This is a genomic window from Hyphomicrobiales bacterium, assembly GCA_017642935.1.
Taxonomy (GTDB): Bacteria; Pseudomonadota; Alphaproteobacteria; order Rhizobiales; family MH13; genus MH13.
In genome coordinates this window covers 1,205,375-1,320,717 of the sequence record JAEPOK010000001.1, presented here as the reverse complement: position 1 = coordinate 1,320,717, position 115,343 = coordinate 1,205,375, and the positions used below count along the sequence as shown (strand labels likewise).

At 59.7% G+C, this 115,343-nt stretch carries 99 protein-coding genes, 2 tRNA genes and 2 pseudogenes (2 of these 103 running past the window's edge); 63 read left to right on the top strand and 40 right to left on the bottom strand.

The genetic code is table 11. The features are described from left to right. Positions 1–613, bottom strand: partial view of an exodeoxyribonuclease III gene (xth, locus tag JJ917_06230; GenBank protein ID MBO6698409.1) — the 5' portion only. It extends 179 nt beyond the left edge of the window; 613 of the gene's 792 nt are visible here — the first part of the coding sequence; its start codon is at positions 611–613; its stop codon lies off the left edge, out of view. Further along, positions 613–945, bottom strand: coding sequence for an iron-sulfur cluster assembly accessory protein (locus JJ917_06225; protein MBO6698408.1), 333 nt, complete (start codon positions 943–945; stop codon positions 613–615). Before JJ917_06225 ends, xth begins: the two co-directional genes overlap by 1 nt. Positions 946–1,171: 226 nt before the next feature. Between JJ917_06225 and JJ917_06220 the strand changes: the two genes are divergently transcribed. From JJ917_06220 to JJ917_06155, 14 genes are all read left to right on the top strand, one after another. Beyond that, the gene (locus JJ917_06220; protein MBO6698407.1) at positions 1,172–2,365 is read left to right on the top strand and encodes a deoxyguanosinetriphosphate triphosphohydrolase; all 1,194 of its coding nucleotides are present in this window, start codon (positions 1,172–1,174) and stop codon (positions 2,363–2,365) included. A 59-nt stretch (positions 2,366–2,424) separates the two neighbouring features. Next, positions 2,425–4,212 carry an arginine--tRNA ligase gene (locus JJ917_06215; protein MBO6698406.1) on the top strand — a complete coding sequence of 596 codons (1,788 nt, stop codon included), beginning with the start codon at positions 2,425–2,427 and terminating at the stop codon, positions 4,210–4,212. 96 nt (positions 4,213–4,308) lie between these two features. Continuing rightward, entirely contained in the window at positions 4,309–6,153 is a 1,845-nt protein-coding gene (locus JJ917_06210; protein MBO6698405.1) for an SPOR domain-containing protein, read from the top strand. Positions 6,154–6,214: 61 nt separating this feature from the next. Then, positions 6,215–7,291: a beta-N-acetylhexosaminidase gene (gene nagZ / locus JJ917_06205; GenBank protein ID MBO6698404.1), complete on the top strand. Its 1,077-nt coding sequence runs from the start codon at positions 6,215–6,217 to the stop codon at positions 7,289–7,291. A gap of 120 nt (positions 7,292–7,411) precedes the next feature. After that, on the top strand, positions 7,412–8,257 hold the full coding sequence (locus JJ917_06200) for a segregation/condensation protein A (GenBank protein MBO6698403.1): 846 nt from the start codon (positions 7,412–7,414) through the stop codon (positions 8,255–8,257). Further along, a complete protein-coding gene (scpB, locus tag JJ917_06195) occupies positions 8,254–9,045 on the top strand; it encodes an SMC-Scp complex subunit ScpB (protein MBO6698402.1) in 792 nt (263 codons plus the stop codon). The genes JJ917_06200 and scpB overlap by 4 nt, the downstream gene beginning before the upstream one ends. Beyond that, complete coding sequence (locus JJ917_06190) at positions 9,038–10,174, top strand: ABC transporter ATP-binding protein (protein ID MBO6698401.1); 1,137 nt, start codon at positions 9,038–9,040, stop codon at positions 10,172–10,174. Before scpB ends, JJ917_06190 begins: the two co-directional genes overlap by 8 nt. Before the next feature lie 200 nt (positions 10,175–10,374). Next, complete coding sequence (locus JJ917_06185) at positions 10,375–10,614, top strand: twin-arginine translocase TatA/TatE family subunit (protein MBO6698400.1); 240 nt, start codon at positions 10,375–10,377, stop codon at positions 10,612–10,614. Positions 10,615–10,696: 82 nt separating this feature from the next. Continuing rightward, positions 10,697–11,293, top strand: a complete 597-nt coding sequence (gene tatB, locus JJ917_06180; protein MBO6698399.1) for a twin-arginine translocase subunit TatB — start codon at positions 10,697–10,699, stop codon at positions 11,291–11,293. Continuing rightward, positions 11,283–12,413, top strand: coding sequence for a twin-arginine translocase subunit TatC (gene tatC, locus JJ917_06175; protein MBO6698398.1), 1,131 nt, complete (start codon positions 11,283–11,285; stop codon positions 12,411–12,413). Before tatB ends, tatC begins: the two co-directional genes overlap by 11 nt. Before the next feature lie 50 nt (positions 12,414–12,463). Beyond that, a complete protein-coding gene (serS, locus tag JJ917_06170; protein MBO6698397.1) occupies positions 12,464–13,783 on the top strand; it encodes a serine--tRNA ligase in 1,320 nt (439 codons plus the stop codon). After that, positions 13,783–14,577, top strand: coding sequence for a 5'/3'-nucleotidase SurE (surE, locus tag JJ917_06165; protein ID MBO6698396.1), 795 nt, complete (start codon positions 13,783–13,785; stop codon positions 14,575–14,577). Before serS ends, surE begins: the two co-directional genes overlap by 1 nt. A 15-nt stretch (positions 14,578–14,592) precedes the next feature. Beyond that, positions 14,593–15,243, top strand: a complete 651-nt coding sequence (locus JJ917_06160; GenBank protein MBO6698395.1) for a protein-L-isoaspartate(D-aspartate) O-methyltransferase — start codon at positions 14,593–14,595, stop codon at positions 15,241–15,243. A 128-nt stretch (positions 15,244–15,371) separates the two neighbouring features. After that, the gene (locus JJ917_06155; GenBank protein MBO6698394.1) at positions 15,372–17,204 is read left to right on the top strand and encodes a peptidoglycan DD-metalloendopeptidase family protein; all 1,833 of its coding nucleotides are present in this window, start codon (positions 15,372–15,374) and stop codon (positions 17,202–17,204) included. Here the strand turns inward: JJ917_06155 and JJ917_06150 are convergent. Further along, positions 17,197–18,063, bottom strand: coding sequence for an ATP-binding protein (locus JJ917_06150; GenBank protein ID MBO6698393.1), 867 nt, complete (start codon positions 18,061–18,063; stop codon positions 17,197–17,199). The two genes, JJ917_06155 and JJ917_06150, sit on opposite strands and share 8 nt — an antisense overlap. A 287-nt stretch (positions 18,064–18,350) precedes the next feature. Here JJ917_06150 and yajC point away from each other — a divergent pair, with 287 nt between their 5' ends. The 4 genes and pseudogenes from yajC (at position 18,351) to JJ917_06130 (ending at position 22,619) form a co-directional block, all read left to right on the top strand. After that, complete coding sequence (yajC, locus tag JJ917_06145; protein MBO6698392.1) at positions 18,351–18,692, top strand: preprotein translocase subunit YajC; 342 nt, start codon at positions 18,351–18,353, stop codon at positions 18,690–18,692. A gap of 82 nt (positions 18,693–18,774) precedes the next feature. After that, a pseudogene (secD, locus tag JJ917_06140) lies at positions 18,775–21,375 on the top strand (protein translocase subunit SecD). A gap of 6 nt (positions 21,376–21,381) precedes the next feature. Next, positions 21,382–21,762: an Mth938-like domain-containing protein gene (locus JJ917_06135; GenBank protein MBO6698391.1), complete on the top strand. Its 381-nt coding sequence runs from the start codon at positions 21,382–21,384 to the stop codon at positions 21,760–21,762. A gap of 5 nt (positions 21,763–21,767) precedes the next feature. After that, positions 21,768–22,619 carry a squalene/phytoene synthase family protein gene (locus JJ917_06130; GenBank protein ID MBO6698390.1) on the top strand — a complete coding sequence of 284 codons (852 nt, stop codon included), beginning with the start codon at positions 21,768–21,770 and terminating at the stop codon, positions 22,617–22,619. Here the strand turns inward: JJ917_06130 and trmFO are convergent, their stop codons facing one another. Next, on the bottom strand, positions 22,620–24,062 hold the full coding sequence (trmFO, locus tag JJ917_06125) for a methylenetetrahydrofolate--tRNA-(uracil(54)-C(5))-methyltransferase (FADH(2)-oxidizing) TrmFO (GenBank protein MBO6698389.1): 1,443 nt from the start codon (positions 24,060–24,062) through the stop codon (positions 22,620–22,622). A gap of 143 nt (positions 24,063–24,205) precedes the next feature. Here trmFO and JJ917_06120 point away from each other — a divergent pair, with 143 nt between their 5' ends. After that, positions 24,206–24,829, top strand: coding sequence for a hypothetical protein (locus tag JJ917_06120; GenBank protein MBO6698388.1), 624 nt, complete (start codon positions 24,206–24,208; stop codon positions 24,827–24,829). 1 nt (position 24,830) lies between these two features. Here JJ917_06120 and JJ917_06115 read toward each other — a convergent pair whose 3' ends face one another. Both JJ917_06115 and uvrA read right to left on the bottom strand, forming a co-directional pair. Then, positions 24,831–25,622 (bottom strand): 23S rRNA (adenine(2030)-N(6))-methyltransferase RlmJ, encoded by a 792-nt coding sequence (locus JJ917_06115; GenBank protein MBO6698387.1) that lies wholly within the window; start codon positions 25,620–25,622, stop codon positions 24,831–24,833. Positions 25,623–25,654: 32 nt separating this feature from the next. Continuing rightward, on the bottom strand, positions 25,655–28,564 hold the full coding sequence (gene uvrA, locus JJ917_06110) for an excinuclease ABC subunit UvrA (protein ID MBO6698386.1): 2,910 nt from the start codon (positions 28,562–28,564) through the stop codon (positions 25,655–25,657). Between the two features lie 223 nt (positions 28,565–28,787). Here uvrA and ssb point away from each other — a divergent pair, with 223 nt between their 5' ends. The 5 genes from ssb (at position 28,788) to JJ917_06085 (ending at position 31,825) form a co-directional block, all read left to right on the top strand. Next, positions 28,788–29,276, top strand: a complete 489-nt coding sequence (ssb, locus tag JJ917_06105; GenBank protein ID MBO6698385.1) for a single-stranded DNA-binding protein — start codon at positions 28,788–28,790, stop codon at positions 29,274–29,276. Positions 29,277–29,298: 22 nt separating this feature from the next. After that, positions 29,299–29,697 carry a DUF2306 domain-containing protein gene (locus JJ917_06100; protein ID MBO6698384.1) on the top strand — a complete coding sequence of 133 codons (399 nt, stop codon included), beginning with the start codon at positions 29,299–29,301 and terminating at the stop codon, positions 29,695–29,697. Positions 29,698–29,700: 3 nt separating this feature from the next. Next, positions 29,701–30,123, top strand: coding sequence for a VOC family protein (locus JJ917_06095; protein MBO6698383.1), 423 nt, complete (start codon positions 29,701–29,703; stop codon positions 30,121–30,123). Positions 30,124–30,128: 5 nt separating this feature from the next. Next, positions 30,129–30,758: a LysE family translocator gene (locus JJ917_06090; protein MBO6698382.1), complete on the top strand. Its 630-nt coding sequence runs from the start codon at positions 30,129–30,131 to the stop codon at positions 30,756–30,758. A 107-nt stretch (positions 30,759–30,865) separates the two neighbouring features. After that, entirely contained in the window at positions 30,866–31,825 is a 960-nt protein-coding gene (locus JJ917_06085; protein ID MBO6698381.1) for a glutathione S-transferase C-terminal domain-containing protein, read from the top strand. Here JJ917_06085 and JJ917_06080 read toward each other — a convergent pair. After that, positions 31,822–32,472 carry a MarC family protein gene (locus tag JJ917_06080; protein MBO6698380.1) on the bottom strand — a complete coding sequence of 217 codons (651 nt, stop codon included), beginning with the start codon at positions 32,470–32,472 and terminating at the stop codon, positions 31,822–31,824. The genes JJ917_06085 and JJ917_06080 overlap by 4 nt on opposite strands. 224 nt (positions 32,473–32,696) lie before the next feature. Between JJ917_06080 and gyrA the strand changes: the two genes are divergently transcribed. Beyond that, positions 32,697–35,453, top strand: coding sequence for a DNA gyrase subunit A (gene gyrA, locus JJ917_06075; protein MBO6698379.1), 2,757 nt, complete (start codon positions 32,697–32,699; stop codon positions 35,451–35,453). Between the two features lie 151 nt (positions 35,454–35,604). Here gyrA and JJ917_06070 read toward each other — a convergent pair whose 3' ends face one another. Further along, complete coding sequence (locus JJ917_06070; protein MBO6698378.1) at positions 35,605–35,937, bottom strand: hypothetical protein; 333 nt, start codon at positions 35,935–35,937, stop codon at positions 35,605–35,607. A 217-nt stretch (positions 35,938–36,154) separates the two neighbouring features. Between JJ917_06070 and coaD the strand changes: the two genes are divergently transcribed. From coaD to tgt, 5 genes are all read left to right on the top strand, one after another. Beyond that, positions 36,155–36,640, top strand: coding sequence for a pantetheine-phosphate adenylyltransferase (gene coaD / locus JJ917_06065; GenBank protein MBO6698377.1), 486 nt, complete (start codon positions 36,155–36,157; stop codon positions 36,638–36,640). A 112-nt stretch (positions 36,641–36,752) separates the two neighbouring features. After that, positions 36,753–37,301, top strand: a complete 549-nt coding sequence (locus JJ917_06060; GenBank protein ID MBO6698376.1) for a peptidylprolyl isomerase — start codon at positions 36,753–36,755, stop codon at positions 37,299–37,301. A 32-nt stretch (positions 37,302–37,333) separates the two neighbouring features. Next, on the top strand, positions 37,334–37,786 hold the full coding sequence (locus tag JJ917_06055) for a peptidylprolyl isomerase (protein MBO6698375.1): 453 nt from the start codon (positions 37,334–37,336) through the stop codon (positions 37,784–37,786). Between the two features lie 17 nt (positions 37,787–37,803). Further along, positions 37,804–38,892, top strand: coding sequence for a tRNA preQ1(34) S-adenosylmethionine ribosyltransferase-isomerase QueA (gene queA / locus JJ917_06050; GenBank protein MBO6698374.1), 1,089 nt, complete (start codon positions 37,804–37,806; stop codon positions 38,890–38,892). Continuing rightward, positions 38,889–40,031: a tRNA guanosine(34) transglycosylase Tgt gene (gene tgt / locus JJ917_06045; GenBank protein MBO6698373.1), complete on the top strand. Its 1,143-nt coding sequence runs from the start codon at positions 38,889–38,891 to the stop codon at positions 40,029–40,031. Before queA ends, tgt begins: the two co-directional genes overlap by 4 nt. Before the next feature lie 12 nt (positions 40,032–40,043). Here the strand turns inward: tgt and JJ917_06040 are convergent, their stop codons facing one another. The 4 genes from JJ917_06040 to JJ917_06025 form a co-directional block, all read right to left on the bottom strand. Further along, positions 40,044–40,583, bottom strand: a complete 540-nt coding sequence (locus JJ917_06040; GenBank protein MBO6698372.1) for a DUF4864 domain-containing protein — start codon at positions 40,581–40,583, stop codon at positions 40,044–40,046. A gap of 118 nt (positions 40,584–40,701) precedes the next feature. Further along, positions 40,702–41,571 carry a D-amino-acid transaminase gene (locus JJ917_06035; protein MBO6698371.1) on the bottom strand — a complete coding sequence of 290 codons (870 nt, stop codon included), beginning with the start codon at positions 41,569–41,571 and terminating at the stop codon, positions 40,702–40,704. Positions 41,572–41,586: 15 nt separating this feature from the next. Continuing rightward, positions 41,587–43,020 (bottom strand): hypothetical protein, encoded by a 1,434-nt coding sequence (locus tag JJ917_06030; protein MBO6698370.1) that lies wholly within the window; start codon positions 43,018–43,020, stop codon positions 41,587–41,589. Positions 43,021–43,111: 91 nt separating this feature from the next. Beyond that, entirely contained in the window at positions 43,112–44,605 is a 1,494-nt protein-coding gene (locus JJ917_06025) for a YdiU family protein (protein MBO6698369.1), read from the bottom strand. A gap of 184 nt (positions 44,606–44,789) precedes the next feature. Here JJ917_06025 and JJ917_06020 point away from each other — a divergent pair, with 184 nt between their 5' ends. Beyond that, positions 44,790–46,061, top strand: a complete 1,272-nt coding sequence (locus tag JJ917_06020; protein MBO6698368.1) for an MFS transporter — start codon at positions 44,790–44,792, stop codon at positions 46,059–46,061. Between the two features lie 50 nt (positions 46,062–46,111). Here JJ917_06020 and JJ917_06015 read toward each other — a convergent pair. Further along, positions 46,112–46,187 (bottom strand) — tRNA-Lys (locus tag JJ917_06015). 134 nt (positions 46,188–46,321) lie between these two features. Then, positions 46,322–47,221: an SPOR domain-containing protein gene (locus JJ917_06010; GenBank protein MBO6698367.1), complete on the bottom strand. Its 900-nt coding sequence runs from the start codon at positions 47,219–47,221 to the stop codon at positions 46,322–46,324. Positions 47,222–47,440: 219 nt separating this feature from the next. Between JJ917_06010 and glmU the strand changes: the two genes are divergently transcribed. Next, the gene (glmU, locus tag JJ917_06005) at positions 47,441–48,769 is read left to right on the top strand and encodes a bifunctional UDP-N-acetylglucosamine diphosphorylase/glucosamine-1-phosphate N-acetyltransferase GlmU (GenBank protein ID MBO6698366.1); all 1,329 of its coding nucleotides are present in this window, start codon (positions 47,441–47,443) and stop codon (positions 48,767–48,769) included. Between the two features lie 132 nt (positions 48,770–48,901). Then, positions 48,902–50,746 (top strand): glutamine--fructose-6-phosphate transaminase (isomerizing), encoded by a 1,845-nt coding sequence (gene glmS / locus JJ917_06000; protein ID MBO6698365.1) that lies wholly within the window; start codon positions 48,902–48,904, stop codon positions 50,744–50,746. 3 nt (positions 50,747–50,749) lie between these two features. Here the strand turns inward: glmS and JJ917_05995 are convergent, their stop codons facing one another. After that, positions 50,750–51,214: a YbaN family protein gene (locus tag JJ917_05995; GenBank protein ID MBO6698364.1), complete on the bottom strand. Its 465-nt coding sequence runs from the start codon at positions 51,212–51,214 to the stop codon at positions 50,750–50,752. A 328-nt stretch (positions 51,215–51,542) separates the two neighbouring features. Between JJ917_05995 and JJ917_05990 the strand changes: the two genes are divergently transcribed. Then, entirely contained in the window at positions 51,543–52,286 is a 744-nt protein-coding gene (locus tag JJ917_05990) for a DUF502 domain-containing protein (GenBank protein MBO6698363.1), read from the top strand. 11 nt (positions 52,287–52,297) lie between these two features. Here JJ917_05990 and recG read toward each other — a convergent pair whose 3' ends face one another. Continuing rightward, positions 52,298–54,412 carry an ATP-dependent DNA helicase RecG gene (recG, locus tag JJ917_05985; GenBank protein ID MBO6698362.1) on the bottom strand — a complete coding sequence of 705 codons (2,115 nt, stop codon included), beginning with the start codon at positions 54,410–54,412 and terminating at the stop codon, positions 52,298–52,300. A 108-nt stretch (positions 54,413–54,520) separates the two neighbouring features. Here recG and JJ917_05980 point away from each other — a divergent pair, with 108 nt between their 5' ends. Together JJ917_05980 and mfd are read left to right on the top strand one after the other, a co-directional pair. Next, a complete protein-coding gene (locus tag JJ917_05980) occupies positions 54,521–54,844 on the top strand; it encodes a succinate dehydrogenase assembly factor 2 (protein MBO6698361.1) in 324 nt (107 codons plus the stop codon). A gap of 8 nt (positions 54,845–54,852) precedes the next feature. Next, complete coding sequence (gene mfd / locus JJ917_05975; protein MBO6698360.1) at positions 54,853–58,365, top strand: transcription-repair coupling factor; 3,513 nt, start codon at positions 54,853–54,855, stop codon at positions 58,363–58,365. Positions 58,366–58,381: 16 nt separating this feature from the next. Here mfd and JJ917_05970 read toward each other — a convergent pair whose 3' ends face one another. Then, complete coding sequence (locus JJ917_05970) at positions 58,382–60,031, bottom strand: AMP-binding protein (GenBank protein MBO6698359.1); 1,650 nt, start codon at positions 60,029–60,031, stop codon at positions 58,382–58,384. Between the two features lie 3 nt (positions 60,032–60,034). Continuing rightward, entirely contained in the window at positions 60,035–61,828 is a 1,794-nt protein-coding gene (locus JJ917_05965) for an ABC transporter substrate-binding protein (protein ID MBO6698358.1), read from the bottom strand. Between the two features lie 61 nt (positions 61,829–61,889). Here JJ917_05965 and JJ917_05960 point away from each other — a divergent pair, with 61 nt between their 5' ends. Together JJ917_05960 and JJ917_05955 are read left to right on the top strand one after the other, a co-directional pair. Continuing rightward, on the top strand, positions 61,890–62,216 hold the full coding sequence (locus JJ917_05960; GenBank protein MBO6698357.1) for a hypothetical protein: 327 nt from the start codon (positions 61,890–61,892) through the stop codon (positions 62,214–62,216). A 43-nt stretch (positions 62,217–62,259) separates the two neighbouring features. Next, positions 62,260–62,997, top strand: coding sequence for an invasion associated locus B family protein (locus JJ917_05955; protein ID MBO6698356.1), 738 nt, complete (start codon positions 62,260–62,262; stop codon positions 62,995–62,997). A 74-nt stretch (positions 62,998–63,071) separates the two neighbouring features. Here JJ917_05955 and hspQ read toward each other — a convergent pair whose 3' ends face one another. The 3 genes from hspQ to JJ917_05940 all read right to left on the bottom strand — a co-directional run bounded on the left by hspQ (position 63,072) and on the right by JJ917_05940 (position 65,538). Next, the gene (hspQ, locus tag JJ917_05950; protein MBO6698355.1) at positions 63,072–63,392 is read right to left on the bottom strand and encodes a heat shock protein HspQ; all 321 of its coding nucleotides are present in this window, start codon (positions 63,390–63,392) and stop codon (positions 63,072–63,074) included. 79 nt (positions 63,393–63,471) lie between these two features. Next, positions 63,472–64,518, bottom strand: coding sequence for a CoA ester lyase (locus JJ917_05945; protein ID MBO6698354.1), 1,047 nt, complete (start codon positions 64,516–64,518; stop codon positions 63,472–63,474). A gap of 75 nt (positions 64,519–64,593) precedes the next feature. Further along, positions 64,594–65,538: a lipid A biosynthesis acyltransferase gene (locus JJ917_05940; protein MBO6698353.1), complete on the bottom strand. Its 945-nt coding sequence runs from the start codon at positions 65,536–65,538 to the stop codon at positions 64,594–64,596. Between the two features lie 163 nt (positions 65,539–65,701). Between JJ917_05940 and JJ917_05935 the strand changes: the two genes are divergently transcribed. Further along, complete coding sequence (locus JJ917_05935) at positions 65,702–66,664, top strand: AEC family transporter (GenBank protein MBO6698352.1); 963 nt, start codon at positions 65,702–65,704, stop codon at positions 66,662–66,664. A gap of 9 nt (positions 66,665–66,673) precedes the next feature. Here JJ917_05935 and JJ917_05930 read toward each other — a convergent pair whose 3' ends face one another. After that, positions 66,674–67,912: an FAD-dependent monooxygenase gene (locus tag JJ917_05930; protein MBO6698351.1), complete on the bottom strand. Its 1,239-nt coding sequence runs from the start codon at positions 67,910–67,912 to the stop codon at positions 66,674–66,676. A gap of 107 nt (positions 67,913–68,019) precedes the next feature. Between JJ917_05930 and JJ917_05925 the strand changes: the two genes are divergently transcribed. The 5 genes from JJ917_05925 (at position 68,020) to JJ917_05905 (ending at position 73,943) form a co-directional block, all read left to right on the top strand. Further along, the gene (locus JJ917_05925) at positions 68,020–69,012 is read left to right on the top strand and encodes a quinone oxidoreductase (protein ID MBO6698350.1); all 993 of its coding nucleotides are present in this window, start codon (positions 68,020–68,022) and stop codon (positions 69,010–69,012) included. A gap of 167 nt (positions 69,013–69,179) precedes the next feature. Then, positions 69,180–70,763, top strand: a complete 1,584-nt coding sequence (locus JJ917_05920) for an ABC transporter ATP-binding protein (protein ID MBO6698349.1) — start codon at positions 69,180–69,182, stop codon at positions 70,761–70,763. Continuing rightward, positions 70,753–71,862 carry an ABC transporter permease gene (locus JJ917_05915; protein ID MBO6698348.1) on the top strand — a complete coding sequence of 370 codons (1,110 nt, stop codon included), beginning with the start codon at positions 70,753–70,755 and terminating at the stop codon, positions 71,860–71,862. Before JJ917_05920 ends, JJ917_05915 begins: the two co-directional genes overlap by 11 nt. After that, entirely contained in the window at positions 71,852–72,769 is a 918-nt protein-coding gene (locus JJ917_05910; protein MBO6698347.1) for an ABC transporter permease, read from the top strand. Before JJ917_05915 ends, JJ917_05910 begins: the two co-directional genes overlap by 11 nt. Before the next feature lie 88 nt (positions 72,770–72,857). Then, entirely contained in the window at positions 72,858–73,943 is a 1,086-nt protein-coding gene (locus JJ917_05905) for a BMP family ABC transporter substrate-binding protein (GenBank protein MBO6698346.1), read from the top strand. A 74-nt stretch (positions 73,944–74,017) separates the two neighbouring features. Here JJ917_05905 and JJ917_05900 read toward each other — a convergent pair whose 3' ends face one another. After that, positions 74,018–74,821: a hypothetical protein gene (locus JJ917_05900; protein MBO6698345.1), complete on the bottom strand. Its 804-nt coding sequence runs from the start codon at positions 74,819–74,821 to the stop codon at positions 74,018–74,020. 154 nt (positions 74,822–74,975) lie between these two features. On the opposite strand from JJ917_05900, the gene JJ917_05895 reads away from it, so the two are divergent. Further along, positions 74,976–75,065, top strand: a tRNA-Ser gene (locus JJ917_05895). Between the two features lie 132 nt (positions 75,066–75,197). On the opposite strand, the gene JJ917_05890 is transcribed toward JJ917_05895, so the two are convergent. The 3 genes from JJ917_05890 to JJ917_05880 all read right to left on the bottom strand — a co-directional run bounded on the left by JJ917_05890 (position 75,198) and on the right by JJ917_05880 (position 78,586). Then, positions 75,198–76,058 (bottom strand): bile acid:sodium symporter family protein, encoded by an 861-nt coding sequence (locus JJ917_05890; protein ID MBO6698344.1) that lies wholly within the window; start codon positions 76,056–76,058, stop codon positions 75,198–75,200. Positions 76,059–76,169: 111 nt separating this feature from the next. Continuing rightward, positions 76,170–76,994, bottom strand: coding sequence for a patatin-like phospholipase family protein (locus JJ917_05885; GenBank protein MBO6698343.1), 825 nt, complete (start codon positions 76,992–76,994; stop codon positions 76,170–76,172). Between the two features lie 104 nt (positions 76,995–77,098). Next, on the bottom strand, positions 77,099–78,586 hold the full coding sequence (locus JJ917_05880) for a hypothetical protein (protein ID MBO6698342.1): 1,488 nt from the start codon (positions 78,584–78,586) through the stop codon (positions 77,099–77,101). Between the two features lie 89 nt (positions 78,587–78,675). Between JJ917_05880 and JJ917_05875 the strand changes: the two genes are divergently transcribed. The 3 genes from JJ917_05875 to JJ917_05865 are packed head-to-tail and all read left to right on the top strand — an operon-like array spanning position 78,676 to position 82,152. Next, a complete protein-coding gene (locus JJ917_05875) occupies positions 78,676–79,590 on the top strand; it encodes a substrate-binding domain-containing protein (protein ID MBO6698341.1) in 915 nt (304 codons plus the stop codon). Between the two features lie 46 nt (positions 79,591–79,636). Further along, positions 79,637–81,166: a sugar ABC transporter ATP-binding protein gene (locus JJ917_05870; GenBank protein MBO6698340.1), complete on the top strand. Its 1,530-nt coding sequence runs from the start codon at positions 79,637–79,639 to the stop codon at positions 81,164–81,166. Continuing rightward, positions 81,163–82,152: an ABC transporter permease gene (locus JJ917_05865; GenBank protein ID MBO6698339.1), complete on the top strand. Its 990-nt coding sequence runs from the start codon at positions 81,163–81,165 to the stop codon at positions 82,150–82,152. The genes JJ917_05870 and JJ917_05865 overlap by 4 nt, the downstream gene beginning before the upstream one ends. Before the next feature lie 13 nt (positions 82,153–82,165). Here JJ917_05865 and JJ917_05860 read toward each other — a convergent pair whose 3' ends face one another. After that, positions 82,166–84,184, bottom strand: a complete 2,019-nt coding sequence (locus JJ917_05860) for a glycoside hydrolase family 31 protein (GenBank protein MBO6698338.1) — start codon at positions 84,182–84,184, stop codon at positions 82,166–82,168. Between the two features lie 144 nt (positions 84,185–84,328). On the opposite strand from JJ917_05860, the gene xylA reads away from it, so the two are divergent. Further along, positions 84,329–85,630, top strand: a complete 1,302-nt coding sequence (gene xylA / locus JJ917_05855; GenBank protein MBO6698337.1) for a xylose isomerase — start codon at positions 84,329–84,331, stop codon at positions 85,628–85,630. On the opposite strand, the gene JJ917_05850 is transcribed toward xylA, so the two are convergent. Continuing rightward, positions 85,627–86,646 (bottom strand): LacI family DNA-binding transcriptional regulator, encoded by a 1,020-nt coding sequence (locus tag JJ917_05850; GenBank protein ID MBO6698336.1) that lies wholly within the window; start codon positions 86,644–86,646, stop codon positions 85,627–85,629. The genes xylA and JJ917_05850 overlap by 4 nt on opposite strands. Positions 86,647–86,806: 160 nt before the next feature. On the opposite strand from JJ917_05850, the gene JJ917_05845 reads away from it, so the two are divergent. The 9 genes and pseudogenes from JJ917_05845 (at position 86,807) to JJ917_05805 (ending at position 96,133) form a co-directional block, all read left to right on the top strand. Then, the gene (locus JJ917_05845; GenBank protein ID MBO6698335.1) at positions 86,807–87,136 is read left to right on the top strand and encodes an EthD family reductase; all 330 of its coding nucleotides are present in this window, start codon (positions 86,807–86,809) and stop codon (positions 87,134–87,136) included. Then, positions 87,136–87,906 (top strand): SDR family oxidoreductase, encoded by a 771-nt coding sequence (locus JJ917_05840; protein ID MBO6698334.1) that lies wholly within the window; start codon positions 87,136–87,138, stop codon positions 87,904–87,906. Before JJ917_05845 ends, JJ917_05840 begins: the two co-directional genes overlap by 1 nt. Positions 87,907–87,909: 3 nt before the next feature. Beyond that, entirely contained in the window at positions 87,910–89,988 is a 2,079-nt protein-coding gene (locus JJ917_05835; protein ID MBO6698333.1) for a hypothetical protein, read from the top strand. Between the two features lie 59 nt (positions 89,989–90,047). Further along, positions 90,048–91,259 carry a sugar ABC transporter substrate-binding protein gene (locus tag JJ917_05830; GenBank protein ID MBO6698332.1) on the top strand — a complete coding sequence of 404 codons (1,212 nt, stop codon included), beginning with the start codon at positions 90,048–90,050 and terminating at the stop codon, positions 91,257–91,259. Positions 91,260–91,325: 66 nt separating this feature from the next. Further along, positions 91,326–92,225, top strand: coding sequence for a sugar ABC transporter permease (locus tag JJ917_05825; protein ID MBO6698331.1), 900 nt, complete (start codon positions 91,326–91,328; stop codon positions 92,223–92,225). A 10-nt stretch (positions 92,226–92,235) separates the two neighbouring features. Next, positions 92,236–93,063, top strand: a complete 828-nt coding sequence (locus tag JJ917_05820) for a carbohydrate ABC transporter permease (GenBank protein ID MBO6698330.1) — start codon at positions 92,236–92,238, stop codon at positions 93,061–93,063. Further along, positions 93,060–94,133, top strand: coding sequence for a sn-glycerol-3-phosphate ABC transporter ATP-binding protein UgpC (gene ugpC, locus JJ917_05815; GenBank protein MBO6698329.1), 1,074 nt, complete (start codon positions 93,060–93,062; stop codon positions 94,131–94,133). The genes JJ917_05820 and ugpC overlap by 4 nt, the downstream gene beginning before the upstream one ends. A gap of 18 nt (positions 94,134–94,151) precedes the next feature. Then, positions 94,152–95,729 (top strand): annotated as a pseudogene (locus JJ917_05810) (GMC family oxidoreductase). After that, positions 95,726–96,133 (top strand): hypothetical protein, encoded by a 408-nt coding sequence (locus JJ917_05805; GenBank protein ID MBO6698328.1) that lies wholly within the window; start codon positions 95,726–95,728, stop codon positions 96,131–96,133. Before JJ917_05810 ends, JJ917_05805 begins: the two are co-directional and overlap by 4 nt. Here JJ917_05805 and JJ917_05800 read toward each other — a convergent pair. The 8 genes from JJ917_05800 to JJ917_05765 form a co-directional block, all read right to left on the bottom strand. After that, positions 96,118–97,008 (bottom strand): SMP-30/gluconolactonase/LRE family protein, encoded by an 891-nt coding sequence (locus tag JJ917_05800; protein ID MBO6698327.1) that lies wholly within the window; start codon positions 97,006–97,008, stop codon positions 96,118–96,120. The genes JJ917_05805 and JJ917_05800 overlap by 16 nt on opposite strands. Next, complete coding sequence (locus JJ917_05795; protein MBO6698326.1) at positions 97,005–97,958, bottom strand: ABC transporter permease; 954 nt, start codon at positions 97,956–97,958, stop codon at positions 97,005–97,007. Before JJ917_05795 ends, JJ917_05800 begins: the two co-directional genes overlap by 4 nt. Then, positions 97,955–98,899: an ABC transporter permease gene (locus tag JJ917_05790; GenBank protein ID MBO6698325.1), complete on the bottom strand. Its 945-nt coding sequence runs from the start codon at positions 98,897–98,899 to the stop codon at positions 97,955–97,957. The genes JJ917_05795 and JJ917_05790 overlap by 4 nt, the downstream gene beginning before the upstream one ends. Further along, positions 98,896–100,410, bottom strand: coding sequence for a sugar ABC transporter ATP-binding protein (locus JJ917_05785; GenBank protein ID MBO6698324.1), 1,515 nt, complete (start codon positions 100,408–100,410; stop codon positions 98,896–98,898). Before JJ917_05785 ends, JJ917_05790 begins: the two co-directional genes overlap by 4 nt. Before the next feature lie 66 nt (positions 100,411–100,476). Further along, on the bottom strand, positions 100,477–101,490 hold the full coding sequence (locus tag JJ917_05780; GenBank protein MBO6698323.1) for a sugar ABC transporter substrate-binding protein: 1,014 nt from the start codon (positions 101,488–101,490) through the stop codon (positions 100,477–100,479). A 126-nt stretch (positions 101,491–101,616) separates the two neighbouring features. Further along, entirely contained in the window at positions 101,617–103,038 is a 1,422-nt protein-coding gene (locus JJ917_05775; protein ID MBO6698322.1) for a mannose-1-phosphate guanylyltransferase/mannose-6-phosphate isomerase, read from the bottom strand. Between the two features lie 96 nt (positions 103,039–103,134). Beyond that, positions 103,135–103,758 (bottom strand): CoA transferase subunit B, encoded by a 624-nt coding sequence (locus tag JJ917_05770; protein ID MBO6698321.1) that lies wholly within the window; start codon positions 103,756–103,758, stop codon positions 103,135–103,137. An 11-nt stretch (positions 103,759–103,769) separates the two neighbouring features. Beyond that, positions 103,770–104,465, bottom strand: a complete 696-nt coding sequence (locus tag JJ917_05765) for a CoA transferase subunit A (GenBank protein ID MBO6698320.1) — start codon at positions 104,463–104,465, stop codon at positions 103,770–103,772. 675 nt (positions 104,466–105,140) lie between these two features. Between JJ917_05765 and JJ917_05760 the strand changes: the two genes are divergently transcribed. From JJ917_05760 to JJ917_05750, 3 genes are all read left to right on the top strand, one after another. Beyond that, positions 105,141–106,439, top strand: a complete 1,299-nt coding sequence (locus JJ917_05760; protein MBO6698319.1) for a porin — start codon at positions 105,141–105,143, stop codon at positions 106,437–106,439. A 314-nt stretch (positions 106,440–106,753) separates the two neighbouring features. Further along, positions 106,754–108,850, top strand: a complete 2,097-nt coding sequence (locus JJ917_05755; protein ID MBO6698318.1) for an OmpA family protein — start codon at positions 106,754–106,756, stop codon at positions 108,848–108,850. Positions 108,851–109,010: 160 nt separating this feature from the next. Then, complete coding sequence (locus JJ917_05750; protein ID MBO6698317.1) at positions 109,011–109,757, top strand: hypothetical protein; 747 nt, start codon at positions 109,011–109,013, stop codon at positions 109,755–109,757. A 13-nt stretch (positions 109,758–109,770) separates the two neighbouring features. Here JJ917_05750 and JJ917_05745 read toward each other — a convergent pair whose 3' ends face one another. Both JJ917_05745 and JJ917_05740 read right to left on the bottom strand, forming a co-directional pair. Then, positions 109,771–110,652, bottom strand: coding sequence for an alpha/beta hydrolase (locus JJ917_05745; GenBank protein MBO6698316.1), 882 nt, complete (start codon positions 110,650–110,652; stop codon positions 109,771–109,773). After that, on the bottom strand, positions 110,645–112,732 hold the full coding sequence (locus tag JJ917_05740) for a lytic transglycosylase domain-containing protein (protein MBO6698315.1): 2,088 nt from the start codon (positions 112,730–112,732) through the stop codon (positions 110,645–110,647). Before JJ917_05740 ends, JJ917_05745 begins: the two co-directional genes overlap by 8 nt. A gap of 331 nt (positions 112,733–113,063) precedes the next feature. Here JJ917_05740 and JJ917_05735 point away from each other — a divergent pair, with 331 nt between their 5' ends. Both JJ917_05735 and smpB read left to right on the top strand, forming a co-directional pair. Beyond that, the gene (locus JJ917_05735; GenBank protein MBO6698314.1) at positions 113,064–113,951 is read left to right on the top strand and encodes a 4-hydroxy-tetrahydrodipicolinate synthase; all 888 of its coding nucleotides are present in this window, start codon (positions 113,064–113,066) and stop codon (positions 113,949–113,951) included. Positions 113,952–113,975: 24 nt separating this feature from the next. Further along, on the top strand, positions 113,976–114,461 hold the full coding sequence (gene smpB, locus JJ917_05730; GenBank protein MBO6698313.1) for an SsrA-binding protein SmpB: 486 nt from the start codon (positions 113,976–113,978) through the stop codon (positions 114,459–114,461). Position 114,462: 1 nt separating this feature from the next. Here the strand turns inward: smpB and JJ917_05725 are convergent, their stop codons facing one another. Continuing rightward, positions 114,463–115,149, bottom strand: coding sequence for a uracil-DNA glycosylase (locus JJ917_05725; protein MBO6698312.1), 687 nt, complete (start codon positions 115,147–115,149; stop codon positions 114,463–114,465). Continuing rightward, positions 115,130–115,343, bottom strand: the end of a protein-coding gene (locus JJ917_05720; protein ID MBO6698311.1) for an NYN domain-containing protein. 416 nt of this gene lie beyond the right edge of the window; 214 of the gene's 630 nt are visible here — the last part of the coding sequence; the start codon falls outside the window, past its right edge — the gene reads right to left on this strand; its stop codon occupies positions 115,130–115,132. The genes JJ917_05725 and JJ917_05720 overlap by 20 nt, the downstream gene beginning before the upstream one ends.

Below are 115,343 nucleotides of genomic sequence, written 5' to 3'. Positions count from 1 at the left end.
AATGCTGCTCATCGCTGACGGCCCGCAAAGCGTCCGTATACCCGAGCGCTTCTAACCGGCGAAGAGCGCCTCGGCTTTCCGGCTGATAAAGTGCGTCATCGACCCAAGCCTTCTCGCTGTAGAGATCGCGCGCATCAGGTATTACGTTGTAATCGCCAGCAAACACCAAGGGGTCCTCGCGCTTTAAGCAATCCTCCGCAAACGCGATAAGCCTTTCCATCCAGGCGAGTTTGTAGGGAAATTTTTCCGTGCCGAGCGGATTGCCGTTGGGCAGGTAAAGACAGGCGACGCGCACGGTCGGCAAATCACTCTCGTCCGGTGGGGCAACACGCGCCGTGATGAATCGGGCATGTTCATCGCTATCATCACCCGGCAGGCCGCGCGTCACATCGCTGAGCGGTGTCTTGGAGAGAATCGCAACGCCGTTGAAACCCTTTTGCCCGTGCGTTTCGACGTGATAGCCCAGCGCCTCGAACTTCTCGCGTGGGAAGGGCGCGTCTTCGGATTTGATTTCCTGAAGACAGGCAACATCGGGTGAGGCTTCTTTCAGCCAGGAAAGCGCCGTCTCAAGGCGCGCTTTGACGCCATTGATGTTCCAAGTCGCGATATCCATCAAAGTGAAAAGCTGGTGCCACAGCCGCAGGACGCGGTGGCGTTGGGATTGGAAATCTCAAACGCCGCGCCCATCAATGACACTTTGTAGTCGATCACACTTTCGGCCAGATAGGGCAGGGACACCGCGTCCACCAGCACTTTGACCGTGTCGTCGCCAAGCACGACATCATCGTCGAGTTGCTCCTGCGTCAGCTCATATTTGTATTGAAAACCCGAACAGCCGCCACCTTCCACGCTGACACGCAGCATGGTGCCAGCCGGTTCATCCTTCATCAAAATGGCGACACGGTCGAGCGCCGCCTGGGTAACCGAAACACCTTCGGCCTCCATCGGGGGGGCAGCGCTTTCTGCCTGTTCGTTCACCTGAACGGTCATGATCACGTCCTGTGGTTTGGTTATGTCCATGCGAGACGGCTCAAAGCTCGTCATCGCATCTATGTTTGACTAGAGGTAAGCATGAACACGCCTTAGATCAAACCCAATCGGAAACAGTGACCCAAAGCCACCTGTGACAGACACGCCATCCCAAGACTTAGCCATCTACGCGGCGCGCCCCATGGCCTCGGGCAACCGTGTTTTGGAGGAACCGGAAAGCGTTGATCGCGGCCCGTTTCGCCGTGACCGTGATCGCATCGTGCATGCACAGGCCTTTCGCCGGTTGGCGCACAAAACACAGGTCTTTATGTCAGAAGAGGGCGATCACTATCGCACGCGCCTGACCCATACCATCGAAGTTGCCCAGATCGCCCGTTCGCTGGCTCGCAATCTTGGACTCGATACCGACCTCACCGAAGCGCTGGCCTTGGCGCACGATCTTGGCCACACGCCCTTCGGACACACCGGCGAGGATGCTCTCGCTGCCGTCATGCAGCCCTTTGGTGGGTTTGAACACAACGCGCAGACCCTGCGCATCGTGACGAAGTTGGAGCAGAGATACGCGTCCTTTGATGGTCTCAACCTGACTTTCGAGACACTGGCGGGCATCATCAAACATAATGGCCCGATGACCGACGCACCGGGGAAGGTTCTTGACCCCAAGCTCGGCGGTGTATTGCCGTTCGCGTTGATCGACTTCATGGATCGCCACGGACTGGATGCAGAGATTCTGGCGCTCAGCGACCATGGCAGCCTGGAGGCGCAGATTGCCACGATCTCCGATGATATCGCCTACAACACCCACGATATCGACGATGGCGTGCGTGCTGGCTTCTTTGCCCTCGATGACTTGCGCCACGTTGGTATGGTCGATGACATTCTGCGCGAGATTGAAACCGCCCATCCGCAGATCGCCGCCGAACGGCGGATGGGAGAGTTCACCCGCCGCTTGATCACCAAGCTTATCCAAGATGTCGATCGGACGACCCGCACGCGCCGAAAAGCAGCCGGTGTCGAAACGGCCGATGACGTCAAAAAGGCCGGTCAGACGCTCGCTCTCTTTTCCGATGCGGTGGCTGAAGATGTCTGGATGATCAAGGCGTTTCTGTTCAAGACGGTGTATCGCAATGCTGAAATGATGACCTTGCGTTCACAAGCCGACCAAGTCCTGCGCGCCATGTTCGCCCATCTTCTGGCTCATCCTGATCAATTGCCGGCGGACTGGCGCAGTACCCTAGGTGAGAACCCAACGGAGGCTGCGTTGGCGCGGACGGTGTGTGACTTCATCGCCGGCATGACGGATCGCTATGCATTGGGCATGCACGCGCGATTGTTTGACGACACGCCTGACCTGCGGTACGGCGCTGCCATCTAAGCGCCACAGGCAGGCGCCTTATGCGCCACCATCCCCCCAGATTTTTGAAGCGATCCTCCATGTCCGAGACCTATGACCTGTTTGCCGATTTCAGGGGCCGAGTCCTGGCGGCGCTCGAACAGACCGGTGTGCTGGCCGACGCGGATCGCGATGTGCTCCCGATGGCTGCCATCACAGTTGAGCCGCCGCGCGATGAAAGCCATGGTGATCTCTCAACCAACGCCGCAATGGTCTTGGCCAAACCGCTAAAATCCAATCCGCGTGCCATCGCTACAGCGCTTGCTGAAATCCTCCAAATGGACGCCGACGTTGATGGCGTAGATGTCGCCGGGCCGGGCTTCATCAATCTCCGGGTGGCTCCATCTTTTTGGCAGGACGTACTTACACGCGTTCTAAGCGAGGGCGATGGGTATGGGCGCAACGTGCTTGGCGCGCCAGAAAGCCTGCCAAAGACCAATGTCGAGTACGTCTCGGCTAACCCGACCGGTCCGATGCATGTCGGTCATTGCCGTGGCGCGGTGGTTGGCGATGCATTGGCCAACGTCATGGAAGCGGCTGGCTATCCGGTCACCAGGGAATACTACATCAACGATGCAGGTGGTCAGGTCGATACGCTCGCGCGCTCGGCGTTCTTGAGGTACCGCGAGGCACTTGGCCAGGACATCGGCGCTATCCCCGAGGGGCTCTATCCCGGTGCGTATCTGGTGCCCGTCGGCCAAGGACTTGCCGAAAGCCATGGTGACAAGCTTCTCGCAATGGAAGAGGCCGATTGGCTGCCGACGGTGCGCAAGGCCGCTATCGACGCCATGATGGATCTCATCCGCGAGGATCTGGCCAGTCTCAATGTCCACCATGATGTATTCTTTTCCGAAGCCAGCCTGCAAACCGGCGACAATGGCGATCGTGTAGAACAAGCCATCGACGCGCTGAAGTTCCGCGATTTGGTCTATGAAGGCCGCTTGGAAAAACCCAAGGGCGAGAGCGCCGAAGAGTGGGAAGACCGCGAGCAGACGCTGTTTCGGTCTTCGCAGTTTGGTGATGACACCGATCGCGCACTTCTGAAATCTGACGGCAGCTACACCTATTTCGCCTCTGATATCGCCTATCACTACGACAAATATCTGCGCGGCTTCACCCGCCAGATCGACGTGTTTGGCGCAGACCATGGCGGCTACGTCAAACGCATGAAGGCCGCGGTTACGGCGATGAGCGATGGCAAAGCCTCGCTCGACATCCGGCTTTGCCAACTGGTCAAACTGTTCCGGGCAGGCGAGCCAGTCACCATGTCGAAGCGGTCCGGTAACTTCGTCACCCTACGCGACGTCGTTGAGGAAGTGGGCGCCGATGCAACCCGTTTCATGATGCTCTACCGAAAAAACGACGCGCCGTTGGATTTCGATTTCCAGAAGGTCACTGAGCAGTCAAAAGACAATCCGGTCTTCTATGTTCAGTACGCCCATGCGCGCTGCGCTTCGGTCTTGCGCATGGCGAAAGCCGAACTGCCGAACGAGGATTTTGGGTCAGTTGGGCTGGTTTCAGCTGACCTTTCACCACTTACCGATAACGGCGAGTTGGCGCTGATCCGCTTGATTGCCGCGTGGCCGCGCACCTTGGCTGCCGCTGCAACCCACAGCGAGCCGCATCGCATCGCGTTTTACTTGCATGATCTTGCCAGCGCACTTCACAGCCATTGGAACCGAGGCAAGGGTGAGCCCAACTTACGCTTTGTTAACCATGATAACCCATTGTTAACGCGAGCAAGAATGGCGCTAGTCACCGGTCTTGCACAGACGCTGAAGCAAGGACTGACCTTACTTGGCGTTGGGGCACCGGACGAAATGCGCTAAAATCGCTTTGGCAGGCTCCAGGATCGAGTGCTGCCGAGGTCACGCGTGAGCCACACTTAGGCCACGCTCGCAGGTGAACGGGTGAGGGTGACGCACATGAAGAACCCAAGCACATCCCCGCAATCTGCCGAGGGTCAAGGATTGGACCCGCTGGAAGAGTTAGCGCGCATCATGAACGATACAAACACACCCAACCCAAACAAACGTCCCGACGACCAAGCATCGTCTTCCGATGACCCGCTTGATCTTGGTCTCGGCGATCAAGGCCTGGCTGAACTGTTTGGCGATCAACGCTTTGATGAGGATCCAGTGCTTTCAACCTCGTTCGAGGCTGAACTGGAAAGCGCCGCCAACGAGCCAACGGATGCACTGTTCAAGGATTTGGATTTCAGCGAAGTTGATTTGCCTGGTCTCGATGAGCCTGCGCCATCGACAACAGAACCAGCAGTTGCCGCGCCGACGCCTAGCGATGCTGAGCCGATTCCCTCCCTGACCGAGCATTTGACTCCGCGCGCACCAGAGCCTGCGACCATTGAGCCAGCCCAGCGCGGCGCGGTTCAAGAAGATGACCTGCTGGCCGCCATGGACGCACTGGCGCTTGATGAACCCGCGACAGCGAGCGCTGCTCCGCCACCTCCTCCCTTGCCGTTTGAACAGCCCGGCACACAGCCACCCGCCTTTGCCGCACCGGCGGCGGACCCGGTTCCCGATTTTCAGGCTGGCGAGGCACCGGAAGTAGCTTTCGACGAGGCTGGCGATCATCAGCCGGCGTTTGAAGATTTTGAACATGCAGAAGGCGAAGAAGGCCGATCTGGACCTGGGCGCATGGTGCTCTTTGCACTGTCCGCCGTCGCCGTTCTAGGAGTTGCAGGCGTCATCGCGTTCGGCCTGATCTCCAGCAATGATGCGCAGGATTCAACGCCGCAAGTGATTGCCGCCGCAGAGGGCGATGACAAGGTCGAGCCGGTTGCGACAGAAGAAACGCAATCCCAGCCGGGCGATGCTGTGTTCAGCCGTTTGGATCAGGGTGATGCGCCAGCAACGTCAGCGCCACGCGTGATCTTGCCTCAACCGGACAATGACGGCCTTCCATTGCAATCTGGCCAGAGACTGCCGAGCGCTGACATAGCCCCAGCAGCGCCTGGATCGACGGCAAGCCGCGCAGTGCGCACGGTGACGGTGCGTGCCGACGGCACGGTAGTGGAATCCACTGTTCCAGCGGTAACAACGCCAGCAGCAGAAACCTCGACGGACGTTCAAGTCGAAGCCGCCAATGCCCGACCCGTTGAGGTTGTTTCGGTCAGCCCAGCTGGCGTTTCGGTCAATACCCAGCCGATCGCCGATGCCGTATCCGCAGCGCAAACCGCAGCTCAATCCGCGACTGACGCGACGGCCGATACGGTGCAGAACGCGGCCCAAGCGGCCCTCGACCAAGCGACACAGGCCGTCACCACAACCGCGCCGCCGATTCCCGTCGCGCGGCCAGCCTCTGTGCAGACGCAGCCTGTTCAGGTCGCGCCCGCGCAACCGCAAGCAACCGCGCAATCGGCAACGCCAATCCAGTTGGCAACGCCTGCTACGGCTCCGACACAGCCGGTGACACCACAACCTGTGACGCCCCAGCCAGTTGTCCAGCAGCCAGTGGCCACACAGCCAGCACCAACGCAGGCGGCGCTGCCGTCCTCCGTCCCTGCTGGTGATTTCGTGGTGCAATTGGCAAGCCTGCGCTCCGATGAAGAAGCCCGGGCAACATTCGCGCGCCTGCAGAATCGCTTCGGCTCCATCCTTTCCGGGTTTGGACCGAACATTCAGCGTGCCGATCTGGGTGACCGCGGCATCTATCACCGTGTCCGGGTTGGGCCGATGGATCGTGCAGCCGCCGATAGCCTCTGCCAGCGCTACCAATCGGCCGGCGGCGATTGTTTCGTCCAGCGCCAATAGGTTTTCCACGCCAGCCCGACCGAGTGATCGCGTGACCATATCTCCTTTGCCCGGCGAACGTCTGCCCAATGCCGGATCGCCGAGTTCTGGCACGCGTGCCTTCATCTGTGGGCTGGAAGGCCTGGAGGTGACGGATTTCGAGCGGGCCTATCTGCGCGAGACGAAGCCCTGGGGCGTCATTCTTTTTGGCCGCAATATCGACAATCCCGACCAGGTACGGCGTCTGACCAGCGATGTTCGCGAGGCTCTGGATTGGCAGGCGCCGATCCTGATCGATCAAGAGGGAGGACGGGTCCAGCGGCTTAAACCGCCCCATTGGCGACGCTATCCTGCTGCGAACCGTTTTGGCGCCATAGAAATGGCCGAGACGGGCGCCGGTGTCGAAGCCGCTCAAATCGCCACTTGGATGATCGCCGACGATCTTTTGCAGGTCGGGATCAATGTAAACTGTACGCCAGTTCTTGATCTGAGCGTTTCAGGTGGCACCGACGCCATTGGCAATCGCGCCTTCCACTGTGATCCAAAGGCGATCAGCCTACTGGGACGCACCACGATGGATGCTTACCTACAGGCTGGCGTTGCCCCTGTGATCAAACACATGCCAGGTCACGGTCGTGCGGTGGTCGACAGCCATTTTAGCCTGCCACGCATCACAAACGACCGTGAAACGTTGGAAGCGACCGATTTCGCGCCTTTTAAAGCCTTGAAGGACGCACCGCTCGCCATGACGGGGCACTTGGTCTTTGAAGCTATTGATCCTGATCTTCCGGTCACTTTGTCGCCGACCATGGTCGCCTTGATCCGTGACTCGATCGGCTTTGATGGTGCTTTGATGACCGATGATTTGGCGATGGGCGCGTTATCGGGATCAATGGCGGAAAGGGCTTCGGGTGCCTTGGCCGCTGGCTGTGATCTCGCGTTGCATTGCAATGGCAACCGAGCCGAAATGGAGGTCATCCGTGAGGCGATCCCACCATTAGAAGGTCGCTCAGCGGAACGCTGCGCGGCGGCGCTGGCTCGGCTGGGGCGGCAGAGCGTTGATCGTGCAACGCTGACCGATCGTTTGGACGCGCTTCTTGCAATCATCGGGGCCGAAGAAGTTGGTCCTGATCCGACCGCTTTCGTTCGCAACGCCTGAAGAATTGCGGCGAACCTTTAACTTCGCAATCAAGCCATGCTAATCCACAAGCTGATCCGGCTTTGATGCAGTGCACTGCGCCTACGCCAGTCCGCTGCCTGTTGATCCGTTGCGAGCGCCATGCCCGACCTGTTTGACACCTCTGCTGCACCCGCCGAGACCGATGCCGATGAGGCCTTTGTCGTCGACGTCGATGGTTTTGAGGGACCAATCGATCTGCTGTTGGCCATGGCGCGCACGCAAAAAGTCGATCTTGAACATATCTCGATCGTGGCCTTGGTCGATCAATATGCGCAGTTCATCGAGGAGGCGCGTACGCAGCGCCTGGAACTGGCTGCGGACTATTTGGTGATGGCCGCTTGGCTTGCCTATCTGAAATCGAGGCTCTTGCTGCCCGCGCCACCTGCCGATGATGAGCCCGACCCACAAGACATGGCTGACGCGCTGGCGCTTCGTCTGCAAAAGCTTGCCGCCGTACGTACTGCCTCTAACGCGCTTTGGCGCCAGCCGATGAAGAATGTGCATCTGTTCCCGACCGCAAGGGTGAAACCGATTGGCGTACAAGCCGACGCACCTTGGACGGCGGAACTCTTTGATCTGATCGATGCCTATGCCTCGATCCAAACCCGCAAGCTTGATGGCACGATCACCATGGCCCGGCGCGAGGTCTGGTCGCTTGCCGATGCCCGTCTGCTCGTCGAGGAGGCTCTTGGCGAGTTGGCGCAATGGACCCCGTTTGATGTGGTTCTGGCTGCACAAAGCGCGTTGCGCGAAGCCGCCGGTGGTCAGGACAGCAAACGCGAGGGCATCAAAGCCTCGGCGTTCGCTGCCAGCCTGGAACTTGTCCGAGAGGGCCAGGCCGAACTGCGCCAAGATGGCGCCTTTGCGCCATTGATGGTGCGGTCCGCCAGTCATTCCAAGGAAGGTCCAGACTTGCGCGACACCCGCGAAGGGGAGGGCGCATGACCAAGGACTCGCGCCCTATCCTAGTGGCTGTGCCCGACACGGCCGAAACCGACGCCGGCCCGTCAGAAGAAGCCGAGGCGACGCTCCCGACCGTCGCGTTCGACGAAGCGGTGCGCATGGTCGAAGCCATGCTTTTTGTCAGCGATGGACCACTGGCGCCAAAACTTTTGGAGCAGCATGTCGGCGCCGTACTTGCGGATGTGGTCGATCATCTGAAAAAAAAATACGAATCGGGCGGCGTCAACTTGATCGAGTTGGCGGGGGGCTATGCCCTGCGCACAGCAAGCGACCTTTCCTATCTGTTTGAAGAACAGGCCGTTGAGCCAAAAAAGCTTTCTCGTGCCGCGCTGGAAACCTTGGCTATCATTGCCTACCACCAGCCGGTCACGCGCGCTGAGATTGAAGATATTCGAGGCGTTTCGGCCTCCAAAGGCACGCTTGATGTGCTGTTGGAAACCGGCTGGGCGCGCATGCGCGGTCGGCGACGCACGCCAGGGCGTCCGGTGACCTATGGAACCACACCTGCCTTCCTCGACCAGTTCACTCTCGCCAGTATCGGCGATCTGCCCGGACTTGACGAGCTAAAGGGCGCCGGTCTTCTGGAGGCGATCCCGCAAGGCGCCATGGCGGCGATGCCGACAGGCGATGCTGACCAGTTGTCGGCTGACGAAGACCCGCTGGACGACGAGGACGCGGAGGCCGAACGGTCCGCGATGGCGCTTTGGCCGCAAGAGGAGCTGACCGACGAGAACGCCGATACGACGGATGAGCGTGGCGCCGATGGATAAGGCCGTCTCCACGGAAACCCGCCTGGACTTCGATTGGGGCCAACCCGGCACGCAGCCGGCGAGCGTAGCGACTGCCGTCACCATTGAGGGGCTTCGGCACAGCTATGGCGGCGAGGACGCGGTGCGCGGTATCTCCCTGACGGTCGAGCCTGGGGAGATTGTCTGCCTGCTCGGCCACTCCGGTTGCGGTAAGACCACGCTATTGCGTCTTCTGGCGGGCATTGAGCGCCCCTATGCCGGCACCATCCGCATCGATCAGCGCGTTGTTGCCGGACCAAACACCTTCATCGTGCCGGAAAAGCGCGAAGTTGGCCTGATGTTTCAGGATTTTGCGCTCTTCCCGCATTTGACTGTCTTGGAAAACGTCACGTTTGGTCTCAACACGCTGAAAAAAGAGGATCAGCGCCGGGAGGCGATGCGTGCGCTTGGACGCGTCGGCCTTGCCCACACGGCGGACGATCATCCGCACATGCTCTCCGGCGGCATGCAACAGCGTGTTGCACTTGCCCGCGCCATTGTGCCGCGCCCGCGCGTGATGCTGATGGATGAGCCGTTCTCCGGCCTTGATCGGCGCACGCGCGATCGGGTCCGCGATGAGACCCTGGCCATTTTGCGCGAGATGCGCGCGACCACCATTGTCGTCACGCACGATCCTGATGAAGCGCTTCGTATAGCTGATCGCATTGTTTTGATGCGTTCTGGCAAGATCGTCCAAGACGGGCACGCTAGAACCTTTTACGAGAAACCAGCAGACCTCTTTGCGGCCCGTTTCTTCCACGAACTCAATGAGTTTGAGGGCGTGGTACAAAACGGGCAGGTGATGACACCGCTCGGCTTGATCGCGGCGCCCGGCCATCCCGATGGAACCTCCGTTTTGATCGGCTTGCGCCAGTCGGCAATCGCCATTGACCAAGATGATGCGCTCGACAGCGGGCTACCCGCGCGAGTCCGAGCCGTTCAGTTCCTGGGCGAAGCCGATCTTTTGCATCTGGCAGTTCCGGGCTATGAGCGGCCGATTTTCGCGCGCACAAGCGAAACTGACCGATTCAAGCAAGGTCAATCGGTCAGCATCGCCGTTCACCCCGATTCGGCTTTGATCTTTCAAAAACCTGACGCACAACCTACATAAGGTCATTGCCGCGTCGGGCGGCTGCATGATTGCCGCAACGTCTTTGGCATCGGGTGCCTTGACGGCGACTATCGATGCGGGCCAAGTCCGGTGAGACCGTTTTAGAGCTGGCTGCCTCGGCGGCCGATACGCAGCAGCCGCGTCACCGCGCTGATGCACAGCAAAAATAGCGCGCCAAGAGAGCGCCAAGGAGTTGCGTTATGGTTCCAGGTTGGATGCAAATTCTGCTGGTGGTTTTGTTGATCGTCCTCCTTTTCGGACGCGGCAAGATCTCAGAATTCATGGGTGATCTCGCTAAGGGCATCAACAGTTTCAAGACCGGCCTTGCCGGCGATGAAAAAGACGATGGCCGCACCATCGAGCACACCGCCGATGAAACCGTCAGCACCGCCAACACAACGGCCAACACTGCGCCAGCAGACGAAAGCAAGCAAAGCTAAGCGATCGCGTCGGATGCTGCGGCATCAGGTGGATATGCGATAAGGCGTTGCGCAAGCGGTTGTTTGCGCGTGTGGAGGCGACATGTTCGACATAGGAGGCGTTGAGCTTCTGGTGATCGCCGCCGTTGCGATCCTGGTGGTTGGCCCACGTGAACTGCCCGGCATGCTGCGCGGTATTGGCAAATTCGTGCGCCAAGCCCGTGAGATGACGAGCACCGTTCAGCGCCAGTTCAACGATGCGCTGAAGGAAGCTGAACTCGACGACGTCAAAAAGACAATTGACGACGTTCGCTCGCTTAATCCGGCCACGCAAATCAAGCGCACCATTGCCAAAGAGATGAAGCCCTTGACGGATGTTGGTGACAGTCTGAAGACGTCCGCGCCTGCCAACAGTATCGGCAAGCCGGAAGCCAAACCTACTGGTGTTGAGGCTGACAAGACCGAAGAGGTTGCAGCCAAGAAGGCTGGTGATGGATCGACGCTGACACCGTCCAAACCGCGCGTCAAAGCAGCTGCCGCCGAGGGCGTGGCCGTGCCGGTTGCCGAAACGACGACGAAACCATCGACGCCTAAGAAACCTGCGGCACCGAAGAAATCTGCCGCGTCTGTGACACCTGCCAATGACAGTCCGCCGGCCGAGCAGCCCGCGAAGAAAACCGGAAGCGACAATGGCGGATAAGCCCGATCCCGGTGAAGATGCGCCGCGCGCCAAACCGAAAGATCCAACCAGAGCCAAGGCGGCGAAAACCAGCGCCGCCAAAGCGAAAGCCGCCAAAGCAAGCGCTGACAAAGACAGTGTGGCGGACAAGAATCTGGCCAATGAGGCTGAGTTGCCAGGTGACGGCGAGCCAGTTGCGCTAACGCCTGGACCGAAAAGCGGCAGCGGTGATGCTGCATCAGCAAACGGAAAACCCGCAACAGAACCAGATGAGTCGAAAGCGCTGGCCAGCGAGCTGCCGCCCGAGGACGATCCGCTCGAAGACGATGTGGATCCTGAAGACGAAGTTGAACAGTCCCGCGCACCGCTCATCACCCATCTAATCGAACTGCGCCAACGCCTTTTCTTTTCGGTGATCGCGTTCGGAATTGCCTTCATCGCCTGCTATTTCGTTGCCGATCAGATTTTCAACATCCTGCTTGGCCCGTTTGAACGGGCCAAAGGTGAGACGTCCGAGCTGGAACTGATATTTACCGCACCGCAGGAGTTCTTCTTCACGCAGCTTCGCATTGCTCTGTTTGGCGCCCTGTTCATCGCCTTCCCGGTGATCGCGACGCAGATCTACATGTTCATGGCGCCTGGGCTGTATAAGAACGAGAAGGCGGCGTTTCGGCCCTATCTTGTTGCCACGCCGCTGCTTTTTGCGGCCGGTGCTGCGCTGGTCTATTTCGTTGTGATGCCGTTGGCGCTCAACTTCTTCCTGTCGTTCGAGCAGCAGGGCGGCGATGGTGAAGCGAGCATCCAATTGATGGCGCGCACCAGCGAATATCTCAGCCTCATCATGACACTAATCTTCGCCTTCGGCCTGGTCTTTCAGTTGCCGATCGTGCTCACGCTGCTTGGCCGCATGGGTGTGGTGTCCTCGGCGGGCCTGGCGGCGAAACGCAAATACGCCATCGTGGCCACGTTCCTGGCGGCTGCGTTTCTGACGCCGCCTGATCCGATCAGCCAGATCGGCCTTGCCGTGCCCACGCTGCTTCTTTACGAGGCTTCAATCTGGTGCGTTCGACTCGTGGAAAAACGGCAGGCTGCCGAGCGTGAAGACGACGACACCGACACCACCGCGGAAGCCTCGGCTTAGAACCGATCTGGTTTGGGCCAGCGTTTCGACCAACACCAAGTATCATCGCCATGCTCGACATCCGTCTCATTCGTGACAACCCTGCCACCTTGGATGAGGCGCTGAAAAGGCGTGGGGCTGAACCGGCATCCGCCGATGTTCTGAAACTGGATGATGCGCGCCGCGAGCATCTGTCTAAACTTCAGGAGGCGCAGAACGCCCGCAACACAGCGTCCAAGGCTATCGGTAAGGCAAAGGCAACAGGCGATGAAGCTGAAGCGGCGCGCCTAATTGAGGAAGTCGCCAAGCACAAAGCCTTCATCCAGAGCGGTGAAGTGGAAGAGCGCCGTCTGACCGAAGCGCTGGACGAAGCGCTCGCTGGCTTGCCCAACATTCCGCTTGATGACGTCCCGGTCGGCACCGATGAAGATGACAATGTTGAAATCCGTCAGGCGGGGTCGAAGGCCGTCTTGAATTTTGCGCCGAAAGAGCATTTCGAAATCGGCGAGGCCATGGGCCTCATGGACTTTGAAACGGCGGCCAAGTTGTCCGGTTCGCGGTTTTGCGTGATGAAAGGCGCGCTCGCCAAGTTGGAGCGTGCCCTTGGCCAGTTCATGTTGAACACACAGACCGGAAAGAACGGATACCAGGAAATCGCGCCACCCTTGTTGGTCCGCGACGAGGTGATGTTCGGCACCGGGCAATTGCCAAAGTTTGCTGATGATCTTTTTCGAACGGCCAAGGACGAAGAAGAGAGCGACCAGGCCAGTACGCTTTGGATGGTGCCGACGGCGGAGGTGCCGCTGACCAATCTGGTGCGCGAAAGCATCGTCGATGCAGAAAGCCTGCCGCATCGATATACTGCGTTGACGCCTTGTTTCCGCGCCGAAGCAGGCTCGGCGGGGCGTGATACGCGTGGCTACATTCGCCAGCACCAGTTCAACAAAGTGGAGATGGTCTCCATCACCGTCCCTGAAGAAAGCGACGGCGAACTAGAACGCATGACGGGTTGCGCCGAAGCTGTTTTGGCCGACTTGGGCCTCCACACACGCACTGTGGTGTTGTGCACCGGCGACATGGGGTTCGGTGCGCAGAAAACCTATGACATTGAGGTCTGGTTGCCCGGGCAGGGCAGATATCGTGAGATTTCCAGCTGTTCGACCTGTGGCGACTTTCAGGCCCGTCGCATGCAGGCGCGCTACCGCGATGAAAACGGCAAACCGCAGTTCGTTCACACGCTCAACGGTTCAGGCGTTGCGACCGGACGCGCGCTGATCGCCGTAATGGAGACTTATCAGACCGAAGAGGGTGGCGTTCGCATCCCCGAAGTTCTGGTGCCCTATATGGGTGGCACAACGCTGATCACTGCCGACGGAAAAGAGGTTTCTTGATGCGCATTCTCGTCACCAATGATGATGGTATCCATGCCAAGGGCCTGGGCCATCTGGTGCGCGTTGCCGAAAAGATTGGTGATGAGGTCTGGACCGTCGCCCCGGAGACGGATCAGTCTGGCGTCGCGCATTCCATGTCGCTCAACGACCCTTTGCGCTTGCGTCAAACCGGTGAGCGAGCCTATGCGGTGCGCGGCACGCCCACCGACTGCGTCCTTATGGCCGTCCGTCACGTGATGCCCGAACCGCCGGACCTCATCCTGTCCGGCTTCAACAAGGGCCAGAACCTTGCCGAAGACATCACCTATTCAGGTACTGTCGCGGCCGCCATTGAAGGCACGATCCTGGGCGTGCGCAGCATCGCCTTGTCCCAGGCCTACTCGTTCGCGCCGGACACCGACCCGCCTTATGAGACGGGCGAGGCCTTGGCGCCGGACATTGTTCGCAAACTGGTTGATCTTGATCTGCCGCGCGAAACGCTCCTCAACATCAACTTCCCCAACCGCGCACCAGGCGCTGTTGAAGGCGTGCGCGTGACGGGGCAGGGGCGGCGCAACATCGATTTCCTTGCCATCGACAAGCGCATGGATGGCCGCGGCAACGCCTATTACTGGCTCGCCTACAATGGCCAGCATCCCAAACCCGACTCCGGCACCGACCTGGAAAGCGTACGCGCAGGCTATGTGTCTGTGACCCCGCTTTCAGTCGATATGACCGATCATGCCAGCCGCGACGCTGTCGCCGAGGCGCTTGGCGTTCAATCGGATGGGCTAGATGGGCCCGTCCAACGCTAGCAGCAGGTCAGCACCATGAGCAGCGATGACGCGCTGCGTCGTGCAAGCCTCGTTTTGCGTCTGCGCTCAATGGGCATCACCGACCACCGTTTGGTCAGTGCGTTCGAATCCACCCGGCGTGAGGCCTTCGCGCCGGAGCATTACGCTTCTGACGCCTATGCTGACCGGCTCATTCCCATCGCCTGTGGGCAGACCATGGAAGCGCCTAGCGTCCTTGCCCGCCTTTTGCAGGCCGCGCCGATCGCCTCGCACATGTCGGTTTTAGAGATTGGAGCAGGCTCAGGATATTTTTCCGCGTTGCTGGCCAAGCTTTCCCGCCGCGTGGTCGCATTGGAACGGTATCGCGGCCTGGTCGAAGGTGCTCGTGTGTCTCTTTCAAGTCAGGGCGTCTCGAACGTCGATCTGGTCCTTGCCGACGGCCTTGCCGGTTGGCCAGCAGCAGGGCCTTATCAGGCCATATTCGTCACCGGGTCGATTGAAGCATTGCCAGCCGCATGGATCGATCAACTCGCACCAGGCGGCAAACTCATCGCGCCAATCGGACCACCCAACGGTCCTCAAACATGGATTTCTGTCTCAAAAGATGAGGATGACAGCCTCAATCAAGAGGTGATTGGGACGGCCTTCTCCATCGCGCTGGAACCAGGATTGGCGCGGGCTCTTTAGCGTCACTAACGGTACGCTGAGCCGTCTTTTGCTTCACAAAACCTTGCCGCAACGACGGTCTTAAGCCTTCAGCAACATTAATGGTGTTTTGATGGACGCTGTAAGTTTGAGTGTTGTGAGTAAGTGTAATGCGTACAGTGTCACGCGGTCCGATGCACCGCAGGGCCTATCGGCTCGGCTTGTTATCCGTGGCGGCAATCGTCCTATCCGCCTGTTCCTCTGACTCCGACCGTCTTAGCTTCTTCGGTGTCGATCAGGCACAGCCGACAACCGTTGCCGTAGCGCAGCCTGGCGTACAGGCAACCTACACGCAGCCGCAAGTGACCTACCAACAGCCGACATTCCAGGCCGCCCCAAACGTTTCCGCCCCGCAGGTCACAGCCTCGGGCGCGCAACCGCTCACGCAGCCTGCGCCTTACACCGCCCCGACTTTCACCGCTCCTGGCTATCCGCAAACAACGGCCAGCATCAGCCAGCCGCAGGTGACCTATCAGCAGCCAACCGTCCAAGCCCTTCCGCAGCCGGTCGTGCAGCAGCCGACCTATTCGGCTGTTCAGCGTGCGCCGGTGAGCGCACCGACGGCTCATCTTGCGCAGACGCCCGCTGGCTTGGTCGGCGCGCAGGTTCCGCGCACGACGCAGGTCGCAGCGGTTCAGGCGCCGCGCGTTGTCTATCAACAGCCGCAGGTGACCTACCAACAGCCGCAAGTGACGTATCAGCAGCCCGCACCGCAGCCGCTGACCACCGCGTCGATCGGCACACCACAAGTGATAACCCCGCAGCGCGTTTCCACCGATCCAATCACGACCGCCTCAATTCCACCGGTCCAGTCCGCACCGGTGAGCCTGCCCGCGCCGCAAATGACACCGGCGCAGTTGCCCGCGCAAACCAGTCGCGCAGCAGGATGGTCGGCAGTCGGCGGTACCCGCGTTCAGGTGCAGCAAGGCGAGACGATGTTCTCCATGTCTCGTCGCTACGGCATTCCGGTTGATGTGCTTCAGCGCGTGAACAACATCTCCGATCCGTCCTCTCTGCGGATGGGCCAGCAGATCATCATTCCGGTCTACTCGACCGCTTCAGCTGGCACGCCAGTTGCCAATGCTGGGGTCGACACGACGTTCACTGGCTCGACGCCCACAGTGCGCCGCGTTCCTGCCCCGACACCGCGTCCAGCAAACTTGCGCACCGTAGCCACAGCGCAGCCCCGCCTTCCGACCCAGGTCACGCAGCCGACACAAACGGCTCAGGTGATGCCAGCCGCCGGAACGCATGTTGTTGCCGCCGGCGAGACGCTCTACTCGATCGCGCGCCGCTACAACATGTCCGCGCAGCAGCTGATCGCCGCCAATGCTATCGACAATCCGAACTCGATCCGCATCGGCCAGCGCTTGGTGGTTTCGTCCTTTGGTCAGGCCTTGCCGCCCGTGGCGCAATTGCCTGCAACGACGCAGACGCCGTCGCAGGTTGTTGCCTCACGGAGCTATACGCCGCCGCGCCCGGCTCAGTCGCCTGCCGTGGTGGAACAAACGGCCGCGATTCAGCAAGTCGCCGCGCGCAACGATGACATCGCCGAGCAGACGCCGCTTCAGTTCCGCTGGCCGATTCGTGGCCGTGTGCTTTCCGGCTTTGGCGTCCAGGACAATGGCGTGCGCAATGATGGCGTGAACATCGCAGTGCCCGAGGGCGCGTCGATCCGCGCTGCCGAGGAGGGCGAAGTTGTCTATGCTGGCAATGAGTTGCGCGGTTTCGGCAACCTCGTGCTGATCCAGCATCGCGGGGGGTATGTGACGGCCTATGCGCACAACAGTCGCCTCGACGTCCAACGCGGTGACCGGGTGAACCGTGGCGACGTGATCGCTCGCGCCGGCTCCACCGGCGATGTGGACACGCCACAACTACACTTTGAGATCCGCCGCGGGACCACCCCCGTCGATCCAGGGCCTTATCTGCCGTCTAGCTAAGCGATCGGCCGGCCCTGCCGGCTGCGTCCTGAATGAATTGCCACGCCACGCGGCCCGATCGGGCACCGCGTGTCGTCGCCCATTCCAAGGCATCGCGATGCAGGTCATCGGCCTTTCCAGGCAGGTCAAAATGGGCGTGATAGGCGTCGACCATCGCCAGATACTCATCCTGCGAGCATTTGTGGAATCCTAGCCACAGGCCGAACCGGTCCGACAGCGACACTTTTTCTTCGATCGCGTCACCGGGATTGATCGCCGATCCGCTTTCATTGTCGATCATATCGCGCGGCAACAGGTGTCGGCGGTTCGACGTTGCGTAAAAGAGGACATTCTCCGGGCGCCCCTCCAGGCCGCCTTCCAGCGCTGCCTTCAGCGATTTGTAGGTGGTCTCACCGGCATCGAAGGACAGATCGTCGCAAAAGACGATCACGCGATAGGGCGCCGCGCGCAGTTTGGCCAACAAGGTTGGCAGAGATCCAATGTCTTCGCGGTGAACCTCAATCAGCTTGAGCCGCTTCTCGCCGCTGCGCCCCTGATTGATATGGGCGTGGACCGCTTTAACGAGCGACGATTTACCTTGACCGCGCGCGCCCCAGAGCAGGGCATTGTTGGCTGCAACGCCATCGGCAAAGCGCTGTGTGTTTTCAAGCAGCGTATCCCGCGAGCGGTTGATGCCCTTCAGGAGGTCAAGCGGCAGCGCCGACACGCTTGCAAGCGGCATCAGCCCTTTCGTATCGGCCTGCCAAACAAAGGCATCGGCGCGGTCAAGAGCCAGGTCCGCTGGAGCAGGTGGTGCAAGCCGCTCCAATGCATCGGCGACCCGGGCCAAAACGTCTCGGTTGTCGTCGGACGAATCCATGAAAGTTCCTCGCGCAAAGGCATTGGCGCTTCGTGAATCCGCAAAACCCATCACAAGCGTGTGCGATCTCTCTTGTGGTTGCGGCGCGAAACGCTTAATCGAAAAACGCGTTTAGACCGCACGCTGCTTGCCTGCCAAGGCAGGGGGCAAGGATTTCGGTACGCCGACCGGATCAGGTGCGCCACTTTGGCGCCTGCACTGGAAAGGCCGAAACCTGGTCACCATCATTTCATGGCGTAATGCCTGGTTGTCGCCGGAAGGCGGCCAGCCACCCAAGGAGAGTTTTCATGTTCGTAACCCCCGCCTACGCTCAGGCCGCAGGCGCTGCCGGTGGTGGCAGCCTGGTCATGTCGATCCTGCCCTTCATCCTCATTTTCGTCATCATGTGGTTCTTGATCATTCGTCCGCAGCGTCAGCAGATGAAGCGCCACAAGGAAATGATCGCGAATGTCCGTCGCAACGACACGATCGTTACGTCCGGCGGCATCATCGGCAAAGTGACCAAAGTGCTCGACGATGAAGCCAACGAGATCGAGGTTCAGGTTTCAGAAGGCGTAAAAATTCGGGTGGTCCGCTCCATGATCCAAGATGTGCGCGCCAAGGCCGAGCCTGTCGCCGCCAACGATTGATCCATCACTAACAGGCGCCCGGTACGGTCCGGGCGTCTTTGTCCATCAAGACCTCGCCGGTCCGCCACGTCGATAGGTTCCAATGCTTTATTTCGCTCCTTGGAAAACCGCACTGATCGTCGCTTTCGCGATCCTTTCAGTGGCCTTTGCGCTTCCCAACGCGTTCGATGAGGAGACCGTCGAAGAGTGGCCTGACTTTCTGCCAAAGAGCCAGATTGTACTGGGGCTCGATCTGCAGGGCGGTGCCCACATGCTGTTGCAGGTGGAGCGTGACAGCCTAGTTGCCGATCGACTTGAGGTTTTGCGCGACGATGTGCGCACATCACTGCGCGATGAGCGCATTGGTTACACGGGGCTCAGCGTCCAGGCTGATGCTGTTCAGCTTCGTATTCGCGACCTTGACCGCATCGGCGATGCTGAGACGGTCCTGGAAGGTCTGGCCGCGCCAGCTGACCCGCTATCCTTCGGCGCACAAACCCCGGACGTCGAGGTCGATATTGTCAACGACGGCCTGGCGCGCTTGACGCTGACCCAGGAAGGTATCGACGCGCGGCTGGCGCAGGCAGTTGAGCAGTCCATCGAGGTGATCCGTCGGCGTATCGACCAACTGGGCACGACAGAGCCGACCATTCAGCGCGAAGGCCAAGACCGGGTTCTTGTTCAGGTGCCGGGTCTCGATGATCCGCAGCGCCTGAAAGACCTCCTGCAACAGACCGCCGCGCTTTCCTTCCATTTGCTTTGCGAAGATATGAGCGTTGACGAGGCGCTGCGCACCCGCCCACCGGCAGGGTGTTATCTTGCCAACTCGGTTGATGAACCGGTGCAGCCTTACTTGCTGCAGACCCGTGCTCTGATCACCGGTGACCAGCTTGCCGATGCGCAGCCAGGCTTCGACCAGCAGACGCAGGAAGCCATTGTTTCGTTCCGCTTCAACACCTCCGGCGCTACGACATTCGGTCAGGCAACGACGGAAAATGTCGGCCAGCCCTTCGCCATTGTCCTTGATGATGAAGTGATCTCCGCGCCGGTGATCCGCGAACCCATTCTTGGCGGATCGGGGCAGATCTCCGGGAACTTCACCCCTGAACTGGCCAACGACCTGGCCATTCTCCTGCGCGCCGGTGCTCTGCCTGCCGATCTCACGATCGTTGAAGAACGCACGGTTGGTCCCGGCCTTGGCGCGGACTCCATCGCAGCCGGTGAGATCGCCGGCGTCATCGGTGCCATTGGCGTTCTCATTTTCATGGGACTTTCCTATGGCCTGTTCGGTGTCTTCGCCAACATTGCCCTGTTCGTGAACATCTCGCTGATCTTGGCCGCGCTGTCTGTTCTCGGAGCGACACTGACTTTGCCGGGCATTGCGGGCATCGTGCTAACGGTCGGCATGGCGGTCGATTCCAACGTGCTCATCTTTGAGCGCATCCGCGAAGAAGTGCGGCGAGGTCGCAAGACCATCGCCGCCGTCGATGTCGGTTTCCGCGAAGCGCTACGCACAATCCTGGATGCCAACATCACGACGCTCATCGCTGCTGTCATCCTGTTCCAGCTTGGCTCAGGGCCGGTGCGCGGCTTTGCTGTCACGCTCGCCATCGGCATCGTGACAACCGTGTTCACCGCCTACACGCTGACCCGGCTTCTCATCGCGCTCTGGGTGAAGACCCGCCGCCCAACCGCGCTTCCCATTTAAAGGCCGCCTCGCATGTCCTTTGCTCTGATCAAATTTCTGCCGCAGGAACCGAAGCTCCGCTTCATGGCCTACCGCAATTGGGCGTTTCCGTTTTCGGTCGTCATGATGGTGGTTTCGCTCGCCGTTTTCGGTGCGCTGGGCCTTAATCTCGGCATCGATTTTCGCGGCGGCACGGTGATTGAGATCCGCACGCTTGACGGCCCCGCTGATGTCGCGGGCATCCGTACACAGCTTAATCAGCTCCAGTTCGGCGATGTCGAAGTGCAGTCGTTTGGCAATGACACCGACGTTCTGATCCGCATCGAGCAGCAACCGGGCGGCGACCGCGCGCAGCAAGCCGTCGTAGAGCGAGTACGCGCGGAACTGGGCGATCAAGCCATCGAATACCGACGTTTTGAGGTGGTTGGCCCACGTGTATCGGGCGAATTGGCGGTCGCCGGTGTCATCGCTGTGATTGCCGCTTTGGGGGCGATCCTGGTCTACATCTGGGTGCGCTTTGAGTGGCAGTTCGCCATAGGCGCCATCATTGCGACGGTCCACGATGTCATTCTAACGCTTGGACTTTTTGCCATAACGGGGCTGGAATTCAACCTATCGTCCATTGCTGCGATCCTGACCATTGTCGGCTATTCGCTGAACGATACGGTGGTGGTTTACGATCGCGTGCGCGAGAATTTGCGACGCTACAAACGCATGCTGATCGACGACCTGCTCGATCTTTCAGTCAACTCGATGCTGTCGCGCACGATTATGACGTCGGTGACGACGCTTATCGCGCTAGGGTCTTTGTTCCTGTTTGGCGGCGAAATCATTCGCTCGTTCACGGCGGCGATGATCTGGGGCGTCCTCGTCGGTACCTACTCGTCGATCTTCGTCGCAGGTCCGGTTCTGGTGTTCCTGAAGCTGCGTCCTGCGAAATCGCCCAGTTCCGACAATGACGCCGCCTCGGGCGATGATGGCGCTGACGGTCCCGATGGCGAGACGGCGTCGGCGTAAGCGCCGATGGCCGTAGGCGACAAGTTCCTTCCGGCCCAAGCGCCCATCGATGCGGTCCTCGCCAATGGCTTTCGCTTTGGCGAGATGTCACATCAGGGCGGATTGATTGGGCTACCGGGACGCACCCAGGCTTGGTCGCCCTCGTCCTCTGCCTTCGATCTCAGCGAAGCCGATTTGCAGCCCATTTTGGATAGGGCCGATGACATCGACATCCTCGTGATCGGCACCGGTCCCGACATTGCGGTTATGCCGCAGATAACATTGGATGCGCTGCGCGGTGCCGGTCTGGCGTTAGAAGTCACCGCCACTCGAGCCGCAGTCCGCACTTATAATGTCCTGCTTTCCGAAGACCGGCGGGTTGCAGCCGCCCTGATGGCACTCACATAACGGGCATGACCACAGAGACAATTGCCTACGCCACCGACCATCTGCGGACCCATGATTTTGAGTGGTATGCGGCGTTGCAATTTGCGCCCGCCGACAAACGTCCTGCGCTGGTTGCAGTGTTTGCATACCTGGCGGAAATCGCGCGGGTGCGGTCGCTGGTTTCAGAACCCATGCCTGGCGAAATCCGCTTGCAATGGTGGCGCGACACGCTGTCGGGCACCGCGCACGGCACAATCGAGGCCAATCCGCTGGCGGCCGCCTTGCTGCAAGCGATCAACGACCATTCTCTGCCTGCTGCACCGCTGCTCGCTGTGCTCGATGCGCGCACCTTCGATCTCTATGATGATGCCATGCCGTCGACCGCTGACTTTGAAGGCTATGCCGGTGAAATCTGGTCTGGGCCGATGTCTCTGGCAGCCTCGGTACTATCCAGTGGTAGCCCGGCGCGTTTTGCGGATGTCGCCGGCCATGGTGGCGTGGCGCTTGCTGTAGCGAGGACCCTTGTTGGTTTCGCGCAATGGGCGGGCAGGGGGCAGTGTTTTCTACCAGCCGATCTCACGAAAGCCCATGACCTTGAACGGGCGATGTTTGCCCAGCGTCGTGTTACCCCGCCACTATCCAACACCTTGCGCGCCTTTGCCCTCTACGGACTGGACCATCTCGACAAAGCGCGTGCTGCAGCCACCGACCTCACGCCCAGCGCCAACCCCATTTGGCTGCCCTTGGCGCTGACGCGTCAAACACTGCAGGACGTGGAGTCTTGGTCGCTCAATCCCTTTGTGCGACCCCTTACGCGTCCGAGATGGCAGAAGCTTTACAGGCTATGGCGGGCTTCCAAGCGCAACCCCGTTTTTTAGCTACTCCGCAGCCTGCGGCAGAACCCCATCAATCGAGCGCACCCAGCCATCGCAATGCTCGAGCGCGCGCTTGGCCAACGCTTGCTTGCGCGCGAGACCCTTGGCTTTGCCTTTAATCCGCTTGCCTTCTTCATCGACCAGCGGACCATCATGGGGCGGAAACAGGCCAAAGTTGATGTTCATCGGCTGGAACGAACGTGGCTTGTTCTCCTCGGCATCGCCATCCTCAACCACGTGTCCACCAGTGATATGTTTCACCAAAGCCCCTAGTGCCGTCGTGCCTGGTAGCGACGGCAACGCAAGGCCTAGCCGTTCAGCCGCGGCAAGACGCCCGGTGTAGAGGCCAATGCTGGCCGACTCCACATAGCCCTCACAACCGGTGATTTGGCCGGCGAATCGCAGGCGCGGCTGCGCCGTTAGGCGCATCTGGTCATCGAGCAGAGCCGGGGAGTTGAGATAGGTGTTACGGTGCATACCGCCGAGGCGGGCGAATTTCGCCTCTTCAAGGCCTGGGATCATGCGCAAGATGTCCGACTGCGATCCATATTTGATCTTGGTCTGGAAGCCGACCAGATTGAACAGGGTGCCGAGCGCATTGTCTTGCCGAAGCTGGACTACCGCATAGGGCTTGACGTCTGGATTGTGCGGGTTGGTCAGCCCGACGGGCTTCATAGGACCGAACCGTAAAGTTTCGCGCCCGCGGGTTGCCATCACTTCAATGGGTAGGCAGCCATTGAAATAGGGCGTGTCCTTCTCCCAATCTTTGAAGTCGTGGGCATCCGCTTCGATTAAGGCGTCGATGAACCGGTTGTAGAGCGCCTCGTCCATGGCGCAGTTGATGTAGTCTTTGCCCGTCCCACCCGGTCCAACCTTGTCGTAGCGCGACTGGAACCAGGCCTTGTCCATATTGATCGACTCGGTGTGCACAATCGGCGCAATGGCGTCGAAGAAGGCCAGCGCATCCTCGCCGGTCAGTCTCAAGATTGCATCGGCCAAGGCGGGGGCCGTCAGCGGCCCCGTGGCAATGATCACGCTGTCCCAGTCTTCCGGTGGCAGACCAGAAATCTCGCTACGCTCAACGGTGATCAGCGGATGGTCAGCCAGAGCCTTGGAAACGCCGTCGGAAAACCCATCACGATCCACGGCCAGTGCGCCACCTGCAGGCACTTGGTTAGAATCGCCTTCGCGCATGATGAGCGAGCCGAGCTTGCGCATTTCGGCATGCAAAACACCAACCGCGTTGGACGTCGCATCGTCCGAACGGAAAGAATTCGAGCAGACCAGTTCGGCCAGACCATCGGTTTTGTGCGCATCGGTGCCGGGGTGGTTTGGGCTGCCGCGCATCTCGTGCAGGACGACCGGCACGCCCATTTGCGCTGCCTGCCAAGCCGCTTCTGATCCTGCCAGTCCGCCACCGATCACATGGATTGGTTTCAATGCCATTGCTGCCGCTTTCCTTGTTGAAGCGCTGGTTTTAGTGGCCGCGATGCAACGCGGCAAGCCAAACACGCAAGGTTGAATGCCGCCTATCTTGCCGTGCCACGCGGCTATTGTTAGCCAATCAACGCTCTGTCGTAGGAAAAACCGTGCCCGCTTGTCGTTCCGCCCTTATCGCTACCCTTGCCAGCTTGGCGCTTTCAAGCTGCGTCTCGTCTGGCACCAGCCCGCTTGGATGGTACGCGACACAAGATGCCCGCACACCCGATGGGCTGACCCTTGGCATCTGCCACGCCTTTGGCTGCCAGCGGCAAACGACGGTGCGCCTCGCCGAATCCGATGTTGCCGTCCTTGCAGGGATCATGGAATCCGGACGCGAAAGCCCTTCGGCTGAGCGCACCGCCGTTCGCCGGGCGGTGATGTGGATGGAAGAACGGGTTGGACCTATTGTCGGGTCCGACGATGATATTGGCGGCCTCGACATCCAAAATGCTGGCACACCTGGCCAGATGGATTGTCTGGACGAAACTACCAATACCACAACGACATTGCTGTTGCTCGCCGAGAACGGCCTGCTCACCCATCATTCACCCAGCTACCCGGTCGCGCGTGGGTTCTTTCTGGATGGACGCTACCCGCATGCAACAGCTGTCATGACCGAAACAGCGTCTGGCGAGGACTGGGCTGTTGATCCTTGGCCCTACGCCAATGCCGAAGATGTCGACGTTATGCCGCTGTCGGACTGGTACAACACCTGGCCATATGCGGGGTGAGTCAGCTTTCCAAAAGCGCTGACAGCTGCGCGGCCTCACCCTCAAGCGTGTAGGGCGGGTTGATCACGAACATTCCGCTGCCTTGCAGCCGATGGCCTTCACTGGCAGCCGCGAAATTCACCTCGTGACGCAGCGTGTCAGCAAAGCCCAACTCGTCGATCTCAGCCATCACCGTCGAATGCTCGCCGCTTGGCAGGATGGGATACCACAGCATGATCACACCCACTGGCCACAAGTCGTGTAGCCCTTCTAAGAAACTCGGAACGCCGGTGAAGTCGTGCGCCAGCTCATAGCTCGGGTCGATCATAATGATGCCGCGCCTAGGCGTCGGTGGACAGCGCCGTGCCGCCCAGGGAAAGCCGTCTTCTTTGTAAATGTGCACGCCTGATCGTGGCATCGTCTCGACGAGCGCCGCATGTTCCTGGGGGTGCAGTTCTGCCAGTTGCAGGCGGTCGCCGGAGCGCTCCACATTCGAGGTTAGCATTCGCTCGGCCAACATCGGTGAGCCGGGATAGGCGGCCTCGCCATGCTCGGCGCGCACCGCCTCAATAACGCGCCGGTAAGGGTGGTCTGCTGGAAAACGCGTGAGCAGTTCGCTCACGCCGGATGTCGCTTCGCCAGTCTTTTGCGCCTCTTTCGAGCCAAGGTCATAAAGCCCCCGCCCGGCATGGGTTTCCATGTAGGTGAGCGGCTTGGTCTTCTTGCCCATATAGGCAAGCACCAGCGACAGCAGCGCGTGTTTATGCACGTCGGCGCGATTGCCGGCGTGATAGGCATGTTGATAGGAGAGCAAAGTGGGACTGCTTTCTAACTTTTGCTTTCAGGCTACTCAGCGGCTACCGATTTGGAGGTGGCACGTGCCAGAACCTCGGCAAGATACTGCCCGGTGTAGGACCGTTTTTCCTTCGCCACCTGCTCCGGCGTACCAGACGCGACCAATTCGCCGCCGCCATCGCCGCCTTCAGGACCAAGATCGATGATCCAATCAGCGGTTTTGATGACCTCCAGATTGTGCTCAATCACGATCACGCTGTTGCCCTGATCGACCAATTCGTGAAGCACTTCCAAGAGCTTGGCGACATCGTGAAAATGCAGCCCGGTCGTCGGTTCATCGAGGATGTAGAGCGTCCGACCGGTCGAGCGCTTCGATAGCTCCTTGGCGAGTTTCACCCGCTGCGCCTCGCCACCTGACAGCGTTGTCGCCTGCTGGCCGACCTTGATGTAGCCGAGACCAACGCGATTGAGCGTCACCAGCTTGTCGCGCACGGCCGGCACAGCCGAGAAGAATTCCGCGCCCTCTTCAACCGTCATATCGAGCACGTCGGCAATGCTCTTGCCCTTGAACTGGATGTCGAGCGTCTCGCGATTGTAGCGTTTGCCGTGGCAGACATCGCAGGTCACGTAGACATCGGGCAAAAAGTGCATCTCGATCTTCAAAACGCCATCGCCTTGGCAGGCCTCGCAGCGCCCACCCTTGACGTTGAACGAGAAACGTCCTGGCGCATAGCCACGCGCTTTGGCTTCTGGCAGGCCGGCAAACCAGTCGCGGATCGGCGTGAACGCACCGGTGTAGGTGGCCGGGTTGGAGCGCGGCGTGCGGCCAATAGGCGACTGGTCGATGTCGATAACCTTGTCGAGGAACTCTAGTCCATTGACGCTGTCATGCGGGGCCGGGTTCTCGCGCGCACCGTTCAGCCGTCGCGCCGCCACCTTGTAGAGCGTCTCAAGCAGGAACGTGGATTTGCCGCCGCCCGACACGCCAGTCACGCAGGTGAAAGTGCCAAGCGGCACCGTCGCATCGACACCTTTCAGATTGTTGCCACGTGCGCCTTTGACCTTGATCGCCTGGCTCTTCTTGCCCTTGCGCCGCTTGGTTGGCACCGGGATTGCCTTGGTGCCTGACAGATATTGCCCAGTCAGCGATTTCGGGTTGGCCATCACCTCCTGCGGCGTGCCCTCGGCAACGATCTCGCCGCCATGGACGCCAGCGCCCGGCCCAATGTCCACCACATAGTCGGCCGTGCGCACAGCGTCTTCATCATGCTCCACCACGATCACCGTGTTGCCGAGGTCGCGCAGATGCTTCAGCGTTTCCAACAGCCGATCATTGTCGCGCTGGTGCAAGCCAATGCTCGGCTCATCAAGCACGTAAAGCACACCGGTCAATCCCGAGCCGATCTGCGAGGCAAGGCGGATTCGCTGGCTCTCGCCACCCGACAGTGTGCCAGAAGACCGCGACAGCGTCAGATACTGCAGGCCCACATCGTTGAGGAACCGCAGACGGTCGCGGATTTCTTTCAAGATCGCTTTGGCGATCGCGTTCTGCTTGTCGCTGAGCTTATCCGGCAAATCGTTGAACCATTCATTGGCTTCGCGAATGGAGAGTTTCGACGCCGTGCCGATATGCTCGCCCGCCACCTTCACGGCCAGCGCTTCGGGTCGAAGGCGGTTGCCGTCACAGACCTCGCAGGGGCGGTTGGACTGGAAGCGTGACAGTTCCTCGCGCACCCATTGGCTGTCGGTCTCGCGCCACCGCCGCTCAATATTGCCGATCACACCCTCAAACGGCTTGGCAGTTTTGTAGGACCGCAAGCCATCATCGTAGGTGAAGGTGATGCTCTCCTGGTCCGAGCCGTAGAGGATGACGTCCTGAACCTTTTCCGGCAGGTCGCTCCAAGCCTTGGCCATGCTCGTTTTGTAATGGCGGCAAATCGCGTCCAGCGTCTGTGTGTAATAGGGCGACGTATTGCCGGTTTTCGCCCACGGTGCCACCGCGCCTTGACGCAGGGACAGTGACGGATCGGGGACGATCAGTGCTTCTTCGAATTCCAGCGTGGTGCCAAGCCCATCGCAGGTCGGGCAGGCACCCTGCGGTGAGTTGAACGAGAAGAGCCTTGGCTCGATTTCTGGGATCGTGAAGCCGGATTCCGGGCAGGCAAAGCGTTCGGAAAACACAATGCGCTCCGGCAGCGGCTCACCTTCTTTGAGATCGGCATATTCGGCCACGGCAAGCCCGTCAGCCAGTTTCAAGGCCGTTTCGAAACTGTCGGCCAGGCGCGTTGCGATATCCTCACGCACCACGATCCGGTCCACCACCACGTCGATGTCATGCTTGAATTTCTTGTCGAGCGCCGGCGCGTCAGCGATCTCGTAATACTCGCCATCGATCTTCAAGCGCTGGAAACCCTGCTTCATCAGCTCGGCGATATCCTTGCGGTACTCGCCCTTGCGCTGACGCACGATCGGCGCAAGCAGATAGAGCCGCGTGCCTTCTGGCAGCGCCATCACCCGGTCGACCATCTGGCTGACGGTCTGGCTCTCGATCGGCAGGCCTGTGGCTGGCGAGTAGGGCACCCCGACACGCGCCCAAAGCAGGCGCATATAATCATAAATCTCCGTCACGGTGGCGACTGTCGAGCGCGGGTTCTTGCTGGTCGTCTTTTGCTCGATAGAGATCGCAGGCGAGAGTCCGTCGATTTGATCGACGTCGGGCTTCTGCATCATCTCAAGGAATTGCCGTGCATAGGCCGACAGGCTCTCCACATAACGGCGCTGGCCTTCGGCATAGATGGTGTCAAAAGCGAGCGAGCTCTTGCCCGAACCGGACAGGCCGGTCATTACCACCAGACTGTCGCGGGGCAGGGTGACCGACACATCTTTCAGATTGTGCTCACGCGCGCCCGACACAGTAATGTGTTTCGACGAAGGGCGCGGAGCGGAGGGTGTACCTGCCATGGAATGTCTCAATGCGAATGTGGAGGGAGCGAGGCCTTAAAGTAGGGCAAAACCCTCGACTCAGAAGAGTGAACAAATATAGAACATCTCTTGTCTCCTGACACAAGAGACGCTAACATGGGGATAAATGGCGTGTGGATAAGCATGGCGCTGGGTTGCGGCTTCGGCGCGGCGGCGTCACACCGAGTGGAAAGCGTTTCGGCGCACTAGTTGGAGATGAGTTATGGCTGGCTCGGTGAACAAGGTCATTTTGGTGGGCAATCTGGGTGCCGACCCTGAAGTGCGCACGATGCAATCCGGCGACAAGCTGGTGAACCTCTCGGTGGCGACCTCCGAAACCTGGCGTGACCGCCAGTCTGGTGAGCGACGCGAAAAGACCGAATGGCACCGTGTCGTGATCTTCAACGAGAACCTCGCCAAGGTCGCCGAGCAATATCTGCGCAAGGGCTCCAAGGTCTATCTTGAAGGCGCCCTGCAGACGCGCAAGTGGCAAGATCAGAATGGCCAGGACCGCTACTCCACAGAGGTGGTGCTGCAAAAGTATCGCGGCGAACTGACCATGCTCGATGGACGGAACGATCGCCAGGGTGGCGACGCCGGTTACGGTCAAGGTGGTGGGTATTCCGGCGGTCAGGGCGGTCAATCTATGCCGCAGGATCGCGGTCCAGCACCAGCAATCAGCTCGGATATTGACGACGACATTCCGTTCTAGGCCGGCTGCGGAGCTAGGCCAGATGTCTTTAGCACCGCTCTTGGCAGCCGGTTCGGTGGTGACAGTGCACGCCGTTGCGGCGATGGCGGCCTTCCTGCTTGGATCCGTGCAGCTATTGGCGCCCAAAGGCACGCTTCCTCATCGCACCCTTGGCTATGTTTGGGTGCTGCTGATGCTGACGGTGATCAGCACGTCCTTCTTCATTTATGACATCCGCATGTGGGGCCCGTTCAGCTGGATCCATCTGTTGTCGTTGGCGGCGCTGTTCGGCCTGGTGTCGCTCGTCCGTGAAGCGCGGCGCCACGATGTGCGCGAACACAAAAAAAGTGCGATCTTCTTGTTCTTCGGCGCCATGGTGATCGCTGGCGGGTTCACCTTCATGCCAGGACGGGCGATGCACGCCGTCCTGTTTGGAGGTTAGTGCATGACCCGCCAATCCCTTCTCCACATCGCCTTGGTCGTGCGCGATTATGACGAGGCGCTTGCCTTCTACTGCGGCAAACTGGGCTTCGACCTCATCGAAGACACCTATCAGCCGGAACAGGACAAGCGCTGGGTTGTCGTTGCGCCTCCCGGTTCATCAGGATCAACCATCCTGCTTGCCCGCGCGTCCAAACCGGAACAAGAGCGCTTCATCGGTGATCAGGCTGGCGGCCGGGTGTTCCTGTTCCTGAAGACCGATGACTTCGATCGCGACTACACGCGCTATATCGAAGCCGGAATCGAGTTTGTGCGTCCATCAACACAGTTCGACTACGGCAAAGTTGCCGTTTTCAAAGACCTGTATGGCAACCTTTGGGACCTGGTCGAACACGTCCCGGACCATCCGCTCGCCGAAAGGTTCTGACGGCCATGGCTTTGGAGGTCTGGCTGCTCTACGCCACAACAGTTCTCGCTTTCATGGTGACGCCTGGCCCGAGCCATCTATTGATGCTCTCCAATGCGATGAGCCATGGGTTCCATCGTTCGCTCGCCACGGCTGCAGGCGACTTAACGGCCAATGCCCTGCAGATGCTCGCGGCGGGGATTGGTCTTGCCGCTTTGCTGGTTGCGTCCCAAGGTGCACTAACGATCGTGAAATGGGCAGGCGTTGCCTATTTGATCTGGATGGGCCTTCGGATGTGGCTCCGGGCGTCGGCCACAGCTCAAGGCAAATCCCCTGCCACGTCGCCGAGACTCAAAACACTCTGGCTGCAAGGCTTTCTTACGTCGGCTGCCAACCCGAAAGCTGTCGTGTTTTTTGCCGCGCTCTATCCGCAGTTTATCCAGGCCGATGGAAGTTTTTGGCTGCAGTTCCTCATCTTGTCCGCAACCTATATCGTGATCGATGGTCTGTTTCTGACAAGCTATGGCGCTGGCGCAGGATGGCTGTCCAAGAAGGTCAAACAAGCAGGCAAGGCCATGCTTGATCGCGTTGGCGCGAGCTTTCTTATAGGAGCGGCCATTCTACTTGGTCTCAAGACGCTTCGCCAGGCCAACTGACGCCGGCCTGTTCTTCTCAGCGCTGAACAGAGTGTTCACTCCGTGCTCGGTTGACCCTAAGCCACCGCCACCGCACTTCTGGCCATGAGCAACGGGAGAGACACCTCATGGGCTATATGGTCGGCGGCACCTATCACATTGGCGATGATGTCACCCAAACCCTGCAAAGCGGGGAATGGGAGCGGAGCAAAAGCACCGTCCGCCATTGGATCACTGTCGATGGCGCACCTGGCCTGACCGGCGATGGCGGCTTCAAAGCGGAGCACGGCCGCTACCATCTGTTCGTGGCCTGGAACTGCCCCTGGGCCCATCGCACCTTGGTCACGCGCGCGTTAAAAGGTTTGGAAGAGGCGATTTCGGTCTCCTATGCGCGGCCCAATCGCACCGACCAGGGGTGGGTTTTTGATGAAGCAGGACCGTTCGCTGACCCTCTGTTGGGCGTGCAAGCGGTTCATGAGGTCTACAGTCGTGATTCCATGGATTACACCGGCCGCCTCACGGTCCCAGTCCTCTGGGACAAGCGCCAAAATCGCATGGTCAGCAACGAATCTGCCGACATTATGCGCATGCTTGGATTAGCCTTTGATGGCGGGCCGGAGCTCTACCCATTAGGCCTGCAAGGCGACATCGACCGCTGGAACGACACGATCTACGCCTCGGTCAACAATGGCGTCTACCGTGTCGGCTTTGCATCGACGCAAGAGGCCTATGAGAAGGCGGCGCATGCCGTCTTCGAAGCGCTGAACCAGATCGACGAACACCTCGGCACCCACCGCTTTCTTTGCGGCGATACGCTGACCGAAGCCGATGTACGTCTTTTCCCAACGCTCGCCCGCTTCGACGTCGCTTATCACTACGCGTTCCGCTGCAATCTGAAGAAGCTCACCGACTACGCCAATCTCTGGCCCTATGCCCGCGCGCTTTTCCAGATGCCTGGCGTCGCCGACACGGTGCGGTTCGACATCTACAAGCAGGGTTATTTCTCAGCCAGTGAGAAACGCAACCCGCTTGGCATCGTACCGATTGGCCCGCAACTCGCCGATTGGACCGCGCCGCACGGGCGCTAGAGCACCACTTGATTGGCGGCGACAACCAACTGCGTCACGCCATCGGCGATGAACTGAACGGCCAGCGCTGAAAGGATCACGCCGAGCAACCGGGTTAGAATGATCCGCCCGGTGTTGCCGAGCATCCGTTCAATCCTCCCGGCCAACAGGAACACCGTCAAACACGCCAGGATGATGACAGTCAGAACACCGACCAACGCCCCCGTGCCGGTCCAGCCGGCTAGTTCCTGCGCCTCGTGAGACAGAAGCACCATGGCCGCGATCGCACCTGGTCCGGCCATCAAGGGAATGGCCAGCGGGAAGACGGCTATGTTCTTGATGTGATCCTTGTCGATGGCGCGTGTCGCTGCATTGTCACGCCGCTCAGTGCGTTTCTCGAACACCATTTCGAAGGCAAGCCAGAACAGCAAAATGCCGCCCGCAATGCGAAAGGCCGACAGGCTGATGCCCAGCGCATCGAGAAACGCTTGGCCGCTCAATCCGAACACCAGCAAAATGCAGAAGCCGATGAGGCAACCGCGGACCGCCACCTCGCGCCGCTCGCCCTTGTCCATGCCGCGCGTCAGCGTCACGAACAGGGGCGCAAGCCCGATTGGGTCGATGGTCACGAGCAGCGTGACGAAGGCGTTGGAGACAAAATCAAGCATCGTCGCTCACCCCTCGCAGGTGCGCCCTGCCGGTGCAAGTGGTGCGAGCGACCGCAATTCAGATGAGCAGTTGAAAACTGGGCGCTTTCTTTGTGTGCGGGCGTTGAATCGGCTAACAAAACGGGACGAAACAAGGATGAGATTCGCACGTGGCTGACGACACGACAAACAACACACCGGATGATGAAAATCCCGCCGATGGCGGCGGTGGATCAGGCGGCGATATGAGCGACATTCGCTCCGTCTCCATTTCCGGTGAAATGCGCAAATCCTACCTCGATTACGCCATGAGCGTGATCGTCTCGCGTGCGCTTCCGGACGTGCGTGACGGCCTGAAACCTGTCCACCGGCGCATCCTCTACGCCATGCAGGAAGCTGGTTACGACTGGAACAAGGGCTACCGGAAATCGGCGCGCATCGTCGGCGACGTCATCGGTAAGTATCACCCGCATGGCGACCAGTCGGTCTACGATGCGCTTGTCCGGATGGCGCAGCCCTTTTCCATGCGCCTGCAACTCATCGATGGGCAAGGTAATTTCGGCTCCATCGACGGCGACCCACCGGCCGCGATGCGTTACACCGAGGTGCGTCTGGCGCGACCGGCCCATTCGCTGACGGAAGACCTCGACAAAGACACCGTCGATTTCCAAGAGAATTACGACAACACCGAGTCTGAGCCGACGGTTCTACCGGCGCGCTATCCCAATTTGCTGACCAATGGGGCCGGCGGCATTGCGGTCGGCATGGCGACCAACATACCGCCGCATAATCTCGGCGAAGTGATCGACGCCTGCACGGCGATGATCGACGATCCGGAGATCGATCTTGAGCAACTGATGGAGATCATGCCGGGCCCGGATTTTCCAACCGGCGGGCTGATTCTGGGTCGTACCGGCATTCGCAATGCCTTTGCGACCGGTCGCGGATCGATCATCATGCGCGGCAAGGTCGATATCGAAGAGGTCCGCAAAGACCGTCATGCGCTGATCGTCACCGAAATTCCCTACCAGGTGAACAAATCTTCGATGATCGAGAAGATCGCCGAGCTTGTGCGCGAAAAGCGCATTGAGGGCATCGGGGACATTCGCGACGAATCCGATCGTGATGGCATTCGTGTGGTGATCGAGTTGAAGCGCGATGCCGTCGCCGAAGTGGTGCTCAATCAGCTTTACCGCTTCTCCGCGCTGCAATCGACGTTCGGCGCCAACATGGTGGCGCTCAACGGCGGCAAGCCTGAACAGATGAACCTGATGGACATGCTGTCCGCGTTCATCAGTTTCCGCGAAGTGGTCATCACGCGGCGCACCAAGTTCCTGCTCGCCAAAGCGCGTGACCGGGCGCATGTCTTGGCCGGCCTTGCGATCGCGGTCGCCAATATCGATGAAGTGATCAAGCTCATCCGTTCTGCGCCTGACCCGGCAACAGCGCGCGCGCAACTCATGGAGCGCGCCTGGCCGGTGGGCGATATTCGCCCATTGATCGAGTTGATTGCTGATCCGCGTTACATGGTGAGCGAAGAGGGCACCTACACGCTTTCCGAAACACAGGCGCGCGCCATTCTTGATCTGCGCCTTCAGCGCCTTACAGCGCTCGGCCGCGATGAAATCGGCGATGAACTCCACAAGATCGCCGATGAAATCCGCGATTATTTGGAAATCCTCGGTTCGCGTGCCCGTATCCGCTCGATCATCAAGGATGAGCTGGCCGATGTACGTGAGCTATTCGCGACACCAAGACGGACGGAAATCACCGAAAGTGATGCCGATTTTGAGGATGAAGACCTCATCGCCCGCGAAGATATGGTCGTCACCGTCAGCCATGCCGGCTACATTAAGCGCGTGCCGCTTTCGACCTATCGGGCGCAGCGCCGCGGCGGCAAAGGTCGCTCCGGCATGTCGACGCGCGATGAGGATTTCGTCACCCGCATCTTTGTCGCCAATACCCACACGCCGGTGCTGTTCTTCTCCTCCGACGGCCAGGTCTATCGCCAGAAGGTCTGGCGTCTGCCGCTTTCGGCGCCCCAGGCCCGCGGCAAGGCTCTCGTGAACATCCTGCCACTGTCTCAAGGCGAGCGGATCACCTCGATCCTGCCATTGCCGGAAGATGAGGAAAGCTGGGCTGATCTGGATGTGGTGTTCTGCACCAATGTCGGGTCGGTGCGTCGCAACAAACTGTCCGATTTCCAGCGAATCAATCGCAATGGCAAGATCGCCATGAAGCTTGATGAGGGGATGAGCATTCTCTCGGTCGACGTTTGTACCGATCAGGACGATTTGCTGCTCACCACGGCCATGGGGCAAGCTATCCGCTTCCCGGTTGCGGACCTGCGTGTTTTCCAGTCGCGCGACTCCACCGGTGTGCGCGGTATCAATCTGGCCGATGGCGACAAAGTGATCGGCATGTCGGTGCTCCGTCACTATGACGCAACGCCCGCTCAGCGCGCTGAATACATCAAGCGCCGCCGCCTGATGGAAGGCGAGGTCGACGATGCACCGATGGATGAAGAAGACACCTCGGAAGGTAGCGCCGAGTTGACCGAAGCCGATTACGTCGCCATGTCGGCTGCCGAAGAGTTCATCTTGGCCATTTCTGAAAACGGCTACGGCAAGCGCTCATCGAGCTTTGAATATCGGGTATCCGGACGTGGCGGCAAAGGGATCACTGCCATGGCAGTCACCCAGCGCAATGGACCGATCGTCGCCTCATTCCCGGTCGAACACTCCGACCAGATCATGATCGTCTCCAATGGCGGTCAGCTCATCCGCGTGCCGGTTGAAGGTATCCGCATTGCCGGTCGTGCAACCCAGGGTGTGACGGTCTTCAATGTCGGCTCCGATGACACGGTGGTGTCTGTTGAGCGGGTGTCCGAACCGGAGGATGAGGATTCCGACGAGGGGATCGATGGTGTCACCGATCCCGACGCTAGCGGACCTGAATCTGATTCACAGGATGAACCGCCGAGCGACCCTGACGGCACCTGATTCAAGGTTTGAGACAACGCCTCTAAGCCCCTGGTCACGCAATAAAAACCGCCTCTCCTTCTGACAAGAGAGGCGGTGGCGTTGGGAGGTCAACTTGATTCAGTTTGGCAAGTGCAGTCTTTTTGTTGTCGGTGCCATTCAGGCGTTGGTCTTAGCGCGCGGCCACTTCAACTGGCTGGGCTTTGGTGGCGACAGTGAAGCCGTGGTCGGCATCATGCATCGTCATCGAGATGGTGCGGTCGATGCCGTCATTGTTGCTGGATGCAGCGATCCAGGCAGCGCAGCCATTGGAGAAATGCGGCCAGGCTTGGCCTGAGCAAAGATCGAGTTCTGCAGCGCCAAGGCGCACATCAACGCTAACCGATGGTGCGGCCTGCTCGGCGCTGGAGTTGGCCGGTGAGGTCGTGGCGAGCCACATGCCCATCAAAACGGCGACGAGCACGGCGATGGAAGTCATGGTCAGTGTCTTAGTCAGGGTGATCATGGGTCTGCTCCGTGTCTTCTTGTGAGTTGTTAACGTTTCTTGTCTTTGTTCAGTTCCAACAGAACTTCGATGAACCCACTCTGAACCAGCCAGTCATCTCTTCCTGTGACGGGAGTCACGAATTGCCGTTTCGGCGATTTTTGTGTCGATTTCCGCCGCGCTTGCGCAGGTTGCCGGGCGCTTGGTAGGACGGACGCCTGCAAGCGCGCGAGGCATCATGAAGCGGATCGCCCTATTCCCTGGATCCTTCGATCCAATCACCAATGGCCATGTGGACGTGATCCGCGCTGGCCTCGCCTTGGCGGACGAGGTGCTTGTCGCTATCGGTCAAAATCCGAGCAAAAAGCCGCTGTTGTCCCTTGAAAAGCGCCAAGACCTGATTGCTGCCATCGCCGCCGATCTTGGTGGCGAGGGCCGGGTTCACACGATGGCTTTTTCAGGTCTGCTCATCGATGTCGCGCGCGACTATGGCGCGTCAGTGGTGCTACGCGGACTGCGCGATGGAGCAGATTTTGACTATGAGATGCAGATGGCCGGTATGAACGCGACCATGGCGCCAGCGCTTGAGACGGTCTTTGTGCCAGCGCGCCCTGCCAACCGCCATGTTACGGCCACGCTCGTGCGACAGATCGCCGGAATGGGTGGCGATATCAGCCCCTTTGTGCCAGAACCCGTGCGCGCCGCCCTTGCTGAAGCGCTTTAGCCGATCCAGCGCGTCACGGTCTTCCCGTTTTTTGAGTGTGAGAGAATTGATGATCCCTTCCTTTGCGTCCCGCCGAACCGTCCTTGTTGCCGGCTTGGCAGTACTTGCCATGATGGTTGTTGCCATACCCAATGCCGTGGTGGCGCAAAGTGACGGTGTTCCAGCTGCTGTCGCTGATCTTGACCCACAGAATGTGCTGGTCATCGAAGTTTCCGGTGGCCCGATCTATGTCGAGTTGCTACCGGGCGTAGCGCCGCAACATGTTGATCGCATCAAGCAATTGGCGCGTGAAGGGTTTTATGATGGCGTGGTGTTTCACCGCGTGATCGACGGCTTCATGGCGCAAACCGGTGATCCAACCGGCACCGGAACCGGCGGATCGGACTATCCTGATCTAGCAGCTGAGTTCTCCGACATCGCCTATGAGCGCGGTATTGTCGGCATGGCCCGCACCAACGACCCGAACAGTGCCAACTCGCAGTTCTTCATCATGTTTGGCCCTGCGCCCAGCCTCAACGGTCAGTACACCGTGTTTGGCCGCGTGGTGGCCGGCATGGATGCTGTCGATAGCATCAAAAAGGGTGATACCCGCCGCAACGGCATGGTAACCGACCCAGATGCCATGATCCGCGCACGCCTTCTGTCCGACCTCAACGGTTGATCGATCATTCCAACGATGAAAGGGCCTGATGCATGGCCGATTCCGACACAATTCTGCTCGACACCTCCAAAGGTGAGGTCAAAATCAAACTGCGTCCCGATCTGGCGCCCAACCATGTCGAGCGCATCAAGACGCTGGTCAGCGAAGGGTTTTACGATGGCGTGGTTTTTCACCGCGTGATCGACGGCTTCATGGCGCAGGGCGGCGACCCGACTGGTACGGGTATGGGTGGCTCAAAACTTCCGGACCTGAAACAAGAATTTTCCAGTGAGCCGCATGTGCGCGGCGTCTGCTCCATGGCGCGTTCGGCCAATCCGGACAGCGCAAACTCGCAGTTCTTTATCTGCTTTGGCGATGCCAGCTTTCTCGATGGCCAGTACACCGTTTGGGGTGAAGTCATTGAAGGCATGGAGAATGTTGATCAGTTCGCCCGCGGTGAGCCGGTCCGTAATCCCGACCAGATCAACACCGCCAAACTGGTCTAAACCGCAACAGGACCCGCATGCGGGTTGACGCTTTCGACTTTGAGCTTCCTGACGAACGGATCGCGCTGCATCCAGCCGATCCGCGCGATAGCGCACGCCTATTGCAGGTCGGCGCCGATGGCGGGCTTAGCGATCACATCGTTCGCGACTTGCCGAGTCTCCTTCGCTCGGGCGACCTTTTGGTCCTCAACCGGACCCGTGTGATCCCGGCCCAGCTTGCCGGCAAGCGAACGCGCCCAGGGGCTGAGGTGCTGCCGGTCTCGGTCACGCTGGTTGAGGCCCAGGATGACGATCAGTTGCGCTGGAAAGCGATGGCCCGGCCCGGCAAACGCCTAAAACCGGGTGATCGATTGGACTTTCCAGCCGATGGGCCGCCACAGCTTTCCTGCACCGTTGATTCCAAGGGAGAGGATGGGCTGATCGCGCTCACTTTTGATGGCGATGCTCAGTCTTTTGCCAATGGGTTGAATGCAATCGGCATGCCGCCGCTTCCGCCTTACATAGCGGCCAAACGTGGGTACCTGGAAGCTGACAAGGACGACTACCAGACGGTCTATGCGGAAACCGAAGGCTCGGTCGCTGCACCAACGGCTGGGCTCCATTTCACCGATAGGCTTTTCAAGGAACTTGACCAGGCTGGCATCGCTCGCGCATTCGTGACGCTGCATGTCGGCATGGGAACGTTCCTGCCGGTCAAAGCCGACGATACCGATAGTCACACCATGCACGCCGAGTGGGGCGAGATCACGCCGGATGTCGCCGAAGCCATCAATAAGGCGCGCGCGGCAGGCGGGCGCATCATCGCGGTCGGCACGACCAGTTTGCGGATATTGGAAAGCGCGGCGTCCGACGACCGAACCCTCAACCCTTTTCAAGGCGAGACAGACATCTTCATCACGCCTGGCTACCGGTTCAAAGCGATCGATGCCCTGATGACGAACTTTCACCTGCCACGGTCGACGCTTTTCATGCTCGTCTCGGCGCTTTGTGGATTAGACCATATGAAGGCCGCCTACACGCATGCCATCGACACAGGATATCGCTTTTATTCTTATGGCGATGGCTCGCTGCTTTGGAAGGCCGACCATCAGGATGCCCAAGCATGAGCGGGTCCTTTGCCTTCAAGCTGTCTCACACCGACGGCAAAGCCCGTCGAGGGCAAATCACGACACCGCATGGTCTGGTGCAAACGCCTGCCTTCATGCCGGTCGGCACCGCGGGTACGGTAAAGGCTATGTACACCGATCAGGTCCGTGACACTGGCTCCGATGTCGTCCTCGGCAACGTTTACCACCTGATGCTGCGGCCGACCGCTGAGCGCGTCGCACGCCTTGGTGGATTGCACACCTTCATGCGTTGGCCCCACACGATCCTCACAGACTCCGGCGGCTTCCAGATCATGTCCCTTGGTGCCCTACGCAAGCTCACCGAAGAGGGGGTGACGTTCAAGTCGCACATTGATGGCGCCAAGCATGATCTTTCGCCTGAGCGGTCTATGGAGATCCAATCGCTGCTCGGCTCCGACATCCAAATGCAGCTGGACGAATGCCTGAAACTGCCGGCAGAACGGTCTGAAGTGATCCGGGCGATGGAGCTCTCTGCGCGATGGGCCGAGAGGTCCAAAGCTAAGTTTGAGGCGTTGGGCGGGCCCGGCAAGGGTCAGGGGCTCTACGGCATCGTGCAGGGCGGCACCGATATCGAATTGCGTCTGCAATCGGCTAAGCTGCTGACCGACATCGGGTTTTGGGGCTATTCGGTCGGCGGGTTGGCCGTCGGCGAACCGCAAGAGGAGATGCTCGCGGTACTTGATGAGACCTGCCCGGCGCTGCCGGAGGACAAGCCGCGCTATCTTATGGGCGTTGGGACGCCTGACGATTTGGTGAAGGCGGTCGCCCGGGGGATCGACATGTTCGACTGCGTTATGCCGACCCGCGCCGGGCGCCACGCTACCGCCTACACACGTTTCGGCAAGATCAATCTAAAGAATGCTCGTCACGCCGACGATCCAAGACCGCTGGATGAGGAAAGCGAATGCCCGGCGGCAAGGGACTATTCACGCGCCTATTTGCACCATTTGGTCAAAACCGGCGAGTCGCTCGGCGGCATGCTGCTGACCTGGAACAACATCGCCTATTATCAGGACCTAATGCGCGGTGCGCGCTATGCCATTGAGGCAGGATCTTATGCCGATTATCTCGCCGCTTGCTCAGAAGGCTGGGAGCGCGGAGATTTGCCTGAGCTCTGAGGAAGACGCCTGTTAAATCTGCCGCTCGTTCTGGCGGCGAAGAAACACGCCCGAAATTAACAATTGACCATCGTCTTCTTTAGCGAAGGTGTAGAGCCCCCGCCAGACCTGACCGTCCTCGCCGACAAATTCCACCTGTTGTGCCGGGCCGCTAGGTGTCAAAGCCGCAGCAGCAAAGGAAAAGCTTTGCGGGGCGTAGACGGCTGGATAGCCGCGCTCCACCATGCGCACGAACATCGAAGCGGTCGGGAAGCGCATTTTGATCGGTTCGGCGGCGTAGGCATAGGCCGCGTCTGCATCTTCAGCCAGAAACGCGTCGATCTGCGCAGAAATGATGGCCTGCATCTGCTCGACGGTGGCCGAAGGAACCTCAACCGGCTCCGACTCGTCAGCCTGCACGACGCTGGCCATCACGAAGGCGCAGGCTGCAAAGGCCGCCAGGCCAATCAGGATCAGACGCTGGGTCCGTAGGGCCTGCTCGCGCATCGACGCAGCCAGGGCGACGGCTTTTCGGGAATGCTGGTTCGATACACGATTGGTCGATGACGACATAACGAAACCCTCCATATCTCTCGATAGGTACGAGGGTAGGGCAATGATTGGACCAACCAAGGGGAGAATTTGGGCAAGGCCTGCCGCAATTCTCGCCAAAATAAGCCAGTTTTGGCGTTTAGCCAACGGCTGTTTTGCGCGCCATATCGAGATAGAGTTCACGCAGTCGGACCGATGTGGCGCCTGGCGCACCGTTCGACATCACCCGGTCGTCCACTTTGACAATCGGCACGACAAGGCTCGTCGCGGCGGTCAGGAACACTTCGTCTGCTTGATGAAGCTCCTCGACGGTGTAGGTCCGCTCCTCAACTTCAAAGCCCTGCTCCTTGCAGAGTGCAAGAACCGATTTGCGGGTGATTCCTGGCAGAACCGAATTGGATAGCTGCCGGGTGATCAACTTGCCGTCTTTCACCAGCCAAACCGTGGACGATGAGCCTTCCGTTACCACTCCGTCTTCGACCATGATCGCCTCAGAGGCGCCGACCTTGGCGGCCTCCTGTTTGGCAATGGTTTGCGCGATCATGGCCACCGATTTGATATCGCGGCGCTTCCAGCGCAGGTCGGGCGTCGTGATCACCTCAATACCGGTCTCGGCGCGCGGGTCATCGACGAGCTTCTTCGATTGGGTGAACATGACCAGTGTCGGGACGGTGTCCTTTGGATAAGCAAAATCGCGCTCCGCAGCGCCGCGGGTCACCTGCAAATAGATGCCGCCTTCATCCAAATTGTTGCGCCGTGCCAACTCCAGTTCCAGATCGGTCAGTGTGTTGAGCGGTACCGGATGATCCATCTCAATTTCGCCCAGCGAGCGTTCCAGCCGTGCCAGATGCCCGGGATGATCGACCAATTTGCCGCCGATCACCGCTGTCACCTCATAAACGCCGTCCGCGAACAGAAACCCCCGGTCGAGAACGGAGATCTTTGCCTCCGCCAAGGGCACGAAATCGCCGTTCACATAGGCAATGCGGGGATCATCTGCGGCGATCATGAATGCGTCCTTCACTCAATTCAGGCCGAGCGTATCGCGCGCGGCGTCGACAAAATCACTATCGATTCCATCGCATTGTTGAAGGTAGGCGCGCAAGGCGTTGGTGCCCGCATCGCGCGCCGTTTCGTAGGTAAAGCGGCTGTTGCAGAGTTGCTCGCGAACGCCCATCGCGCTCGTGTCGGTCACCTCGTCACGGTCGGCGGTTTGATCCTCGGCCTGCGGCCCTTTGCGCGGTTCGGTATCGACCTGAACCTGCGTCGTTGGACGGTTGGTATCACGCGGCGCATCGACATCAACGTTTTGGCTTTCCTCGCCACCAAACATCCCGCCCGTGGCAACAAACCAGGCAATGGCAAGTGCAATGATGAAGCTTAGTATCGTTCCCATGCCAATCCGACGTTTCGGTTTTCCGCCTGTTTGGCCTGGGATTGGCGGAGGCGCTTCACCGATGGTGCTGGTTCGGCTGGATTTCGGTATCGGCGGAACGCCACCGGGCTTTGGCCGTGACTCTGTCTTTGCCTGAGAAGCTGGTAGCGGCGGCGGTGATGCGCTCGTTCCGGTCATAGGGGGCACAGTCTTCTGGGACCAAGGGCTCGACGGCAATGGCGGAGGTGAAGCGTCTTCCTCCGTCGCATCAAGATGTGGTTCCAAAACTGACTTTAGAGCTGCCATCGACTGTGGACGCGTCGCCGGATGCAGACGAAGACCGGTTTCCAACGCACGTTCCAGTTCCCCGTCGAGATCAGGCAGGGTGTCGCCTATCGGGGTCAGCGGATCATCATCGCGCTGGGCTTTGGACGCCAGGCGATCATCGGCCGAGGGCGGTGGCGTGCCGGTCAAGGCCCAACGCAACAGTGCGCACACCGAATAGATATCGCTCACCGGTCCGGGCGAACCACCAGATATCAGTTCCGGTGCCTGCGTCCGTTTGAATTGCTCCAATGCCTCGCCGCCATAGGCAAGCCAGGGGCCGAGCAATCGGGCGCTACCGGTCCTGTCGATCAGCGCTTGATGGGCGGATACGCGGCCATGGGCCAAGCCACGCGCGTGCAAATCACCCAACGCGTCGATCACGGGCAAAAACAGCGCAGCGGTCTGACCAACTGACAAGGGAGCTCGCCGTTCCAGCCAGACGGCCAACGTTTCGCCATCAAGGGGAGCACCCTGTTCCTTACCGACAACCACCGCCGACCCGGCGCCAAAACGCACCACCGTTCGTGGACCGACCAAGGCCTGGTGATTAAGTTGCTCAAAGGTGCGCGCCAGGTCGAACAGCGCCGATTGATCCTGGTCGTCTGAAAGCCGAGTGAGTGTCACGGTCGCATCGCGGTCGCGCGTGTCCTTGCCGGTATAGGCAGCATCCATCCCGGAAATGGCGCTGGTCCCGGTCACTTCGTAGCCTTGGCTGCGGTCGCCGATCACAAAGCCGGTGGGTGTTTCATCGCTCATGCTTGTCTCCGGCCATCGGTCCTGGTGCGGGCGCTTCAATCATGAGGTGTGATCAATCATCTGAAAGGTTTCAAGGCCCTTATCGCGCCCGCTATGTCCCACAGAACGTTGCGTGCACGACCTCTTCTGGCTTGGGCGGACGTGTCAGTGCCGCACCTTCTCCGTCAAGCGGCGCGTCCTCATAAGGCTGTGCCGAGGCTTCGACCATCGCGTGGAAAGGCGCAAAGTCGCCAGATAGACCGGCTTCGATCATCGCCTCGACGCGGTGATTGCGTGGGATGATGGCTGGATTGGCCGCGCGCATAATCGATCGACGCGCCTCGGTACTGCCTGCCTCACGTCCCAATCGCTCGCGCCAACGGGCAAGCCATGGGTCGCCTGCGCTGCCAAGGTGGGTGAGAAAGCCAGCAGCGTCTGCTTCAGCCTCGCTAAGGGCCCGGAACGTACCGGTGAAATCGGCTTCCGCATCAGCCATGAGCTGCAACAGATCGCGGATCAGCGCTCCATCCTCATCTTCAGTTTCTTTCAGGCCAAGCTTTCGGCGCATCACGCCCTGGTAGGCGTCTTGAAACCGCACAGGGAATTGATCGACAGCCTCTTGAGCGGCTTTCACTGCCTGCTCTTCCTCCGCATCGATCAACGGCAAAAGCGCTTGGGCAAGGACCGCCATGTTCCAATGGGCGATTGGCGGCTGGTTGGCGAACGCGTAACGCCCCTGATGATCAATCGAGCTATAAACCTGCGCCGGGTTGTAGCCATCCATGAAGGCGCATGGGCCATAATCGATGGTCTCGCCGGAAATCGTACAATTGTCGGTGTTCATGACCCCATGGATGAACCCGACGCCCATCCAGCGGGCGATCAGCTTGGCTTGGCGATCGATCACCGCGTGCAAAAGCTGAAGGGCAGGGGGACCGTCAACGTCATCCTCGTGTCCATGCCGGTCTAGGGCGTAATCGACCAAGGCACTTAAAAGCTCGGTGTCGCCACGAAAGGCGGCATACTCAAAGGTTCCAACCCGCAAATGGCTGGATGCCACGCGTGTCACCATTGCGCCGGGAAGGACGCGCTCACGCAGCACAGGATCTCCGGTGGTAATGGCCGCCAGTGCGCGCGTAGTCGGGATACCAAGCGCGGCCATGGCTTCGCTCATGACGTACTCGCGCAGCACCGGTCCAAGCGCTGCTCGTCCATCGCCTTGGCGCGAGAAGGGTGTTTGGCCGGAACCTTTAAGCTGCACATCATAACGCTGGCCGTCCGTTCCGATCACCTCGCCAAGAAGCAGCGCGCGCCCGTCGCCAAGGCCTGGGTTGAAGCCGCCAAATTGGTGGCCGGCATACGCCATAGCGAGCGGCTGGGATCCCTCGGCAATTTTGTTCCCGGCAAACATGTTTGCTGCCGTGTCATCGTCCAGTGCATCGACACTGAACCCCAAAACCTCTGCAAGCGCTGCATTGAGCTTCAGCAGTTGAGGCGCTGAGGCACCATAGGGCTGCACCGGCGCATAAAACGCGCTCGGCAACCGGGCGTAGCTGGTGTCATAGGTTGGAAACGGCGAAAATTCAGAAACGGATAGGTCGGACATGGGGCCGGGCACCTTTGGTCAAGGCTGTGCGTCGCTTGGCATGTAGGGTAAAAGGCGTGAAATTGTTAGACGGCCATTCCAGAGATGCATAGCAGCCGCCCGCGACGGGTGCCTTTCTGCCTTGTCTCCGCCACCATTGGCGCCCACCGCGCCTGCATTGCAACCGCACAGCATTGATTGTCCCATGGCGCGCCATCTTCTCCCCCTAGCAGCCCTTCTTCTGGGGTCCGGATTCCTGTTTTTTGCCGGGGGCATGAACGCTCTCCTCTTGCCTGTTCGTGGCGGGCAAGAGGGATTTTCAACACTGTCCCTCGGTCTGCTTGGGACCGGTTGGGCCTTTGGATTCGTTACCGGCTGCCTGGTCGTTTCCAAGCTTGTGGCCCGCGTTGGTCACATCCGCTCCTACTCGGTGATGGCGGCACTGGCATCACTGGCCGTTTTGACGTCCTTGCTGTTGCTGACACCCTATGCCTGGGTGCCGCTTCGCGCGCTGTCGGGGTTCTGCTTTGCCGGCGCGGCGATGATCGTCGAAAGCTGGCTGAACGAGCAGGTCGATTCTGGGTCACGCGGTAAGGTTTTTGGCGTCTACCAGATGGTGAACCTTACCGCGACAACGGCTGGCCAGATGGTGCTGACCCTTGGCGATACGCGTGGCTACCTGTTCTTCGTGGTCGCTGCCATGGTCTACTCACTCGCGCTGATCCCGACCGCCGTCTCATCCTCGCGCGCGCCCAAGCCGCTGGTCGCCACCAAACTCAACTTGAAAGAGCTTTGGGTGAACTCTCCGGTGGCCGTGGTCTCGGTGGTGCTTCTTGGCGCCTCCAACAGTGCTTTTGGTACGCTTGCTGCCGTCTATGCCGGCCAAGTCGGCCTGCCGCTCACCTTGGTGGCGCTCTTCGTGGCGATGCCGGTGCTTGCAAGTGCCGTCATTCAAGTGCCGATCGGCGCACTATCCGACCGGGTGGACCGGCGCTTTGTGATGATCGGCATGGCCTTGCTTGCCATTTTGGCGGACATACTTTTCATCACCTTTGTCGACCCGTCGCCGGAGTTTCTCATCGGCTTTGCACTGATGTTCGGTATGGCGATCTTCACGCTGTTCCCGCTTGCGGTTGCCCACGCCAATGACCATGCGACACCCGACAGCTATGTGCGCACCTCTGGTGGATTGTTGCTGCTGTTTGGCCTGGGTTCAATCGTGGGGCCGTTGATGGCGGGTGCTGCCATGGGCCAGTTTGGCCCATCGGGACTGTTCATGGTGACGCTTGCCACCCATATCGGCGTGCTTGTTTATACGATCTACCGCATCTCGCGCCGCGCCAGCGTTGCGCAAGACGAAAAATCGCACTTTGCCGCGACGCCGACGGCGCGCAACACCACGCCACAGACCACGGCACTGCGCACCGGCGACGATGTCTATTTCATCGAAGACGAGTTTCACGAAGTGAAATGGTGAGGGGCACGCCCGAACAGCCATTGGGCGGATCGCCCAGAGCAAAGGGGAGATGGTGAGCCGGCAGGGATTCGAACCCTGGACCGTTCGATTAAAAGTCGAATGCTCTACCAGCTGAGCTACCGGCTCTCACCACGCGCTGCCTAACAGGCTCATCGGCGATGCTCAAGGCCCTATTCTCAACCTTGTGCACAGCGCACGCAGGTCATCAGTAACATTCACGTGTTACGCAAATGCAAAGACCAGTGAGCCGGCTGAGAAGCTTAGCGCAGAGCCAATTGCTGGCCGTCAAAAATCGCTGGCAGGCAGCGTTCAAGCCCCGCCGCGACAAGCTGCGCACAAAGCATGGCCGCATCGGCCGCGTCATTGATTGGGCCTGCGACCAGCCGAAGATCGAGCGCGCCGTTGCTGGTTTGTTGCAGCAGGATGCGCGGCGTTAGTTCGGCGAGCGTTTCGGCGTAGCGTTCAGCGTGATTCATCCATAAGGCATCGATGCCTTCCAGCGTCGTTGCGCCGCCGATGTCGATGGCAAAAGGCGTTTGGGAGACTGCAAGAATCGGTTGCTCGCTGGTCGGGGCCATCAAGTCGCCAGCAGCCGCTTCTTCAGCGGGTGGGTTGCTCTCCTCCATCGGCATTGTAGCGTCTGCCTCGGTGCTAACCGTGAGCGGACGCATGCTAACGGCGATCGCGCCGCCATCAACGGGTGTCGGTGACGGCAAGATGACGCGCGGTTCTGGTGCTTCGGCATTCATTGTCCCAATGGCCGCCGGGAGAGCTTGATCACTGGCATCTCCTGCAGGCTGGCTGATGCTTGCCGTCATGAAGGTGAGATTTTGCTCCATGTCGGTGAGGCGACGATTGGTGCTCACCGTTGAGGCCTGCGCGGCGGCAAGGGCGTCGCGAAGCGCGGCCAGTTCCATCGTAATCGAATCAAGGCGAGCCTGCAGAGGCATCGGCAAGTCGGGCATCGGTTGGCTGGCGGCGTTGCCGATCGAGCCCGTCATGATCGGATCTACGCCAAGATCACTGGCTTGAATGGTCGCCAAAAGCGGGGCGGAAGGCTCAGCGGGATAGAATTGCATGGCACCAACATAAGCACCGATGGCCACAAGTGCGCCGGCGCCCCAGCCGTATAGCGCAACGCGCTGGTCTTTGGGGTTCATCGGTTCCTTGAGGGAAAAGCCACGCTTGGCCACGCTTGCAGGACCTTTCTGTCACGCCGTTGCGGTTGGTCTCAACCATGGTAGATGCCTGAGTCGCGCCGGTGGGCCAACGACTCAAGCATCAAGTAGAGCATGATCCTCGCCGCAATTCGTTAACAACTGTTAAGCATAATGATCAAAGAGCAGGGCCATTCCGAAAGCCCACCCGTGAGAACAGCAATGTCATCTTCCACCACTACGAATGCCCAGGCCATCATCCTCGCCGCCGGGGAGGGCACGCGCATGCAGTCTTCCTTGCCGAAGGTGCTGCATAAGGTGGGGCACCTTCCGCTGGTCGCCCATGTGATGGAAGCGGCGTCTGCTGCCGGTCTCACCCATCCAAGGTTGGTGCTTGGTCATGGCCGTGATCAGGTGGAGGCTGACCTGCGTGGACGTGGTTATGCCTTTGATGTTGCAGAGCAAAAAGAGCGTCTGGGCACAGGCCACGCGGTTATGATGGTGCGCGATGCAGGTCATATGCCTGAAGGCCCCGTGATGGTCTTGCTTGGCGATGCGCCGCTCATCAGGCCCGAACTCATTACCGGCGCGCTGGAGAAGCTTGAAGCCGGCGCGGACGTGGTGGTCGTGGGGTTCGAGGCCGAAAACCCCACAGGATACGGGCGTTTGATCACGTCGGGCGATGATTTGATCGCCATTGTGGAGGAAAAAGAGGCCAGTCCGGAACAACGCCAGAATATGCTCTGCAATTCCGGACTAATGGCCTTTTCGTCTGGAACACTGGCCCCCGTTCTGGCCGACATTCGCGACAACAATGCCAAGGGCGAGTTCTATCTGACCGACGCTATCGCGATTGCGCGCAAGGCCGGAAAAACCGTCACCTACACGCTCGCCGATGAGACCGATCTTGCCGGCGTTAACAATCGCGCCGAGCTTGCCGCTATCGAATCAGAGTTCCAGCAGCGCAGACGACACCAACTCATGCTGTCCGGCGTCACGATGCAGGCGCCGGAGACGGTGATGTTGGCCCATGACACGCAGATCGCCGCCGATGTCACGCTGGAACCCAACATCGTGTTTGGATCCGGCGTTACCATTGAAACTGGCGCCACCATCCACGCTTTCAGCCACCTGGAAGGCGCGCACATTGCAAGTGGCGCGTCGATTGGGCCGTTTGCGCGGTTACGACCAGGCGCGCAGATCGGCGAGGCGGCCAAGGTTGGCAATTTCTGCGAGGTCAAAAAGGCTGACATCGCCGCCGGCGCCAAGGTCAACCACCTCTCCTACATCGGCGATGCGACAGTCGGCGAAAAAGCCAACATTGGCGCTGGCACCATCACCTGCAATTACGATGGCAAAAACAAGCACCAAACAACCATTGGCAAGGACACCTTTATCGGCTCCAACTCCTCACTGGTTGCCCCGGTCACCGTGGAAGAGGGCGGCTATGTGGGGTCGGGCAGTGTGATCACCAAGACCGTGCCGAGCGGCGATCTGGCGATTGCGCGGGGCCGCCAAGTCAATCTGAAGGGTCGTGCGCCCAGAAAATAGGCGTGCCTTAACGATGGACTTTGAAAGACCTCGTGATTGGCGCCGCGCGTGACGTGGCGCTAACCAAACTCTGCGCCTGTTCTGGCGACCAGACCTTTTCCATCCTAACGTTTCAACCAGGGGGTGATGCTGATGTGTGGCATTGTGGGCATTTTGGGCACCGAGCCGGTCGCGGACGACATTGTCGATTCACTGCGCCGCCTGGAATATCGCGGCTATGATTCCGCCGGCGTGGCAACCCTTGAAGAGGGCAAGCTCACGCGCGTGCGTGCCGAAGGCAAACTGAAAAACCTTGCTGGCAAGCTCGCCGTACAATCGCTGTCTGGACATGCCGGTATCGGCCACACACGCTGGGCCACCCATGGCGCACCGACCGAGCGCAACGCCCACCCGCACCAGGCAGGCAACGGCGCAGGAAGAGTCGCCGTCGTTCACAATGGTATCATTGAAAACTTCCGCGAGCTGCGCGACGCGCTGACGGCAAAGGGCGCACATTTTGAAACCGAAACCGACACCGAAGTCGTTGCGCATGCAGTTGCGGCCAAAATGGACGAGGGCCATTCACCGCAGGATGCAGTGCGTGCCGTTCTGCCGACCCTGGAGGGCGCGTTCGGCCTGGCGTTCTTGTTCGAGGATCATCCCGATCTGATGGTTGCCGCACGCAAGGGTTCGCCACTTGCGGTGGGCCATGGAGAAGCCAAGGGCGCGATGTATATCGGCTCGGACGCCATCGCGCTGTCGCCCTTCACCAATGAAATCACCTATCTGGAAGAAGGCGATGTCGCCTTTATCAGCCGCAACGGACTCACGGTTGAAGATGAGAATGGCGCAGCCGTCGATCGCCCCAAGCAGATGTCGGAAGCGCGCGCCTATGTCATCGACAAAGGCCATCACCGTCATTTCATGGCCAAGGAAATTGCCGAGCAGCCTGAAGTCGTGGGCCACACGCTCGCCCGCTACATCGATCTCACTAAAAATCGGATGGCTCTACCGGAAAGCCCCGTCGATCTGGCCTCGATCAACCGCCTGACCATGACTGCCTGTGGCACGGCGTTCCTGGCCGGAATGACCGCCAAATATTGGTGCGAACGGTTTGCTCGTATTCCCGTCGATATCGATGTGGCCTCGGAGTTTCGCTATCGCGAAATCCCGCTATCGCCCGGTGGCATGAGCGTCTTCATCTCCCAATCGGGTGAGACCGCCGACACGCTGGCGAGCCTGCGCTATTGCAAGCAGGGCGCACAAACCATCGCCTCCATCGTCAATGTGCCTGAGTCAAGCATTGCCCGCGAATCTGATGTTCTGTTGCCGACGCTGGCAGGCCCTGAAGTCTCGGTTGCGTCCACCAAGGCTTTCACGTGTCAATTGGCTGTATTGGCCTGCCTTTCCATCGGTCTTGGCCGCGCTAAAGGCGTGTTGTCGGAGGATGATGAAGAGCGTCTGGTAACCGCGCTAATCGAAGCACCGCGCCTCATGAATGACGTCATGGCGCTCGGGCAGCAGATTGAGGATGTTTGCCGCGAGGTTCTGTTGCATGCCTCCCATGCTCTGTTTCTTGGCCGCGGCACCAACTATCCGCTGGCTATGGAAGGCGCTCTAAAGCTGAAGGAAATCAGCTACATACACGCCGAAGGCTACGCCGCAGGAGAACTGAAACACGGCCCCATCGCCTTGGTCGATAAGGACATGCCGGTCATCGTGATCGCCCCTTATGACCGCGTGTTCGAAAAAACCGTTTCCAACATGGAAGAGGTGGCTGCGCGCGGCGGCAAGATCATCCTGATCACCGATCAGAAGGGCGCCGATGCTGTTTCTCTGGACGCTGTTTCGAAGATCGTGATGCCCGATATGCCCGCCACCATCACGCCGCTGGTTTATGCCGTGCCATTGCAGCTGATGGCCTATCACACGGCCGTGATGCGCGGCACGGATGTCGATCAGCCACGCAATTTGGCCAAGTCCGTCACGGTGGAGTAGGGGCTAATCCAGCGGAGGGTCCTCGTCCTCTGCCCGCATTCGGGCGGCGTCGCGCAGATCCTCGGCCAGGTCTTTCGCCGGCAGCGGGCGCGACATCACGTACCAGCCGCTGGCGACGATCACGACGGCGGCAAACCCAACCCAGCGTAGATCGTCAACCATTAGGATGACCAGTGCCATGCCGAGCCCCATTCCCCAGAGCGCTGCCGCCTTGCCGCGCTTTGAAATGGCTCCCTCATCAAACCAATGTTGCAGCGTCGTGCCGAACCGTGGATGCTCCATCAGGTAGGCGTGTAGACGCGGCGAAGAGCGAGCAAAACACGCAGCCGCTGCGATCAAAAAGATCGTTGTCGGCAGAATTGGTATCCAAATGCCGATGATTCCGATCGCCAAAAGCACCAGGCCAAGCAGGCTGAAGGCCCGCATGACAACAAGGTCACGCATGGAAAGGGGCGGCTCGCTCGACATTCAGGCACTGGTCCTTGGGGTTTTCAGGTTCAAGCAGAATACGCGCCTGCGCCCAACCGGCCTTGAGGCGTGCCTCTGAGCCACAATGGAATCATCGCCAAACCCGACTTTATAGGTTCACTCTAAGGTAGGTGCGCTTAGCCCAGCGTAAAGGCGATCAAATCATCCATTTGATGGCGCTCGGCGACGCACAGACCCTTGCAATTTGTTAGGTCGCGACCTCATGTGGGGGATGAGCGGACTTTTCGCGCCAGATTTCAACGCTATTGCCTGAAGATAAATGCAAGCCGACGACGATCATAACGAACGCCAACGTAACGCCCACCCCATGGCCCGATTGCGGAATTATTTCTTCACTGGGGTCATCGTCGTGGCGCCGATTTCGATCACCGGCTACCTGATTTGGACGTTTGTTAGCTGGGTCGATCGGATCGTCAAGCCGATCATTCCCCCGCAATATAATCCCGACACCTATTTGCCCTTTGCTGTACCGGGTTTTGGCCTGTTGGCCGGCGTTCTGATCGTCACGATGACAGGCTTTTTGGCCGCCAATTTGGTCGGTCGTTCGGTGGTGAACTTTGGCGAGCAATTGCTCGACCGAACGCCCTTGGTGCGCACGCTCTATCGCGGGCTGAAGCAGATTTTTGAGACCGTTCTCAACGATAGGTCCGACAATTTTCAAAATGTTGGCCTGATCCAGTACCCGCGGCCAGGTGTTTGGGCGGTGGTTTTTCAATCCACTGAGACACGTGGCGAGGTGGCCCATCGTATCGTCACCGAGGCCGGCGTCGATGAACTGGTCAGCGTGTTTCTGCCGACGACGCCGAACCCGACGTCAGGGTTTCTGTTGTTCGTGCCCAAGGCCGATGTGATCAAGCTCGACATGTCGGTGGAAGACGGCGCGAAACTTGTCATCTCCGCTGGACTGGTCGTCCCTGATCATCAACAGGAGCTGGCACGTCTTGCCGACGAGGCAAAGGCCAACGCAGCTGCAAACAAAGCGGATGCGCCAGCCGCTGCCGACGAGCCTGTCAGCAAGCCGAAAAAGCGCAAGCAAAAAACGGTGGCATAGGCTCGGCGTAGTCAGCCGGATGCCATGAGCCGGATAGCGCTGTCGCGGCGAAAAAGCTGCAAGAGCAGGCGCAACGCTTGGCCGCGATCTGATCGCAAATGCGGGTCTTTGGATACCACGAGACGCGCGTCGTCATGGGCAAGTGCGATCAAGTCTTTGTCGAGCGCCGGATCGGCAACCTCAAAGTCTTCGAAGCCACTTTGACGCGTTCCCAGCACTTCACCGGCGCCGCGCAGTTCCAAGTCACGCTCAGCAAGTACGAACCCATCATTGGTCTCGCGGAGCGCTTCCAAACGGGCCTTTGCCGTTGCGCCAAGTGGGCCTTTGTAAATCATCAGGCAGGTCGACGCATCATCGCCGCGACCAATGCGCCCGCGCAACTGGTGAAGCTGCGAAAGCCCGAACCGTTCCGCCTGCTCGATCACCATGATCGTTGCATCGCGCACATCGACGCCCACCTCCACCACGGTCGTTGCGACCAGCAACCGGGTTTCTCCAGCCTTGAACGCTGCCATGGCCGCGTCTTTTTCGTCCGCCTTCATGCGTCCGTGCACCAGACCGATCTGGCCGGCCAAAACTGGCCCCATGGTTTCTTGCAAAGCCTTGTGGCGGTCGATGGCCGCTGTCAGATCGACCTCGTCGCTTTCTTCCACCAGCGGGCAAATCCAGTAGCCCTTGGCGCCACCTTCAATGGCCGCTTTCAGCCGCGCAACAACGTCGTCGAGCCGGTCCATCGGCACCGCGCGTGTGTCGATCGGTTTGCGACCAGCCGGCTTTTCATCGAGCTTAGAAACGTCCAGATCGCCGTACCAGGCCATGATATGCGTGCGCGGGATTGGTGTTGCGGTCATGGCCAGCAGGTCAACGGCTTTGCCCTTGTCGGCAAGTTTCAGCCGTTGCGCGACGCCAAAGCGGTGTTGCTCATCGATGACGGCTAGGCCCAGATCGTGGAAAACCACCGGGTCCTGAATGAGTGCATGGGTGCCGACCACCACATCGATGGCGCCACTTGCCAGCCCTTCAAGAATTTTGGTGCGGGCCTGGCCTTTTTCGCGACCGGTGAGAATCGCGATCTCAAGGCCTGCGGCTTTCCCAAACCCCGTCAGCGTTTCGAAATGCTGCCGCGCCAGCACTTCGGTCGGCGCCATAACAGCCGATTGGGCGCCAGATTCGGCCGCATCGGCCATCGCGAGCAGGGCAACCAGCGTTTTTCCCGCACCAACGTCGCCTTGCAACAGCCGAACCATGCGGTTGGGTGAAAACAGATCCTCGCGAATCTCCTGCTGTGCGCGAACTTGGGCGCCTGTTAGCGCGAAAGGCAGGGCAGCGATAACCTGCTCTGCTCGCTCGCCCTTCACGGCACGGGCAACGCCCCTGCCGGTGATTGAAAAATGCCGGATCAGCGCCAGCGCCAATTGGCCGGATAGGATTTCGTCATAGGCCAAGCGCCGCCGTGCAGCTCCTCCCAGACCCGTCTGATCATCTCCGACATGAATGGCCTGAAGGGCGTCGGCGAAAACGGGCAGGGCATTGAGCGCTGGATAGGCCGTGTCGATCCATTCGGGTAGGGTCGGCACCGAGGGCAGGGCGGCAGCAATGGCTTTGCGAAGCAGCTTCGGGCTGACACCAGCTGTCATCGGATAGATGCGCTCAAACACCGGGATCGTGTGGGCTTTGTCGCGAGGCACTGCATAGTCTGGATGCACCATCTGGCGATGGCCGTTCCAAAGCTCCACCTTGCCGGAAATCGTGATCGCGTTGCCGACGCTGTAGGTCGGGGCGAGCCAATCGGCGCGAGCGTTGAAATAGACGATTTCGATGTCGCCGGTTTCATCCTCTGCCGTGATCCGTACCGGTCGGCCATGACGGGCGCCATCCAGACCGCGCACATCGGCAACGCGCACATCCATCGTGGCGATGGTTCCCGGTTGCACGTCGTCAAGCGCCACGCGCTGCGAGCGATCGACCACGGCAATCGGCAGATGTAACAACAGGTCGATCAGCGTGGCCGGCGGATTCGCTCCGCCGGGCAGCACAAGCTTGGAGAGCGCTGCCTCAACCTTGGGGCCAACGCCACTGAGCACCGAAACGGGCCGAAACAGGGGTTCCAGACGTTCATCACGCATGCCCGCTGGCATACGCGCAATTGTCGCGTCTTCCAACCGATCTGACCGCGTGACAGCACGACTTATCCCCGTTAGAACGCAGCGCTCCCGCACACAAAGGCTGGCACGATGAACGACACGATTGGCCGCGCCGTCACCGGCATGGGTCGCACTTCCGATGGTTTGGACGCGCGCCGCAAACGCATGATGTTTCGTGCCTGGCACCGCGGCACCAAGGAGTTGGACATCCTTCTGGGTTCCTTTGCCGACAAACACCTCGGCACGATGAACGATGCGGAACTCGACGCCTTCGAAAAACTGCTCGAAGTGCCTGAGCCTGACCTTTACAACTGGATCACTGGGCGCGAGGCGCTGCCAGACAATTATCAGGGGCCGTTGATCGAGCGCATCATCGCCTTCCACAGGGAGGGCGGCGCCGTCTTCATCGGCTAGCCAGACCCATGAGCAGCTCCCTTTATTCCCTTCCTGACCTGCATCTGGATGAGGCAGGCACAACCGCCTTGTCCTCTGTCCCAGACGGGTTGGTACCGCTGGTGCTCGCCAAAGCTGCCGAATCAACGGGTGGTGCGATTTTGTTTATCGCACGCGATGGCCCGCGCGCCCGCACGATCGAAGAGGCGTTGGCGTTCTTCGCGCCTGACATCGACGTCCTCAACCTGCCGCCATGGGACTGTCTGCCCTATGACCGGGTGTCGCCGTCTGCGCATGTTGTCGCCAAGCGCCTTTCGGTGCTGGCCAAGCTCGGCGCTTATTGCGAAAGCCGTGCCGCCAAACCACTGATTGTCCTGACTACGATCAACGCCGCCGTCCAAAAACTGCCGACCGCTGACGTGCTTGCAAGTCAGGCCTTGGCGCTGGCGCCCGGCCAGTCACGACCGATGGAAACGGTGCTGCGCTATCTAGAAAGCAACGGCTATGATCGCACAGCAACCGTGCGCGAAGCCGGTGAATACGCCGTGCGTGGCGGCATCGTTGATCTGTTCCCGCCCGGCGCGCTGTCACCCATTCGGCTCGATTTTTTCGGCGACACGCTGGAATCGATCCGCACCTTCAGCGTCGAAACCCAGCGCTCTGAAGAAACACGGCGCGCGCTTGAACTTTTGCCGATGAGCGAGGTTCGTCTCACCGAAGAGACGATCAAGGGCTTCCGCCGCGCCTACGCCATGCAATTCGGCGCACCCTCCCGCGATGATGTGCTTTACACGACCATCTCGTCCGGTCGCAGGGTTCAGGGCATGGAGCACTGGCTGGGCCTGTTTGAGGCGGATTTGGTGCCGCTGACCGAACATGTCCCCGGCGCACCTGTCATTCTCGATCATCTCTCAGGCCCAGCACTAAGCGAACGCTTGGAAACGATAGAAGACTATTACCAGGCGCGCTTGGAGGTCCTGGAGCGCCAGGGTGAAAAGGCTGGATACAAACCCGCACCGCCCGATGCCCTCTATCTAGACGAGGCTGGATTCAACGCCGCCCTCGCCGGAAGGGCACGCCTCGATGTCTCGCCATTTGCCGAAGACGACGTGGCGGGCCGCCGCAAGATTGAAGGCCAAGCCAAACAGGGCCGCAGCTTCGCCGCCGAGAGAGCAAGCGCCGATCGCAATGTGTTCGATGCGGTGCGCGAACACGCGGCAGCCATGGTCAAGGCTGGCAAGCGGGTGGCCATTGCCTGTTGGTCGGAGGGATCGCGCGACCGGATGGCCCAGGTTCTCGCTGATCACGACCTATCCAACGCGCGGCCCATCGCGTCGCTGTCTGAGCTTGCTGACGGGCCAAAAGCGCTTATCGGGCTGGCGGTTTTGCCGATCGAGGAAGGGTTTGAGACCGACAGCCTGGCGGTCATCACCGAGACCGACATTCTTGGTGAGCGCATGGTGCGCGGCACAACGCGGCGCACCAACAAAGACGCGTTGACGGAAGCGGGTACGCTGCAACCGGGTGATCTGGTTGTTCATGTCGACCATGGGATCGGCAAGTTCGCCGCCATGAAAACGCTCGATGTCGCCGGCGCGCCGGTGGAGTGCCTGGAACTGCATTATGCAGGCGGTGACAAGCTGTTTCTGCCGGTCACCAATATTGAGCTACTGACGCGTTATGGCGCTGACGGGTCAGAGGCTAATCTCGACAAGCTCGGTGGCGGCGCCTGGCAAGCCCGAAAGGCCAAGCTGAAACAGCGCATCCGCGACATGGCGGACAAGCTGATCCAGATCGCCGCCCAGCGCGCCATGCGCACAGCGCCGCTGATCGACCCGCCTGAAGGACTCTATGACGAGTTTGCTGCCCGGTTCCCTTATGATGAGACCGAGGATCAGCTGAACTCGATCAATGCCGTCATGGAAGATTTGTCCTCCGGCCAACCGATGGATCGCCTTGTCTGCGGCGACGTTGGTTTTGGCAAAACCGAAGTTGCTCTGCGTGCAGCTTTCATGGTCGCGCTCTCCGGCCGTCAGGTGGCAATTGTTGTGCCGACGACGCTTCTTGCGCGCCAACATTTTGCAACGTTCAAGGATCGTTTCCGAGGCTTCCCGGTCAATGTTCGCCAGGCGTCTCGCTTTGTCGGAACGAAGGAATTGGCCGAGACCAAGGCTGGCCTGAAAGACGGGACGGTCGATATCGTCGTTGGCACTCATGCGCTGCTCGGAAAATCGGTGTCATTCAAGGACCTTGGGCTGCTGGTCATCGACGAAGAGCAGCACTTCGGCGTTGCACACAAAGAGCGCTTGAAAGAAATGCGCGCCGATGTTCACGTGCTGACCCTTTCGGCGACGCCGATCCCACGTACCTTGCAACTGGCGCTCACCGGAGTGCGGGAACTCTCGCTGATAGCCACGCCACCTGTTGATCGGTTGGCGGTGCGAACCTTTGTTTCGCCCTATGATCCGCTGATCATCCGCGAAACTTTGCTGCGCGAGCATTTCCGCGGTGGACAGAGTTTCTATGTGGTGCCGCGCATCAAGGATTTGGAAGAAGTGCGCCGCTTCCTCGAAGAATCCGTGCCGGAGGTGAAAGTCGGTATCGGGCACGGCCAGATGTCCGCCTCCATGCTCGAAGAGGTGATGGAAGGGTTTTATGACGGCAAGTTTGACGTGTTGTTGTCGACCACCATCGTCGAGTCAGGCCTTGATATTCCGTCGGCCAATACATTGATTGTTCACCGAGCCGACATGTTCGGCCTTGGCCAGCTCTACCAGCTACGCGGCCGCGTCGGACGGTCGAAAACCCGCGCCTATGCGCTGTTCACCGTGCCCGCCAGCCAGAAAATCACCGCTGTCGCCGAGCGGCGGCTCAAGGTGTTGCAAAGCTTGGAAACGCTGGGTGCGGGATTCCAGTTGGCGAGCCACGATTTGGACATTCGTGGGGCCGGCAACCTGCTGGGCGAGGAACAATCCGGCCATATCCGCGAGGTCGGCTACGAGCTCTACCAGCAGATGTTGGAAGAAGCGGTCGCCAGCCTCAAGGACGGCGATAGCACGCTGGAAGATGACGGCCAGTGGTCGCCTCAGATCACGCTCGGCACACCAGTGATGATCCCTGAAGACTATGTGCCCGACCTGCAGTTGCGCTTGCAGCTCTACCGCCGATTGTCAGCGCTTGAGAACGTTGATGAGATCGATGGATTGGGCGCGGAAATGATCGACCGTTTCGGACCACTGCCGTCGTCCGTCGAAGGTCTGTTGAAGCTGGTTTACATCAAGGTGCTTTGCCGTCGCGCGCACGTTGAAAAGCTCGACACCGGCCCGAAAGGCGCGGTTGTTGCTTTCCGCCAGAACACCTTCCCCAACCCCGCCGGTCTGATGAAATTCATTTCCGAACAGGGCGGTCAGGCTAGAGTGAAACCTGACCATAAGATCGTACTGACACGCAACTGGGCCAAGGTTGATGATCGCGTGAAGGGGGCGGCTGTACTGATGGCCAAGCTCGCCAAGATCGCCGAAGCCGAAGAGATCGCTGCCTAACTAGTAAAGAAGGGCGTCAGGCGACCGCCTCGAAACCCGCCGCATCATCGCCAGAGACGTCTGGCGCCTCCCAAGCATGGTCGGCCAGTGCTTCAATATCGACGACACCGCGTCCGAGGCGTGGAATATGTGTCACCAGATGCATTTTGACCGGAAGGCCGGCATCGCCAATGCCGCTCTCGCTGAGCAGATTGCGCACCATGGCGAGCGTCGGCAGTTTTTGCGCATCGTCGTCGCCAACGCGCGGTTCGACGGCAACTTCAATCCGGTTGTGCAGCATCCGGTCAGGCACCGAAAATACCGCGGCATCCTGCCAACGCCCTGTCAGCCCAAGAGCGCGGTTCACCGCCGGTAACATCACGCGGTGGGCTCCGACTTGCACGGCCATCGCGTCCTTGTCGGTCAACACATAGGTTGGTCGCCGCTCCTTATCTTCGGCAAGGCGCGCCATTTGCCCGGTCGGCTGTAGGTCGTGCGTCTTGCCGTTGCGCGCCGCCGCCAGCGGGCTGTCGAGGCAAATCTCGCCGCTCATCAAGCTTCCTGCGGTGCTGTTCTCCTGCGGTCCGCCCTCCAGGCGCAATGTTCCGAACGCCATCGGGCCGCTGTTTTTCGCGGATATCGTGATCGCGCCAGGACGGATGATCGTTTGGCCGGCATCATCAATTTGGGCGGGCAACAAGGCCGTCCCGTCGCAATCGACAAGCAGATGACCGCCCTTGGTCAGGCCTTGCTGGGCAGGGCCGCTGGTCACCCAGACGCGTCTTGACGTGTGCCCACTGTTGTTAAGGCCAAGGCTTTGTGCAAAAGCCGCCGGAAGGACCAGATGATGGCGGTCGCTTTCCTCCTGCCAGAGCTGCAGACGGGCATCGAGGCTCGGGTCGACCGCATCAAACAATTGCAGACGGCATCCAACCAATAGCGCCGGAAGCGCTGCGGTCAGCAGGCCGTGGGCGCCAATGGGGTCATAGGCCGTCCCGACAACGCTGCTCGGCGTGAGATCGCTCAACATCGCGCAGGCGAGGGCCTGGGTAAGCAGCTGGCTTTGCGAGCGGGACAAGCGCTGCAGTTTGCCGTCTGCGCCATGACGCAGAATATGGAGAAACGCATCGTGCGTCGGATCAACCGGCGGTACCTCCGTGTCGTCAACCGTATGCGGCTCAACAGCTGCCAGGTCGAGCAGCCCGTCTGGCGCATCCCCGAAACAGCAAACCAGTCGAATGGTGAAGAGGTTGGCCGCCATCTCCAATATGCGCAGCGATTCCGGCTTGTTCTTGGGTAGCGTTCCTGCATCAACGGCGATTTTCGGCGCGTAGGAAACGGCCCCCTCCGTCACCTGACGCGCGCTCATGCCTTCCGGTGCCAGGCAGACTTGTAAGCCGACATGGATTGCTGCCAGAAGCATCACCAAGCCTTCCGGTCGTCGACCTGCTCGCAGGAGCAGCCCATCGCCTGGGCCCAATCCCTGTTCACGCAGCACGGCAGCAAGGCGGATCACCTCTGCGTTGACCTCGGCAAATGTCATGGCCGGGCGGCCAGCCGCATGGAGGAAAACCGTATCGGGGCGCGAATCCGCCCATTTTTCCAAAACACGCGTCAACGTGAGGGCCCCCCAATTGGGGCAGGCACGCGCCTTGGCAGCGCTATGAGGAGCCTCTGCCTCGCTCACTACTCAGTCCTCGATCCAAATCGTGTTGGGTGTGAAGAACTGATAGCCCCAGACCGAATTGTCTTCAGGAAAGTTCACGCTGCTGGTATGGGCGATCCACTGCGCAGGCGCGTGGTAATGCGGGACAATGTAACTACCCGAGATCAGCAGCCGATCGAGCGCACGCGCGGCGTGCACAAGATCCTCGCGGTCCACCGCCGACACGATCGCATCGATGGCCGCAGTCACACCCGGTTCGGTGATGCCTGCCATGTTGAACGAACCGTCTTGATCTGCCGTCGATGGGCCAAAGCGGTTGTACTGCTCATTGCCCGGCGACAGGCTCTGATACCAGACATAGGGGATCATATCGAAATCGAAGACGCGGCGGCGCTCTTCGAACTGCGCGCTGTCGATCACCCGCACGCTCATCTCGATGCCAGCCAGCTGCAGGGTCTGCGCATAGGCCAGCGCCACGCGTTCCGCACTGGGCGACGACGTGAGAAGCTCAAAACTCATCTGCTCGCCAGCTTCATTGACCAGCCGGCGCCCATCAAGACGCCAGCCCGCCTCTTGCAGCAAAGCTAAGCCTGCCCGCATGTTCGTGCGGTCGCGACCCGATCCGTCGGAAATGTTCGTTCGCCAAGAGCCATCAAGAACGCTTGGCAAAACCGCATCCACATGGTCGCCGAGGATAGCGAGCTCAGCCTCAGAGGCAGGGCGGCCAATCGCAGAGAGTTCCGAGCCGTGGAAATAGCCTTCGGTGCGCTCATATTGATCGGCAAAGATTGTCTGGTTGATCCACTGGAAATCGAACATCAGATTGAGCGCTTGACGCACCCGAATATCATCGAACGGTGCGCGCCGGGTGTTGAACACATAGCCGCTTGGCGCTTTCGGGCGCTCATCGACCAGCGCGCTTTGAACCACTTCGCCTGACGCTGCGGCCGGAAAGTCATAATCGTTCAGCCAGGCAACCGGGTCGCCTTCGGCGTAGAGCTGCAGCCGTCCGGTGGCAAAAGCCTCAAACAGCGCTGTCTCATCGCGGAAATATTCAATCGCCCATTCATCGACATTGTACTGGCCGACATTGACCGGCAAATCGGCGCCCCAATAATCCTCGCGCCGCTCAAAAACGGCAAGGCGGCCTGGATCGACGCGCGTTAACGCATAGGGGCCACTCCCAATAGGCGGTTCCAGACTGGTCTCGGTGAAGGTCTCCGCGGTCATCGCATGCTCGGGCAGCACTGGAAGCAGACCAAGCAAGACCGGCAGTTCGCGGTTGGACCCGTCGCCCAGGTGAAAGGTCACCGTCAGATCATCGAGCCGCTCCACCTCGGTTATCTCGCTATAGGCGCGTCTCTGACTTGGCCGCCCGTGCTCGCGCAAAAGCTCCATGGAAAAAATGACATCATCTGCCGTCACCGCCTCACCATCGGAGAACCGCGCAGCCGGGTTTACACCAAACGTCACATAGGTCCGGTCTTCAGGCACAATGATGGTCTCGGCAAGCAGGCCATAAAGCGTGAAAGCTTCATCGCGGCCCCGTGTCGCCAGACTTTCCCAGACCCAGCCGCGCACCCACCAGACCGGCGAGCCACGCACGATAAGCGGGTTCACGCTGTCAAAGGATCCGCGCAGTCCGAAGCGGATCGACCCGCCCGACGGGGCATCCGGGTTCACATAGTCAAAATGTTCGAAATCGGGCCCATGCAGCGGCGAACCGTGCATGGCGACAGCATGGGTTTGACCGTCAGCATCCTGGGCGAGGGCCTGTCCGGCGCCGAATCCAAGCGCCATTACGCAGGCAGCCGCCATCCTGGCGCACGCCTTTGGCAGGTAAGCAGCGGTCTTAGAAGGAACCATGGGAGCCTCGAACATGCAGCGATTCGCAGTGAACCAAAGTAGACTGGCCTGCCGGACGCCTGTCCAGCGTTGCGGGCGATCCTCCACGGCAAAAAGCCGTGCCGATCCGGCCAGAAAGTGCCGCAACCTGCCGATTGACGTCTGGTCATGGCCGATGACTTTGGCTACAGGAAGGCTCGGATACCGCGCGGCGCCGGTCCTTGCTGGAATTCCTTCCGGTCAGGTCATCACTCCGCCGCATTTGCCCAACATCGCCATGCCGCGCTTGAAAGCTCTGGCCGTTTGGCACCCAAGCGGGATCGTACGCATCGGCGTGCGGCGTTGGGCGAAGAAGAATTGAAGAAGATACGTCAGCCGAAGGGCTGCACAGTGGAGACGATGGAATGCTGCCAACATTTATGTCCAACAAGGGCGCACGTTCGCTTGCCGCCGCGCTTGCGATCGTGGCGCTGCCCACCGGCGCTCTGGCGCAGGATGCAGGAACTGAACAGCAACTGACCCCTGAGCAGCGTTTGCAGCAGATCATCGAGAGCGTCGATCCGGCTGAAGCCAATGCGCTTGCCGATCTGTTGCCGGAGATCACCTGGATCAAGGTGTGCGGTGTCGATCAGCGCGCCAACCAGTCGGTTTGTAACATCCGTGCTCGCGAGTTGCAGGTTGAGGGCGTCACCGTGGCGGCGTTGCAGATCATCGAATCTGAAGGCGGCGAGCGCCAGATGGTGACGATCTTGCCGACCCGATTGCAGATCCCCGAAGGTGTTCGTGGCCAGGTTGATGATGGCGCGCCGGTCACCGGTGAGTTCCGCATCTGCTACCCGCAGAACTGCTTTGTGGAGTTCGAGGCCAATGATGCCTTGATCACCTCCATGAAGGCTGGTGGCGAATTCACTGTGACCGCGCTCAATGAGGCCGGCCGTGCTGTGCCGTTTGCTTTCTCGCTGTCTGGCTTCACCGCTGCCTATGATGGTGAAGGTTATGATTCCAGCGTCTTGATCGCCGCTGAGCAGGTCGTGCGTCAACGAGCTGCGGCTGGCGCCACGGAAACTGCGCCGCCATCTGACGATTTGCAGAATGCGCTGGAACAGCGTGCCCGCGAACTGCGCGAGCGCATGCAGGAATAGCACTTCAATGCTTGAAACTAAAAAAGGCGGCCAAAACAGGCCGCCTTTTTTATTTCTGGTGCTAGAAAAGGCTGCTAATGGGCCTGACCAGCATAAATCAAATCACCATCCGGCCCTTCATAGAAAAACTCGGCGATCTGTGCATTGCGCAGCGGCTTGTCGCTGTCGTCTGGCAGAAGGTTTTGCTCTGAGACATAGGCGACGTATTCTGTCTCCTCGTTTTCGGCAAGCAGATGGTAGAACGGTTGGTCTTTGTGTGGGCGAACATCGGGCGGAATGGCTTCCCACCATTCCTCTGTGTTGCTAAAAATCGGATCGACATCGAACACCACGCCCCGGAAGGGGTAGATGCGATGTTTGACGACGTCGCCGATGGCATAACGTGCTGTACGCATGGCGTATCTCCTTCAGCAGCAATAGCTAGGCGCCTTAAAGCCTAGTTTCAAGCGCTTTGGTAAACACAAGGTTGCGACATCAAAGCCCATACTGCTCGGCCAACGAGGGGTCGCGCGCCACCACTTGTTTGGCCAGATCGGCCAAAACCTTGGCCTGTTTCCACGTCGCATCATCCTGCATTTTCCCATCGATCATCACCGCGCCCGTCCCGTCCGGCATGGCATCCAAGATGCGCAAAGCGAACTTCACTTCGTCTGCCGGCGGGCTGAACACCTCGCGGGCGATGTCGATCTGGCTTGGGTGCAACGTCCAAGCGCCGGCGCATCCCATAAGAAAGGCATTACGGAACTGGGCGCGGCAGGCATCAGGGTCGGAAAAATCGCCAAAAGGGCCGTAAAAGGCTTTGATGCCTGCCGACATGCAGGCATCGACCATCTTCCCCAGCGTGTAGTGCCATAGGTCCTGCTGATAGGCGTTACGAGACCCCTCTTCGTCGCCTTGGTCGGCCAAAACAACATAGTCCGGATGGCCGCCGCCGACACGCGTTGTCTTCATCCCGCGCGAGGCCGCAAGATCCGCCGGACCAAGGCTCATGCCGTGCATGCGCGGGCTGGCCGTCGCGATGCTTTCAACGTTCTTCACGCCTTCGGCCGTCTCAAGAATGGCGTGAATTTGGATGGGTCGGGTGATGCCAGCCTTGGCTTCCAATTGGGCGAGCAACTGATCGAGATAGTGGATGTCCCACGCACCTTCGACCTTGGGCAGCATGATGACATCGAGTTTGTCGCCAATCTCGCTGACAAGCGTCGTCACATCATCAAGAACCCACGGGGAGTTGAGGCAATTGATGCGGCTCCAAAGCCCGGTTTCACCAAAATCATTGTCTTTGGCCAGTTTCACAAAACCCGCTCGGGCAACCTCTTTCTGATCGGCAGGGATGGCGTCCTCCAGGTTGCCGAGCACGGCATCGACCGTCGGGATCAGCGCACCAAGTTTGGCCACCACTTTTTCGATGTGCGGAGGAACAAAATGGATCATACGCTCCACCTTGGTCGGCGGCTCGCGAAAGGGTTCCGGCGCACCGATGGCCAGCGGGCGGAAAAAGGCGTGCGGGGTTTTGGTCATAGAACGTGCCTGTGCAGAGAAACGGTTGGCCAACCATGACATGCTGCGCCGCACAATGGCCAGCCACGCTTTGGTCTAGCGGTGAGCTGACGCTTCTTGGTTTGGCTCGCGAACCTCTCTGGACCATCTGCGATGCGCCCACATCCATTCCTGCGGACGCTCGCGGATCCAGGCTTCAAGCTGTGTCTGAATTGCGCTGGTGACCTGTTTAACGTCCTTGTCGTGGTCATCGGTTTGTGTGACCGCGATTTCGTGCAAATCGACGGCAAAACGCACCGGTCCAACGCGCCGGCAGCGCGTGAGGACGAGCCGGGCGCCGGTGCGCAGTGCCAAGGTCGCGGGCAGGGGGGTCGACGGCGCATCTTGCCCAAAAAACGGCACCATGATGCCACGCCTGGCCTGACGGTGATCGGCAAGCATCGCTACCGCGTCACCCGATCGTAAGAGCCGCACGATACGTTTCATCGCGTGCGATCCTTTGGAGATCATGCCGGCGCGATAAAGCTTCTCGCGTTGCGCCAACAGATAGCGTTCGAGCATCGGATTTTGCACAGCTTGATAGAGCGCCGCGACGCGCAGGCCCCGCTCTGCCAAGGGAACACCAAGCGCTTCCCAGTTGCCTGAATGCAGGGAGACGAAAATCGTGCCAAGGCCGGCTTCGGTCGGCTGTTGCAGCTTGGCGGCAAGGGTTTCGTCCTCGACGACAACTCGGTCCGGCTCTTTCAACAGTCGGTCAAGCAGCATTCCTTCGGCAAACGTCCGCCCAAGATTGTCCCACATGGCGCTCAGAACCTCGTCGCGCTCACCCGGTGAAAGCTCCGGCATCGCCGCTTCCAGCTGCGAAAGTGCGCGTGGATGGCGTTTCGTTTTTGGCGCAAGCGTGCGCCAGCACCAGCCCATGAAAGCTGAGCCGCGTTCCAGGCCCAAAAGACCAAGAGGAAGGCTGACCAAACGCAGAACCGCATACCCAAGCACATTGGATAAGCGGCTTGCCAGCGATGACAGGGGAGAACGGGACAAAAAGCGGAAGGCTCCGGTTCGAACGGCGCCGGTTCATACGCCAAGGCTAGCCGCTCGGCAATTCTTCGGTGCCGAGCCGCTGGCGATGTTCGCCCTTGGGCTGGTTACAACCCTTTTGTCCGCGTGTTAGGGCGAGTTTCTCCGCGTCGTCGAGCAGGACTCCATGGCCGACATCCTCGCCCTCGTGGCACCTTTTTTCGGATTGATTTTTCTAGGTTTTTTCTCCGGTCGCGTGGCAAAGCTTCCAGAGGATGGTCTGGCCTGGCTCAATTTCTTCATCATCTATCTGGCCCTACCAGCGCTGTTTTTTGATCTGTTGTCCTCAACGCCGCTCGATCAGCTGGAAGGCTGGTCGTTCATCGTGGTGACAACGCTAGCCGCGTTTCTCGCCTATGTGCTGGCAACGTTGGTGGCAGCCTTCCGAGGCCGGAATTTGAGCGAAGCGGCCATGCAAGGCGTCGCCGGGTCTTACTCCAACATCGGCTATATGGGGCCTGGCTTGACGCTTTCGGTCCTTGGCGCGCCCGCTGCGGTGCCAACGGCTTTGATCTTTTGCTTCGACAACGCATTGCAGTTCATCCTGACGCCGATCCTGATGGCGATGAGCGGTACGTCCAAGGACAAGCCTTTGCAGATTGCGCTGCTGGTAACGCGCAAGATTGTCTTCCACCCCTTTATCGTTGCCAGCGCCTTGGGAATCGCGGCCGCAGCCTTTCATTTCCAGACACCGGGACCGTTACAGCGCATTATCGATTTTCTAAGCGGAGCCGCCGCCCCTTGCGCGCTCTTTGCTATGGGGGTGACCATCGCCTTGCGGCCGCTGACCCGCGTGCCGACCGAAGTGCCGTGGCTGCTGTTCGTGAAATTGGCACTACACCCTCTTTTGATCTGGGTGCTGCTCTCCTGGGCCGGTGATTATGATCCGATCTGGGTCTACACCGCGATCCTCATGGCTTCGCTGCCGCCTGCGCTGAACGTGTTCGTGATGGCACGCCAATATGACGTCTGGGTGGAGCGCGCCTCATCCATGGTGCTGGTCGGCACTCTGGTATCGATTCCGACACTGACCGTAATGATCCTTCTGATCACCGGCGGTCATCTGCCGGTTGATCTCTTCCCGCGCTAACGGGCTTGGTCAGGCGGCAGGGCGCAGAACCTCGCGCATACCATCGACGAGGGTACGCAGGCCAAACGGCTCAAGCCCTGCCACCATCAGCACTTTTTTGAGACTCGGCGAAACACGCGTCGCCGACATGGCCACCGCACGACCGACTTGCATCAAGGGATTGTCGGAGAGAAGGGATTTGTTCAGCGCGTCCACGCCAAAGGTACGCGCCCACACATCGGCGCGGCGCTTGGCCGAATAACGCGCCGCCATCAGCATAGAGGTTGGTTCCTCACCGTCTTTCAACGCGCCGGCAATCACCTCGACTGCGTCGCGGCCATCGCGAATGGAAAGGTTGAGCCCCTGCGCGCCAATGGGCGGGAAGGTGTGGGCCGTTTCTCCGGTGAGAAAAACCCCCTTGGCCGCAAAAGCGTTGGCCACCAGGGCTTCCAACGGCCAAAGTTGCACCGCGTCTTCCAGCTCCAGCGCGCCAAACAGGTGCTGTGAGCGCTTCTCCAGGAAAAGGCTCGCCTCGGGCAAGTTCATGGCTGCCAGCGCTTCCGCATCTTCTGGTGCCAGAGCGCAGACGAAGCTGGAACGGTGCGCACCGTCCTGATCCGGCATGGGAACAAAGGTGAAAGGCCCGGTCTCGGTGTGGAACTCGGTGGAGATATAATCATGCGGTTTGGCGTGCCTGACGATGCCGACCGCTGCTGTCTGCGGATAGGACCAACGGCGCACCTTGATGTCCGCCGCTTCGCGGGCCAGTGAGTTCTTGCCGTCAGCCGCGATCACGCTTTGTGTTTGCAAGACCTGGCCATCTTTGAGCGTCAGGGCGAGAGGCTTCGCGCCAAGATCATAGCCGACCACCAACCCCTCAACACGGGTGATCTCACTGCGATCGGAAACCGCATTATTCAGCATCTGATTGAGTGGGGCATTGGGGCAATTCAATCCAAACAGTGACCGTCCAATCTCCTCAGCATCGAAGGACACGGTCGGCGCGCGCAGAAGCCGTCGCGACCCATCCATCAGCCGCATTGTCATCAGTGGCGTGCCGATCTCCGCGACTGCTTCGCTAAGCCCCAAGGTTTCAAGCGTGTCGAGCGACGGTGCCAGCAGGGCGGTTGTGCGTTTGTCGGCCAGGTTGATCGCCGGCCCGACCAAAGCCACCGAAAGGCCGGCACGCGCAGCGCACAGGCTGGCAATCATGCCCGCCGGCCCGGTGCCTGAAACCACCACATCAAAAGGCGTTGGCGCGGTCGACATGTCCTTGCTCCTTGATTGTCTATGCCCTACCTGACGCTTCGACAGAGGCCGGTCAATGCGGCATCCTGCCGACCAAGCCTCCCGACATCAGCTGAAAGCGAACCCTCATGACGACACCAACGCAGCGGATCATCATCCATCAGACCGGCGGTCCAGAAGTCATGCAGTTTGAAGACGCCACGCTGCCTAATCCAGGTCCTGATGAAATTGTCGTCGAACATGCCGCCATCGGCCTGAACTATATCGACGTCTATTTTCGCGATGGCCTTTATCCGGCACCCAACGGCGTGCCGTTCACGCCTGGCCATGAAGGGTCGGGCAAGGTTGTCGCCATAGGCGCGGAAGTTGCCGACCTGAGTGTTGGCGATCGCGTTGCCTATGTCGGGCCACTGGGAAGCTACGCCCGCCATCGTATCATCAAGGCCGACATCGCGATCAGACTGCCCGATAGTATCGACGATGAAACGGCGGCCGCGATGATGCTCAAAGGTATGACGGCGCGCTACCTGCTGCGCAAGACCTATGAGGTGACCTCCGATACCACCTTGCTGTTTCATGCGGCCGCGGGCGGCGTCGGCCTAATCGCAGGGCAATGGGCCAAGCATTTGGGTGCAACGGCCATCGGGACTGCTGGGTCAGATGAGAAATGCGCGATCGCGCTTGAGCATGGTTATGCCCACTGCATCAACTATTCGACCCAAGACTTCGCCGAGGAAGTCGCCCGGCTGACCGATGGCGAAAAATGCGATGTCGTGTTCGACGGCGTTGGTAAAGCAACGTTTGAGCGCTCGCTAGATTGCATCAAACCGTTCGGCCTCTACGCATCCTTCGGCAACGCGTCAGGCGCGGTTGAGGCGTTCAACCTCGGTATCCTGAGCCAGAAGGGCTGTCTCTACGTCACGCGACCGACGCTTTTTGCCCACATCGCCACGAGGGCTATGCTCGAAGAGAACGTCAATGACCTCTTCGATGTTGTCGCCTCGGGAGCCGTGAAAATCCCGATCGCCCAACGGTTTGCGTTGAGCGAGGCCGTTGAAGCCCACAAGGCTTTAGAAGCTCGCAAGACAACGGGCGCGACGGTATTGCTGCCGAACGGTTGAGCACTTTGCCGCGGCTAGGCGGCCAATGTGCACAGCTTTGCGGCAGGATTGGCTGAAGTCGCAGTTGCCGGAACGGTCAAACAGGCACTAGATTGCCAGAAGTGGCGCGCGGATAGGCATGTTCAATCGATGGGCTTGCCGTTTGCGCGCCACGCTGTTCATCCTGGGTGACCTTGCGTTTGGGCAATGATGTTCCGCTTTTGGCCGTTGAGGGCCTGACGAAATCCTTCGGCGCGCTTGTCGCTGTTGGCGGAGTGGACCTGTCGATATCCGAAGGTTCGATCCACGCACTGCTCGGCGAAAATGGGGCCGGCAAGTCGACGCTAGTGAAAATGCTATACGGCACGCTTCAGCCGGACGCCGGGCGCATCGTCATTCGCGGCAAGCCAACAATTGTGAATTCGCCGAACGAAGCCCGCGCCTTGGGTATTGGCATGGTTTTTCAGCATTTTTCGCTGTTTGAATCGATGAGTGTTGCCGAAAACATCGCGCTGGCGCTCGACCACAAACCGACCCCCGAAGACGTTAAATCCGAGCTCTCCGCGTTTGCCGAACGTTATGGGTTGGCTGTCGATCCTGACGCCACAGTGGGCGATCTCGACGTCGGCGTTCGCCAGCGTGTCGAAATCCTACGGGTCCTCTTGCAAAAGCCGTCGCTCGTTATTCTCGATGAGCCGACATCGGTGCTGACGCCGCAAGAAGCCGAAAGCCTCTTCGGCGTGCTCAGACAGTTGGCGAGCGAGGGGAAGAGCATCCTCTACATTTCCCACAAGCTCGATGAAGTGCGGGCGCTTTGCGATGATGCAACAGTCATGCGGCACGGCAAAGTTGTGGCCCGCACCGATCCGCGGCAAGAATCCTCAGCGTCCCTGGCGCGCGCCATGGTGGGCTCAGATGTCTCGGAGGTCACGCGCAAGGTTGGCGCCTTGGCCGCCGACGCGCCGCTGATGTTTGAGCTCAACGATGTGAGCCATAATCCCGGCACCCTGTTTGGCATGAGCTTGAAAAGCCTATCCCTTCGTGTCCACGCCGGTGAGATCATGGGTGTGGCCGGCGTTGCCGGCAACGGACAAAAAGAACTGTTTGACGTCCTATCGGGTGAAGCGCTGGTCGATCTGGATGGTGTGCGCATGGCTGGCAAGCCAATTGGATCGCTGCCAATATCCAAGCGCCGCCGGCTAGGCGCGGCCTTCGTGCCGGAAGAGCGGGCAGGGCATGCCTCTGTGCCGGCCATGGCGCTGAGCGAAAACGCACTCATCACCCGCAAAGCGCGCGAAGATGGCACACTCGGATCGCTCGGTGTGATGCGCTTTTCGGCCATCCACAAGCTTTCCAGCATGATCCGTGAGGCCTTCGATGTGCGCTCGGCGAAGGGCGATCCGGCAGCCTCGACGCTTTCCGGCGGAAACTTGCAAAAGTTCGTTGTCGGGCGCGAGCTGTCACGCGACCCAAAGGTGTTGGTTGTCAACCAGCCTACGTGGGGCGTCGATGCGGCAGCGGCCAGTTTCATCCGCCGGGCTATTATGGACCTGGCAGAGAAAGGCACAGCGGTAATCGTCATCAGCCAGGACCTTGATGAGCTTCTGCAGATTTCCGACAAGATCGCTGTGCTTTCCCACGGGCACTTATCGGAACCATTGGATGCCGCCCACGTCACGCTGGAACAGCTTGGCTTGTTGATGGGCGGCGATCCGACGGCCAAGCCTTCGACTCCTGCAACCGATCCGGCGGAGCAATCCGATGCAGCTTGAGCTGGTCAAACGCGATGCGCCGTCCGGCACCATGCTTATCGCCGCTCCGTTTATGGCGCTTGGCCTGACGGTCCTGACGTCCGGCATCACGTTCGCGGTTATGGGATTCAACCCGGTTGCCGCGCTTTACGAGTATTTCATCGCCCCGCTAACCGAACTCTGGTCAATCTACGAGCTGCTTCTTAAGGCAGGGCCTTTGATCCTCATCGCTCTGGGTTTGGCGGTCTGTTATCGCGCCAACATCTGGAACATTGGTGCCGAAGGTCAGTTCACGATGGGCGCCATATTTGGCGCGATCCCTCCGATCCTCTTTCCTGAATGGACCAGTTGGGCGACGCTGCCGACCATGTTGATCCTCGGCATGGTAGGCGGCGCACTTTATGGCGGCATTCCGGCCTTCTTGAAGGTGAAGTTTCGTGCCAACGAAATCCTCACCTCCTTGATGCTGGCCTACATTGCCCTGCTCATCTTGGACTATCTGGTGCGCGGTCCATGGCGCGACCCAGGTGGCTTCAACTTCCCGGAGTCGCGCAACTTTTCTGACGAGCAGTCGCTTGCCACACTGCCTGGTTCGCGCCTGCATGTCGGCATCTTGATTGCCTTCGCAGCCGTGCCGGTAATGTGGTTCGTGATGAGCCGAACGCTGGCTGGGCACGCTTTCAAGGTTGTTGGCGAAGCACCGCGCGCCGCCAGGTTTGCAGGCTTCTCGTCAAAGACGTTGACCTATGGCGCGCTGATGTTTTCCGGCGCATTGGCAGGTCTGGCCGGTATCATGGAAGTTGCGGGCCCGATCGGTGAGCTGCGCCCGACTATCTCGCCTGGCTATGGCTTCACGGCCATCATCGTTGCCTTCCTCGGCCGACTGAACCCATGGGGCATCTTGTTTGCTGGGTTGTTGCTGGCGCTCTCCTTCCTCGGCGGGGAGGCCGCGCAAATATCTCTAGGACTGTCAGACAAGATGGCCCGCGTCGTCCAAGGCATGTTGCTGTTCTTTGTGCTCGGTTGCGACACGCTGGTGCGCTATCAATTGCGGTTGAAGCCATCGCCAAAAGCCGCGTCTTCCGCACCTGTTGCCAGTGAGGCCACCGATGCTGCTTGAGGGTATTCTCATCACGGTTGTTGGTGCGGCGACACCAATCGTGCTCGCTGCCATCGGCGAACTCGTGGTGGAGCGTTCTGGTGTCCTCAACCTTGGCGTAGAGGGCATGATGATCATGGGCGCGGTCGTTGCCTTTGGCGTGTCGCTGACCACCGGCAACCCCCACCTTGGCGCGATCGCTGGCGGCTTGGCTGGCGTCGGCATGTCGCTGTTGTTCGGCCTTTTCACCGTTTATCTCGCCTCCAACCAAGTGGCGACCGGCCTGGCCCTGACATTGCTTGGCTTGGGACTTGCTGGCCTCATCGGTGAAAGCTTTGTCGGCACACCCGGTGTGCGCCTCGAAGCCATCACTATTCCTGGTCTTAGCGCGATCCCGTTCATTGGTCCGGCTCTCTTTGATCGCGACATCCTGGTTTATCTCTCTTTCGCGATCGTTGCGGGCGTCAGTTACACGCTTTTCAAAACGCGGGTCGGCCTTATCCTGCGTGCCACCGGTGAAAACGCTGAAGCCGCGCATGCGCTCGGCCGCGATGTCCGCTTGATCCGCATGGGCGCCGTCGCCTTTGGCGGCATGTGCGCGGGCCTTGGAGGCGCTTACCTGTCGCTGGTGCTCACCGCCCAGTGGACTGAGGGGATGAGCGCAGGACGCGGGTGGATTGCGCTTGCGATCGTTGTGTTCGCCACCTGGTTGCCCTGGCGCGCGCTTGCCGGCGCCTATCTCTTTGGCGGCGTGATCATTTTGCAATTGCATGCACAGGCGTTTGGCATCCGTGTGCCGCCGCAAGCGATGACAATGCTGCCTTACATTGCCACCATCGTGGCGCTGGTTTTGCTCTCGCGCAATCAGGCGATGATGCGCCGAAACACACCCGCCGCGCTTGGCAGAGCCTTCGTGCCTGACCGCTAACAGACCCTGCGCCCAGCGGATCGCGATGGCCCTCCGCAAGGCGCTCACCTCACCCGCCATCAACGAAACTGAACCATAGGATGCCAAGATGAAAAAACTGACATCATCTCTGACGGTCCTCGCCACCGCTGCCGCCCTGTCTTTGGGCGCCGCATCGGTGGCGCAGACCGACGACCATACGGTCAAAGCCGCCTTCGTCTATGTTGGACCGATCTCTGACCATGGCTGGTCTTACGCCCACGATCAGGCGCGTTTGGCCATGGAAGCAGAGCTCGGCGACATGGTCGAAACAACCTATTTGGAAAGTGTGCCGGAAGGCGCCGATGCTGTGCGTGCGCTGGAGCGTCTGGCGCGCACCGGCCATGACATCATCTTCGCCACCTCCTTCGGTTACATGGAGTCGGTGATGGAGGTTGCCGAGCGCTTCCCGGACGTGAAATTTGAGCACGCGACCGGCTACCTTTCCTCGGAGAATTTCGCCAACTACAACGGCCATTTCTATGAAGGCCGTTACATCCTCGGCAAGATTGCTGGCATGGAGACCGAGAGCAACACCATCGGTTACATCGCCTCCTACGCTATCCCTGAAGTGGTCTCTGGCATCAATGCGTTCATGCTCGGCGCGCAGTCGGTGAACCCCGACGTCGAAGTGAAAATCATCTGGGTCAACACCTGGTATGACCCGCCGCGCGAAGCAGAAGCCGCCAACGCTCTCATCGACCAAGGCGCCGACATTCTGGTGCAGCACACAGACTCCACCGCACAGCTCCAGGCATCGCAGGAGCGTGGCGTGCGCGGTTTCGGCAATGATTCCGATATGAGCGCTTTTGCGCCGGAGGCGCAGCTGACCGCCATCGTCAACAATTGGACGCCCTACTATATCGAGCGCGTTCAAGCCGTTGCCGACGGCACCTGGGAAACTGGATCGGCCATGGGCTCCATGGAGTCTGGCATGGTGCAGATGGCACCCTTTGCCAACATGTCCGATGAAACTCGCGCCGTGGCTGAAGAAACCATGGCCGGCATCATCGCCGGTGACATCCATCCTTTTGCCGGTCCTGTTTACAACCAGGAAGGTGAACTGGTTGTCGCCGAAGGCGAGGTCGCGCCGCTCGACATGATACTGGGCATGAACTTCTACATCCAGGGTATCGACGACGCCTACCCGAACTAACTCGGCGCAGCGCTGGAACGAGAAAGGGCCGGTCGAACGACCGGCCCTTTTTTGTAGGTGTGTTTCACAGGAGTTCAGCGCAGGAAGTCATTGTATCGGCGCGCATAGCTCGCGCAGACCATCTGGCTGGAGCAAGCCGCCATGCCGCCCTTGTCCGCCATAAACGCGTCCATCTGCGATCTCAGATCAACGCCATAACTTTCCAGAATTCCGCCGGCCGTCGCGCAATGACCACCGTGAACGACGGGCGGATCAATCCGTAACTCACAATCGGCGATGAAACCGAGCCAGTCTCCGTGCGCCTGGCGAAGAGGCGCGTAAGCGTCAAGGAATCCCTGCGATCCTGTTCCTTGCGGCCAGGCCAGACGCGAACCGACACCCAGATCGTTCACAGCACCGTAAAGCACATCATGACGGTAGGCCTGCTCTTCAAGCCCAGGTGCCCCAGTGAAATCGCCACTGATCCATTCAAGGTTGCCTGCAAAGGTGCGCACATCTTGCGGCACCAAAGCGCTGTGGCCGCGGAACGAGCTCACAATCGCCTCGACATAGCTGGCTGCACGAAGATTCGCAGCTTCAGCGTCGGCAATCTGCCCCTGCCAGGCGCTTTGGACGTAGAAATTGATGCCGACCAGAGGGATGAGGGCGCAAGCGGCGAACCAGAAACGCCTCTTCAGCGCCAGCCAAATCGCCAAAGCGGTGAGCGCCACCATTGGCAGTGCCATCCACCAAACGCCGGTCTGCAGAACGACCGCGTAGCTCTCAAAGAACCGGTATACAAACAAGCCTGCCAGCGCCAACGCGCCGATGATCAAAAGGCCTTTAACCAGGTAAAGGACCGTGCCCACCGAGGGCAGTGGAGGAATGACAATCAGCATGATGTGCCCCACATGAGAATTTTGACGGTGCGTGACATACCAAGATCAGTTTAAGGGCCACCCAAAGCAGCGTGGACAATTTGATGGATCAAGCTCGGAGCCTGGTAAGGTGCTCTTGCCATCGGCTCAATTTGCCGTCACAAGCACGACCCGTGGACAGGTGGCCGAGTGGTTGAAGGCACTGGTCTTGAAAACCAGCGTGCGGGTAACCGTACCGTGGGTTCGAATCCCACCCTGTCCGCCAAGTTGTTTTCGCCAGAAAACGACGTCGCCATGGCAGGCGTTTGCATAGCAATCGCCGAGAATGGCTGTTGAGCGTTCGAATGCTTTCCTTCAATCTCTGCCATTCCCAGCCTCCGCCGCAGGTCAATTTTTTCTAACCGTCAGGCTGCGATCGGCGCAGGGCTGCCACGAAGATGAGGCCGGTTCCGAACATGATCAGGCTGTAGGTCGCCGCCGGAACAGTCGCGAGGCCACCGCCAAACAAAAGGGCCGCGACAGCAATCGCTAGGGTCCCGTTCTGTAAGCCGCATTCTAGAGAGATGGCCGTGCGCTGGCGCGGACCGGAGGCAAAAAGCAGCGCTAGCACGAAGGCCAGCGCCATCATGACGACGTTGAGCACCAACGTGATCAAACCGGCTTGGGCGAAGTAGGCGACGATGTTGGCGCGCTCCTGAAGTATCGCACCGGCCAGCACGACAACAAACAGCACCGTCGATGCTTTGCGGGCTAAGGGCTCAAAGCGCCGAGCAAAGCTTTCTGCAAAACGCCTTACAGCCAGCCCAAGCAACACAGGCACGGTGACGATGGCAAACACGCTGAGCGCAGTCCGTGTGATCGAGATGTTTTGGCCCGCCGCGTCCCCAATCAGATAGGCATAGGCCGCTGTAACGATCAGCGGCACAGTTAAAACGCTCAGCAAGCTGGTGATGGCGGTCAGTGAGATCGACAGCGCGACGTCACCCTTGGCAAAAGCGGTCAGAATGTTGGAGGTAACGCCGCCTGGTGCTGCGGCGATGATGATGACGCCCAGGGCGAGTTCCGGGTGCATGGGCCAGAGCGTCACCAGTGTGAAGGCGACCAGCGGCAACAGCAGCATCTGCGCTGCGGCGCCGATCAAAAAGTCCCGTGGCTGCCGCGCCACGCGGGTAAAATCGTCCAACGTAAGGCCAATCCCGAGCGCAAACATGATGAACGCCAGGGCAAGGGGCAGAACGATGTCGGTGACAGGTCCCATCAGAACCTCCAGAGTTGGGCCGCGAACAGGCAGTCGATGAGCACGATTGCCTTCTCATGAACACAGCACTTTTCCAATGGTCCGCTCAGCAAACCTCGGCAACTGAAACGGTCAAGCGTTCAAAAATCCATCAATCGCCCGTTTGGTGTCCTCATAAAGCGGCTGGGTTTCGGCAAGAATTTCCTTGGCCTTGAGAAAATCAAGCGGGCGGAATCGATCGACCGGCGCGCGGAGCAGGACCGTGTTGGCGAACTTTTCTGCCAGAAGCTGCGCCATCGTCATCTGCATCATCTGGTTGGCCGCATAGACCGCATCGACCATCTTTGGTTTTTTGCTTGAATCACCATGGGTGCCGCCGGCAACATCAATACCGAGTACATGGTCCGCTGCCTCTTGCAGCGTATCGACAGGGCAGGGGTTGGTGGAACTGCCATCAATGCAAAAGGCGCCATCAATGCGCACGGGCAAGAAGATCGCGGGCATGCACGCCGAAGCGGCCAAAGGCGCGCGCAGCGGGCCGCGAGAAAAGATCAGGCTGCGCTCTCCATAATAGTCGGTGGCGACAACGTTGAGCGGGATTTCAAGTTCTTCGAAGGTCTCGCCAACCTGGTCTGGCAAGAACACCGCCAGGATGCGTTCCAGGTTCAACTCGCCAATGCGCAAGCCACCATCGTTCAAAAAGCTTTGCACGCTGGCAGGACGAATCTTGAATACCTCGCCGATCAATCGAAGGCGATCGTCAATCCGCTCGCGCACATAGGCCGCGATATTCTCGCCCGACATGCCGGAGCAGTAGGCAGCGCCCATCAGCGCGCCCATGGAGGTGCCAGCCACGGCCAAGGGCTTGACGCCAAGATCATCGAAGGCGCGCAGAGCGTGGATGTGGGCAAGCCCGCGCGCGCCACCGGCGCCAAGTGCCAAGCCAATCGCTGTCATTCGTTTGATCCTTTTCTAACGCAGCACATGGTTGGCTTGTTCAAGATAGCGCGCAGAGGAGCAGTCTGTCTCAGACCAGGTGCGGGCTAGCAGATCAACGGTCATCATCTGACGGATTCTCCAAGTTTCAGCGCGATCGGCCGTAGGCCTTGATAAAGATCCTGATAGGCCGCAAAGCGATCGTCGACCATGGCGGCGGTCACTCGATCAGGTTCAAAGGTACAATCAAGCGTTGCGAGGCCTGCCGCGGCATCCGGAAGGTCGTCTGACAGCCCACACGCGACGCTTGCCATTGCTAGGGCGCCTGTGGCCCCAGTTTCGGAAACACTGACGCGCTCAAGAGGGCGCCCAAGCGCGCTAGCGCGTATCTCGCACCATATGTCCGAAGTCGCGCCACCGCCGCCAAGACGCAGCGTCTCGGCTGCATAGTTGCCGCTGGCATCAACCGCTTCAAGCGCAAGCCGCGCAGAAAAGGCCACGCCTTCCATGACACTTGCTGCCAGCTCTTCGGCTCCCGACGACGACGTCAGACCGGCAAATCCACCACGGCTTGTCGCATCCCATAGCGGCGCGCGCTCGCCCTCCAGGTGCGGCAGGAAAAGCGGACTTTCAGCGCGGATTATGGCTTTGGCGGCAAGCGTGGAGATATCGGCGATGCTGCGTCCCAAGAGGTGCGAAAGCCATGCGATTGACGCGCCGCCTGCCTGCGTCGGTGCGGCGTGCAGCGTGATGCCACGCCATTCGGGAAAAGCGACGACGCCGGGCGTGCCCATGCGTGAGGGAGAAATCAGGCCGAGCACCTCGCTGGTTCCCGACAGATACATAGCTTGATGATCCTGGGCGACGCCCAATCCGAACATTGCGGACCAGGCGTCCATCGTCCCAACGGCAACAGGAACACCGGCGAACGGCCGACCATTTGTGACATGCCCGGCGATGGTCAAAGGGTCCTGCAACTCTGGGAGCAGGTTCTGTGACCTTGGCATCAAGTCAAGAATGTCACCGGCGTAAGTCAAGTCCGTGCCTGTTAATCCAATAGAGGCGAGGGGATCGGCGACAACTTCGCCCGTCAATTGTGCAATCACAAAGTCTTTCGGCGACAGAACATGGCGCGTGTTTGACCAAATGTTCGGGTGATTGCGTGCCATCCAGGCCATTCGCGACAGCGCATGACTGGCATCAATCGGGATCGGTGCGCCCAGCGCTTCGATCTTTGCTTCCACACTAATTTGGGCGTCAAGCTTGGCGGCGTCATTGCCTGGCCGTGTGTCCTGCCAAGTGATCGCGTTGCCGAGCGGTTGCAGGGTGCCATCGCAGAAAACATGTGTGTTCACCTGCGAGGTGATGCCGATGGCTGCAACAGACTTGGCGCTGGCGCGGCCAGCAAACTGGTTGAGCGCCTTGTGGACCAAATCAAGCCAGCCATGCGCATCCTGTTCGGCAGCCCCAGGCCCTGACCGTTGCATGGCATGCGAAGCGCTGAAACGATCCAGCAAAGCACCGGACTGATCGACCATCACTGCCTTGACCGAGCTCGTCCCGACATCAATGCCGATCAAGGCTGGTCTCGCATCGCCCGCAACCATTGCCATTCCCTTTTCGTCACCGCGTGTAGACGTGCCGTCGGTCCGCTGGCATGTAAAGACAAGCCATACGATTGGCGATCAGGGAGAACAAGGAAATGAAATTTCGCACAACGCTTGCCGGCCTCGCTCTGGTGACAGGTTTTGTCGGCGCAGCAAGCGCTCAGGAAGTTGCTGTCGTCACACCCTATTTGGCGCAGCCTGGAACACAGTTTTACGTCGAAGGGTTCACCGCTGAAGCCGAGCAGCGCGGATGGACGGTCAATGTGATCGATACCGCTGGCGACGTGGCCGCGGTAATCAGCCGCATGGAAGATGTGGTGACGCAGGGCGTTGATGCCATCGTCATCAATGTCGATCCAGCGCAGATCGGTGCGGGCCTTCAGACGGCATCGGATGCTGGCATTCCCGTGGTTGGAATGGACGCCGGCAATGATCCCTTGGTAGCTGCCAATGTTACGTCCAACGGCTATGCGATGGCAGCCGAAACGGCGGTCTATGTGGCCAACCGTATTGGTGGCGAGGGTGGCGTTGTGATGTTCACCTTCGATCCTTTCCCGCCGGTTCAGGTGCGAGGTGTGATCGCCGATGCTGTGTTCGCCAACTTCCCCGACATCGAAGTTCTCGACCGCATAACGCCGGACGTGAGCGATGGCGGGATTGCTGACAGCCGCGCGCAGATGGAAGCGTTGCTGGCCGCTAATCCCGAAACCGGCAGCATCGCCGCGGTCTGGGCCGCTTGGGACCAGCCGGCGCTCGGCGCATTGCAGGCAATTGAGGCGGCAGGCCGGTCCGATGAAGGGATCGTTATCACCGGCATCGATGCCAATCCGCAGGCGCGCGATGCGATTGCGCAGGGTGGCAACTTCGAGGCTTCAGTGGCCCAAGACTTTCAGGGCATTGGCGCGGCGACGGCTGACACGGTCGCGCGCCTCTTGGGTGGTGAAGACTTGGTGCAGCGGGTTATCTATGTCCCCACTCGCCTTATCACAGCGGCCAACGTGAGTGAGTGAGGGTCGGACCACTCATAGCTAAAGCACTGAAATTTCAGGGGTAAAGATGCCTGAAATTGCATTCAGCGACATCAGCCGGCGCTTTGGACCTGTCCAGGCGCTGGCACAGGTCAGTTTTACGCTGCGTTCCGGCGAAGTGCATGCGCTTATGGGTGAGAATGGCGCTGGGAAGTCGACCTTGATCCGCATCTTGGCCGGTCTTGATCGGCCCGATACAGGACACCTGGCGCTTAATGGCGCCAGGCTTCCGGAGGGCCAAGCAAGCTTGATGAAACAGGCTGGCTTGCGCTTCATTCATCAGGAATTGCATCCCGTCAGCGGATTATCGGTCGCGGAAAACATGTTCCTCGACTACGCCTATCCAACCCGCTTTGGTTTGGTGAACTGGCAAGCCCTTAACGCTCAGGCAGGTAAGGCGCTCCAGCGTCTCGACCTTGGCCAAATCAACCCGCGTTCGCCAATCTCTTCGCTAGGGCCAGGCGACCAAATGCTTGTCCGCATTGCCGCCACACTGATTCCGAGCGGCGATGGCCGTGTGCCCTGGCTTTATGTGATGGACGAGCCAACGGCGGCACTGACGGGTGAGGAGTCCGAGCGGCTGTTCGCGGTTATCGACGAACTGGTCCTCCAAGGAGCCGGTATTCTTTATGTGTCCCATCGGATGCCCGAGGTACTGCGCATCAGCAACCGCGTGACGGTGCTGCGCGATGGACAGCACATCTCAACGCTCCCACGTCGTGAGACCGACCAGGACAGGATCATCCATGATATGACCGGTCGTGACCTGAGCGACCTGTTCCCGCCTAGGGCCTCCCCATTAGCAGCCGAGGCAGAGCCGGTGCTGGAGGTCACGGGTCTTTCCGCCGCTGGCCTGCGAGACATCAACCTGCACTTGCACCCGGGTGAAATCCTCGGCATCGGCGGATTGGCCGGATCGGGCAGGGGTGCGCTTTTGCGCACATTGCTTGGCGCATCGCACCGCAAAAGTGGTGCGATCAAGCTGAACGGGCAACCTCTGAAGACGCGACCGGCGGACGTTTGGGCGCAGGGCCTCGCGTACATTCCGCGCGAACGTCGATCCGAAGGGCTTATGATGGCCCGTTCCATCGAAGAAAATGTGGTGCTGCCGCATCTCACACGCTTCTCACGCTTGGGTGCGTTCACTGACAAACTTAGGCAGAGACAAGTGACGCAGGAGCAGGCCGTTCAGACGCGCTTGAAGATGGTGTCTTCGCGCCAAGTGTGTGCCGAACTATCCGGCGGCAATCAGCAAAAGGCCTTGTTTGCCCGCGCGTTGGCGGGTTCGCCCAGTGTGTTGATGCTCGATGAACCGACGCGCGGCGTCGATATTGGTGCGCGGTTCGATCTCTACCGGATCATCCGAAGCCTCAGCGAGCAGGGCGTTGCCATGGTGCTTACGTCCTCCGATCTGCCCGAATTGATCGGTCTGTCGGATCGCATTGCGATCATGCATGACGGGCGGCTGGATGAATGCATCGCGACCGATGGGTTGACCGAGGGCGGTTTGCTCGCGCGTTTCTATCAACAGTCGCAATCTGCGGGGATTGCGGTATGAGCAGCGTCATTCGGCGCTTTGGTGGCGCGTTCGGCATGTTGGCCGTCGTCTTGTTTTTTGCGATTAGCCTGCCCGACACGTTCTTGACCGCTCGCAACCTGCTTAACATCTCGCAACAGATCAGCATGTTGGCAGTCGTCGCGGTCACGATGACGGTAGTCATGGTGATGGGCGATTTCGACCTATCCGTGGGCGCCATGGCCTCGCTGGCCGGCGTTGTCGCTGCGACGCTGTTCGTCGCCGGTTGGTCGATCCCAGGCGCCCTTGCCGCCGCGCTGCTGGTTGGGGCGCTGGGCGGACTGTTCAACGGCGTGATGGTGTCGATCGTCGGCATTCTTCCTTTCGTTGCGACTCTGGCAACGCTGACCCTATTCAGCGGTTTGGCGTTTTTGATTAGCGATGGGCGGACCATCTTTGGGCGCGACATCCCCGACGCCTTTGGCGATTTTGCGCGCGCTGGCCCGGTGATCGGCACGGTCGATGAGCGCGCTCTGGTGTTCCCCAATCTGACGCTGGTCGCTTTGTTCATCGCCTTTGTTGTCTGGGTGGTTTTGGAGCAGACCAGCTATGGACGCAGGCTCTATGCAATTGGCGGCAATACCGAAGCCGCGCGACTGGCGGGCGTGCCACTACCAAGCCTGCGCCTATCGGCCTTTCTGTTCACCGGTGTCGGAGCGGCCCTCGCAGGTTTGATGTATGCAAGCCGCGTTGCATCCGCCAATCCGACCCAAGGCGATGGCCTAATGCTGACCGCAATCGCTGCGGTGTTTTTGGGCATGACGGTGACCCGGGACGGTCAGCCTCGGGTGCTTGCAACGCTGGCCGGCGTTGCTATCCTTGGCGTGCTCGACAACGGCCTGACCCAGATGCGCGTCGATAGCTACGTGCGCGAGGTACTTGTCGGCGCGATCATCCTGCTCGCGGTCGGCTTCAGTGCCGTGAGCCGTAAGGGAATCTCGCTGAAAGGGCTGCTGCGGACGCGGTGATGCCAACCGGCATTTAGGTCAGTTGGACCGCGCTGCCTGCGCGTCGGAAGACGGGGATTGTATCCAGCGGCGCTTCGACCATTATCTGTTGTCCGCCTGCATGGCGCGCGCCCGTCCAGGCATCCTCCCACGCACACCCGCCTGGCAGGTAGACCTCTCGTGAGCTGGCACCAGCCTCCAAGATAGGCGCAACAAGCAAGTCGGGACCGAGCAAATAGCTATCATCTTGCGACCAGCATTCAGGGTCGTCGGGGAAGCTGAAGAGAAGCGGCCGCATGATCGGTGCACCGGTGTCGGCGGCCTCCACGCCGCAGGCTTTGAGATAGGGTTTCAGCCGTTCACGCAGATGCATGTAGCGTTCCAAGATGGCGAAGACCTCCTCGCCGAACGACCAGACCTCATTGTCGGCGCCACCAAACGAAAACAGCTCTCCGAACCGTTCATCGCGCGATGCGTCCTTGCGGAACCCATGCAGGCGGAATATCGGGCAGAGCGCGCCGAACTGGAACCAGCGGATCAAGAGTTCGCGGAATGCAGGATCGTTGACGTCGCCGCCCTTGAAGCCGCCAATATCAGTTGTCCACCAGGGGATGCCGCTCATCGCCATGTTGAGCCCGGCGCGGATCTGGCGTCGAAAATCGGCGAACGTTGATTTCACATCACCTGACCAGACAACGACAGGATAACGCTGAGTGCCGAGCCAGGCTGAACGCGAGAGCATCAACCCGTCCATGATCTCGTCATCCTTGAAAGCTTTGGCGTAGCCCTTCTGATGCTCGAGCGGATAGGCGTTGGCGACAGCCGGTCCGTCCCCCGCCCAGAACCGCAGATTATCGCGATGCATCGGGTACATTTCCGGCTCGTTGGCATCGAGCCAGAATGCGTGAATGCCGTGATCGGCATAGCCCTTTTTGACACGTGACCAGTGAAACGCCCGGGCATCCGGGTTCGTCGCGTCGTAGTAGGCCAGCGCATTCATCGCATCCGGCTCGCGATCGTAAAATATCATGCCGTCGAGCGCGCCGCGCTTGCTCTGGACCAGCCAGCCGTTTTTCTGGAACGTGTCCCAGGTTTCCGCATTGGCGTTGACCGATGGCCACACCGACACCATTGGCGTGATGCCCATCTCGCGCAGTTCGGCGACCATACTCGAAGGATCGGGGAACTCGTCGGCGTTGAAGCGCCACTCACCCATTTTCGTCCAATGAAAGAAGTCGATCACCAGGCAATCGAGCGGCAAGCCGCGTCGCATGTGTTCACGCGCGACGGCTAGCACTTCCTCTTGGGTCTTGTAGCGCAGCTTGCACTGCCAGAAGCCGAGCGCCCAGTCCGGTAGTTCCGGCGGGCGGCCGGTCAGGGCGGTGTAATCATCGAGGATGGCTGCGGGCGTTTCGCCGGCGATCACGACATAATCCAGCTGCGGCATCGCCTCCATCACCCAGAGTGTGCGGTTTTCAGCCAGTTCCACCCTGCCGACACCGGGGTTGTTCCAGATCAGGCCATAGCCGCGCGAAGAGACCAGGAACGGGATCGAGATCTCGGTGTTCGCCTGCACCAGATCGATCACGCAGCCCTTTTGATCGAGCTTGCCGTGCTGATGCTGACCAAGGCCGAAAAACTGCTCGCCCTCATGCGCCTTGAAGCGTTGTTCGACATGCCACAGATCGCCTTCCTGCGGTTTGTAATGCCGTGTGCCCGGCCATAAAATGTGCGGCATTTCCTCTTCAAGCAGCAGGCTGCCGCTGACGGAATCGAAAAACCGCACTTCCAAGGCTGGGCCCATGCCACGCGACACTAACCGCAGCTCCGCGCGCAGGCGCCCATTCGTCAGGATCGCGGCCTCGTCGCTCAGGTCCCAGGATGCCTCTGCCGTGTCGGCGTTTAAAAGCGCTGAAATCGCCCTCTCGTCGATCACGCGATTGCGCGTGGTGCGCACCCTTGCGCCGTTGCGCCCGCAGGGCTCAAGCCAGATCGTCTCACCGCCCCATCGCGCGACAACGCGATGATCTTCACGTTCAAAAATATCGTTCATGACCTGGCATCTCCCTGGCAAATCATGTCTTCTCATTTAGCAGGTTTAGGTGGGGCAGGTGGTTTTGGCAAACGTTTGTATTGACGCTTTGCTGCCTGCGCGCCATCCTCGCGAAACGCTCCATACTTCCAAGAAGGGCCCGTCATGACCGACTTTTTCCAAGGCATCCCAAAGCTGCGCTTCGAGGGGCCGGACAGCGAGAATGAGTTCGCGTTTCACCACTACGATCCAGAGGAAATGCTGGGCGGCAAAACGATGCGTGAGCATTTGCGCTTTGCGGTTGCCTATTGGCATTCATTTGCCTGGCCAGGCGGTGATCCATTTGGTGGGCAAACGTTCGACCGGCCCTGGTTCGGTGACACGATGGACCTGGCCCGTCTGAAAGCTGATGTCGCCTTTGAGATGTTCGACATTCTTGATGCGCCCTTCTTCTGCTTCCACGACGCTGACGTTCGGCCAGAAGGCGCGGACTTCGCCGAAAACACACGCAACCTTGAAGAGATCGTCGACTACTTCGCGCAGAAAATGGAAGGTTCGTCGACCAAGCTTCTTTGGGGTACGGCAAACCTTTTCTCGCATCGCCGCTTCATGTCGGGCGCCGCCACCAATCCCGATCCCGACGTGTTTGCCTGGTCGGCTGCGACAGTAAAAACCTGCATTGATGCCACCCACAAGCTTGGCGGTGAAAACTATGTCCTTTGGGGCGGGCGCGAGGGCTATGAAACGCTGCTCAATACCGACCTTGGGCGGGAGGCCGAGCAAGCTGGCCGCTTTCTGTCGATGGTCGTCGATTACAAGCACAAAATCGGCTTTCATGGCACGATCCTGATTGAGCCGAAACCACAAGAGCCCTCCAAACATCAGTATGATTATGACGTCGCCACGGTCTACGGGTTCCTGAAGCGCTTCGGGCTGGAGAACGAGGTCAAGCTCAACATCGAGCAGGGCCATGCGATCCTGGCTGGCCATTCTTTCGAACACGAACTCGCGCTTGCCGCCTCGCTTGGCATTCTTGGATCCATCGACATGAACCGCAACGACTATCAGTCAGGTTGGGACACGGATCAGTTTCCCGACTCGGTGCCCGAAATGGCGCGGGCCTATTACGAAGTGTTGAAGGCAGGTGGATTCACCACTGGTGGTACAAACTTCGATGCCAAATTGCGCCGGCAATCGCTCGATCCAGCGGACCTGATTCTCGCCCATGCCGGCGCCATGGACGTCTGTGCACGTGCGCTAAAAGCCGCCCATGCCCTGCTGGATGACGGTGGCTTGGAAGCTGCCCGTGATCGACGCTACGCTGATTGGGACAAACCGGAAAACGCCGCCATGCTGACCTTGGATCTTGCGAGCATCGAGCAGCGGGTGCGCGACCAAAACATCAATCCCGACCCGCGATCGGGTCGACAAGAACGGCTGGAAAATCTCTGGAACCGGTTCGTCTAACTGGCAAGGACGTGGGAGCCGCGCAACAGTGGGCGCGGTTCGATCACCTGACCTGTTTCCTCGGCTGATGTCTGCGGTCCGTCGAGGCGGTTCAGCATGATGTCGCTGAGCAGCGCCGCAACGCGGCTGTCTTCGGTAGAAAAGGTCGAAAGGGGCGGGGCTGTATGTTCTGAGCCGGGAAAATTCTGACCGCCAAACACCGCAGCATCCTCACCCAGTTTGACGCCAAGCTTTGCGGCAGCGCGAAATACACCGAACGCCAGCGAATCCTGTATGCAGGCCAGCGCCACGCGACCGCCGGGTTTCAGCAATCCCATCGCGGTTTCCTCGCCCATTGCCTCGGTCATTTCGATGCGGTGGGTGTGCACGTTGGCAAGCCCAAGACGCAGCGCAGCGCGCTTGGCGCCGGTCACATAATTATCCGCGAAACGCAGGCCCTCTGGCGCCGATAGGATGTGCAACTCAGCTGGCTTTGCGGCGGCCAAAGCCTCCACGGCCACTTCGCCGGCGCGCGCATAATCGATCTCAACCCAGGGATGCTCGCGTTCCCACCGCGTCCGGCCAAAGGTCACAAACGGAAAGCCGGCCTCCATCAGATAGGCGACACGAGGATCGTCCTGGCGCGTCCGGCCAAGCACGATCGCGTCCGCTAACCGATCTTCTACTACCGCGCGCACGATATCGATCTCTTCATCGCGCTCTTGGGCGGCAAACACCGCCAGGCTACGACCGGTGCCCCGCAGGCGCTGGTCCAGGGTCGAAAGCAGTTCCAGAAAGATCGGTGAGGCAAAGCGCTGCTGCGGTGGCGACAGAAGCACCGCTACACGATTGGTGGTGCCGCCTTTCAAGGCGCGCGCCATGGCGTTGGGGCGGTAACCCATACGCTCGGCAGCGTCGCGGATCACCTCAGATGTTTCAGGCTTGACGCGGGGGTCGGCGCGCAAGGCGCGCGACACCGTCGAAACATCGAGCCCGAGATGCTCGGCGATGTGTTTCAGCCCAACGCGATGCGCCATGTGCGCGACCTCCACCAGCCAACGAATCCGGCGATTCTGATCCCTCGATAAGCGCTCCCTTCTACACCGGAAATCTTCCGGAAAGCAAAAATACAAAGGTTTGTATTGACGCAATCACCGATTCATCGTGAACTGGAACCAACGAAAAAAGGGAGGTTGCATGATCAAACTCGTCGCCCTTGTGCGCCGCAAATCTGATCTCAGTCGGCGGGCGTTTGCTGACTATTGGATCAATGTTCATGCACCGCTTGCGGCCGCCATTCCGGGGATGCGCGGGTACCGCATCAACATTGCTGGTGATGCTGGCGACATGCCAGCTGCCGACTATGATGGCTCGGCGGAAATCTGGTTTGATAGCCGCGAGGCGATGAAGGCTGGGTTGTCGTCACCAGAGAACGATATCGCCGCCAAAGACACCGAGAACTTCCTCGACCATCTGGAATTTTTGGTCACAAAGGAAACGGTCATTCTTCCCAAGGATGCTGCCTGATGGCGGCGCGCATGTTCCCCGTTGAAGGCCGCCATGAGGGCAAGGTCTATGTGATCACCGGGGGTGCCGAAGGCATTGGTCGCGCTTGCGCCGATCGTTTTGCGCAAGAAGGCGCGCAAGTGATGATCGCCGATATCAATCCAAAAGGAAGCGATGTTGCCAATGCGATCGGCGCAGCTTTCCAATTGACCGATATGGCCGAACCCGAACAGGTGAGGGCGCTTGCCGCCGCGACCGTTGACCGGTTTGGGCGCATCGATATTTGGCACAACAACGCGTTCACTGCCGTCTTCAAGCCCATCCACGAGCAGACGTTGGACGAGTTCAATGCCATCACCGGCGTTGGCATTCGCGGCTATTGGATGGGCGCCAAGGTCGCCGTGGAACAGATGCGGTCCCAGAAAGCTCAAGGGGCTTCTGGCAAGGGTGTGATTGTCAACACCGCATCGGTGCAGAGCTTTGTCGGCGAGAAGGGCTTTTCCGCCTACCAGGCGACCAAGGGCGCGGTGCTCGCTATGACGCGATCCCTGGCGCTCGATCATGCCCCCGATATCCGTGCGGTCGCTATCGCGCCTGGCTTGATCGAGACCGAGGCCGTTAAAGCCATTCCTCAAGATGTCATGGAGGAGGTGATCGCCGGTATCCCGGCCGGACGCGGTGCGCAGCCGGAAGAAGTGGCGGCGGTTGCGGCATTCATCGCCTCCGAAGAAGCCGACTACATGTCGGGAACTGCCGTCATCCTGGATGGCGCTTACCTGGCGATTGGATAACAGATGGCCGATGTGTTCACCCAGGACGGCAATGCCCTTCTCTGCCGTTTCAACGGCGAAACGCTGCGCATCGAACCGTGGGGCGCCGACGCTCTGCGTGTGCGGGCCCGGCCGGGACAGACCCTCGCTGAGCCGCATGTTGATGCGCTTTTGCCCGTGGACAGCCAAAGCGCGGATGTCACGATTAATAGCGAAAAGGCGTCGATCACGCGAGGGCGCATTCGCGCCGAGTTCTGGATCAAGGTGCGCTACGGCGCCGATGTTCGCCGCGAGTTGATGCTCCGCTTTGTGAGGTCGGATACCGGCGAGGAACTGCTTTCCGAAACCCGCTCACATTTTGCAGGGCCGAAGCCGCGTAATTTCAAGGCCATCGCCTCCGGCTCATGGAAGCTCGAGCAGCAGTTCAAAGCCTATGATGGCGAGAAGCTTTGGGGTCTGGGGCAGCCACAGCATGGAAAGATGGACCTGAAGGGTGTCTCGACGACGCTTCTGCAGCAAAACGCCCATGTCGTGATCCCGTTCGTGGTGTCCTCACGTGGCTATGGCTTCTTGTGGAACAACCCTGCGGTCGGACGGGCCGAGTTTGCGTCCAACATCACGCGCTGGACGGCCGAGGCCACCAATGGTCTGGACTATTGGATCACGGCAGGCGACTCGACCCAAGAGATTGTGCGCCGCTACATCACCGCCACCGGCAAATCGCCCGACATTCCCGACTGGGCGCTGGGATTTTGGCAGTGCAAACTGCGTTACCGCACACAGGATGAACTTCTGTCGGTCGCCCGCGAGTACAAGGCGCGCGGCCTGCCGCTGTCCTGCATTGTGATCGACTTCTTTGCCTGGTCGCGCCAGGGCGAATGGAAGTTCGATCCGGCTGAATGGCCTGATCCGAAAGCCATGGTTGATGAACTGGCGGCCATGGGCGTTGAGGTGATGGTCTCAATCTGGCCGACTGTCTCAGCCTCGTCGGAGCATTACAAAGAGATGACTGAGCGCGGCCTGATCTTCACCTCCGAGCGCGGGTCGCCGGTGATGATTCCGTTCCCCGACAAAGACCCATTCGGCGCCGGTTTCTTCACCTACTATGATGCCTTCAACCCGGAAGCTCGGGCTTTCCACTGGGATTTGGTCAAACAGAACTACCTTGCCCACGGCATCAAGCACTTTTGGCTGGATGCTTGCGAGCCTGAGATGCGCCCAGCGCATCCTGAAAATGTGCGCACATCGCTCGGCAACGGCGCTGAAATGCTCTGCGGTTATTCGGTGCTGCACGAGGAGAACTATCGCAAAGGCCTGACCGAGGCGGGGCACGCCGATGGTATGCTGCTTTGCCGCTCGGCGTGGGCAGGATCGCAGCAACATGGTGTGATTCTCTGGTCAGGCGATGTCTGGTCCAACTGGGACTGGTTCCGTGCCCAACTGCCTGCCGGCCTGCATGCGGGTCTCTCCGGCATGGGTTGGTGGACCACGGACATTGGCGGATTCTACGACGGCCATGGTGGTTCGGAAGAGTTTCGCGAGCTGCTCGTTCGCTGGTTCGAGTTCGGCGTTTTCTCGCCCATTTGTCGCCTCCATGGCTTCCGCGTGCCAGAATGCGTCCCCGCTCCGGGACCTGGCGAAGAGGTCACCTATGGCCAGGATACGTTCAACATCTTCACCGATACCGGTGGACCTAATGAAATCTGGTCCTATGGCGAAGAGGTCGAGGCAGTTCTCACTGAGCTGTTGCGGGTGCGCGAGGCCCTCCGTCCCTATCTGGAGGGCGTCTTCGCTTACTACGCCCAGACCGGCGACCCGGTGATGGCGCCGTTGTTCTACCATTTCGACACCGATGCTGGTGCCGATGGCGCCAGTTACATGCTTGGTCCCGACCTTCTCGTTGCGCCCGTCCTCAACGCAGGCGAGACGACCGTCGCTGTCGACCTGCCAGCCAGCGAAAGCTGGGTGCATATTTGGTCGGGCAAGGCCTATGCAGGTGGTTCTCAAGCAACGGTTGATGCGCCGTTCGGGCAACCAGGCGTGTTCGTTCGGGCCGGCCAGGCCGAAAAATTCACAAAAGCTTTCCCCGCGCTAATCCCCTGAAACCAGTAGAAGAGCGCCGCGCAGCGCTCCCCACACCCAACCCAACAAGGGAGATAACAATGAAACGTGCACTCACCGCGCTGGCCTTCTCAGCGCTTCTCACATCCACAGCGATGGCGCAGGATGTGACGCTCACGCTTTGGACCGAAAGCTCGACCGGCGCCGAAGCCACCTTCGCCAATGAGTTCACCGAGATGGACAATGGTATCACCATCGATATCCGCGAGGTCCGCTTCGATGACATTGTGACCGAGACGCTGCGTGCCTTCGCAACGCGCACCAACCCGGACATCATCTCCATCGACAACCCCGATCATGCAGCGTTCGCGGCCCGTGGCGCGTTCCTCGATCTGACCGATCTGGCCGCAGCCTCTGACCAGATTGACATGGACAATTACTTTCCCGGCCCGCGTTCATCGCTGACCTGGGAAGACGGCGTCTACGGTATTCCGCGCGCCTCCAACACGATCGCGCTTTACTATAACAAGGACCTGTTCGAAGCCGCTGGCTTGGATCCTGATAGCCCGCCTACCACCTGGGACGAGCTCTACGAGGCCGCAAGCGCGCTGACCGACCCGGACAATGATGTCTATGGCATTGCCTTCTCGGCCAAGGCCTCGGAAGAGGGCACGTTCCAGTTCCTGCCCTGGTTGCAAATGACCGGTGGTTCGTTTGAGCAAGTCAATGGCGACGGCGCTGCCGATGCACTCGCGTTCTGGAAAACGCTTCTCGATGAAGGTCTTACCAGCCCTGACACACTGACGCGTGGTCAGTGGGACTCGACCGGAACCTTCAATGGCGGCAACGCCGCCATGGTGATCTCCGGTCCTTGGGAGTTGAACCGCATGGCAGCTGATGCCGACTTCGAGTGGGGCGTGACGCTGCTTCCCGTGCGTGAAGAAGGCGGTCCACGTGCCTCGGCTCTAGGGGACTTCAATTTAGCTATCTTCGCCAACACCGAACACCCGGAAGAGGCTTTCGCGTTCTTGGAGTATTTCGACAGCCAGATGGACCGTCTGTGGCCGGAGTTCACACGTATGCCGCCGCGTCCTGACGTGCCGCTTGCACCGACCGGTGATCCGCGCATTGACGAAGCCGCTGGTGTCTTCACCGAGCAGTTGCAATACGCCGCAAACCGCGGCCCACACCCGGAATGGCCACGTATTTCACGTGCCATCCAGGATGCCATCCAGTCCTCTTTGACCGGCCAAAAAGAACCTCAAGAAGCGCTGGACGACGCGCAGTCCGTGATCGATGGTATCTTGAACTGATAGGCTTCGAATACGCGATTGGGTCAGGCGGGCTTTCCGCCTGACCCAACCACAAAGGGCGCGCACATGAATCTCTTCAAGAGCTTCCGCGATGGCATCGGTTTCGACACGCTGCTTATCGGCTTTGCGTTGCTCTACCTTTTCGCGTTTGCCGGCCTGCCGCTCATCTACAACGTCATTATTTCGTTTCAGCAGGTCGACGTTTTCTCGCTCGGTACGCTGCTTCATCCCTCGGCGGGATGGGACAATTATCTTTCGATTTTCCGCGATCCATTGGCGAACACGGTCTTCTGGAACACGATCATCTTCACGGTCGGCTCGGTGGCTTTCCAGTTCACCATCGGCTTCGCTTTTGCGCTGTTCTTCCATCAGAAATTTCCCGGCGCGACCTGGTTTCGCGGGCTATTTCTCGCCGCCTGGGTCATGCCCGGGCTGGTCGTTGGCGTGCTTTGGAATTGGCTCTTGTCCGGCGATTTCGGCGTCATCAACCATGTGCTGCTCACCATCGGCCTGATCTCCGAGCCGATTTTCTGGCGCTCCGATATCGATGTGGCGCTCTATTCGGTCATCCTCGCCAACATTTGGTACGGCATGCCGTTCAACATGATCCTGTTGTCGGTCGGTTTGGCGGCCATCCCGGACGATCTTTACGAAGCTGCCGAGCTGGATGGCGCGACGGCCTGGCAAAAGTTCTGGACCATCACCCTGCCCATGATGCGCGCCACGATTGGCGCTGTTTTGGCGCTGGGCACCATTTTCACGCTTCAACAGTTCGACCTGTTCGCCGCCATTACCTCTGGCGGCCCCGCAGGGTCTTCGACCGTTGCGCAATACTGGTCTTGGCAGCTTTCCTTCCGCGAGTTCGATTTCGGGCGTGGCGCGGTGATCTCGGTGATGATGATTATCGTCGTGCTGGCCGTCTCGCTGGTCTATGTGCGTTCCACCCGCGCAGAGACGCGGCTGTGAGGATCGGGCCATGAGATCGGATTGGCACAACCGCGCGCTGTTCCTCATCGCGCTGGTGTTGGCGGCGGTCTATCTATTCCCGCTTTATTGGATGTACGTGACGAGCCTGAAAACCGGCTCAGCGATCTTTGCCGTACCACCGGAAATTCTCCCGACCGATCCGCAATGGGGCACCTATGGCGAGGTGTGGGCAACCACCAACATCCCTCGTTATCTCTGGAACTCCATGCTGATTGCCACTGGCGTGACGGCCGTAACGGCCATTCTGGGGGCAGGGGCTGCCTATGTGTTGGCGCGCTACCGCAATGTGTGGATCGATGTGGCCCTGTTCACCGTGCTGATGCTGCAAGTCCTGCCGCCCAGCTTGATGGTGACCCCGATCTTTGTTGGCTTTGCCACCATCGGCCTGCTGGATTTTCCGCGCATTGCTGCAGTGCTCGCCATCGCAGCCAAGACGATGCCGTTTTTCGTCATCTTGTGCCGCGCGACGTTCATGACCATTCCGCGCGAGCTAGAAGAAGCGGCCCTGGTCGACGGAAATTCGCGGGCAGGGGCGTTCTTCTTCATCGTCCTACCGCTGGCGCGCAACGGAATCCTCGTCGCGGCGCTTTTGATCTTCATGCAGGGCTTTGGCGAATATGTTTATTCGGCGTCGCTGATCGCCGACAATCGCCTGCAACCAGCCTCCATCGGCATGACCAACTTCCTGCAACCAAACGTCGTCAATTGGAACGCCATCATGGCGTTTGCCGCGACCTATGTGACGCCGATCCTCGCCGCCTTCGTCCTTCTGCAACGCCAGATCGTTAACGGTCTGACCTCAGGGGCCTTGAAATGACCAACAGCCAAATCCGAATTGAAAAGGTCGACAAGCATTACGGGGCGTTTCACGCCCTGAAGGGTATCGATCTGGATATTCCCAAGGGCGGGTTCGTGGCGCTAGTGGGCCCGTCAGGTTGTGGAAAATCCACCCTGCTGCGCACCATTGCCGGGCTCGAAAAGATCACGTCCGGCGACATGTGGATTGAGGACCAGCGGGTCAACAACCTCGCGCCGCGCCACCGCGATCTGGCGATGGTGTTTCAGTCTTACGCGCTCTACCCACACATGAATGTGCGCGACAACCTCACCTACGCGCTGCGCCTGAAAGGCGTCTCAAAAGCTGAGCGCGCCAAACGCGCCGAAGAGGTGGCGGCTGTCATCGGACTTGAAAACCTGCTCGATCGCTTTCCGCGTGCTTTGTCCGGCGGCCAGCGCCAGCGCGTGGCCATGGGCCGGGCGATCATCCGCTCACCGAAAGCCTTTCTGTTCGATGAGCCGCTCTCCAATTTGGACGCGGCTCTCAGGGTCCGCATGCGCAAGGAAATCCGCGCGCTGCACGATCGTATTGGCGCGACATCGGTCTACGTGACCCACGATCAGATTGAGGCCATGACCATGGCCGATCATGTCGTTGTGATGCGCGCTGGTGTGATCGAACAGCAAGGCGCGCCTCTGGATCTCTATGAACGCCCAGCCAACCAGTTCGTGGCCGGGTTCATCGGCTCACCTGCGATGAATTTTGCACCCGGTGTGGTCGCTGAGAATGGAACGTCGGTCCAGTTGTTGGATGCCGAGATCCCGACCGATCTTGTCATGGAGGCCGGCCGTGAGGTCATCGTCGGTCTGCGCCCTGAGCACATCACCGTCACCGATCCGCAAACAGACGGGGCTGTGCCGGTAACTGTTTCCGCCGTCGAAGCGACTGGGTCGTCGAGCTATCTGTTCACTGATGGTGATCCGGAGCTGGTTCTGGTGACCGCCGGAACCAGCGCCTTGAAGGCCGGGGAGGCCATTGGCCTTTCCGTCGCGCCAAATCAGGTACATCTTTTCGATAGCCAAACCCAAATGGCGCTGCGGAGCGCCTAAGCGGTGGCCGCGCACTGCGACGTGGTGATCGTTGGCGCGGGCCCATCGGGCGCCGTGGCCGCCAGCGAACTGATCGCCGCTGGCATGTCGGTTACGGTGCTGGAGCAAGGCGATTGGGTTCCAGCCGATGCATTCGACGGCGCGAAACCCCATTGGGAACTCACCCAGCTGCGCCGTTGGCATCCCAATCCCAATGTGCGCGGCCGCTCTGAAGACTACCCCATCGATACGTCGAAGTCTGAGGTCAATCCTCTGATGCTGGCCGGCGTCGGTGGCGCGGCACTGATCTATGGTGCCCATTGGATGCGGTTCATGCCGTCGGACTTTCGCGTCAAGACGTTGGATGGCGTGGCCGACGATTGGCCGTTCGTGTACGAGGATCTGGAGCCCTTCTACGCCTATGTCGAAGAGGCGATGGCAGTCTCGGGTAGGGACGGCAACACGGCCTACCCTGATGGTGCGCCATGCCCTCTGCCGCCGCTGCCCATCGGCAGAGTTGGACGTAAAGCCGCCGAGGGCATGAACAAACTCGGCTGGCACTGGTGGCCGGGCTCGAACGCCATCCCCTCGCGCCCCTATCGCTCGCTGCAACCCTGTGTCTTGCGCGGCACCTGCGGCACGGGATGTTCTGATGAAGCCAAGGCGACGCCGGACCGAACCCACTGGCCCGAAGCCATCAAGCAGGGCGCGAATCTCATCACCGGCGCACGGGCCTGCGAGATCGAGACCGATGCGCAGGGCAGGGCCGCTGGGGTCATCTGGATCGACCGGAATGGTGCGCGCTATCGCCAGACGGCTGATGTCGTTATCCTCTGCGCCAACGGCATCGGCACACCGCGTTTGCTCTTGATGTCGGAGCTTGCGAACCGCTCCGGGCTTGTCGGCAAACGGCTGATGATGCACCCCTTTGCCGCCGTGATGGGTACGTTTGAGGAGGATTTGGAGAGCTGGGTTGGGCCAGCCGGTCAAATCCTGACGTCCATGCAGTTCTACGAGACCGACAAGAGCCGCGGCTTTGTCCGCGGTGCCAAATGGAACTGCATGCCCGCTGGCGGACCGCAAAGCTTCCGGGCCGGCTATGGCGATGGCCCCCTGACCGATGCCTGGGGTGCGGCGCTACACGACAGGGTACGGCGTAAGTTCGGGCGGTCTTTCGAATGGGGCATCATTGGCGAAGACCTGCCTGATGAGATTAATCGGATCGCACTCTCCGACAGCATGACCGACAGCGATGGATTGCCCGCACCGGAGATCCATTATCAGGTCTCGGACAACACCCGCGCCATGCTCGATTTTCACATTGCTCGCGCCGTCGAGGCAATGGACGCGGCTGGCGCAATAGAAACCTCGGTGACATCGCTCATCCGTGATTGCGGTTGGCATCTTATGGGTACCGCTGTGATGGGCGGCGACGCAGAAACGTCCGTGACCAACGCCGATGGCCGCTGCCATGACGTTGAGAACCTTTATATTTTTGATGGCAGCCTGTTCCCGACCTCCTCGGGCATGAACCCGACCGCAACGATCATGGCGGTCGCGGCCAAATGCACGCTGGCGCTGATTGAAAGCCGCGCTGATATAGAGACCGCCGCGTGACCCTTACCGACGACCAACGCGCGCGGATGGCGCAGTTCGCAAGGGTTATGATCCCCGGCGGTGCGGGCATGCCCTCAGCCGCTGATCTGGTTTTGTGGGCTGCTTCTGTAGACGAGGTTCTGGCCATCGATCCAACGCGGCTTAAGCCGTTAGTTCGGTTTCTTAGCCTGGAAGGCAAGGTCGACACCTTAGCCGATGTCGAAGCCTTGGCCCACAGCGATAGGCTAGGTTTCGAGGCGTTGGGTGTCGTGCTCGCCAACTCCTATTTCATGCATACGGCTGTGCGCGACAGCATTGGCTACCGGGGGCAGGAGGCGTGCGATAGCTCTGGCGGGCTCACAGAAGAAGATGAGGCGCTGCTCGCGCCGGTGATCGCGCGCGGACCGATTTACCGCCCGGTATAGCTCCAGGCGCGACCACCAGGCAGAGCAGATTTCAGATGATAGAGCGATGATACTGCCGTGATGAAAAGATCGTCCATCTCCGGTCCGCCGAACTCGACGTTCGTGACCATTTCGGGCACAGGCGCGTGCGCAATCTGTGACCCATCTGGCGCGTAGACATATACGCCATCGCCGCCGCCAACCCAAAGATTGCCGGCACTATCGACCCGCATGCCGTCGGGCACACCAACCGGCATAACGGCAAAATCGCGTAGATTCGACGCCTCCCAACCATTGGAGATATCGCAGGCGAGCACCTTGTGATGCTGTTCGGAGCTGTCACTGACATAGAGCGTGCGTTCGTCGGGCGAGAGGCACAGCCCGTTGGGCCGATAGATGTCGGTCAAAACTGGTGCTGGGCTATCTGCATCGGCACCGACTTTGAAAACATAACAGCCTGGAATCTCCATGGCCTGCTGATAACCGTGAAGTTCGCCATCCTCAGCGCGTACGCCAAAAGGCGGATCGGTGAAGAGAATGGTGCCGTCGGATGTGCAGATCACATCATTGGTGGAGTTGAGCACCTTGCCGCCAAGCGAACGGGCCAGAACGTCACGCCCGCCATAGGACCCATCGGCGTTTACATTCAGAGCCGACAGGCAGCGGGTGGAGTGCTCGCAGGAAAGCACGCGGCCATCGGTAGCGCGCGCAAGCCCGATCGCGAAATGCGCGTCATCTGTCCAAAATGATGCGCCGCGTTCAGCATGCCAGGCATGGATAGCGTTGCCTGGAATATCGGTAAACAAAAGTGTTTGGTGGTCGGGCAACCACACCGGCCCCTCGGTGAAGGCGTAGCCGGTGGCAAGCTGTTTAACGTTGCTCGCAATCACACTCATGCCGAAGCTCCTTTCAAACCCCTGGCCCAACGGTCGAGCAGCACCACGGCGATCACAAGCACGCCTTTGATGACCTGCTGGGCGTTGAAATCAACATTCAAAATGGCCAGCCCATTGTTGAGCACGCCGATCAGCATCACACCGATGAGCGAGCGCAACAGCGAGCCAGTCCCGCCACCGAGCGCCGTGCCGCCAATGACCACAGCAGCAATGGCATCGAATTCCAGACCGACTGCGCCATCACTGCGGGCATTGCCGATGCGCGAGATGAGGATCATGCCCACCAGGCCCATCAATGCGCCCGCCATAGTGAAGATCAGGATCTTGATCCGATCAACGGCCAGGCCAAGCATACGCGAGGAGGGTTGGCTGCCGCCAATCGCGTAGATATGGGCGCCGAAACGGGTGCGCGCGAGTAACCACCAAAGCGCAAGAAAGACAAAGAACAGCCAGAGGAACGCGCTGCGCAGCCCGAACACTGAGCCTGTCGCAAAAAAATCGCGGAACCAGTCAGCATCGAACAGGATCGTCCGGCCGCCGGTCAGCGTCAGGGCGACGCCTTGGGCGATGAAAAAACTGACCAGCGTGGCAATGAAGGATGGAACGGCGGCATAGACCGTCAACAGCCCATTCATCAGGCCAAAGCCAGCACCAACACCCACGCCGATTAGAATGGCCCAGGGGCCAAGCCCGGCAGCGAGCGCCATGGCCGTAACAACGCCCGATGCTGAGGCGACCGCGCCAACCGACAGATCAATCTCGCCTGCCAGGATGATGAACGTCATCGCAAAGCTCGCGATACCGAGCACGGCGACCTGGCGGCCAATGGCAATGAGATTTTCCGGTGCGCGGAAGGCAGGGCTGGCAATCATCAAGCCGATCACGACCAGGGCAAAGGCAACGAAAATGCCGTAATTGGCGATTTGCGCACGGGTGACTGAGCCGGTCATGATCGCACCCCCGAGGCGAGGCGTTCCAAGACGACTGCAAACAGAATGATGACGCCTTTGATGACGTATTGCGCATCGATATTGACGTTCAAAAGCACCATGCCGTTGTTCAAGACGGCGATCAACAGCGCGCCAAGCAGGGTGCGCAGAACCGATGCCCAGCCGCCAAAAAGGCTTGCACCACCAATAATCACCGCTGCGATTGCGTCCAGCGTCAACGTCGGGCTTGATCCAGGGGCGCCATTGCCAAGGCGCGCGGCGCTCAGGATCGCACCAAGACCGACCAACAACCCCATGATAGCGAACACGGCGACCTTGCGCTGTTTGACCGAAACACCGGATAGGCGGGCTGCTTCTTTGTTGGCGCCGATGGCAAAAAGCTCCCGACCAAATCGGGTCCGACTAAGCGTGAAGAGACACGCAAGAAAAGCAATGGCCACGATGAACAGCGGGATCGCTACGCCAAGAACCTGATCGGAGTAGAACAGATCGAGGAAATCGTACTGAAGGATCGCGACCGACACTGCGCCGGTGAAAACGAAAGCAAGGCCCGTCGCAATGGCCAACATACCAAGGGTGACGATGAACGAGGGGATATCGCCGTAGACGGTTATGGCACCGTTCAGCGACCCGATGCCCACCGAGATCAGGATGACCAAGGCCATCGCCAGCGGCCATGCCATACCGGCCAGCAGGAATTGCGCCAGAATCACAGAGAGCAGACCGACGACAGCCGAGACGCTGAGATCGATCTCACCAATTAGGATCACCAGCGTCATGCCAAAAGCGACCAGCATCAGTGTCGCGCTGTCGGTTGCCAGGCGTTCGAAATTACGGGCGTTGAAAAAGAACTCGGAGGACAGCGAAAAATAACCGACCAGCAGGATTAGCCCAAGATAGGGCATCACGTCGCGCAGAACTTTCAGCGCGCGCGCGTTCATGCCGCCTCCGAAGCGTTACCGCTCTCAGCAAAAGCAAGGTCCAATAGGCTTTCTTCGCTGGCGTCGTCTGCGGGTACGACCCCTGCGATGCGACCTGCGGCCATCACCGCGATCCGATCGCTGATTTGCAGGACTTCCGGTAGTTCTGAGGAGATCACCATCACGGCCGCGCCGTCGGCCGCCAGCTGTCGGATCAGCGCATAGATCTCGGCCTTAGCGCCGACGTCCACCCCGCGTGTCGGCTCGTCAAGCAGAATGACCTTCGGCGCAATAGCGAGCCATTTGGCGATGGCCACTTTTTGCTGGTTGCCGCCCGACAAAGTGTCTGCCGCAACGTCGGGGGAGGCGGCGCGAATACCGAGTTTTTCCGACCAGGTGGTGGCGAGCGCCCGGAGTTTGTTCAGTGAGAGCACGCCTGATCTGCTTATGCGGCCAAGGCTCGGCAGAGCGATGTTGTCGGCGACCGATAATGAGAGTACCAGACCCTGCGTTTTGCGATCCTCTGGTAGGTAAGCAACGCCGCGCGCAATCGCATCGGAAACTGACCGAGGGGCATAGGCCGCGCCAAACAGCCGCATAGTGCCGCGATCGGGTTGATCGACGCCAGCCATGAGCCTGGCAAGCTCGGTGCGGCCAGCACCCATCAGGCCAGCAACACCCAAAACCTCGCCGGTGTGCAGCTCAAAAGAGACATCGCGTACGACGGAACCGCGAGAAAGCCGCGACACGTCCAGCGCGACTGGCAAGGTGTCGACGGACTTTCCGCTGCGGCGTTCGTCCACTGCCCGTCCAACCATGGCCGCGATCAGCTTCTCACGCGTGAAATCCTCCGCGGGACCTGTCACCACATGTTTGCCGTCGCGAAGCACCGTGATGCGGTCGGCGAGGCGAAACACCTCCGACATGCGGTGGGTGATATAGACGATGCCGACGCCCGCCGCGCGCAAACGGTCCACCAGGTCAAACAGCAGCTCTTCTTCCTGGCGGCCAAGCGAGGATGTCGGCTCATCAAGCACCAGGACTTTGGGCGTCTCACCGCAGGCACGCGCGATCTCAACCATTTGTCGCTGTCCGGCGGAAAGGCGCGCGATCGGTGTGCGCGCATCAAGCTTTATATGAAGCCGTTCCAATATAGCCTGTGCCCTTCCGTAGAGCGTCTTTGTGTCGAGCCAAACGCCAGCGTGCATCGGCTCTTGGCCGATCATAATGTTTTGGCCGACATCCAGATTGGGCAGGACGGTGAGTTCTTGAAAAACGGTGTGAATGCCGAGCGCGGTCGCATCAGACGGAGAGTTGAGCGTCACGCGTGCGCCGGCAACTTCGATATGTCCGTTATTGGGCTGGTGAATGCCGGCACCGATTTTCATCAGAGTCGACTTGCCAGCACCGTTTTCCCCCATAAAGGCGTGCACCTCGCCGGCGCGCACATCGAAACTGACATCGTCCAACGCGGTCACACCGGGAAAGCGCTTGGTGATGCCGTGCAGCGAAAGGCGAGGGGCTTCAGACACTGGTCAGCTCACGCAAAAAGAGCAGGCTTCGTGGCGAAGCCTGCCCCAGTTTCGGGAGGGATGGGGTCACCAGGGCTGTTCGGCACCTGGATATTGGATGGACCAGCTCTCTTCGAAATTGTCGGCGGTTACGAGGAGATTAGGCGTGATGATTTCATCGCACAGCTCAGCGCCCATGATCGATTGAACCAAGCCTTCAACGGCTGCGCGCCCTTGCAAGGCGGCCTGCTGTCCCGACAGGGCAACAATGTTGGTGTCGCCGCTGGCAAGTTCCACATAGCCTGGAACTTCAGAGTCATAGCCGGCGATCACGATATCGCGGCCTGACTGTTCCACAGCCTCGGTGGCGGCGTTCACGGCCAGGCTCCACGTCGCAAAGATGCCTTTCAGGTCTGGGTTGGCTTGGATGACATTGGTTGCCAGCTCCAGCAGGCGGTCTTGGCTGAAATCAGACTGCATCGAAATGACCTGGCCACCGGCCGCGCCAACGGCGTCCAAGATGCCTTTTTCACGGTCGCGGATGGTTTGCAGGGCAAAGGGAATGCCGAGGATCGCAACCTGCGCGTTGGCCTCGCCGATAGCCTCCATCATCGCTGACCCGGCATCAAACGATCCTTGGTACGACGAGGCGTTCATCACCGAAATCACCTCGCCGCGCGCAGGCGCTCCACCGACAATGAAGACGGGGATGTCATCGCGATTGGCGCGGTTCACCGCCTGGCCGATGGAGCTGGCGTCCACGGCTGTCAGGAAGATCCCGTCGACCTGGCGCTGAAGAAGCGCATCAAATTGCGAAAGCTGGGTGTTGGCGTCGAAATCAGCGTTGTTGACGATAAGCTCCACGCCGATCTCTTCTGCGTAAGCCTCTCCGCCGGCGACCAGTGTGCGGCTGAAATCGTCAGAAATGTTGTTGGTGAGAAACCCGAAGGTTAGATCGCGGTCTGCAACGTCGGCCAATTGCGCATCGCTCAGATGAAGATCTTCGGCGGTTGCCAAACAGGCATCCTGCGCGGCTACGGGTGCAGCGAGCGCAAGGGCAAATGCCGATGCGGTCAGCGCCAGGCTAAGAGTGCGGGTCATGATGGTCCTCCCATTTGCGGGCTTTTGCCCTTTGAAAGAAAGGAAAGCGCATTCTCGCTGACAAATCAATACAAACGATTGTATTTTGCGTTTTGGGTTGTTTTCCCAGGGTTCAGAGGGGCGGGATTAGGGGCGCTGATAAGGGTCGTTGTGACGGACGATGTCGTCTTCGCCGAGATAAGTTCCGCTTTGAACTTCGATCAGCACCATGGGCACCTTGCCTGGGTTCTCCAACTGATGTTTGGCGCCAAGCGGCACATAGACTGACTCGTTCTCGGCTACCAACTGCACATCGTCATCGATCGTCACGCGTGCTGTGCCCGACACGACAATCCAGTGCTCGGCGCGATGCACATGGCTTTGCAGTGAAAGCGCAGCGCCAGGATTGACGACGATACGCTTGACCTGAAACCGGTCGGAAAGCGCCAGCACATCGTACCAGCCCCAGGGGCGGTGATCGCGCGGAAACGCCTCAGCCTGTTTGTGGCCCGACTTCGTCAACGCCTCGACGGCGACTTTCACCGATTGGGCCTTGGATTTGTCGGCCACAAGCACTGCATCGCCGGTCGCTACCACCATGACGTTCTCAAGCCCAATGCCGACAATCGCGACATCATCGGTGTCCGAGCGCAGATAGCTCGACTGGCAGTCCAACGCCACCGCGTCACCAACCATCACCACTCCGGTCCCATCGCTGGAACTCTCACGCCACAGGGCGTCCCAATCGCCCAGATCCGTCCAACCGCCGCGATAAGGCACCACCATCGCGTGATCGATCTTCTCCATGATCGCATAGTCGACGGAGATGCTGTCGAGTTCGGCCCATGGCTCGGCAGCCAGGCGTTCAAAACCGAGGTCGCGTTGGCGATCGCGGACCGCAGCACGCACATGGTCGAGCACTTCCGGCGCATGTGTGGCAAAGGCATCAATCAAAACGTTGGCGCGAAAAAGAAAGATCCCAGCGTTCCAAAGATAGCGGCCGCTCGCGATCATGGAGAGGGCGGTCTGCGCGTCGGGTTTTTCTGTGAACCTGACAAGCGGTGTAGCGGCATCACCGTCCGACATTGCCGCCAACTCCAGATACCCATAGCCGGTTTCCGGCCGCGTGGGTGCAATGCCAAAGGTTACGATTGCGCCGGACCGTGCGGCCTCAACGCCGCGTGCGATGGCCTTGCCGAGGCCTGGCGTGTCGGTCACGAGGTGGTCGGACGGCGAGGCCAAGAGCAGCGCTTCTGGATCGGTCTCCGCAGCCACCAAAGCAGCCGACAGTATCGCGGGCGCGGTGTTGCGGCCATCAGGCTCGATAAGAACAGGACCTGCTTTTACGCCGGCCTCGATTAACTGGTCGCGGACCAGAAACCGATAAGCCTCGCTGGTGACGACCATAGGAGCTTGCATGCCAAGCTCGGCGAAACGCCGGGCAGCACCGACAAACAGGCTCTCATCGCCAATGAGCTGCGCAAATTGCTTCGGCAGCGCCTTTCGAGAAACCGGCCACAGCCGTGTGCCCGCGCCACCGCTCAACAGGATAGGTGTGATCTGCTTCACAAGTTTTTTCCCAAAACAGAAGGCCGGTCACCATGGGTGACCGGCCTCTTCGTCTATTGCAATAGCAGTGAACTCAAACAGGACCCGATTAGGATCTCAAACAATAGCTGCCTGCGTTGCCGCCCTAATCTCCTCTTCGCTCACGCCAGGCGCGCATTCGACAATCGTTAAGCCGCCATCGACCACATCCATCACGCCAAGATTCGTAATGATCCGGTCGACAACGCCCTTGCCCGTGAGCGGCAGGGTGCACGCTTTGAGAAGCTTCGATTCGCCTTTTTTGTTGGTGTGATCCATGACGACGATCACGCGGCCGACGCCGGCGACGAGGTCCATCGCGCCGCCCATGCCTTTGATCAACTTCCCTGGGATCATCCAGTTGGCAAGATCACCATTTTCGGCCACCTCCATGGCGCCGAGGATCGCCATGGCAATCTTACCACCGCGGATCATGGCAAAGCTTTGTGCTGAATCGAAATAAGCGGTGCGATCAAGCTCGGTGATCGTCTGCTTGCCGGCATTGATTAGATCGGCGTCCTCCTCGCCCTCAAGCGGGAAGGGCCCCATGCCCAGCATGCCGTTTTCTGATTGCAGCGTCACATCTACGCCGTCGGGAATGTAATTTGCCACCAGTGTCGGAATGCCGATGCCGAGGTTCACATACATACCATCTTCAAGTTCTTGCGCTGCGCGGGCAGCCATCTGGTTACGATCCCACATAGTTCTGTCCCCTAAGCCGCGCGCACAGTGCGTTGTTCGATACGTTTTTCATGCTCGCCTTGAATGAGGCGGTGCACATAGATGCCAGGCAGATGAATCGCATCGGGGTCCAGGGAACCGGTTGGCACGATCTCTTCGACTTCCATCACACAGACTTTGCCGCATGTCGCAGCAGGTTGGTTGAAGTTGCGCGCGGTCTTGCGGAAGATTGCGTTGCCGGTTTCATCGGCTTTCCAGGCTTTCACGATGGCAAGATCAGCAAAGATGCCTCTTTCCATGATGTAGGTCTCGCCGTCGAAGTCTTTGTGTTCCTTGCCTTCGGCGATCACCGTGCCGACACCGGTTTTGGTATAAAAGCCAGGAATGCCAGCGCCTCCAGCGCGCATGCGCTCTGCTAAGGTGCCCTGAGGGTTGAATTCGATCTCCAGTTCTTTGGCCAGATATTGGCGCATGAACTCATCATTCTCACCGACATAGGAGGACATCATCGTTTTGATCTGGCGGGTATCGAGCAGCTTGCCGAGGCCAAAACCGTCCACACCGCAATTGTTGGAGGCGATGGTGAGATCTTTGACGCCGCTCTTTACTAGCGCGTCGATCAGAAGCTCCGGAATACCGCAGAGGCCAAAGCCGCCAGCGGCGATTAACATGCCATCTTCCAGCAACCCGTCCAGGGCGCTGTCCGCCGTGTCATAAATCTTGCGCATCGCGCTCCCCTATTAGAATGTCGCCAGATTGGCTGGGAACAGGTGGCGCTGTCTCTCCCATGCCGCGCTGCAATATTCAAGCGCGTTCAAACGGACTCGTCGTGGCCGGGCTCGACCAGGCCATCCAGTCGCTAAAGCTCTAGCACCAACACAGGACGTCATTCCCGGACATGATCCAGGGATCAAGCTCTGACGCGTTCCGCCTGCACCAACGATTCAAACAAGAACTCAAGAGCACCCTGCCAGCACTCACCTTGTCGTTCTATAAAGCGTCTTCCCGGATGAACGGTCACGTTCGATCCAGGATCTTTTGGCGATGCTCAGGTTGCGGATCCTGGCCTTAAGACGGGAGGACAGACCTCGATAGTTCGGGGTGCTTCGGGCCACATCACCTTAACCGCCGCTTAACCATTCACAGCCACCCAAGCGCCACACCGTGGCATCCGTGCAACACAATCCGCCAATCACATCACCAGCTAGCCAATCGCCACACTTGTCGCTTGCATGGGCAAAACCGTTTGATAGGCATGGTCCACGAGAAGGGTTCGCCCGACTCGGCCTGTTTTGGTTGTTTTTGGTTTCGCTTCTAAAGCTCCCGCATCCCAAACAGGCTTAGCTGGATCAGATGTGGTCTGACACGCACTGATCTTTTGTTTGATGATTTGGAGGTCTCTTATGACTTTGGCAAAACGCCTTCTCCTTGGTTCGGCTGCAGCTGTTGTTGCAACCACCGGGGCTCAAGCTGCCGACCTCGGCCTGCCGGTTGCACCGGCTGTCGACTACGTGCAGATCTGCTCGATCGGTTCTTTCACCGGTTTCATCCTTCCTGGTTCTGATGTCTGCTTCGACATCTCAGGTTTTGCTCGCTTCCAAGCTGAGTTCCACAGCGACATTGTTCCAAATAATGGTTTGGATGGTGCTGGCACAGCGCTTCTCGACGATGAGTACAACTTCGAAGGTATCGCTGAGCTGAACTTTGATGCTCGCACGATGACGGAATGGGGCTTGCTTCGTGGTTTCATCCGCATTGACAGCACTGGCGGCAACAATGGAGACGGTGGTGTTCTCCTGCAGAAAGCTTTCGTCCAGGTCGGTGGTTTGACCGCTGGTTATACCGACTCGTTCTTTGACATGGTCTACACCGATTATGCTCTCGGTCCTGTTGGTGCCCCTGATGGTGGTTCGACCGACTTGGGCATGATTGGTTACGCCTATGGCGTTGGCAATGGCGTTACCCTCATGGCTTCTCTCGAAGAAGGCCAGAATCGTAATGCCGGTATCATTGGTGATGGCGTTACCACTGCTGGTCTGACTTTTGGCCCAGTTGGCGCAGCTGACTCCGATGAGTCGATGCCAGACGTGGTCGTCGCAGTTCGTGTTGATCAGGCTTGGGGTTCTGCCAAGCTTTCGGCTGCAGTAACGGAAGTCGACCCCAACGACATCATCGCACCGGCTGCGGTTGCTGTTGACAACGAATTTGGCTGGGCACTTGGTGCAAGTGCTGAGTTCAATTTGCCAGTTGGTTATGACTCGAACTTTGGTGTTTTCGGTATCTACACTGATGGCGCTCTTGGTTACGCAGGCGCTGGTGCATGGGGCTTCGACGCCGTCGTGACTGGTACTGGTTCGATCAACACCACGACAGCATATGCATTGGGCGCAGGCTTCGAGTTTGGCCTCACCTCTATGCTTGATCTGGAATTTGACGCCTATTACGCGTCGATCGATCACGACTTTGGCGGCGCCGTTGGCGACGTTGACGTCGATGTGATGGCGGTTCGTGGTTCACTTGCTTACGTTCCAGTTGCCGGGCTCGAGTTCCGTGCCGGTGTTGGTTACACCACTTTCGACAACAGCGATTTGTCTGGTGCAACTGTCAATGCAAACGGTGTTCTGACCGCTTTCGCACCTGCTGGGACGACGGATCGCGACGACGAGTTCGGTGCAACGTTCCGCATCACCCGTTCTTTCTAATCTGAAAGCGGGTTTGCCCGCACAGACTTAGAAATTACATCGGAAGGGCCCGGCAATCGCCGGGCCCTTTTGCGTTTGTATCGACCTTCTCGAGTACTCCAATGGAGATCATCCCGGCCTTAGCCGGGATCTGCATATGACATGCAGCGGCAGTTCCGGGATGGCCGCCGGCCGCGGGGGAGACAGGCTTAGGAGCCTGTGCAAACTCGCGTCATTCCCTGGCTTTAACCAGGGGCACGCGCGCGCCCTTGCTTCACTCCCAAAAACCGGCTTTTCTGTCGCTGGGTTAGGACAAGGCGGGAAACACTATCACCATGTGCAATTGGCGCGGCTGGCTTCTCCCGGGATTGCTGACCCTTATCGTTTTGACGGCGATTGCCGTGTTGGTGCGTGGCGGGCCAATCGAGGCCGATCTCACTGCGCGTTCCCTGCAAATGCTGGAGGCCGATGGCACACCCTGGGCATCGGCAACGCTCGATGGTCGAGATGCAACGCTTTCCGGGACTGCACCGACGCTCGCGGCTCAAACCGCGGCGCTGGCGGCGATTGAACGGGTTGCCGGCGTCTATCGCATCGATAGTTCTGGCCTCGAGGTGCTTCCGCTCGCTGATCCGTATACCCTAACTCTAGCCGTCGATGGCCAAAGCGCTACGGTATCAGGTTCCTTCCCAGACGGCGTCATGCGCGCCTCGCTGTTGGACGGTATGCGCGCATTGATTGGCGATAAGACGCTTGTCGATGAAACGGTGCTCGCACGCGGCGCGCCTGTTGGTTTTGACGAATTAGCGAGCTTCGCAATTGCTGGGCTACCGGTTCTTGAGTCGGGAACGGTCACCCTCGATGGATCAATGCTTTCTCTGACCGGTGATGCAGCCACTGTTGTTGGTTACCATGCCGAGCTTGAGCGTTTGGCTGCGCCTCCCGCAGCGCTCACCCTTGGCGAGATCGCGCTCAATCCACCAATTGTTTCGCCCTACACATGGAGCGCCGAAGCCACAGATGGTGGCGTGACGCTCTCAGGTTTCGTTCCCGATGATGCGACACGCGCCGCCGTCATCAATGCGGCAGAACCCTTTGGCGCCGTCACCGACACCATGGAGATCGGGTTTGGCGCGCCGGACGGGTTCCCCGACGCGGCCCTTGCCTTGCTTGCCCAAATGGAAGGCTTGGACAATACCTCTGCCTCCATCACGGATCGTGATTTGACCTTGGCTGGCGAGGCAGCTGACAGCGACGCCTACAATGCCGCCAACGCATTCTTGGGCTCGCTTCCAACAGGGTTTGACAGCCTCTCAGGCCGCATTGCGCCACCGATCGCCGATCCATTCATCACCTCGCTCGCCAGAGATAGTGATGGATACACACTCACTGGCGTCCTTCCCGATGAAACAGCCCGCGCGGTGATCTTGGACGCAATCGGCGGAGATGCGAGAGATACCTCGGTCGTTGCGCGAGGCGCACCCGACGGTGTTGAGGTTGGCGATGTCTTTTCGTCCATTGCCACTGTTTTCGATGATATGATCGACGGCACCGCCACTATGACCGCAAACAGTCTTGCTGTCAGCGGCACTGCGGCGAACTTTTCGGGTGCCAGTGAGGCCGAAACCGCATTGTTGGAGCTCGCTAATAATGCCCTATCGGTCGAGACCGACATCGTGCCGGGCCCGGCGACACCCTTCACGTTTTCGACGCAAACGTCGGACGAAAGTCTTTTGCTTCAAGGCTTTGCGCCCACCGGCGATGCTCGTGACACGATAGTGACCAGCGCTACTGACCTGTTTCCGGGTTATGCCGTGACGAATGAGCTGGTCATCGCCGATGGCGGGCCGGATGGTTTTCTTACGATGGTGCAAGCTGGCTTAAGCGGCCTAGCGCGTCTTGCCAATGGCAGCTTCGACATCAGCGATACCGAGGCAAGGCTTTCCGGCGGGGCGTTTTACGAAAGCCTAGCGGACCGCGTAGCCCAACAGGTCTTGTCCGCTGGATCATCGGGTTTCGATTTCACCGCCGACATTGGGCTTGCGCCGCCGCCGCCAGCCGTCGATGCGGAAACCTGTCAGGCGAGGTTTGGCGCGCTGCTTTCCGCCAACACAATCCGTTTTGAAACCGGCAGCGCAGCAATAGATCGGCAGTCCGATGGACTGCTTGACCGTTTGGTGCGCACGCTCCAAAGCTGCCCAGACGCCTCTGTCTTGATTGGCGGGCATACCGATTCCCAGGGCGACAGCATCCCGAACATGCGCCTCTCCCAGGGGCGCGCCATGGCGGTGCGCGATTATGTGGTCGACGCCGGCATCCCCGAAGAGCGTTTACTGGCGGTGGGGTTTGGCGAAAGCGAGCCGATCGCCGACAATGGGACCGACGAGGGCCGGGCGCTCAACCGTCGCATCGAGTTCACCGTTCAACGTTAAGTGATGCCGCGGCTATCGCGGGACAACGCAAACAGGCAGGTCCATGTACTATCTCATCACCCAGCTCTGGCTGTTCCTCCTGATCGCCTTTGTGATCGGCGTTGCCACCGGCTGGTTCACTTCCGGTTCATCCAGCGATACACGCGGGTAGGGGACAAACATGTTCTACCTTGTTCTCCATACGGCGCTTCTTGTTCTCGCCGCCTTCATCCTTGGTGCCATCGTCGGTTGCTTGCTGAAACGCTTCCTTTCCGGCGGCCCAGTTTATGGCGCTGCCGCGACAGCAGGACAAACAGCCGGTGCCGAAACGTCTGAGCCCGAATCCAAGAAGCGCCGGACCCCCGCCGAATCTGCGGCTGCCGCCGCTGCCGCCACCGTCGCCGCGCGGACACAAGCGTTGGAAAAAGAAGCTGAAAACGTTGTTGAAGAAGCCGAGCATGCAATCGCGGATGCCTCCCATAAGGTCGAAGACGTGGTCGAGACGATCGCTGCTGACGGGCCGACAATGGTTGAGCCGCACGTCATGGACGACAAAGCCGTTGAGGATGCTTTGGCTGCCCTTCCGGCCGATGCGAGCAACGAAGATAAAGCCAATGCGGTCGGGACAAGACCGACTGGGCTCGATGCACCGCGAGGCGGCAGCAAGGACAATCTCCAGCGCATCAAGGGCATCGGCAAGGTCAATGAGGGCAAACTCAATGATCTAGGCATCTACCATTTTGATCAGATCGCGGGCTGGTCGGCGTCCGAGGCGCGATGGGTCGGCACATTCCTCGCCTTTATGGGCCGGATCGAGCGCGAAGATTGGATCGGCCAGGCCAGTGTGTTGGCCGAAGGTGGCGAGACCGACTTTGCCAAGCGCGTTGACAAGGGCGAAGTTGAAACGTCCTCGCGCAAAAAGAAGTAGCGCGCCTTCTGCCTTAGAACCCCTGCTTGGCCAAGAAATCGTCGATCGTCGATAGCGCGTCGCCGCGCAATCTCGGCGCGTGGCCTTGACCTGCGAATGTATGGGCCTGGGCGCCCATCGCGACGGCATCAGCCAAAATTGCTTCATCAAGCAGATCTGAGTGCTCCCCGTGCAGCATCAGCATTGGTCGTGTGACCAATGCCTTGAACGGACCTGACAGATCAAGAAACGGTAGGCCGTCGGGCACGGCCGAAAGCGGCTCAAGTAATTTTGGGTCATAGGCGAGGGCAGGTTGGCCACCCTTATCGGCAAAGGTCAGGCGGGCATGCTGTCTCCAATCTTCGTCGGAGAAGGCCGGAAACTGTGCTTGAAGGCTGGCCTTCACACGGGCGCCGGCCTCTTCCCAAGACGATGGCAGCGTCGAGGCTGGGAGTTGCCGTTTCAGGCGCGCCAACCCGGCACCAGCAATCCGTGGGCCGATATCATTGAGCACGCTGCCGGCCATCATGCCTGGACGCGTGAGCGCAAGGATCATGGCCAGGATCCCACCGCGCGATGTGCCGACAATGACTGCGTTGTGCACGCCGAGCGCACACGCAACTTGTGCGGCATCGTCCGCCTCGCGCTGGACGGTGTAGTCGCTGACATCAGCTGCATGATCGGACTCGCCGCGTCCGCGCGTGTCGAGGGCAACGACGCGGCGCGGTCTGTCTGGGTGAAAGGCAAAATGGTCGCGCAGATCATGAAAATCGCGCTTGGTTCGCGTCAATCCGGCCAAGCAGAGCAAGGGCGCGCGCCCGCCGCTATGGCGTGGACCAGCATCCTCGACCGCAAGCTTCAAGCCGTCGCTGGCAAGGACCGTTCGGTGAGTGACACCAGAGAGGGCGTCAGCCATTGGCAGTGATTTGCTGGTAAACGAAGATGTTCTCCAACACGCGCTGCACATAGCTGCGTGTCTCAGAGAAGGGAATGAGTTCAATCCAGTCGATCACATCGATCTGGCCAGAGCGCGGATCGCCGAAACGCTCGATCCATTGTGGCACGCGGCGCGGCCCGGCATTGTAGGCAATAAAGGTCAGGATGTAGGACCCGTTATACTCGGCAATCAGCTCATCCAAATGGTAGGCGCCGAGCGTGACATTGTGGGCAGGGTCGGAGGTGAGGCGGGCGGTTGAGTGTGATACGCCAACGTCGCGGGCAATCCGCCGCGCCGTTTCGGGCATCAGCTGCATCAGGCCGAGTGCTCCGGCACGGCTTCGGGCGCGGGCATCAAACCCGCTTTCCTGCCTGGAAATGGCATAGGCAACCTCTTGCGGCAGGCGATCTGGAATGCGGGCATCTTGAGGGAAAGCGCCGGTCGGATACCCAAGCAATGCAAGCGAGCGGTGGCGCCGGGCGCCGATCTTGCCGAGCTGTACAACACTTGTCGCATCACCATGGCGCGAGGCAAGCGCTGCGAGACCCGCAATCTCTGCTGGGCTCGCGCCGTTACGTGCCAAGGAATAAAGGAAAAGCCTGGCATCCGTGCGTCGATGGAGCGTGTAAAGCGCATCGGCATAAGAGAAGTAGGCATGGCCTGGCGTCTGCGCGAGCGGGACCTGTTCAAAGCGGATTGGCAGTCCAGTGATGGTGGAAGCTGCCTGACCATAGAAGGTTTCGCCATAGCTCATGGCTTGCGCGTAGGCCTGGTTCGCGCCGGTTGTATCGCCACGCGCTGAGAGGGTTCTGCCAAGCCAGTAATAGCCGCGCGCTCGCGTGATGGGCGTTGTACCGATCTCAAGGATCTGTCGGAAATGCGGTTCAGCCTGCTGCGGATTGCTCAGAAAACGCAGCGAGATCCATCCGGCAAGGAAGGCGCGTTGTGCTTCATCGCCGGCGCTTGATCCGGTTGGCGCAGTGGTTAGTTGATAGGCACCCTCCGGCTGGCGGGTCTCAATCAGATCACGCGCCACGATATGGCGTTCGCGCCACCAAACATCCGGCCGCACCAGCGCATCGCCAGATTGGCGCACCGAGCGCAACAAACGGGCCGCTTCGCGTGGCTGGTCGGCGCGGCGATAGAGTCGCGCGAGTTCATAGGTGATGTGTATATCGCCCGGATTGGCTTCATGTGCCCTTCGCACAAGATCGCGCGCGCTAGCGCCGTCGCGGATCGCCCGTCCGCGCACAGCCACCGAGTTCTGGTCAGCGGACGGCAGGTATTGCGCAACGCGTTCAGCACCGGTCACCCGGTCGCGATAGAGCAGCCAATGGGCGCGAAATCGGTGATCATCTTGCGTAAGCATGCTCCCCAGTGAGGAAAGCAGGCGGCCTTCCAGGCCATCCTCCAGGACATCTGTGCGCCACAGATCAGATGCTATGCGGCGGGCATCCTGCGTTTGTCCGGCCTGGGCAAGCGCTTGTGCTTGCGCCAAGCGCGCTTCAGCTGTGCGGGCCTCAACTGTGCCAAAAAGGGAAAGTGGCGGCACCTGATTGCCGTACCGTTCCATCATTGCGACGTCAGTTTGGCGCGCAATGATGCCTGCGCCCGGCCAGCCGGAGAAAGCATCGCGGAAGGCCGTGCGCAGTTCCAGCGGCAGATCATCGGCGCGCGTGCGCGCGATCATCCAGAGCCCTAGGTCACGGGTTGCTGGATCGGTGATCGCCTGCGCGATGGCGTAAGCGCGTTGACCTTGGTCATTGGCCAGAGCTTGCGAGATAGGTTCTAAGGCACGAGCTGCCACCGATGCATTTCCACCGATGCTGCCCGTAAAGAGCGGCGCAACCGACGCCTGAGCCTGACGGGCAAGCGCGTGCGCCGTACTTATGGGTGAAGACGCCGATGCAGAGGCAGGCTGCGTGCTGGCGCCTGCCGGGTGGGCCACCGGATTGGGCGGCGAGAAACGTTGCGCGGCTTCAGACACGCCAAATGTGCCAACGATCAGAACAACCGCCATGGCAGGCAAAGTGAAACGGGACAGCGGGTTAACCGACACGGGAGCACAGTTCCTTCAACAGGTTTTCGGCGCGAATACTCCAACAACGCTCAGCCTCATGCACAAAATGGCAAAAGTCCGGTCGTCGGCAAGGACGTCATCGTCGACAAGATTTGATTCACCATGCACCGATCTTGGTGAAAACCAGGTGAAGATCGCCAATGAACGAGAGGGCAGCGCGATCAACCATCCATCAACCATGTTGACGGGTTCACCAATTGGGCGGTGCGCGCTTGCCGGATCGGCCCTGGCTCCATAATGTCCGGCCAATGATTTCTGAGGCTGCCCCAGATTTGTGGCGGCCTTTCTTGCCTATGAAGGAGACTTAGCCATGCTCACCCTGAGCGGCTCAATTCCGGCGCTTGTCACGCCATTCGACAGTGATGCGGTCGACTATGATGCGCTGGACGCCATTGTGGATTGGCAGATTGACGAGGGATCGTCGGGACTGGTGCCTGTTGGCACGACGGGTGAGTCACCGACGCTTTCCCATGACGAACACAAACTTGTGGTGGAGCGCGTTGTGAAGCGCGCGGCTGGACGCGTGCCGGTGGTTGCTGGTGCTGGCTCCAACAACACCGCCGAGGCCATCGATTTCGCGCGCCATGCCCAAAGCGTCGGCGCCGATGCGATCCTCGTCGTGACGCCTTATTACAATAAGCCAGGCCAAGAAGGGCTTTACGCCCATTACCGTGCGATCGACGCTGCCGCTGATCTGCCGACGATCATTTACAACATCCCCGGACGCTCGGTGATTAATATGAGCGTGGAGACGATGGCTCGGCTGCATCAGGATGGGCGTGCGATCATCGGCGTGAAGGATGCCACCGCCAACTTGGTGCGCGTTTCTGAACAGCGCGCCGTTATCGGTCGTGACTTCATTCAACTGTCTGGCGAAGATGCGACAGCCATCTCGTTCAACGCCCATGGCGGGCAAGGGTGCATTTCGGTCACTGCCAATGTTGCGCCGGCACTCTGCGCGCAGATGCAGGCGGCCTGTGCCGCCAATGACTACGCCACGGCGCTGGAGATCCACGATATGCTGATGCCGCTCCACACGGCGCTGTTTGTCGAAACCAATCCTTCGCCGGTGAAAGTGGGGCTGGAAATGCTCGGCAAGTGCAAGGCCGATGTTCGTCTGCCGATGGTGCCCGTTTCAGAAGCCACGCGCTCGCAAGTCCAAGATGCGATGCGTTTTGCCGGCCTCTTGAACAGCTAGCGCCGAAGGCGCATGTGATCGGCCATGGCAGCAAAAAACAAAGGCGTGAAAGTTGGCCCGCGGCGCACCGTGGCTGACAACCGAAAGGCGCGCTTCAACTATGAATTTGTGGAAACCTTCGAAGCAGGCTTGGAGCTGACGGGCACCGAGGTGAAAAGCCTGCGCGAGGGCAAGGCGATGATTGCCGAAAGCTATGCGAGCGCAGAGGGCGATGAGATCTATCTCATCAACTCCTACATCCCTGAATATCTTCAAGGAAATCGCTTCAATCATGAGGCACGGCGACCCCGCAGGTTGTTGCTCCACCGCCGTCAGATTAACCGTCTGATCGGTGCGACGCAGCGCGAAGGCATGACCATCGTGCCGACCAAGATCTATTTTAACGACCGCGGGCGCGCGAAGATCGAGATCGCTTTGGCGAAAGGCAAGAAGACCCACGATAAGCGTCAGACCGAGAAAGCGCGCGACTGGCAGCGCGACAAGGCACGACTCATGCGCGAGCGTGGCTAACTTAGTTGGACTTCAGCTCGGCCTGGATGCTGTCAAACACCGCCTCGAACATCAGCACGGTGAGCCGGCCCGTATTCGTGTTGTATCGTGAGCAATGGTAGCTATCGATCAAGACGAGCCCGTTTTCCAGACGGTGCACGGCGTTGTGGCCAAAAGCATGGGCTGATCGCTTGACGTCGAGCGCCCGCAGCACCGCGTCATGTGAGATGCGGCCCAGAGCCATTACGACCTTCAACTTGCCCATACCTGCCAGCAACTCCCGCAAGAATACATTGCAGGTGCTTATCTCTGCGCCGACAGGTTTGTTTTGCGGTGGCACACAACGAACAGCGTTGGTGATCGCCACATTGTGCAGCGTCACGCCATCGTCAGGCCGTGCGTCATAAGTGCCTTGCGCAAATCCATACTGGCCGAGCGTTGCGTAAAGCAGATCGCCGGCATAGTCGCCGGTGAAAGGCCGGCCGGTTCGGTTAGCGCCGCGAAGTCCTGGCGCCAGGCCAGCGATCAGAAGCTCAGCATCCGCATCGCCATAGGTCGGGACCGGCCCATTGTGCCACTCGGGATGCTCAGCCTGCTGGGAATTGACGAACTCATGCAGACGTGGGCACAGCGTGCAGGGCAGGGGAGGTTCGCTGCTCGCCGGAAAACCCGCCGCCACGCCCTGCTGATCAGTCATCATAATCGTCATAGTCATCGTCGTCGTAGCGCTCGTCCTGGCGTTCATCCGGGCGTTCGCGCCGCGCTGGGCGGTCGGAGGGGTCGCGGCCAAGACGCTCGGTCAGGTCTGCCAGATCGAGAAAGTGGTCGGCGGTACGGCGGAGCTCATCGGAGACCATTGAAGGGCTGGTTTTCAGCGATGAAACCACGGTCACTTTGACGCCT

Bases quoted from the DNA above. Each gene is read 5' to 3' on its own strand.
- JJ917_06225 (MBO6698408.1), bottom strand. From the start codon at position 945: ATGGAGGCCGAAGGTGTTTCGGTTACCCAGGCGGCGCTCGACCGTGTC.
- JJ917_06220 (MBO6698407.1), top strand. From the start codon at position 1,172: ATGGCCTCGGGCAACCGTGTTTTGGAGGAACCGGAAAGCGTTGATCGC.
- JJ917_06215 (MBO6698406.1), top strand. From the start codon at position 2,425: ATGTCCGAGACCTATGACCTGTTTGCCGATTTCAGGGGCCGAGTCCTG.
- JJ917_06210 (MBO6698405.1), top strand. From the start codon at position 4,309: ATGAAGAACCCAAGCACATCCCCGCAATCTGCCGAGGGTCAAGGATTG.
- JJ917_06200 (MBO6698403.1), top strand. From the start codon at position 7,412: ATGCCCGACCTGTTTGACACCTCTGCTGCACCCGCCGAGACCGATGCC.
- scpB (MBO6698402.1), top strand. From the start codon at position 8,254: ATGACCAAGGACTCGCGCCCTATCCTAGTGGCTGTGCCCGACACGGCC.
- JJ917_06190 (MBO6698401.1), top strand. From the start codon at position 9,038: ATGGATAAGGCCGTCTCCACGGAAACCCGCCTGGACTTCGATTGGGGC.
- JJ917_06185 (MBO6698400.1), top strand. From the start codon at position 10,375: ATGGTTCCAGGTTGGATGCAAATTCTGCTGGTGGTTTTGTTGATCGTC.
- tatB (MBO6698399.1), top strand. From the start codon at position 10,697: ATGTTCGACATAGGAGGCGTTGAGCTTCTGGTGATCGCCGCCGTTGCG.
- tatC (MBO6698398.1), top strand. From the start codon at position 11,283: ATGGCGGATAAGCCCGATCCCGGTGAAGATGCGCCGCGCGCCAAACCG.
- serS (MBO6698397.1), top strand. From the start codon at position 12,464: ATGCTCGACATCCGTCTCATTCGTGACAACCCTGCCACCTTGGATGAG.
- surE (MBO6698396.1), top strand. From the start codon at position 13,783: ATGCGCATTCTCGTCACCAATGATGATGGTATCCATGCCAAGGGCCTG.
- JJ917_06160 (MBO6698395.1), top strand. From the start codon at position 14,593: ATGAGCAGCGATGACGCGCTGCGTCGTGCAAGCCTCGTTTTGCGTCTG.
- JJ917_06155 (MBO6698394.1), top strand. From the start codon at position 15,372: ATGCGTACAGTGTCACGCGGTCCGATGCACCGCAGGGCCTATCGGCTC.
- JJ917_06150 (MBO6698393.1), bottom strand. From the start codon at position 18,063: ATGGATTCGTCCGACGACAACCGAGACGTTTTGGCCCGGGTCGCCGAT.
- yajC (MBO6698392.1), top strand. From the start codon at position 18,351: ATGTTCGTAACCCCCGCCTACGCTCAGGCCGCAGGCGCTGCCGGTGGT.
- JJ917_06135 (MBO6698391.1), top strand. From the start codon at position 21,382: ATGGCCGTAGGCGACAAGTTCCTTCCGGCCCAAGCGCCCATCGATGCG.
- JJ917_06130 (MBO6698390.1), top strand. From the start codon at position 21,768: ATGACCACAGAGACAATTGCCTACGCCACCGACCATCTGCGGACCCAT.
- trmFO (MBO6698389.1), bottom strand. From the start codon at position 24,062: ATGGCATTGAAACCAATCCATGTGATCGGTGGCGGACTGGCAGGATCA.
- uvrA (MBO6698386.1), bottom strand. From the start codon at position 28,564: ATGGCAGGTACACCCTCCGCTCCGCGCCCTTCGTCGAAACACATTACT.
- ssb (MBO6698385.1), top strand. From the start codon at position 28,788: ATGGCTGGCTCGGTGAACAAGGTCATTTTGGTGGGCAATCTGGGTGCC.
- JJ917_06100 (MBO6698384.1), top strand. From the start codon at position 29,299: ATGTCTTTAGCACCGCTCTTGGCAGCCGGTTCGGTGGTGACAGTGCAC.
- JJ917_06095 (MBO6698383.1), top strand. From the start codon at position 29,701: ATGACCCGCCAATCCCTTCTCCACATCGCCTTGGTCGTGCGCGATTAT.
- JJ917_06090 (MBO6698382.1), top strand. From the start codon at position 30,129: ATGGCTTTGGAGGTCTGGCTGCTCTACGCCACAACAGTTCTCGCTTTC.
- JJ917_06085 (MBO6698381.1), top strand. From the start codon at position 30,866: ATGGGCTATATGGTCGGCGGCACCTATCACATTGGCGATGATGTCACC.
- JJ917_06080 (MBO6698380.1), bottom strand. From the start codon at position 32,472: ATGCTTGATTTTGTCTCCAACGCCTTCGTCACGCTGCTCGTGACCATC.
- gyrA (MBO6698379.1), top strand. From the start codon at position 32,697: ATGAGCGACATTCGCTCCGTCTCCATTTCCGGTGAAATGCGCAAATCC.
- JJ917_06070 (MBO6698378.1), bottom strand. From the start codon at position 35,937: ATGATCACCCTGACTAAGACACTGACCATGACTTCCATCGCCGTGCTC.
- coaD (MBO6698377.1), top strand. From the start codon at position 36,155: ATGAAGCGGATCGCCCTATTCCCTGGATCCTTCGATCCAATCACCAAT.
- JJ917_06060 (MBO6698376.1), top strand. From the start codon at position 36,753: ATGGTTGTTGCCATACCCAATGCCGTGGTGGCGCAAAGTGACGGTGTT.
- JJ917_06055 (MBO6698375.1), top strand. From the start codon at position 37,334: ATGGCCGATTCCGACACAATTCTGCTCGACACCTCCAAAGGTGAGGTC.
- queA (MBO6698374.1), top strand. From the start codon at position 37,804: ATGCGGGTTGACGCTTTCGACTTTGAGCTTCCTGACGAACGGATCGCG.
- tgt (MBO6698373.1), top strand. From the start codon at position 38,889: ATGAGCGGGTCCTTTGCCTTCAAGCTGTCTCACACCGACGGCAAAGCC.
- JJ917_06040 (MBO6698372.1), bottom strand. From the start codon at position 40,583: ATGTCGTCATCGACCAATCGTGTATCGAACCAGCATTCCCGAAAAGCC.
- JJ917_06035 (MBO6698371.1), bottom strand. From the start codon at position 41,571: ATGATCGCCGCAGATGATCCCCGCATTGCCTATGTGAACGGCGATTTC.
- JJ917_06030 (MBO6698370.1), bottom strand. From the start codon at position 43,020: ATGAGCGATGAAACACCCACCGGCTTTGTGATCGGCGACCGCAGCCAA.
- JJ917_06025 (MBO6698369.1), bottom strand. From the start codon at position 44,605: ATGTCCGACCTATCCGTTTCTGAATTTTCGCCGTTTCCAACCTATGAC.
- JJ917_06020 (MBO6698368.1), top strand. From the start codon at position 44,790: ATGGCGCGCCATCTTCTCCCCCTAGCAGCCCTTCTTCTGGGGTCCGGA.
- JJ917_06010 (MBO6698367.1), bottom strand. From the start codon at position 47,221: ATGAACCCCAAAGACCAGCGCGTTGCGCTATACGGCTGGGGCGCCGGC.
- glmU (MBO6698366.1), top strand. From the start codon at position 47,441: ATGTCATCTTCCACCACTACGAATGCCCAGGCCATCATCCTCGCCGCC.
- glmS (MBO6698365.1), top strand. From the start codon at position 48,902: ATGTGTGGCATTGTGGGCATTTTGGGCACCGAGCCGGTCGCGGACGAC.
- JJ917_05995 (MBO6698364.1), bottom strand. From the start codon at position 51,214: ATGTCGAGCGAGCCGCCCCTTTCCATGCGTGACCTTGTTGTCATGCGG.
- JJ917_05990 (MBO6698363.1), top strand. From the start codon at position 51,543: ATGGCCCGATTGCGGAATTATTTCTTCACTGGGGTCATCGTCGTGGCG.
- recG (MBO6698362.1), bottom strand. From the start codon at position 54,412: ATGCGTGATGAACGTCTGGAACCCCTGTTTCGGCCCGTTTCGGTGCTC.
- JJ917_05980 (MBO6698361.1), top strand. From the start codon at position 54,521: ATGAACGACACGATTGGCCGCGCCGTCACCGGCATGGGTCGCACTTCC.
- mfd (MBO6698360.1), top strand. From the start codon at position 54,853: ATGAGCAGCTCCCTTTATTCCCTTCCTGACCTGCATCTGGATGAGGCA.
- JJ917_05965 (MBO6698358.1), bottom strand. From the start codon at position 61,828: ATGGCGGCTGCCTGCGTAATGGCGCTTGGATTCGGCGCCGGACAGGCC.
- JJ917_05960 (MBO6698357.1), top strand. From the start codon at position 61,890: ATGCAGCGATTCGCAGTGAACCAAAGTAGACTGGCCTGCCGGACGCCT.
- JJ917_05955 (MBO6698356.1), top strand. From the start codon at position 62,260: ATGCTGCCAACATTTATGTCCAACAAGGGCGCACGTTCGCTTGCCGCC.
- hspQ (MBO6698355.1), bottom strand. From the start codon at position 63,392: ATGCGTACAGCACGTTATGCCATCGGCGACGTCGTCAAACATCGCATC.
- JJ917_05945 (MBO6698354.1), bottom strand. From the start codon at position 64,518: ATGACCAAAACCCCGCACGCCTTTTTCCGCCCGCTGGCCATCGGTGCG.
- JJ917_05935 (MBO6698352.1), top strand. From the start codon at position 65,702: ATGGCCGACATCCTCGCCCTCGTGGCACCTTTTTTCGGATTGATTTTT.
- JJ917_05930 (MBO6698351.1), bottom strand. From the start codon at position 67,912: ATGTCGACCGCGCCAACGCCTTTTGATGTGGTGGTTTCAGGCACCGGG.
- JJ917_05925 (MBO6698350.1), top strand. From the start codon at position 68,020: ATGACGACACCAACGCAGCGGATCATCATCCATCAGACCGGCGGTCCA.
- JJ917_05915 (MBO6698348.1), top strand. From the start codon at position 70,753: ATGCAGCTTGAGCTGGTCAAACGCGATGCGCCGTCCGGCACCATGCTT.
- JJ917_05910 (MBO6698347.1), top strand. From the start codon at position 71,852: ATGCTGCTTGAGGGTATTCTCATCACGGTTGTTGGTGCGGCGACACCA.
- JJ917_05905 (MBO6698346.1), top strand. From the start codon at position 72,858: ATGAAAAAACTGACATCATCTCTGACGGTCCTCGCCACCGCTGCCGCC.
- JJ917_05900 (MBO6698345.1), bottom strand. From the start codon at position 74,821: ATGCTGATTGTCATTCCTCCACTGCCCTCGGTGGGCACGGTCCTTTAC.
- JJ917_05890 (MBO6698344.1), bottom strand. From the start codon at position 76,058: ATGGGACCTGTCACCGACATCGTTCTGCCCCTTGCCCTGGCGTTCATC.
- JJ917_05885 (MBO6698343.1), bottom strand. From the start codon at position 76,994: ATGACAGCGATTGGCTTGGCACTTGGCGCCGGTGGCGCGCGCGGGCTT.
- JJ917_05880 (MBO6698342.1), bottom strand. From the start codon at position 78,586: ATGGCAATGGTTGCGGGCGATGCGAGACCAGCCTTGATCGGCATTGAT.
- JJ917_05875 (MBO6698341.1), top strand. From the start codon at position 78,676: ATGAAATTTCGCACAACGCTTGCCGGCCTCGCTCTGGTGACAGGTTTT.
- JJ917_05870 (MBO6698340.1), top strand. From the start codon at position 79,637: ATGCCTGAAATTGCATTCAGCGACATCAGCCGGCGCTTTGGACCTGTC.
- JJ917_05865 (MBO6698339.1), top strand. From the start codon at position 81,163: ATGAGCAGCGTCATTCGGCGCTTTGGTGGCGCGTTCGGCATGTTGGCC.
- JJ917_05860 (MBO6698338.1), bottom strand. From the start codon at position 84,184: ATGAACGATATTTTTGAACGTGAAGATCATCGCGTTGTCGCGCGATGG.
- xylA (MBO6698337.1), top strand. From the start codon at position 84,329: ATGACCGACTTTTTCCAAGGCATCCCAAAGCTGCGCTTCGAGGGGCCG.
- JJ917_05850 (MBO6698336.1), bottom strand. From the start codon at position 86,646: ATGGCGCATCGCGTTGGGCTGAAACACATCGCCGAGCATCTCGGGCTC.
- JJ917_05845 (MBO6698335.1), top strand. From the start codon at position 86,807: ATGATCAAACTCGTCGCCCTTGTGCGCCGCAAATCTGATCTCAGTCGG.
- JJ917_05840 (MBO6698334.1), top strand. From the start codon at position 87,136: ATGGCGGCGCGCATGTTCCCCGTTGAAGGCCGCCATGAGGGCAAGGTC.
- JJ917_05835 (MBO6698333.1), top strand. From the start codon at position 87,910: ATGGCCGATGTGTTCACCCAGGACGGCAATGCCCTTCTCTGCCGTTTC.
- JJ917_05830 (MBO6698332.1), top strand. From the start codon at position 90,048: ATGAAACGTGCACTCACCGCGCTGGCCTTCTCAGCGCTTCTCACATCC.
- JJ917_05825 (MBO6698331.1), top strand. From the start codon at position 91,326: ATGAATCTCTTCAAGAGCTTCCGCGATGGCATCGGTTTCGACACGCTG.
- JJ917_05820 (MBO6698330.1), top strand. From the start codon at position 92,236: ATGAGATCGGATTGGCACAACCGCGCGCTGTTCCTCATCGCGCTGGTG.
- ugpC (MBO6698329.1), top strand. From the start codon at position 93,060: ATGACCAACAGCCAAATCCGAATTGAAAAGGTCGACAAGCATTACGGG.
- JJ917_05800 (MBO6698327.1), bottom strand. From the start codon at position 97,008: ATGAGTGTGATTGCGAGCAACGTTAAACAGCTTGCCACCGGCTACGCC.
- JJ917_05795 (MBO6698326.1), bottom strand. From the start codon at position 97,958: ATGACCGGCTCAGTCACCCGTGCGCAAATCGCCAATTACGGCATTTTC.
- JJ917_05790 (MBO6698325.1), bottom strand. From the start codon at position 98,899: ATGAACGCGCGCGCGCTGAAAGTTCTGCGCGACGTGATGCCCTATCTT.
- JJ917_05780 (MBO6698323.1), bottom strand. From the start codon at position 101,490: ATGACCCGCACTCTTAGCCTGGCGCTGACCGCATCGGCATTTGCCCTT.
- JJ917_05770 (MBO6698321.1), bottom strand. From the start codon at position 103,758: ATGTGGGATCGTAACCAGATGGCTGCCCGCGCAGCGCAAGAACTTGAA.
- JJ917_05765 (MBO6698320.1), bottom strand. From the start codon at position 104,465: ATGCGCAAGATTTATGACACGGCGGACAGCGCCCTGGACGGGTTGCTG.
- JJ917_05760 (MBO6698319.1), top strand. From the start codon at position 105,141: ATGACTTTGGCAAAACGCCTTCTCCTTGGTTCGGCTGCAGCTGTTGTT.
- JJ917_05755 (MBO6698318.1), top strand. From the start codon at position 106,754: ATGTGCAATTGGCGCGGCTGGCTTCTCCCGGGATTGCTGACCCTTATC.
- JJ917_05750 (MBO6698317.1), top strand. From the start codon at position 109,011: ATGTTCTACCTTGTTCTCCATACGGCGCTTCTTGTTCTCGCCGCCTTC.
- JJ917_05745 (MBO6698316.1), bottom strand. From the start codon at position 110,652: ATGGCTGACGCCCTCTCTGGTGTCACTCACCGAACGGTCCTTGCCAGC.
- JJ917_05735 (MBO6698314.1), top strand. From the start codon at position 113,064: ATGCTCACCCTGAGCGGCTCAATTCCGGCGCTTGTCACGCCATTCGAC.
- smpB (MBO6698313.1), top strand. From the start codon at position 113,976: ATGGCAGCAAAAAACAAAGGCGTGAAAGTTGGCCCGCGGCGCACCGTG.
- JJ917_05725 (MBO6698312.1), bottom strand. From the start codon at position 115,149: ATGACGATTATGATGACTGATCAGCAGGGCGTGGCGGCGGGTTTTCCG.